At 33.5% G+C, this 115,343-nt stretch carries 112 protein-coding genes, 4 tRNA genes, 3 rRNA genes and 1 CRISPR repeat array (2 of these 120 running past the window's edge); of the genes, 82 read left to right on the forward strand and 37 right to left on the reverse strand.

Features of this window, described 5'->3' with window-relative positions:
- The 5 genes in view from Q385_RS0103365 to hemW are tightly spaced (at most 53 nt apart) and all read right to left on the reverse strand, a layout consistent with a single transcriptional unit that may run on beyond the window.
- A protein-coding gene (locus Q385_RS0103365) for an Eco57I restriction-modification methylase domain-containing protein (RefSeq protein WP_051524385.1) crosses the window boundary here: on the reverse strand, positions 1-236 show its 5' portion. Its footprint begins 3,109 nt before the window's first position; only the first 236 of its 3,345 coding nucleotides appear in the window; the start codon lies at positions 234-236; its stop codon lies beyond the left edge, outside the window.
- A gap of 23 nt (positions 237-259) precedes the next feature.
- Positions 260-622 carry a HigA family addiction module antitoxin gene (locus Q385_RS0103370; protein WP_211245382.1) on the reverse strand — a complete coding sequence of 121 codons (363 nt, stop codon included), beginning with the start codon at positions 620-622 and terminating at the stop codon, positions 260-262.
- A gap of 12 nt (positions 623-634) precedes the next feature.
- A complete protein-coding gene (locus Q385_RS0103375; protein WP_028950314.1) occupies positions 635-916 on the reverse strand; it encodes a type II toxin-antitoxin system RelE/ParE family toxin in 282 nt (93 codons plus the stop codon).
- A 53-nt stretch (positions 917-969) separates the two neighbouring features.
- Positions 970-4,308, reverse strand: a complete 3,339-nt coding sequence (locus Q385_RS0103380) for a helicase-related protein (protein WP_037919583.1) — start codon at positions 4,306-4,308, stop codon at positions 970-972.
- A gap of 11 nt (positions 4,309-4,319) precedes the next feature.
- Complete coding sequence (gene hemW / locus Q385_RS0103385) at positions 4,320-5,423, reverse strand: radical SAM family heme chaperone HemW (protein WP_028950316.1); 1,104 nt, start codon at positions 5,421-5,423, stop codon at positions 4,320-4,322.
- Positions 5,424-5,577: 154 nt separating this feature from the next.
- Between hemW and Q385_RS0103390 the strand changes: the two genes are divergently transcribed.
- From Q385_RS0103390 to rrf, 32 genes are all read left to right on the forward strand, one after another.
- Complete coding sequence (locus tag Q385_RS0103390) at positions 5,578-6,084, forward strand: Rieske 2Fe-2S domain-containing protein (RefSeq protein WP_028950317.1); 507 nt, start codon at positions 5,578-5,580, stop codon at positions 6,082-6,084.
- A 21-nt stretch (positions 6,085-6,105) separates the two neighbouring features.
- The gene (locus Q385_RS0103395; protein WP_245596356.1) at positions 6,106-7,281 is read left to right on the forward strand and encodes a cytochrome b; all 1,176 of its coding nucleotides are present in this window, start codon (positions 6,106-6,108) and stop codon (positions 7,279-7,281) included.
- A gap of 1 nt (position 7,282) precedes the next feature.
- Positions 7,283-8,119: a c-type cytochrome gene (locus Q385_RS0103400; protein ID WP_028950319.1), complete on the forward strand. Its 837-nt coding sequence runs from the start codon at positions 7,283-7,285 to the stop codon at positions 8,117-8,119.
- Between the two features lie 126 nt (positions 8,120-8,245).
- Entirely contained in the window at positions 8,246-10,300 is a 2,055-nt protein-coding gene (locus Q385_RS0103405) for a thioredoxin domain-containing protein (RefSeq protein WP_028950320.1), read from the forward strand.
- Between the two features lie 3 nt (positions 10,301-10,303).
- A complete protein-coding gene (locus tag Q385_RS0103410; protein WP_028950321.1) occupies positions 10,304-11,023 on the forward strand; it encodes an SDR family NAD(P)-dependent oxidoreductase in 720 nt (239 codons plus the stop codon).
- Between the two features lie 71 nt (positions 11,024-11,094).
- Positions 11,095-11,781: an MBL fold metallo-hydrolase gene (locus Q385_RS0103415; RefSeq protein ID WP_051524386.1), complete on the forward strand. Its 687-nt coding sequence runs from the start codon at positions 11,095-11,097 to the stop codon at positions 11,779-11,781.
- Between the two features lie 8 nt (positions 11,782-11,789).
- Positions 11,790-12,887 carry a glycine oxidase ThiO gene (gene thiO, locus Q385_RS0103420; RefSeq protein ID WP_028950323.1) on the forward strand — a complete coding sequence of 366 codons (1,098 nt, stop codon included), beginning with the start codon at positions 11,790-11,792 and terminating at the stop codon, positions 12,885-12,887.
- Positions 12,888-12,919: 32 nt separating this feature from the next.
- Entirely contained in the window at positions 12,920-13,465 is a 546-nt protein-coding gene (locus tag Q385_RS0103425) for a DUF507 family protein (RefSeq protein ID WP_028950324.1), read from the forward strand.
- Positions 13,466-13,496: 31 nt separating this feature from the next.
- A complete protein-coding gene (locus tag Q385_RS0103430) occupies positions 13,497-14,123 on the forward strand; it encodes a lysophospholipid acyltransferase family protein (protein WP_028950325.1) in 627 nt (208 codons plus the stop codon).
- Positions 14,116-14,979, forward strand: a complete 864-nt coding sequence (gene ispH, locus Q385_RS0103435) for a 4-hydroxy-3-methylbut-2-enyl diphosphate reductase (RefSeq protein ID WP_028950326.1) — start codon at positions 14,116-14,118, stop codon at positions 14,977-14,979. The genes Q385_RS0103430 and ispH overlap by 8 nt, the downstream gene beginning before the upstream one ends.
- Complete coding sequence (locus Q385_RS0103440; protein ID WP_028950327.1) at positions 14,976-16,697, forward strand: S1 RNA-binding domain-containing protein; 1,722 nt, start codon at positions 14,976-14,978, stop codon at positions 16,695-16,697. Before ispH ends, Q385_RS0103440 begins: the two co-directional genes overlap by 4 nt.
- Positions 16,694-17,692 carry a sodium:calcium antiporter gene (locus Q385_RS0103445; protein ID WP_028950328.1) on the forward strand — a complete coding sequence of 333 codons (999 nt, stop codon included), beginning with the start codon at positions 16,694-16,696 and terminating at the stop codon, positions 17,690-17,692. The genes Q385_RS0103440 and Q385_RS0103445 overlap by 4 nt, the downstream gene beginning before the upstream one ends.
- Before the next feature lie 11 nt (positions 17,693-17,703).
- On the forward strand, positions 17,704-18,648 hold the full coding sequence (locus tag Q385_RS0103450; RefSeq protein WP_028950329.1) for an acetyl-CoA carboxylase carboxyltransferase subunit alpha: 945 nt from the start codon (positions 17,704-17,706) through the stop codon (positions 18,646-18,648).
- Positions 18,645-19,640, forward strand: coding sequence for a lipopolysaccharide heptosyltransferase II (waaF, locus tag Q385_RS0103455; RefSeq protein ID WP_028950330.1), 996 nt, complete (start codon positions 18,645-18,647; stop codon positions 19,638-19,640). The genes Q385_RS0103450 and waaF overlap by 4 nt, the downstream gene beginning before the upstream one ends.
- A gap of 20 nt (positions 19,641-19,660) precedes the next feature.
- Positions 19,661-20,836 carry a pyridoxal phosphate-dependent aminotransferase gene (locus Q385_RS0103460; RefSeq protein WP_028950331.1) on the forward strand — a complete coding sequence of 392 codons (1,176 nt, stop codon included), beginning with the start codon at positions 19,661-19,663 and terminating at the stop codon, positions 20,834-20,836.
- Between the two features lie 41 nt (positions 20,837-20,877).
- Positions 20,878-21,672 (forward strand): hypothetical protein, encoded by a 795-nt coding sequence (locus Q385_RS0103465; RefSeq protein WP_028950332.1) that lies wholly within the window; start codon positions 20,878-20,880, stop codon positions 21,670-21,672.
- Position 21,673: 1 nt separating this feature from the next.
- Positions 21,674-22,183 carry a thioredoxin family protein gene (locus tag Q385_RS0103470; RefSeq protein ID WP_028950333.1) on the forward strand — a complete coding sequence of 170 codons (510 nt, stop codon included), beginning with the start codon at positions 21,674-21,676 and terminating at the stop codon, positions 22,181-22,183.
- On the forward strand, positions 22,180-22,596 hold the full coding sequence (locus tag Q385_RS0103475) for a molybdenum cofactor biosynthesis protein MoaE (protein WP_028950334.1): 417 nt from the start codon (positions 22,180-22,182) through the stop codon (positions 22,594-22,596). Before Q385_RS0103470 ends, Q385_RS0103475 begins: the two co-directional genes overlap by 4 nt.
- Positions 22,593-23,897, forward strand: coding sequence for an FADH(2)-oxidizing methylenetetrahydrofolate--tRNA-(uracil(54)-C(5))-methyltransferase TrmFO (trmFO, locus tag Q385_RS0103480; protein ID WP_028950335.1), 1,305 nt, complete (start codon positions 22,593-22,595; stop codon positions 23,895-23,897). The genes Q385_RS0103475 and trmFO overlap by 4 nt, the downstream gene beginning before the upstream one ends.
- Positions 23,894-25,105: a lipoprotein-releasing ABC transporter permease subunit gene (locus Q385_RS0103485; RefSeq protein ID WP_028950336.1), complete on the forward strand. Its 1,212-nt coding sequence runs from the start codon at positions 23,894-23,896 to the stop codon at positions 25,103-25,105. The genes trmFO and Q385_RS0103485 overlap by 4 nt, the downstream gene beginning before the upstream one ends.
- The gene (locus Q385_RS0103490) at positions 25,098-25,775 is read left to right on the forward strand and encodes an ABC transporter ATP-binding protein (protein ID WP_028950337.1); all 678 of its coding nucleotides are present in this window, start codon (positions 25,098-25,100) and stop codon (positions 25,773-25,775) included. The genes Q385_RS0103485 and Q385_RS0103490 overlap by 8 nt, the downstream gene beginning before the upstream one ends.
- A 52-nt stretch (positions 25,776-25,827) precedes the next feature.
- On the forward strand, positions 25,828-28,272 hold the full coding sequence (locus Q385_RS0103495; RefSeq protein ID WP_028950338.1) for an ATP-dependent Clp protease ATP-binding subunit: 2,445 nt from the start codon (positions 25,828-25,830) through the stop codon (positions 28,270-28,272).
- Between the two features lie 5 nt (positions 28,273-28,277).
- Positions 28,278-30,671 (forward strand): outer membrane protein assembly factor BamA, encoded by a 2,394-nt coding sequence (gene bamA / locus Q385_RS0103500; RefSeq protein ID WP_028950339.1) that lies wholly within the window; start codon positions 28,278-28,280, stop codon positions 30,669-30,671.
- A 24-nt stretch (positions 30,672-30,695) separates the two neighbouring features.
- The gene (locus Q385_RS0103505; protein WP_028950340.1) at positions 30,696-31,196 is read left to right on the forward strand and encodes an OmpH/Skp family outer membrane protein; all 501 of its coding nucleotides are present in this window, start codon (positions 30,696-30,698) and stop codon (positions 31,194-31,196) included.
- On the forward strand, positions 31,193-32,176 hold the full coding sequence (gene lpxD, locus Q385_RS0103510; protein ID WP_028950341.1) for a UDP-3-O-(3-hydroxymyristoyl)glucosamine N-acyltransferase: 984 nt from the start codon (positions 31,193-31,195) through the stop codon (positions 32,174-32,176). The genes Q385_RS0103505 and lpxD overlap by 4 nt, the downstream gene beginning before the upstream one ends.
- The gene (locus tag Q385_RS0103515) at positions 32,173-34,467 is read left to right on the forward strand and encodes an endonuclease MutS2 (protein ID WP_028950342.1); all 2,295 of its coding nucleotides are present in this window, start codon (positions 32,173-32,175) and stop codon (positions 34,465-34,467) included. The genes lpxD and Q385_RS0103515 overlap by 4 nt, the downstream gene beginning before the upstream one ends.
- 15 nt (positions 34,468-34,482) lie before the next feature.
- The gene (locus Q385_RS0103520; protein ID WP_028950343.1) at positions 34,483-35,382 is read left to right on the forward strand and encodes a DUF5655 domain-containing protein; all 900 of its coding nucleotides are present in this window, start codon (positions 34,483-34,485) and stop codon (positions 35,380-35,382) included.
- Positions 35,383-35,762: 380 nt separating this feature from the next.
- Positions 35,763-37,285: ribosomal RNA gene (locus Q385_RS0103525) — 16S ribosomal RNA — on the forward strand.
- A 72-nt stretch (positions 37,286-37,357) separates the two neighbouring features.
- Positions 37,358-37,431, forward strand: a tRNA-Ile gene (locus tag Q385_RS0103530).
- A gap of 7 nt (positions 37,432-37,438) precedes the next feature.
- Positions 37,439-37,511 (forward strand) — tRNA-Ala (locus tag Q385_RS0103535).
- Between the two features lie 60 nt (positions 37,512-37,571).
- A 23S ribosomal RNA gene (locus Q385_RS0103540) occupies positions 37,572-40,503 on the forward strand.
- Positions 40,504-40,546: 43 nt separating this feature from the next.
- Positions 40,547-40,664, forward strand: a 5S ribosomal RNA gene (rrf, locus tag Q385_RS0103545).
- The 16S, 23S and 5S rRNA genes sit together here with 2 tRNA genes alongside, the layout of an rRNA operon.
- 4 nt (positions 40,665-40,668) lie before the next feature.
- Here the strand turns inward: rrf and Q385_RS0103550 are convergent.
- The 4 genes from Q385_RS0103550 to Q385_RS0103565 all read right to left on the reverse strand — a co-directional run bounded on the left by Q385_RS0103550 (position 40,669) and on the right by Q385_RS0103565 (position 43,391).
- Positions 40,669-42,264 (reverse strand): sigma-54-dependent Fis family transcriptional regulator, encoded by a 1,596-nt coding sequence (locus Q385_RS0103550; RefSeq protein WP_028950344.1) that lies wholly within the window; start codon positions 42,262-42,264, stop codon positions 40,669-40,671.
- 3 nt (positions 42,265-42,267) lie between these two features.
- Positions 42,268-42,648 carry an SCP2 sterol-binding domain-containing protein gene (locus Q385_RS0103555; RefSeq protein WP_028950345.1) on the reverse strand — a complete coding sequence of 127 codons (381 nt, stop codon included), beginning with the start codon at positions 42,646-42,648 and terminating at the stop codon, positions 42,268-42,270.
- 61 nt (positions 42,649-42,709) lie between these two features.
- Complete coding sequence (locus Q385_RS0103560; protein ID WP_012674493.1) at positions 42,710-43,036, reverse strand: DUF2173 family protein; 327 nt, start codon at positions 43,034-43,036, stop codon at positions 42,710-42,712.
- Between the two features lie 13 nt (positions 43,037-43,049).
- Complete coding sequence (locus Q385_RS0103565; RefSeq protein ID WP_028950346.1) at positions 43,050-43,391, reverse strand: DUF2173 family protein; 342 nt, start codon at positions 43,389-43,391, stop codon at positions 43,050-43,052.
- 196 nt (positions 43,392-43,587) lie between these two features.
- On the opposite strand from Q385_RS0103565, the gene folP reads away from it, so the two are divergent.
- The 15 genes from folP to Q385_RS08840 are packed head-to-tail and all read left to right on the forward strand — an operon-like array spanning position 43,588 to position 55,825.
- Positions 43,588-44,658: a dihydropteroate synthase gene (folP, locus tag Q385_RS0103570; RefSeq protein WP_028950347.1), complete on the forward strand. Its 1,071-nt coding sequence runs from the start codon at positions 43,588-43,590 to the stop codon at positions 44,656-44,658.
- Positions 44,651-45,487: a diadenylate cyclase CdaA gene (cdaA, locus tag Q385_RS0103575; protein ID WP_028950348.1), complete on the forward strand. Its 837-nt coding sequence runs from the start codon at positions 44,651-44,653 to the stop codon at positions 45,485-45,487. Before folP ends, cdaA begins: the two co-directional genes overlap by 8 nt.
- Positions 45,465-45,878: a YbbR-like domain-containing protein gene (locus Q385_RS0103580; RefSeq protein ID WP_028950349.1), complete on the forward strand. Its 414-nt coding sequence runs from the start codon at positions 45,465-45,467 to the stop codon at positions 45,876-45,878. Before cdaA ends, Q385_RS0103580 begins: the two co-directional genes overlap by 23 nt.
- Entirely contained in the window at positions 45,875-47,800 is a 1,926-nt protein-coding gene (gene thrS / locus Q385_RS0103585) for a threonine--tRNA ligase (protein WP_028950350.1), read from the forward strand. Before Q385_RS0103580 ends, thrS begins: the two co-directional genes overlap by 4 nt.
- 9 nt (positions 47,801-47,809) lie before the next feature.
- Positions 47,810-48,847, forward strand: a complete 1,038-nt coding sequence (locus tag Q385_RS0103590; protein WP_028950351.1) for a rod shape-determining protein — start codon at positions 47,810-47,812, stop codon at positions 48,845-48,847.
- Between the two features lie 12 nt (positions 48,848-48,859).
- Positions 48,860-49,654, forward strand: coding sequence for a rod shape-determining protein MreC (mreC, locus tag Q385_RS0103595; protein WP_028950352.1), 795 nt, complete (start codon positions 48,860-48,862; stop codon positions 49,652-49,654).
- Positions 49,651-50,136, forward strand: coding sequence for a hypothetical protein (locus Q385_RS0103600; RefSeq protein ID WP_028950353.1), 486 nt, complete (start codon positions 49,651-49,653; stop codon positions 50,134-50,136). Before mreC ends, Q385_RS0103600 begins: the two co-directional genes overlap by 4 nt.
- Positions 50,126-51,922: a penicillin-binding protein 2 gene (gene mrdA, locus Q385_RS0103605; protein ID WP_028950354.1), complete on the forward strand. Its 1,797-nt coding sequence runs from the start codon at positions 50,126-50,128 to the stop codon at positions 51,920-51,922. Before Q385_RS0103600 ends, mrdA begins: the two co-directional genes overlap by 11 nt.
- Positions 51,919-53,046, forward strand: a complete 1,128-nt coding sequence (gene rodA, locus Q385_RS0103610) for a rod shape-determining protein RodA (RefSeq protein WP_028950355.1) — start codon at positions 51,919-51,921, stop codon at positions 53,044-53,046. Before mrdA ends, rodA begins: the two co-directional genes overlap by 4 nt.
- The gene (locus tag Q385_RS0103615) at positions 53,046-53,726 is read left to right on the forward strand and encodes an endonuclease V (RefSeq protein WP_028950356.1); all 681 of its coding nucleotides are present in this window, start codon (positions 53,046-53,048) and stop codon (positions 53,724-53,726) included. The genes rodA and Q385_RS0103615 overlap by 1 nt, the downstream gene beginning before the upstream one ends.
- On the forward strand, positions 53,719-54,102 hold the full coding sequence (locus tag Q385_RS0103620) for an OsmC family protein (protein WP_028950357.1): 384 nt from the start codon (positions 53,719-53,721) through the stop codon (positions 54,100-54,102). The genes Q385_RS0103615 and Q385_RS0103620 overlap by 8 nt, the downstream gene beginning before the upstream one ends.
- Positions 54,103-54,115: 13 nt before the next feature.
- Positions 54,116-54,355 carry a hypothetical protein gene (locus Q385_RS0103625; protein WP_028950358.1) on the forward strand — a complete coding sequence of 80 codons (240 nt, stop codon included), beginning with the start codon at positions 54,116-54,118 and terminating at the stop codon, positions 54,353-54,355.
- Positions 54,352-54,639 (forward strand): hypothetical protein, encoded by a 288-nt coding sequence (locus Q385_RS0103630; protein ID WP_028950359.1) that lies wholly within the window; start codon positions 54,352-54,354, stop codon positions 54,637-54,639. Before Q385_RS0103625 ends, Q385_RS0103630 begins: the two co-directional genes overlap by 4 nt.
- Positions 54,636-54,929, forward strand: a complete 294-nt coding sequence (locus tag Q385_RS0103635) for a hypothetical protein (protein WP_028950360.1) — start codon at positions 54,636-54,638, stop codon at positions 54,927-54,929. The genes Q385_RS0103630 and Q385_RS0103635 overlap by 4 nt, the downstream gene beginning before the upstream one ends.
- Positions 54,926-55,825 carry a YihY/virulence factor BrkB family protein gene (locus Q385_RS08840; RefSeq protein ID WP_051524387.1) on the forward strand — a complete coding sequence of 300 codons (900 nt, stop codon included), beginning with the start codon at positions 54,926-54,928 and terminating at the stop codon, positions 55,823-55,825. The genes Q385_RS0103635 and Q385_RS08840 overlap by 4 nt, the downstream gene beginning before the upstream one ends.
- A gap of 4 nt (positions 55,826-55,829) precedes the next feature.
- Here Q385_RS08840 and Q385_RS0103645 read toward each other — a convergent pair whose 3' ends face one another.
- On the reverse strand, positions 55,830-57,032 hold the full coding sequence (locus Q385_RS0103645; RefSeq protein ID WP_028950361.1) for a methionine adenosyltransferase: 1,203 nt from the start codon (positions 57,030-57,032) through the stop codon (positions 55,830-55,832).
- Between the two features lie 124 nt (positions 57,033-57,156).
- On the opposite strand from Q385_RS0103645, the gene rpsT reads away from it, so the two are divergent.
- The 5 genes from rpsT (at position 57,157) to Q385_RS0103670 (ending at position 61,579) form a co-directional block, all read left to right on the forward strand.
- On the forward strand, positions 57,157-57,450 hold the full coding sequence (rpsT, locus tag Q385_RS0103650; RefSeq protein ID WP_028950362.1) for a 30S ribosomal protein S20: 294 nt from the start codon (positions 57,157-57,159) through the stop codon (positions 57,448-57,450).
- A 37-nt stretch (positions 57,451-57,487) separates the two neighbouring features.
- Positions 57,488-57,561 (forward strand) — tRNA-Met (locus Q385_RS0103655).
- Positions 57,562-57,569: 8 nt separating this feature from the next.
- Positions 57,570-58,934, forward strand: a complete 1,365-nt coding sequence (tilS, locus tag Q385_RS0103660) for a tRNA lysidine(34) synthetase TilS (protein ID WP_028950363.1) — start codon at positions 57,570-57,572, stop codon at positions 58,932-58,934.
- On the forward strand, positions 58,925-60,817 hold the full coding sequence (ftsH, locus tag Q385_RS0103665) for an ATP-dependent zinc metalloprotease FtsH (protein ID WP_028950364.1): 1,893 nt from the start codon (positions 58,925-58,927) through the stop codon (positions 60,815-60,817). Before tilS ends, ftsH begins: the two co-directional genes overlap by 10 nt.
- Positions 60,818-60,829: 12 nt before the next feature.
- Positions 60,830-61,579 (forward strand): TatD family hydrolase, encoded by a 750-nt coding sequence (locus tag Q385_RS0103670; protein WP_028950365.1) that lies wholly within the window; start codon positions 60,830-60,832, stop codon positions 61,577-61,579.
- Positions 61,580-61,611: 32 nt separating this feature from the next.
- Here Q385_RS0103670 and Q385_RS0103675 read toward each other — a convergent pair whose 3' ends face one another.
- From Q385_RS0103675 to Q385_RS0103705, 7 genes are all read right to left on the reverse strand, one after another.
- A complete protein-coding gene (locus Q385_RS0103675) occupies positions 61,612-62,250 on the reverse strand; it encodes a uracil-DNA glycosylase (RefSeq protein WP_037919548.1) in 639 nt (212 codons plus the stop codon).
- A 10-nt stretch (positions 62,251-62,260) separates the two neighbouring features.
- Positions 62,261-62,809 (reverse strand): DUF4912 domain-containing protein, encoded by a 549-nt coding sequence (locus Q385_RS0103680; RefSeq protein ID WP_028950367.1) that lies wholly within the window; start codon positions 62,807-62,809, stop codon positions 62,261-62,263.
- Positions 62,806-64,236, reverse strand: a complete 1,431-nt coding sequence (locus Q385_RS0103685; RefSeq protein ID WP_028950368.1) for a glycogen synthase — start codon at positions 64,234-64,236, stop codon at positions 62,806-62,808. Before Q385_RS0103685 ends, Q385_RS0103680 begins: the two co-directional genes overlap by 4 nt.
- Positions 64,237-65,271, reverse strand: coding sequence for a galactose-1-phosphate uridylyltransferase (gene galT, locus Q385_RS0103690; protein ID WP_028950369.1), 1,035 nt, complete (start codon positions 65,269-65,271; stop codon positions 64,237-64,239). It lies immediately after the preceding gene.
- A gap of 3 nt (positions 65,272-65,274) precedes the next feature.
- A complete protein-coding gene (locus Q385_RS0103695) occupies positions 65,275-66,075 on the reverse strand; it encodes a thiazole synthase (protein ID WP_028950370.1) in 801 nt (266 codons plus the stop codon).
- Between the two features lie 81 nt (positions 66,076-66,156).
- Positions 66,157-67,548, reverse strand: a complete 1,392-nt coding sequence (locus tag Q385_RS0103700) for an MBL fold metallo-hydrolase RNA specificity domain-containing protein (RefSeq protein WP_028950371.1) — start codon at positions 67,546-67,548, stop codon at positions 66,157-66,159.
- A gap of 11 nt (positions 67,549-67,559) precedes the next feature.
- Positions 67,560-68,195 (reverse strand): sulfite exporter TauE/SafE family protein, encoded by a 636-nt coding sequence (locus tag Q385_RS0103705; protein WP_028950372.1) that lies wholly within the window; start codon positions 68,193-68,195, stop codon positions 67,560-67,562.
- Between the two features lie 196 nt (positions 68,196-68,391).
- Here Q385_RS0103705 and Q385_RS0103710 point away from each other — a divergent pair, with 196 nt between their 5' ends.
- The 4 genes from Q385_RS0103710 (at position 68,392) to Q385_RS0103725 (ending at position 74,655) form a co-directional block, all read left to right on the forward strand.
- Positions 68,392-69,372 (forward strand): ribonucleotide-diphosphate reductase subunit beta, encoded by a 981-nt coding sequence (locus tag Q385_RS0103710; RefSeq protein WP_028950373.1) that lies wholly within the window; start codon positions 68,392-68,394, stop codon positions 69,370-69,372.
- A 14-nt stretch (positions 69,373-69,386) separates the two neighbouring features.
- Positions 69,387-73,055, forward strand: a complete 3,669-nt coding sequence (locus Q385_RS09480) for a ribonucleoside-diphosphate reductase subunit alpha (protein WP_084609407.1) — start codon at positions 69,387-69,389, stop codon at positions 73,053-73,055.
- A gap of 6 nt (positions 73,056-73,061) precedes the next feature.
- Complete coding sequence (locus Q385_RS0103720; protein ID WP_028950374.1) at positions 73,062-73,244, forward strand: hypothetical protein; 183 nt, start codon at positions 73,062-73,064, stop codon at positions 73,242-73,244.
- A gap of 70 nt (positions 73,245-73,314) precedes the next feature.
- Positions 73,315-74,655, forward strand: coding sequence for an MFS transporter (locus Q385_RS0103725; RefSeq protein WP_028950375.1), 1,341 nt, complete (start codon positions 73,315-73,317; stop codon positions 74,653-74,655).
- On the opposite strand, the gene Q385_RS0103730 is transcribed toward Q385_RS0103725, so the two are convergent.
- Both Q385_RS0103730 and Q385_RS0103735 read right to left on the reverse strand, forming a co-directional pair.
- Positions 74,652-74,972, reverse strand: a complete 321-nt coding sequence (locus tag Q385_RS0103730) for a hypothetical protein (protein ID WP_028950376.1) — start codon at positions 74,970-74,972, stop codon at positions 74,652-74,654. The two genes, Q385_RS0103725 and Q385_RS0103730, sit on opposite strands and share 4 nt — an antisense overlap.
- A 36-nt stretch (positions 74,973-75,008) precedes the next feature.
- Entirely contained in the window at positions 75,009-75,614 is a 606-nt protein-coding gene (locus Q385_RS0103735; RefSeq protein ID WP_028950377.1) for a peroxiredoxin, read from the reverse strand.
- Between the two features lie 291 nt (positions 75,615-75,905).
- Here Q385_RS0103735 and Q385_RS0103740 point away from each other — a divergent pair, with 291 nt between their 5' ends.
- Together Q385_RS0103740 and Q385_RS0103745 are read left to right on the forward strand one after the other, a co-directional pair.
- Positions 75,906-76,229, forward strand: a complete 324-nt coding sequence (locus Q385_RS0103740; RefSeq protein WP_028950378.1) for a c-type cytochrome — start codon at positions 75,906-75,908, stop codon at positions 76,227-76,229.
- 39 nt (positions 76,230-76,268) lie between these two features.
- Positions 76,269-76,634, forward strand: a complete 366-nt coding sequence (locus Q385_RS0103745; protein WP_028950379.1) for a c-type cytochrome — start codon at positions 76,269-76,271, stop codon at positions 76,632-76,634.
- Here Q385_RS0103745 and Q385_RS0103750 read toward each other — a convergent pair.
- From Q385_RS0103750 to Q385_RS0103760, 3 genes are read right to left on the reverse strand one after another with little or no spacing between them, the layout of a single operon-like run.
- On the reverse strand, positions 76,631-77,503 hold the full coding sequence (locus Q385_RS0103750) for a slipin family protein (RefSeq protein ID WP_028950380.1): 873 nt from the start codon (positions 77,501-77,503) through the stop codon (positions 76,631-76,633). The two genes, Q385_RS0103745 and Q385_RS0103750, sit on opposite strands and share 4 nt — an antisense overlap.
- Positions 77,500-77,820, reverse strand: a complete 321-nt coding sequence (cutA, locus tag Q385_RS0103755; protein ID WP_028950381.1) for a divalent-cation tolerance protein CutA — start codon at positions 77,818-77,820, stop codon at positions 77,500-77,502. Before cutA ends, Q385_RS0103750 begins: the two co-directional genes overlap by 4 nt.
- A gap of 15 nt (positions 77,821-77,835) precedes the next feature.
- Positions 77,836-78,723, reverse strand: coding sequence for a carbon-nitrogen hydrolase (locus Q385_RS0103760; RefSeq protein ID WP_028950382.1), 888 nt, complete (start codon positions 78,721-78,723; stop codon positions 77,836-77,838).
- A 56-nt stretch (positions 78,724-78,779) separates the two neighbouring features.
- On the opposite strand from Q385_RS0103760, the gene murC reads away from it, so the two are divergent.
- From murC to Q385_RS0103775, 3 genes are read left to right on the forward strand one after another with little or no spacing between them, the layout of a single operon-like run.
- Positions 78,780-80,144 (forward strand): UDP-N-acetylmuramate--L-alanine ligase, encoded by a 1,365-nt coding sequence (murC, locus tag Q385_RS0103765; protein WP_028950383.1) that lies wholly within the window; start codon positions 78,780-78,782, stop codon positions 80,142-80,144.
- A 2-nt stretch (positions 80,145-80,146) separates the two neighbouring features.
- Entirely contained in the window at positions 80,147-81,499 is a 1,353-nt protein-coding gene (locus tag Q385_RS0103770) for a nicotinate phosphoribosyltransferase (protein WP_028950384.1), read from the forward strand.
- 2 nt (positions 81,500-81,501) lie between these two features.
- A complete protein-coding gene (locus Q385_RS0103775; protein ID WP_028950385.1) occupies positions 81,502-82,341 on the forward strand; it encodes a metal ABC transporter substrate-binding protein in 840 nt (279 codons plus the stop codon).
- On the opposite strand, the gene nadA is transcribed toward Q385_RS0103775, so the two are convergent.
- Positions 82,331-83,251 (reverse strand): quinolinate synthase NadA, encoded by a 921-nt coding sequence (gene nadA / locus Q385_RS0103780; protein WP_028950386.1) that lies wholly within the window; start codon positions 83,249-83,251, stop codon positions 82,331-82,333. The genes Q385_RS0103775 and nadA overlap by 11 nt on opposite strands.
- Before the next feature lie 137 nt (positions 83,252-83,388).
- On the opposite strand from nadA, the gene Q385_RS0103785 reads away from it, so the two are divergent.
- From Q385_RS0103785 to Q385_RS0103800, 4 genes are read left to right on the forward strand one after another with little or no spacing between them, the layout of a single operon-like run.
- Entirely contained in the window at positions 83,389-83,859 is a 471-nt protein-coding gene (locus Q385_RS0103785) for a TlpA family protein disulfide reductase (RefSeq protein WP_028950387.1), read from the forward strand.
- A 2-nt stretch (positions 83,860-83,861) separates the two neighbouring features.
- The gene (locus Q385_RS0103790) at positions 83,862-84,710 is read left to right on the forward strand and encodes a cytochrome c biogenesis CcdA family protein (RefSeq protein WP_028950388.1); all 849 of its coding nucleotides are present in this window, start codon (positions 83,862-83,864) and stop codon (positions 84,708-84,710) included.
- 32 nt (positions 84,711-84,742) lie between these two features.
- On the forward strand, positions 84,743-86,008 hold the full coding sequence (locus Q385_RS0103795) for an MFS transporter (RefSeq protein ID WP_028950389.1): 1,266 nt from the start codon (positions 84,743-84,745) through the stop codon (positions 86,006-86,008).
- Positions 86,009-86,018: 10 nt separating this feature from the next.
- On the forward strand, positions 86,019-86,405 hold the full coding sequence (locus Q385_RS0103800) for a hypothetical protein (RefSeq protein ID WP_028950390.1): 387 nt from the start codon (positions 86,019-86,021) through the stop codon (positions 86,403-86,405).
- Between the two features lie 45 nt (positions 86,406-86,450).
- On the opposite strand, the gene Q385_RS08850 is transcribed toward Q385_RS0103800, so the two are convergent.
- Positions 86,451-88,073, reverse strand: coding sequence for an RNA-guided endonuclease InsQ/TnpB family protein (locus tag Q385_RS08850; protein WP_051524389.1), 1,623 nt, complete (start codon positions 88,071-88,073; stop codon positions 86,451-86,453).
- 111 nt (positions 88,074-88,184) lie between these two features.
- Here Q385_RS08850 and Q385_RS0103810 point away from each other — a divergent pair, with 111 nt between their 5' ends.
- The 3 genes from Q385_RS0103810 to Q385_RS0103820 all read left to right on the forward strand — a co-directional run bounded on the left by Q385_RS0103810 (position 88,185) and on the right by Q385_RS0103820 (position 92,740).
- Positions 88,185-89,318, forward strand: a complete 1,134-nt coding sequence (locus tag Q385_RS0103810; RefSeq protein ID WP_028950391.1) for an NAD(P)H-dependent flavin oxidoreductase — start codon at positions 88,185-88,187, stop codon at positions 89,316-89,318.
- A 310-nt stretch (positions 89,319-89,628) separates the two neighbouring features.
- Positions 89,629-91,344 carry an ATP-binding protein gene (locus tag Q385_RS0103815; protein WP_245596357.1) on the forward strand — a complete coding sequence of 572 codons (1,716 nt, stop codon included), beginning with the start codon at positions 89,629-89,631 and terminating at the stop codon, positions 91,342-91,344.
- Positions 91,334-92,740, forward strand: coding sequence for a sigma-54-dependent transcriptional regulator (locus Q385_RS0103820; RefSeq protein ID WP_028950393.1), 1,407 nt, complete (start codon positions 91,334-91,336; stop codon positions 92,738-92,740). The genes Q385_RS0103815 and Q385_RS0103820 overlap by 11 nt, the downstream gene beginning before the upstream one ends.
- Here the strand turns inward: Q385_RS0103820 and dcd are convergent, their stop codons facing one another.
- Positions 92,741-93,280 (reverse strand): dCTP deaminase, encoded by a 540-nt coding sequence (gene dcd / locus Q385_RS0103825; protein ID WP_028950394.1) that lies wholly within the window; start codon positions 93,278-93,280, stop codon positions 92,741-92,743. It lies immediately after the preceding gene.
- A 36-nt stretch (positions 93,281-93,316) separates the two neighbouring features.
- Here dcd and Q385_RS0103830 point away from each other — a divergent pair, with 36 nt between their 5' ends.
- Genes Q385_RS0103830 through Q385_RS0103845 form a run of 4 tightly spaced genes read left to right on the forward strand, consistent with a single transcriptional unit; the run spans position 93,317 to position 96,058 of the window.
- Complete coding sequence (locus Q385_RS0103830; protein ID WP_245596358.1) at positions 93,317-93,850, forward strand: YceD family protein; 534 nt, start codon at positions 93,317-93,319, stop codon at positions 93,848-93,850.
- Positions 93,851-93,897: 47 nt separating this feature from the next.
- Positions 93,898-94,074 (forward strand): 50S ribosomal protein L32, encoded by a 177-nt coding sequence (gene rpmF / locus Q385_RS0103835; RefSeq protein ID WP_028950396.1) that lies wholly within the window; start codon positions 93,898-93,900, stop codon positions 94,072-94,074.
- Positions 94,075-95,136 (forward strand): phosphate acyltransferase PlsX, encoded by a 1,062-nt coding sequence (gene plsX, locus Q385_RS0103840; protein WP_028950397.1) that lies wholly within the window; start codon positions 94,075-94,077, stop codon positions 95,134-95,136.
- Entirely contained in the window at positions 95,126-96,058 is a 933-nt protein-coding gene (locus Q385_RS0103845) for a beta-ketoacyl-ACP synthase III (protein ID WP_028950398.1), read from the forward strand. The genes plsX and Q385_RS0103845 overlap by 11 nt, the downstream gene beginning before the upstream one ends.
- Here the strand turns inward: Q385_RS0103845 and Q385_RS0103850 are convergent.
- The 5 genes from Q385_RS0103850 to Q385_RS0103870 are packed head-to-tail and all read right to left on the reverse strand — an operon-like array spanning position 96,055 to position 100,943.
- Complete coding sequence (locus tag Q385_RS0103850) at positions 96,055-96,543, reverse strand: bifunctional nuclease family protein (protein WP_245596359.1); 489 nt, start codon at positions 96,541-96,543, stop codon at positions 96,055-96,057. The two genes, Q385_RS0103845 and Q385_RS0103850, sit on opposite strands and share 4 nt — an antisense overlap.
- A gap of 1 nt (position 96,544) precedes the next feature.
- On the reverse strand, positions 96,545-97,858 hold the full coding sequence (miaB, locus tag Q385_RS0103855) for a tRNA (N6-isopentenyl adenosine(37)-C2)-methylthiotransferase MiaB (RefSeq protein WP_028950400.1): 1,314 nt from the start codon (positions 97,856-97,858) through the stop codon (positions 96,545-96,547).
- Positions 97,859-97,868: 10 nt separating this feature from the next.
- A complete protein-coding gene (gene purB / locus Q385_RS0103860) occupies positions 97,869-99,179 on the reverse strand; it encodes an adenylosuccinate lyase (protein ID WP_028950401.1) in 1,311 nt (436 codons plus the stop codon).
- Positions 99,176-100,624: an Asp-tRNA(Asn)/Glu-tRNA(Gln) amidotransferase subunit GatB gene (gene gatB / locus Q385_RS0103865; RefSeq protein WP_028950402.1), complete on the reverse strand. Its 1,449-nt coding sequence runs from the start codon at positions 100,622-100,624 to the stop codon at positions 99,176-99,178. Before gatB ends, purB begins: the two co-directional genes overlap by 4 nt.
- A 19-nt stretch (positions 100,625-100,643) precedes the next feature.
- Positions 100,644-100,943 carry a hypothetical protein gene (locus Q385_RS0103870; RefSeq protein ID WP_028950403.1) on the reverse strand — a complete coding sequence of 100 codons (300 nt, stop codon included), beginning with the start codon at positions 100,941-100,943 and terminating at the stop codon, positions 100,644-100,646.
- 80 nt (positions 100,944-101,023) lie between these two features.
- On the opposite strand from Q385_RS0103870, the gene Q385_RS0103875 reads away from it, so the two are divergent.
- A tRNA-Ser gene (locus Q385_RS0103875) sits at positions 101,024-101,111 on the forward strand.
- 304 nt (positions 101,112-101,415) lie between these two features.
- A CRISPR array of direct repeats spans positions 101,416-101,973; the repeat unit is 29 nt; unit sequence GTTTTGTCTGAACTATGTGGGATAGAAAG.
- A 488-nt stretch (positions 101,974-102,461) separates the two neighbouring features.
- On the opposite strand, the gene Q385_RS0103880 is transcribed toward Q385_RS0103875, so the two are convergent.
- From Q385_RS0103880 to trpS, 7 genes are all read right to left on the reverse strand, one after another.
- Positions 102,462-103,034, reverse strand: coding sequence for an NAD(P)H-dependent oxidoreductase (locus Q385_RS0103880; RefSeq protein WP_028950404.1), 573 nt, complete (start codon positions 103,032-103,034; stop codon positions 102,462-102,464).
- Between the two features lie 55 nt (positions 103,035-103,089).
- The gene (locus tag Q385_RS09485) at positions 103,090-103,317 is read right to left on the reverse strand and encodes a hypothetical protein (RefSeq protein WP_028950405.1); all 228 of its coding nucleotides are present in this window, start codon (positions 103,315-103,317) and stop codon (positions 103,090-103,092) included.
- A gap of 2 nt (positions 103,318-103,319) precedes the next feature.
- Positions 103,320-104,003: a CDGSH iron-sulfur domain-containing protein gene (locus Q385_RS0103890; RefSeq protein WP_028950406.1), complete on the reverse strand. Its 684-nt coding sequence runs from the start codon at positions 104,001-104,003 to the stop codon at positions 103,320-103,322.
- A gap of 106 nt (positions 104,004-104,109) precedes the next feature.
- A complete protein-coding gene (locus Q385_RS0103895) occupies positions 104,110-104,334 on the reverse strand; it encodes a DUF465 domain-containing protein (protein ID WP_028950407.1) in 225 nt (74 codons plus the stop codon).
- Between the two features lie 27 nt (positions 104,335-104,361).
- The gene (gene ahcY, locus Q385_RS0103900) at positions 104,362-105,618 is read right to left on the reverse strand and encodes an adenosylhomocysteinase (RefSeq protein WP_028950408.1); all 1,257 of its coding nucleotides are present in this window, start codon (positions 105,616-105,618) and stop codon (positions 104,362-104,364) included.
- Between the two features lie 39 nt (positions 105,619-105,657).
- On the reverse strand, positions 105,658-106,593 hold the full coding sequence (thiL, locus tag Q385_RS0103905; protein ID WP_028950409.1) for a thiamine-phosphate kinase: 936 nt from the start codon (positions 106,591-106,593) through the stop codon (positions 105,658-105,660).
- The gene (trpS, locus tag Q385_RS0103910; protein ID WP_028950410.1) at positions 106,593-107,768 is read right to left on the reverse strand and encodes a tryptophan--tRNA ligase; all 1,176 of its coding nucleotides are present in this window, start codon (positions 107,766-107,768) and stop codon (positions 106,593-106,595) included. The genes thiL and trpS overlap by 1 nt, the downstream gene beginning before the upstream one ends.
- 57 nt (positions 107,769-107,825) lie before the next feature.
- Between trpS and leuD the strand changes: the two genes are divergently transcribed.
- The 9 genes from leuD to recN form a co-directional block, all read left to right on the forward strand.
- Positions 107,826-108,323 (forward strand): 3-isopropylmalate dehydratase small subunit, encoded by a 498-nt coding sequence (gene leuD / locus Q385_RS0103915; RefSeq protein ID WP_028950411.1) that lies wholly within the window; start codon positions 107,826-107,828, stop codon positions 108,321-108,323.
- A complete protein-coding gene (locus tag Q385_RS0103920; RefSeq protein WP_028950412.1) occupies positions 108,313-109,170 on the forward strand; it encodes a universal stress protein in 858 nt (285 codons plus the stop codon). Before leuD ends, Q385_RS0103920 begins: the two co-directional genes overlap by 11 nt.
- Positions 109,163-110,833, forward strand: coding sequence for a tetratricopeptide repeat protein (locus Q385_RS0103925; RefSeq protein ID WP_028950413.1), 1,671 nt, complete (start codon positions 109,163-109,165; stop codon positions 110,831-110,833). The genes Q385_RS0103920 and Q385_RS0103925 overlap by 8 nt, the downstream gene beginning before the upstream one ends.
- Positions 110,834-110,842: 9 nt before the next feature.
- Entirely contained in the window at positions 110,843-111,463 is a 621-nt protein-coding gene (locus Q385_RS0103930; RefSeq protein ID WP_028950414.1) for a hypothetical protein, read from the forward strand.
- A gap of 3 nt (positions 111,464-111,466) precedes the next feature.
- Positions 111,467-112,336: a transketolase gene (locus Q385_RS0103935; RefSeq protein WP_245596360.1), complete on the forward strand. Its 870-nt coding sequence runs from the start codon at positions 111,467-111,469 to the stop codon at positions 112,334-112,336.
- A gap of 4 nt (positions 112,337-112,340) precedes the next feature.
- Complete coding sequence (locus tag Q385_RS0103940; protein ID WP_028950416.1) at positions 112,341-113,303, forward strand: transketolase family protein; 963 nt, start codon at positions 112,341-112,343, stop codon at positions 113,301-113,303.
- Positions 113,300-113,926 carry a phosphoribosylanthranilate isomerase gene (locus tag Q385_RS0103945; RefSeq protein ID WP_028950417.1) on the forward strand — a complete coding sequence of 209 codons (627 nt, stop codon included), beginning with the start codon at positions 113,300-113,302 and terminating at the stop codon, positions 113,924-113,926. The genes Q385_RS0103940 and Q385_RS0103945 overlap by 4 nt, the downstream gene beginning before the upstream one ends.
- Positions 113,910-114,491: a CDP-alcohol phosphatidyltransferase family protein gene (locus Q385_RS0103950; RefSeq protein WP_028950418.1), complete on the forward strand. Its 582-nt coding sequence runs from the start codon at positions 113,910-113,912 to the stop codon at positions 114,489-114,491. Before Q385_RS0103945 ends, Q385_RS0103950 begins: the two co-directional genes overlap by 17 nt.
- 68 nt (positions 114,492-114,559) lie before the next feature.
- A protein-coding gene (gene recN, locus Q385_RS0103955; protein WP_028950419.1) for a DNA repair protein RecN crosses the window boundary here: on the forward strand, positions 114,560-115,343 show its beginning. 815 nt of this gene lie beyond the right edge of the window; only the first 784 of its 1,599 coding nucleotides appear in the window; the start codon lies at positions 114,560-114,562; the stop codon falls past the right edge of the window.

The following is a 115,343-nucleotide window of genomic DNA, read 5'->3' on the forward strand; positions in this document are numbered from 1 at the left end:
CTTTCTGATAGGTTTTCTTTTGTTTTTATAGTAAAAAAGTCAAGCTGATAACCATCTTCTAACTCAAGCTCTCCGATTAAAACTGGCTCTTCAAATCTATCTGTTAATTTTTCTGTTTCGTATATTTCTTCTAAAGGTCTAAACTTATGATTTTTTTCTTCAAAATACTGGCTAAAAATTTCATTTATATTTTTAGGATTTGTAAAAACTTCTTTTATCAAACCTGCTGTTTGCATTAATCCCTCCGATTGTAGAAAATCTATTTATTCAATGGTTTAACAGTTTTATTTTTGTATTTTCTACTTGGTTTGTGATAAGCTTTCCATAAATCGTAATCCATCTGTAATCCAAGCCAAAATTCTGGGGAAGTTCCAAACTTTTTAGAAAGTCTTATAGCCATCTCAGGCGTAATGCTTCTTTTTTTGTTTACTATTTCGTTAATTGCTCTTACACTAACGCCAATATCTTTAGCAAGTTTAGATTGAGAAATTCCTAATGGCTTCATAAACTCTTCTTCAAGAATTTCTCCTGGGTGTGTAGGCTCTCTCTCAAGTTCTATAATTGACACTACTTGTATATGCTGTTTATTTTTAATTGCTTTTTTAAACTCTTGTAAATTCAATTTAAAACCTCCTTAATGGTAATCTACAATTCCAACATCATAAGCATCACCATCTTTAAATCTAAATATTATTCTATACTGATCGTTTATTCTTATGCTGTAAAAACCTTCTAAATCTCCTCTAAGAGCTTCTAACCTATTAGATGGTGGTATTTTTAAATCTTCTAAAGATTTAGATCTTCTTAGCATATCTAACTTTCTTACTGCTCTTTCCCAGATTTCAGGGGGAAATTTTTTACTTTTGCCAGTCCTGTAAAGCTTTTCAGTATCTTTATCTATAAAGTTTTTTATCATTTTTACCTTTTACGTTAATAGTAATATATACAAAAATTATCATAAATTCAAATCTAATTTTCTCTGTTTTCTATAGCTATTAAAATTTCAAGTGGTTGGGGTTTTATTTTGTTTTTCTCAATAAAATCCTCTCCTCCCAGCTCCTGTTTAAGGTTGTTTAGGTATGCTATACACTCATCTATCTTGTTTGAATTTAAGTTTGAGATTCCTTTAAGTGTGTAAAGGGATAAACTTCCATAATTTTCTACATCTTTTATAAGATTTTTAACAAATGTAAAAAGTTCTTCATTGTTTTGTATTTCTGGTTTTTGTAATAAGCTTTTTAACATACTTCTTGCTTTTACTTCTGGGTCATTGTGAGCTGTTTTAGTGGTTTTGTTGCTATCAAAGTCTTTTAACTGCTGGTATGCTTCCCAAAATTGCTGAGATTTATCCAAAGGTTTTTCTTCCTTATCTGCTTTGATTTTTTCGTAAACTTCTTCAAAAGATACTGATAAAACTTTGTCTTCTGAGTAATTTTTATACCTTACAAAAAGGTTATTTCCTTTTTTTACAAACAGTATTAGCTCGTTTTCTTTTCCTTTTTTAGCTACTTTTATTCTATGGGGTAGATTGTTTATCTGGTATATAACTTCTGGGTCTTTTTCTTTTATCTCTTGAAACTCTTTTATAACTTTTGTAAAGAAGCTCTCTTCTTCTAATTCGTCAGGGTTTTTAGTAAGTCTTTTGTAGAGCTCTGACGGGGTAGGTTCTTCGTCAGAAGAGAATATTTTTGCATCTTCTCCAATGCTGTTGTGTATTAAAAACAGTTTATTTTGGGCTATTTCTCTCTGTCTTGTTAAGTTTTCTCCTTTTTCTGTTGGGAAGAAGTTGTATATGTAAAGTTTATCAAAAACTTTTTGACCTATTCTGTTTATCCTTCCTACTCTTTGAATAACTCTAACAGGGTTCCAAGGGATGTCGTAATTAATTACCGTTCCAGCTCTTGCAAGGTTAAATCCCTCTGAAATCTTATCAGTTGCAAGTAGAATGTCGTAATTATCTTCCTGAATGTTATAACTTGCGTCAAAGTTTTTTCTTATCTCTTGAATTTTACTATCTGAGAGATTTCCTTCTACAGTAAGCACTTTAAAACGATTTTTTAACTTTTGTCCTAAGTATTTAACCGTATCTCTAAACTCTGAAAAAATAATTATCTTCCTTTTAGGTTGTCCTTTTTCCTGTTTTGATAGTGTTTGGTCAATAATCTCTATAAGTTTTTCAACCTTTGGGTCTTGGTCAACTAATTTTAAATCTTCAATTTCTTTTAAGATTTTTTCAAACAGTTTTATGTCAGAATTAATATCTTTTAAAAACTCTTCTTTTTTCTTAAATGTGTTTATGTCGTAAATGTAATACTGCCTTCCAAGATTTTTCTTCTCTTTTTGTATATTTACATCAGACTGAAGAATTTCCATTCTTTTTTCTATCTCTTCTAATACTTCATCGTCATCTAAATTAAAACTTTCTTCTATAAATTTCCTATCTAAAACATAGTATCCTGTTTTTTCTATAAATTTGCTAACTTTTTTGTATATGTTTAAAAAGTTTTCTATACTTTGTCTAAAGGCTTCAAAGGAGCTCTCAAACCTTTTTACAAGAAGTCTTCTCATAAAGTCTCTAAGGTTTTCCTGTTGATAAAACTCAAAGCTTTCTTTTTCTTCTTCATCTATTAACTCTTTGTTTTTTAAACCTTTTTCGTATATGTAAGGCACGTATATAGCACCTTTAAACATTCCATTTTCTTTTGAAAAATACTGATTTAAAACTTTGTCGTAAAATTGTGATTGTTTAAAGTCAAGCTCGTAGAGAGCTTCTTTTGGGTCTTCTAACTTTGAGAGCTGATTTATTTCATCTTTGTAAAGAGGATTTTTCATAAGGTCAAGTCTGTTTCTTCTTATCATCACTGGTTGTATAAACCTTTTTATCTCTTTTGCAAGTTCTTTTATTTTTTTATCAACTTCTTTAATATCTACCTGCTTTTTACCAAAAATTTCTTTGTATAACTTTTCTGCTTTTTCTCTTTTCTTTGTTTGAGATGAGTTGTAGTTAGTTTTTATGTAAGCAAGATTTTTAAACTCTCTTTCGTATCTTTTAAACTTTTCTAACGCGTTTTCTTCAAGGGTGATGGTTGACTTTTTAGGAATCTGAAAGAGTTTTAGCAGTGAAAATATGTCAGAAGGTCTGTTGTTAAAAGGTGTAGCGGTTAGTAGTATTACTTTTTTTCCTCTGACTATCTTACTAAGAAGGTCGTAGCTTTTTGTATTTTCATTTCTAAATCTGTGAGCTTCATCTACTATTACAATCTCAATATCAGGGTCATCGTTAACTACATTTAAAACATCTTCTAACTTTCCAAGAGAGTAAGCTTCCCAGCCTAACTTGTTAAGCTCAAACTTGTTTATATAATACTTCCAGCTATCAACTAAACCCGGTGGTGATATTACTATCCCTTTTCTATCTAAAACATAACCTATAGAAGCTGCTACTATTGATTTTCCAAGTCCAACAACGTCAGCGATGATTGCTCCGTTATTCTCTTCAATTATAGACACTGCTTGATTTACAGCATCTATCTGATAGCTAAACCTCTTAAAGTTATTTTTTTCTAAAAGTTTTTCTAACCTTTTTATAGGTTTTTCTGTGTGAAAGGTGTCTATGTAAGTTTTTAAAACTAAGACGTAAGCTTGGTATGGTGTTATCTCTTTTAAAGGTGTTTCATTTTCTATAACTTTAATTATCCTTGTTTTATATTCTTCAATTTCTGTAAGTTTTATAGAGTTTTCCCATAAATTGTCAAAATACTCGTTTACCTCTTTTAAGCCAAAGTCTGATATTTCTATGTTAAACTCATTTTGATTTGAAAGTCCTGACTTTGTAAGGTTGCTACTACCTGTTATAAAAAGTCCTTGTCTGACTATGCTGTTGTTTTCTTTTAGTTTGACTATGTAAAGTTTTGCGTGGTTTGACTTTCTTGTTTTTCTTATATTTAATCTTCCTTGATTGATAAGGTTTATAAAGAAGGTTGCCTTTTCGTAAAAATCTTGGTTATCAAAATCTTCGTTGTTGAAAACTGTTTTTATAGACTTTATAAAGTTTTCTACTCTGTCTTCTACACTTAACTTCTTTTCTTCTGATGCATACTCGTAAAGAGAGTAGTTTCCTTTATCAACGTCAAGCCCTACAAGTATTTTTAAAGCAAGGTCGTTATTTTCTTTCAAAGCGTTATATACTGCATCTAACCCAGAAAAGTAGAAGAACCCAACTAATATTTTGATTTCTTGTGCAAGCTTTATAAGTTGGTTAAGCCTATTTTCAAGGTTTGCAGTTCCTTCATTTTTTATTATGTACATAGGCAAATATTTTAAGATAAGATAAGCTTAACTGCAATCTCGTTTAAAACCATTATGCCTTTTGCAAGTAAAACAAGCCTTCCGTTTTCTACAGCTGCATATTCTTCTTCTAATAAGTCTTTGATTATATCTTTATTTTTGATTAAATTTAAATCTACTCCCGACTTTAGTCTTAGAGATAAAAATATCTCTTCTTCTCTCTTTTTTTCTTCGTTTAACTCTTCTGTAAATTTTATAGGTTTAACAGATTTTTCTACTAATTCTAAATACTCCTCAATGTTTTTAGTGTTTCCAAATCTTAGATTGTTTACAAAAGACCAAGATGACACTCCTATTCCTAAAAATTCTGTGTGAGTCCAGTAAAACAAGTTATGTTTACACTGATAACCTTCTTTAGCCCAGTTTGAAAGTTCATACCTTTTAAATTTTTTCTCTTCTAAGAAACTGTCTATGAGTTCAAACATTTTTAAGGTTGTTTCTTCATCTGGCAGGTTATAACAGCCATTTTTTACAAGGGTGCCAAGAGGCGTTCCTTCGTAGGCAGTAAGCATGTAGGCTGATATATGGGTTATAGGTAGTTCGGTGTAAATTTTTAAATCTTTTTCTAAATCATCTAAGGTTTGTCCTGGAATACCGTATATAAGGTCTAAGTTTATGTTTGTAATTCCTGCTTTTATACAGTCTTCAACTGTTTGAAGTGTGTCTTCTGGTTTGTGGTTTCTCCCCAGAGATATTAGATTTTTTTCTAAAAATGATTGATTTCCTATACTTACACGGTTAACTCCTGAATCTTTTATAATTTTAAAGTCTTGATATCTGTAAGTTTTTGGGTTTACTTCAACGGTTATCTCTAACTCTTTTTCTGTTTTTATGTTTTCTTTTATAAACTTTATAATGTGGGCTAATAAATCTGGGCTTAAAGATGAAGGGGTTCCTCCTCCAAAGTAAATAGTTTCAAGGTTAAAATCAAGCTCTTTATATAAAGAGAGCTCCTTTTTTAAAGCAGATACATACCTTTTTTTTAAACCGTCTTCATTCCAGACAAACGAAGTAAAATCACAGTAAGGACATTTAATTTCACAAAAAGGTATGTGAATGTACAAACCTTTAATCAATAAACAGACTCGTAAATTTAAAAATCATAAAGACATAATAAAATGTTTTTTGATGTAAGTCAATGCAACTTTTTTGAAAGAAAGTTAGTATTTACAAACTCGTTAAAAAGAGTTATGATAATTATCACGAAAAAAAAATATGGAGGTTTGTTAAATGGCAGATGAAAAAGTTTCCCGTAGAGACTTTCTTCTGTATGCAATGGGTGCTTGGGCAGCTGTTGGTGTTGGTGGCATTCTTTACGGAATGTATAAGACTTGGGAGCCATTACCTGAGGTAAAAGCTCAAGCAACAGTATCTTTTGATTTATCTACCGTTGAACCAGGGCAAATTAAAGTAGTCTCTTGGAGAGGTAAACCAGTTTTCGTTTTAAGAAAAACTCCAGATATGGTACAGTGTAAAGAAAGGTCTGTTAAGGATGAGTACACCGTTGTTTTAGGTATATGTACTCACCTTGGTTGTATTCCTAACTGGGAAGCTGATAAAAAGATATGGCACTGTCCTTGTCACGGTGGAGAGTATGATGCCTGCGGTAAAAACATATTTGGACCTCCACCAAGACCTTTAGATGTTCCACCATTTAAAATTGAAGGAACAACTATCGTTTTAGGTGAAGAAGGAAACGAATATAAACAAATGAAAGAAAAAGGATTAACAGTATAAAGGAGGTAGGTTATGAGATTGATGGATTGGCTAGATGAAAGGTTAGCTATAAGACAGCTTATTAAAGTAATGCTTACAGAGTACTACGTTCCTAAAAACATAAACTTTCTCTGGAGCTTTGGCGTTCTTGTAATGTTAGTTTTTGCTATTTTAGTTGTAAGTGGAATCTTCTTGCTTATGTACTACAAACCAGATTCTCATCTTGCTTTTGACAGCGTTAATAAAACAATTATGATGGATGTTGAGTATGGATGGTTGTTTAGACATACCCACGCAGTAGGTGCGTCTATAATGTTCCTTGTGCTTTTTATTCACATGGCAAGGGGTATATACTACGGTTCATTTAAAGCACCAAGAGAGATAGTTTGGATAACTGGATATATACTTTTTGTTCTTATGTCTGCAACAGCATTTACTGGATATCTACTTCCTTGGGGACAGATGTCTTACTGGGCAGCTCAGACAATTACAACACTATTTGAGAAAATACCTTTTATAGGACCTGATTTAGTTGTATGGATAAGAGGTAACTACATAGTTGAAGATGCTACTTTAACAAGATTCTTTGCTTTGCACGTAGTTTTCTTACCGCTTTTACTAATAGTATTTACAGCTATTCACCTTTACGCTGTAAGAATACCCGGGTCTAATAACGAAGATGGTATAGAGCTTACAAAAGAAGAGAAAAAACATGGAAAAGGAATTCCTTTCTGGCCTGTGTTTATGGCAAAAGAGTTCTTTGTTATGTCAGTTTTCTTGATTTTCTTCTTCTATTTAGTGTTTTACCAGTATAAGTTTGCTATGGACCCAATTAACTTTACACCTGCAGATTACTTACAAACACCTATGCATATATACCCTGAGTGGTACTTCCTGGCATTCTACGAAGTTTTAAGAGGTTTCTTCTTTAGTCAAAACTTAGGTTTAATTGCGTTTGTACTAAGTATGTTTATTGCTGCATTTTTACCTTGGCTTGACACTTCCCCTATAGTAAGTGGTAAAAATAGACCTATATATAAAATTCTTTTCTGGATATTTATAGCAGACTTTGTATTTTTAACAATACTTGGAAAACTACCTCCTACTGGTTTATACGCATGGCTTGGATTTGCTGGAAGTTTAGTATACTTCGCATTTTTCCTCGCTCTTCCAATTTTATCTAAGATAGAGAAGAAAAAAGTAGCAGGAGGTAGGTAATATGAAAGAGCTTAAAATACTTCTGATTTTAATAGTTTTAGTTGCTATTGGGTATTGGGGGATAGAGCCTTATGCTCATTCTGTAATGCATGGAGAAGTTAAACATCCAGATTTTAAATATTCTGATATACAAACAACAGCATCAACAACAGGAGACCCTGCAAAAGGTAAGGAACTTTTTATGGCAAATTGTGCTTCTTGCCACGGATTGAAAAATGATGGAATAAATCCGGGAATGGATAAAAATGCTGCAATAGCTTCTTTTAATGTTGTTCCTCCAGACCTTTCAAACATTGCTTCTATAGTTGACCATAAATTTTTAGCTGCTTTTATTAAAAATCCTCAAGAAGCTACAAAAAATCCTAAGTTTGCAATGCCTCCTATGGCTCAGCTATCTGATGAAGATGTAGGACACATTATAGCGTATCTTTCTTCGGTTGCTAAGAAAGACTTAACTGGAAAAGAGATAACGGTAGAAGCTTGTGGAAGATGTCACGGTGTAAAATATCAAAAAATTCAAGCAGAAACACCTGCTGATAACCTAAAAGCATACCTTGGTAAAGTTCCACCAGATTTATCAGTTATGGGTAAAGCAAAAGAATTAGAGTATTTAGAGACTTTTATAAATAACCCTCAAAACGGTTTACCCGGAACTTCTATGCCAAGACTTGGTTTAACTCAAGAAGCTACAGAGAAGGTTGTTAAGTACTTAGACGAGATAGCAGACCCACACAGAGAGCAAAGAAATAAATTAGGTGTTTGGGTTTTAGGCTACTTGGTTGTAATGGCTGGTTTAACTTACGCTTGGAAAAAGAAAATCTGGAAAAACCTACATTAATTCTTAGCTTACCTCCACTTTCTTTAACCTGCCTTCGGGCAGGTTTTTTTATTTTATGACCAACTCTATTGTTTATCCTTTTTTTTCAATTAAAATCTTTTTCTAAAATCTTTCAGAGGTAATTTTATGAATAGAAAACCAAATAGACTTATAAACGAAAAAAGCCCTTACCTTCTTCAACACGCTTACAATCCAGTTGATTGGTATCCTTGGTGTGATGAAGCTTTTGAAAAGGCAAAGGAAGAAGACAAACCTATCTTTTTATCTATAGGTTATTCTTCCTGTCATTGGTGCCACGTTATGGAAAAAGAATCTTTTGAAGATGAGGAAGTTGCAGAGATTTTAAATAAATACTTTGTGCCTATCAAAGTTGATAGAGAAGAAAGACCAGATATAGACGCTGTTTATATGAATGTGTGTATGCTTTTTAATGGAAGTGGAGGATGGCCTCTTACAATCATTATGACGCCTGATAAAAAACCTTTCTTTGCAGGAACCTATTTTCCAAAACATTCAAGACCGGGAAGAATAGGACTAGTAGACTTACTTTTAAGTGTTGCAAAATACTGGCAAGAAAATAAAGAAGACCTTATATCAAAGTCAGAAAAGGTTTTAGGTTATCTAAAAGAAGATAATCAGACAAAGTATGGAGAGTTAAAAGAAGATTACATCCATACTGGATTTTATGAATTAAAAAGCAGGTTTGACAAAACTTACGGTGGCTTTTCAAATAAACCAAAGTTTCCTACGCCTCATAATCTTATGTTCCTACTGAGATACTACTACCATACAAAAGAAAAAGAAGCTCTTTATATGGTTGAAAAAACCCTTACAAATATGAGACTGGGAGGGATTTACGACCACGTAGGTTTTGGATTTCACAGATACTCAACAGACAGACAGTGGCTACTACCACATTTTGAAAAGATGCTTTACGACCAAGCTATGCTTTTGATGGCTTACATAGAAGCTTATCAGATTACAAAAAAAGACCTTTATAAACAAACTGCTCAAGAGATAATAGAGTATGTAATAAGAGATATGACAAGTGAAGAAGGAGTGTTTTTTAGTACAGAAGATGCTGACAGTGAAGGAGAAGAAGGAAAATTTTATACTTGGACTTTAAAAGAGATTAAAGATATTTTAAAAGAAGAAAGTGATTTAGCAATAAAGATTTTCAACATAAAAGAAGAAGGAAACTACCTTGAAGAAGCTACTGGACATCCCACAGGTAGAAATATTATTTATCTTTCTAAAACCTTGAGGGATTATGCTATAGACCTTGGAATAGATGAAAATACTTTAAAGCAAAAATTGGAACAAATCAGAAAAAAATTTTTTCAAGAGAGAGAAAAAAGGATTCACCCATTAAAAGACGATAAAGCACTTACAGACTGGAACGGTTTAATGATAACAGCTCTATCAAAAGCTGGGAAAGTATTTTCTAATCAAAATTATATTAATTATGCTAAGAAATCGGCTGATTTTATTATTAATAACATGATAATAGATGGAAAACTTTACCACCTTCAAAAAGACAAAGAAGTAAAAATAGAAGGAATGTTAGATGATTATGCATTTTTTGTTTGGGGTTTGATAGAACTTTATCAAGCAACAGGAGGTCTAAAGTATTTAAAAACAGCTATAGATTTAACAAACAAAGCTATACAGCTTTTGTATGATGAGAAAAATGGAGGATTTTTCTTAAGTAAAAGTCAAGACCTTATAGTAAATCCAAAAGAATCTTTTGATGGGGCAATACCTTCTGGAAACTCTGTAATGGCTTATAATCTATATAGACTTTACCTTATAACAGCACAGGAGGAGTTTTATAAAAAATCTTACGAAACTTTAATTGCTTTTGCAGAGGATATAAAAAGACTACCTTCTTACCATACAATGTTTTTAATAGCTCTAATGATGCACTTCTTCTCTACTTCAGAGATTGTAATATCAGGAAAAGAATGGGTAGGAGCTTTAAACCAGTTAAACAAAGAGTTTTTACCAAACACAGTTATAGTTGTAAAAACGCCAGAGAACAAAGAAGAGTTATCAAAAATATCACCTTACACACAAAACATGGAAATCCCTGAAGATTTTTATATTTATCTATGTAAAAATTTTGCTTGTAATCTACCAACAAAAGATTTAGAATATGTTATAAATACGCTAAAAGGTTAATCTATGGAAATAAAAGGAAAAACAGCACTTATAACAGGTGGGTCAAAAAGAATAGGTAAGACTATAACCATTGGACTGGCAAAAGAAGGTTGTGATGTTATTATTCATTATAATTATTCAGAAAAAGAAGCTCAAGAGTTAAAAACTTTTGTAGAGAGTTTTGGAGTTAAAGGCTATCTGTTAAAAGCAGATTTAACAGAAGAAAAAGATATTATAAAGCTTAGTGAAGAAGCTTCTAACATTGGAGTTGACATTTTGATTAACAACGCATCTATTTATTACAAAGCGCCTTTAGAAACAGCAACTTTTAAAGATTTAGATACATTTTACTCAATACACGTAAAAGCTCCTTTCTATCTTTCAAAGATACTTGGTAAAAAGATGTATGAAAAAAAAGAGGGAAGAATTATAAACATAGTAGATTACAGTGCAATTTTGCCATATCCAGATTACACACCTTACACAGCTTCTAAAGGTGCATTACTTACGATGACAAAAGCCTTTGCAAAAGAGTTTGCACCTTATGTGCTAGTCAACGGTATACTACCAGGACCTATCGTTCCACCAGAGGACTTACAGGATAAAGAACTTCCTCTTAAGAAAACTTTGTTAAAAAGATGGGGAGGAGAGCAAGAGATTTTTAAAGCTGTTAAGTATTTAATAGAAACAGAATTTACAACTGGGTCTTTAATACCTGTAGAAGGAGGTAGATTAATATTTTAGATTTTGTTATATTTTTAGGAACAGCAGGAGGAAGAACAGTAGTATTTAGGCAGTTGCGCCATTCTGGAGGTATGTGGCTTCACTTTGGAGGAAAAAATATAATAATAGACCCAGGTCCTGGAAGTTTAATCAGAATGTTTGAAAGGGGTTTAGAGCCAAGGGATTTAAATGCAGTTGTTTTATCCCACAGACACTTGGATCATGTAGCAGATGTAGCTTCTGTAGTTGAGTCTGCAACAGATGCTAACAAAAACAAGTTAGACCTTTTACTTGCACCTTACGACGCCTTAGATGGAGAAGACCCTGTAGTTTTAAAATACACAAAAAAAGGCTTTAAAAGAATTGAAATAACAACGATGGGAAATCAGTATCAGTTAGAAGAAATAACTATAAAACCATTAATACCTCACATACACCAAGGAGCTACAGTTTACAGTCTTGAGTTTAGGTGTAAAGATAAAGTTTTTATATACGTTCCTTGCGGGAGATTCCACGAGGATATGCTTTATGCCCACCCTAAAAATCCAGATTTAATGGTTTTTAACACAACCTTTGTAAAACCAAATCTAAACTACTACCATCTATCTGCCGAAGAAGTAGAAATCATTATTGACAAAGTAAAACCTAAAAGGGCAGTTTTAACCCACTTTAGTGTAAATATGTTAAAAGCTAATCCTAACAAAGTTGCAGAAGGTATTAAAAAAAGAACTAAAGTAGAAGTAATAGCAGCACAAGACGGTATGAAATTAGAGTTTTAGGAGAGTTGATGAAAGGCATAATAATAGGTGGAGGAATAATAGGGTTATCAATTGCCAGAGAGCTTTATAAACTTGGTTATGATATAACTATAGTTGAAAAAAGTAGCCTTGGAAGAGGAGCTTCTTGGGCTGCAGGCGGAATGCTTGCACCGTTGGCAGAAGGACTAATAGGAGACTTTTTAAAGTTCTGTGTTGAAAGTAGAGATATGTATAAATCTTTTGTAGAAGAGATAGAGAAGGAAACTGGAGACAATGTAGGTTTTTGGGAGTGTGGAATTATATTCCCAGCTTTTAGTGAAGAAGAAAAGGAACTACTTATCAAGAGAGTTGAGTATTATAAAAAACTTGGCTACAATACCTCTTGGCTTGAAAGAAAAGAAATTGAAGGTATGGGATACCAGATTGGAAAAGGTATAATAGGGGGAGCTTACTTTCCTGACGATAAACAAGTTGACAACAGAAGATTAATAATTGCATTAATAAAGTATCTAAAAAAAACAAATATAGAAGTTAGAACTTTTGAAAAAGTAAAGTATATAAATGAGAAAGACGGTACTTTTAAATTTATAACTACAGAGAAAGGCGAGATAGAAGCAGACTTCTGTATATTAGCAGCTGGAGCTTGGTCTGGAGAACTTGACCCTGTTAATGTTTTTCCTAAAAAAGGACAGATGTTTTCTTTTAAAACAAAGAAAAAAGAAGAGTTAAAAAATATATTCTACAGTAAAAGAGCGTATATAATTCCAAGAAAAGACTCTAACCTTGTAGTTGTAGGGGCTACTGAAGAAAATGTTTTCTTTAAAGAAGGTAATACAGTAGGAGGACTGATAGTTTTACTTAAAGGCCTTTTAGATACATTTCCTTATACAAAGGATTATGAAATCTTAGAAGCTTGGTATGGATTTAGACCGGCTACTCCTGATGGACTGCCTATACTTGGAAAGTCAGATATAAAAAACTTGTACTATGCAACTGGACATTATAGAAATGGTATTTTGTTAGCTCCTATAACTGCAAAACTTATATCTAATCTAATCCATAAAGAAGAAGAGAGTCCTTACCTTAAAATATTCAGTTTTGACAGATTTAAGTATAAGATGGTATAATTTAAAACTATTTTAGAGCTTGGAGGATGTTTATGAAACTACCAGCAAAGCTGGTGGAGATAGTATCTCACAACATAGCACAGGAACTTTTAGATAAACATTTAGTAGAAGCTGATGACCCAGAAAAATTTAAAAACGATATAACAGAGATACTACTAAAAGCTGTAGAAGAAGAAAAAGAGATACAAGAAGAAGCAGAAAGATTAGTAGAAAAACACATAAATCTTATAGATGAAGAAATAAGATTTAGAGACGCAGTAAATAAAGTAAAAGAAAAGTTGGCTGAAGAAAGAGGAATACATTTAGACCCTGAAGAAAGGCTAAACCAAATATCCCATAAAATAAAGAAGTATCTCGAAACAGAAGACTCTGTTGAGATTTTTGAACATCCAAACAAAATAAGAAGAATTGTTTTAGATAAACTTAAAAAGTTAATCAAAGAAGAAAAAGAGATAGACAAGGAAGTAAGACAAAGAATAAAATCCTACTCTAAAAAGATTATAGAAGGAACTCCTGAGTGGAAGATACTCTACAACAGAATATACGAAGATGCTTTAAGAAAAAGAGGACTAATGTAAACTATGCTCTCCATACAAGGAGAGAATTTCATTGGAAAATAACTATCCATACTCTGAGCTTGGATATAAGATATTCTTCAAAACAAAACCTTTTTTTAAAAAATTTTTAAAAATAGAAGTTGTAGGAGTTGAAAATATTCCTTTAGAAGGTGGGTGTATAATCGCAGCAAACCATAGAAGCCACTTTGACCCCCCAGTAATCAATATAATATCACCAAGACCTGTAATATTTTTAGCAAAAAAAGAGCTTTTTGAAGTTCCTATTTTAGGATGGTTTATTAAAAAAGCAGGAGCAATTCCAGTTAGAAGAGACAGCAGAGATACAACAGCTATAAAAAAATCTATAACTCTTTTAAAAGAAGGTTTTGTTATAGGTATCTTTCCAGAAGGGTCAAGGGCAAGACCCGGAGAGTTTAGAAAACCACAGCCTGGTGTAGGATACCTAATAGAAAAAGCAAAAGTACCTGTTATTCCTGTTTTAATTGAAGGAACAGATAAAGTACTACCAGTTAACTCAAAAATTCCTAAATTATTCAAGTATAATATTAATGTATTGGTAGGTAAACCTATTAAATTTGAAGGTCTTTCATCTTATGAGCACATTGCAGAAAAAGTTATGCACGAAATCAAAAAATTAAAAGGAGAACATTATGGTTAACATAAAAGTAGCCCAAACAGCAGGTTTTTGCTTTGGTGTAAGGATAGCCGTTGATATGGCTAAAAAGGCTGGTGAGCAACTGGGACATGCCTACACAAACGGTCCTATAATTCACAACAAACAGGTTGTTTCCTACTTAGAAAGTCTTGGAGTGAAAGAGCTACAAGATTACTCTCAACTAAAGCCCGGTGAGACTGTTATTATTAGGTCTCATGGAGTTCCGCCTGAAACAGAAAGAAAGCTAAAAAGTATGAATATAAATGTATTAGACGCAACTTGTCCCTTTGTCAAAAAAGTCCACGACAAAGTAAGACAGCTTGTAGAAGAAGGTTATTTTGTTGTGATAATAGGAGAAGAAGGGCATCCTGAAGTTATAGGAACTTTAGGACATCTTAAAGAGGTAAACGGTCAAGGTGTTGTTGTGGAAAACTTTGAGGACTTAGTAAAAAAAGTACCTAAAAGAAATAAAATAGGTGTTGTCGCTCAAACAACTCAAAGTGAAGACTTTTTTAGAGAAGCTGTAGGATATCTGGCAGAAAATACAGAAGAATTAAAAGTGTTTAACACTATTTGCGATGCAACTTCTGTCAGACAAGAGGATGTTAAAAAACTTGCCCCTACCGTAGATGTAATGATAATCATCGGAGGAAAACACAGTGGAAATACACAAAGACTTGCTCAGATATCTAAAGCTCTAAACCCAAACACTTACCACATAGAAACAGCTGATGAACTTCAAAAAGAGTGGTTTGAAGGAAAAGAAAACATTGGTGTGTCAGCTGGAGCTTCAACTCCAGATTGGATAATAAATCAAGTTGTTGAAAAAATAAAACAGTTAAAAGGAGTGTACACATGAACGAATTTGAGAAGTTAATGGAAGAAAGTGTAGAATCTGGATTCTACTCAAAAAATCAAAAAATAAAAGGTAAAGTAGTAAAAATAACAGATGATAAAGTTTTTGTAGACATAGGTCAAAAAATAGAAGCGGTTTTAAACAAAATTGAAGCTGAAGATATAAAAGAAGGTCAAGAAATAGAAGCAGTTTTTGTAGGTAAAAGAGATAAAGATGGATACTTTATTCTTTCAAGAAGAGGAATAGTAAATAAAGAAAAACTACAAAAATTAAAAGATGCTTTTGAAAACAAAAAGAAAGTAAAAATAACGGTATTAAGTAAGCAAGATAAAGGTTATACAGTATCTGTTGAAGGATTTAAAGGTTTTATGCCTTTATCAGAATCATCTTTAAAAAGAGATGAGAATCTTTTAGAAGGCTTTACATTTGAAGGCTACATAATAAAATTTGAAGAAAGAGGAAAAAATCCTAACATAGTAGTTTCAAGAAAACAAGCTTTGATAGAAGAAAAAGAATTAGAAAAAGAGAAGATACTGTCATTATTAAAAGAAGGTCAAAAGATAAAAGCAAAGGTTGTAAAAGTACAACCTATAGGTGCTGTTTTATCAATAGAAGATGTTTTATACGGATTTTTACCAAAAAGTGAGATATCCTGGGATAAATTTAAAAAAGTAGAAGAAGTTTTAAAAGTAGGTGATGAGGTTGAAGTTGTTGTAAAAGAGATAAAAGATAAAAAACCTATCTTGTCGTTAAAACTTTTAGAAGGAAATCCTTGGGATAAGTTTGATAAAAACGTTGGTGATGTTGTAGAAGGAAAAATTAAAGAAATAAACAAAGGTGGAGTGATTGTAGATTTAGGACTGTTGGAAGGATTCATACCTAACTCAGAAATATCTCACTTTGATTATATAAAAGCTAAGAAGAACTTAAAAGTTGGAGATACAGTATTAGCCAAAATATTTGAAATAGATAAAGAAAAAGGAAAAATAAAGCTAAGCATAAAACAAACCCAAGAAAATCCTATAGAGAAGTTTTTAAAAGAAAATCCAGAAGGTAGCGTAATTCAGGCAAAAGTAAAAGATGTAAAACAAAAAGTTGCATTCATTGATTTAGGAGATATTGAAGGAATAGTAAAACTTCAAGATGCAACAGACAATCCTTCTATTAAATCAATATCTTCCGTTTTAAAAGAAGGAAAGACTTACAGATTTAAAGTTTTAGGTGTAGAAAAAGACAAGATAGTTCTTGGAATTAAACAGCTTTTAGAAGATGCCTTTAATGACTTTATCTCAAAACATAAAGTGGGAGATGTTGTTAAAGGAAAAGTTAAAAAGCTCATAGAAAAGGGAGCCTTTGTTGACCTAACAGAAGAAGTAGAAGGGTTTATACCTGTATCAGAAATAGCAAAAGAAAGAATAAAAATACCAAGTGATAAACTATCTCTCCATCAAGAAGTAGAAGCAAAAATTATTAATATAAACGCTAAAAATAAAAAGATTACCTTAAGTATTAAACATCTGATCTTAGATCAAGAAAGAAAAGCTTTAGAGGAAGAAAAAAGAAAACAAGAAGAAGAGAGAAAGAGACAAGAGGAAGAAGCTAAGAAAAAACTTTTAGAAAAATTATCCCAAAAAGAAGAAAAGAAAGAGTCTCAAGGCGAAGGATTAGGAACCCTTGGAGAGATATTAAAGAAAAAGCTTATGGAGAAAGAAGGTAAATGATAATTGATTTATTTGTTTTAGTTGTCGGTATTGTTTTTGTTTTAGTAGCTGCAGAACTTTTTACAAACGGAATAGAGGCACTTGGTCATAGATTGCAAGTTTCAAAGAATTTTACAGGAAGTGTTTTAGCAGCAGTAGGGACAGCTCTTCCTGAAACGCTTATCCCAATTATTGCAGTTGTGTTTTTTGCAGGAAACAAAGGACAAGATATAGGTGTAGGTGCAATTTTGGGAGCTCCTTTTATGCTTTCTACCTTAGCTTTTCCTTTAATAGGTTTAACTGTTGTTGTTAGACATTTATTAAAAAAGGGTAGTATATCTCTTCACGCAGAAACTACGGGACTTAGAAGAGATTTAACTTTCTTCTTATTTGCTTATTCTATCGCTTTATTTGTTGTTCCGTTTGAAAGTCATTCTGTAAGGATTTTAACTGCAGCATTTTTATTGGTTTTATATGTAGTGTACGTTTTCCAAACGTTAAAAGGTGAAAGTGAAGATATGGAAGCTACAGAACATCTTTTCTTTGCACCTAAAAATCCTCATCCAGCTATGTGGATAATAATATTCCAAGTTATATTTTCCTTGGTTATAATGGTTGCTGGAGCTCATCTGTTTGTCCATGGAATAGAGAAGATTAGCTTAGCCTTTGGTTTAGACCCCCTTATATTTTCACTATTAATAGCACCAATAGCAACAGAACTTCCTGAAAAGATAAATAGTATTACTTGGGTTTGGAAAAAGAAAGATACTTTGGCAGCAGGTAATGTTGCAGGAGCAATGGTATTTCAAAGTACTGTACCTGTTAGCTTTGGAATAGTTTTTACAGATTGGAACATTACAGGATTAGCGTTAATATCTGGTATATTCGCTATATTTTCGGCATTTTTAGTATTAACTGTTTCTTACATTAACAGAAAGTATTTTGCTTATGGTTTTTCTGTTGGTATAATTTTCTTTGTTAGTTATATTTATTTAGTTTTAAATGGTACAAATTAAAGAGGTTTACTATGGATTTAGATAAAGAATTACAAAACCTATCAGACCAGATAGAAATATTAAGAGAAAAGATAAGAAATGGAGAGAATAGTCTTATAAGAGAGCTTGTAAAACTTAGAAAAAAGTTTAAAAAATTATCCGAAAAAAAGATGGAGTCTTTAACCGCTTGGGATAGAGTTCAGCTTGCAAGACATCCTAAAAGACCCCATACGATAGATTACATAAACAACATTTTTACAGATTTTATAGAGCTTCATGGAGACAGAAGATTTGCAGATGATAAAGCAATAATAGCTGGATTTGCAAATTTTGAAGGAAAACCTGTTTGTGTAATTGGACACGAAAAAGGAAGAGACACAAAAGAGAAGATTGAAAGAAATTTTGGAATGCCTCACCCTGAAGGTTATAGAAAAGCTATAAGAGTTATGAAACTTGCGGAAAAATTCAAAAGACCTGTTTTCACTTTTATAGATACACCCGGAGCCTACCCCGGAATAGGAGCTGAGGAAAGAGGTCAGTCTCAGGCAATAGCAGAAAGTCTTATGGTTATGGGAAGTTTGAAAACTCCTATAATTGCAACAGTTATAGGAGAGGGTGGAAGTGGTGGAGCTTTAGCTTTAGGGGTTGCAGACAGGATTTTAATGCTTGAAAATGCTATATACTCAGTTATATCTCCAGAAGGCTGTGCAGCAATACTTTTTAAATCTGCAGAGTCAGCTCCTATTGCAGCAGAAAGTTTGAAAATTACAGCAAAAGACCTTTTAGAGTTAGGCGTAATAGACTGTATAGTTAGAGAGCCAAGAGGTGGAGCACACCTTCAGCCAAAAAAAATGTACAGACTTTTGAAGTGGTCTTTAAGAAATGCTTTAAAACAAGTAGAGAATGTAGATTTAGATAAACTCGTAGAATTAAGACATAAAAAGTTTTACTCAATGGGAAGATTTGCTGAGAAGTGAAAATACTTCTTTACCAAACAGCATTCTTGGGAGATTTAATACTAACAACCCCTTTAATAGAATCTATAAAAAAAATTTATCCACAGTCTAATCTAACTGTAATTTCTAAACCTTTTGGAAAAGAAGTTTTAAAAAACAATCCTTTTGTTGACAGGTTGATTACTTTTGATAAAAATAAAGACTATACTTTAGACTTGATAAAAACTCTCCGTAGAGAAAAGTTTGATATCGCTATCTCACCACACAGGTCTCACAGAGCTTCTTACATTTTATTTTTAACGGGCATTCCTAAAAGGATAGGTTTTGATAAAGCTGGTTTTTCTTTCCTTTACACAGATGTAGCACCTCACCGTTTTGACTCAACCCACGAGATAGACAGAAATCTAAAGATCCTTGAAAAACTACCTGACTATAAACCTAATTTAGTAGAAAGAAATCCAAAGTTATACCTTGACCCAGAAGAAGATAGTTTTTACAAATCTATAGACTTAAAAGATAAATCTTACATAGTAATAGCACCGGGTTCTAAATGGGAGACAAAAAGATGGACTGATAAGGGTTTTGCAGCTGTGATAGATACTTTAATAAAAAGAGGAGAAACAGTTGTTTTAATAGGTTCAGGTGAAGATTTAGATTTTGTAGAAAAGATTTTATCAAAAACAGAAGAAAAACCTATTAATTTAGTAGGAAAAACAAACTTAAGACAAACTTTTTCATTAATAAAGCATTCAAAACTCCTTATATCAAATGACTCGGCTCCTGTTCATATGGCAGTTAGCTTTGATGTCCCAGTTATTGATATATATGGACCAACTGTAAAAGATTTTGGTTTTTATCCTTATAAAAATGGTGTGGTTGTAGAGGTGGAAGGTCTTAAATGTAGACCTTGTGGACTTCACGGACACAAAGTCTGTCCTATAAAAACCCATGACTGTATGGAAAAGATAAAGCCTGAATTTGTACTTGAAAAAGTTGATAAAATATTAAGTTAAAAATTTTAAGAGGTGAGTTTATGGAGCTATCTAACAGAATTAAAAAGATTAAACCTTCTCAAACACTTGCAATTACAGCAAAAGCTAACGAGTTAAAAGCAAAAGGGGTGGATATTATAAGTTTTGGAGCTGGAGAGCCAGACTTTGACACGCCAGATTTTGTAAAAGAGGCAGCTATAAAAGCATTAAAAGAAGGAAAAACAAAGTATACAGCAGCAGCCGGAATACCACAGCTAAGAGAGGCAATAGCACAGAAGTTAAAAAATAGAAATAACATAGATTACTCTCCATCTGAGGTTATAGTAGTTCCTGGAGCAAAAATGGGATTGTATGAAATATTTGCAATTCTTTTAAACCCCGGAGATGAGGTAATAGTCCCAGCTCCTTACTGGGTTTCTTATACAGAACAGATAGCATTAAACGACGGAGAGTCTGTAATACCGCAACTATCAGAAGAAAACGGATTTATATTAACTGCTGATATAGTAGAGTCTTCAATAACTCCAAAAACAAAGGCACTTGTATTAAACAGCCCTTCAAACCCAACAGGAGCAGTAATACCAAAAAAAGAGTTAGAAAAAATAGCAGAAGTTTGTTTAAAACATAACATAATGATTATATCTGACGAATGTTATGAAGAGTTTTCTTACGGAGAGCCTCACGTAAGTATAGCTTCTTTATCAAGGGAAGTTAGAGAGATAACCTTTACAGTTGGAGCTTTCTCAAAATCCTACTCTATGACAGGTTGGAGACTTGGATGGGTTGCAGCTCCTGAAAAGTATATAAAAGCTATGACAAACATTCAAAGCCAGACTATCTCAAATCCTACAACCTTTGCCCAGTATGGGGCTCTTGAGGCTTTAAAGGACAACGGACAGTTTCCTGCAATGATGAGAAACGAGTTTGTAAAAAGAAGAGATTATATAGTTGAAGCTCTAAACAGTATAAAAGGAGTTAGATGTATAAAACCAGAAGGAGCTTTCTATGCATTTCCTAATGTATCTTATTATATAAAAGGGAATATAAAAAACGATGTAGACCTCTCAGCTTATCTACTGGAAGAAGGTAAAGTAGCGGTAGTTCCTGGTTCCGCTTTCGGTAAAGAAGGCTATATTAGACTATCTTATGCTACATCTATGGAAAACATAAAAGAAGGAGTAGAAAGAATAAAACAAGCTCTTGAAAAGTTAGGATAGTTAGACAATTTTTATAGTTAGTATCCATTAGAGGTGTTAGTATGCAGTTGCTTGAAGAAAGAGTCTCTCACATGGAAGAGATTATTATGAAAATTTTATACATGCAACAGGAAGCTCAGATAGAGCTTAAAGATTTACGCCATTTACATAAAAAGGCGGAAGAGAGACTTGAAAGATTTGAAGCAAAAGTTGAAAAGATGATTACGGAGATGAAGGAAGAGAATCAGAAGTTTAAAGTAATCGTTGAAAAAGCGATTGCTGAAATGAAAGAAGAAAATCAAAGATTCAAAGACAGCGTAGAAAAAATAGTCGCTGAAATGAAAGTTGACACAGAAAGGTTTAAAACAAACGTTGAAAAAACAATCGCTGAAATGAGGAAGGACTTTAACAAAAAATGGGGGGAGCTGTCTAACAGACTTGGGACTATCGTTGAAGACGTAATTTTCCCTGCAACTAAACCTGTTTTAGAAAAGTACTTTAAATGTGAGATAACAGATATACATATGAATAGGAAAAGAAAAAAAGATAATCTAAAAGATGAGTTTGACGTGATTGCGGTTAGCGACCCTTGTAAAACTGTGTATCTAATAGAAGTAAAAGCAACGCCAAAGATAGAGTACGTAAACGATTTTAAAGATAAAAAGGTGGAAAGATTTAAAACTCTTTTCCCAGAGTATAATAATTACAATCTTGTTTTAATCTTTGCTTCTTTGAGAATAGATGAAGATGTTGTTAACTATCTCACAAAAAACAAAATATATGCTATGGCATACAAAGAATGGGAGTATATGGATATATTAAATTTTGATAAACTAAACCAAGTAAGAGGTGAGTAAAATGAAAAAGTTTTTAATTGGACTTTATATAGTTGGTTTGCTTTTATTTGGATGTAATAAACAACCTTCTGAACCAAAGTTTACAGTAGACCCTAACCCTGTTATAAAACAGTCTATTGAAAGTAAAAAAAATCTTATTGTAATTTTTGAGTCTGAAACCTGCCAGTATTGTGATAAGTTAAACAAAGAAGTATTAAAAGATATGGAAGTTAAACAAAGCTTAGTAAAAAATGGTATAGAAATTGCAATAGTTGATGTTAATGGCAGTAGAAAAGTTTTAGACCCAGAAGGTAAAAAAGAAGTTGACGAAAAAACTTTAGCTGGAATTTACAGAGTTACAGGCTATCCTACTATAGCTGTATTTAATCCAGATAAAAATTATGAACTTATTGGAGTTATACCTGGCTACATACCAAAAGATTACTTTATAAAACTTAGCGACTATGTAGGGTCTAAATGTTATGAAAAAACAGAGTTTCAAAAATATATAGAAAATGGAGGAAAGTGTTGATTCCACAGGTTTACATAGGAGAAAACTGGTTTTCTTTAGATGAAGTTTTTAATTCTTATAAAAATCCTCTTTGTGGTGGAGTAGACATCTTTATAGGAGTTGCAAGGTCAGCGCCAGAAGACGGAGAGGTTGAAGAATTACATTATGAAGCTTACGTATCAATGGCTGAAAAAGTTATAAATGAAATTATTCAAGAAGCAAAAGAAAAGTTTAATATACATCACTGTGTTGTACATCATAGGACTGGAGTTGTACCTGTAGGAGTTCCTTCTTTTTTAGTGGTAGTGTGGGCAGGACACAGACAGGAAGCTTTTGCAGGTTGTAGATACGTAGTTGATAATGTAAAAGCAAGAGCTCCAATATGGAAAAAAGAAGTTTTTAAATCTGGAAAAACTCAGTGGAAGGAAAGTTGAAAGTAGCAGTTATAGGAGCAGGATTAGCAGGAAGTGAAGCTGCTTATAAGATAGCTCAAGCAGGTTTTAAAGTAGACCTTTACGAGATGAGACCTAAAAAACTTACTCCTGCCCATACAACAGGATACTTTGCAGAAATAGTCTGTAGCAACTCTTTTGGTAGTGAAAGCCTAACTTCTGGAGCTGGTTTATTAAAAAAAGAGATGGAAGAGTTAGGGTCTTTACTACTACGAGTTGCAAAAGAGTATAAAGTTCCTGCAGGTCAAGCTTTTGCTGTAGACAGAGAAAAATTTTCAAAAAGAATAACAGAGATTTTGGAAAACCACTCAAACATAAATGTTATAAGAGAAGAAGTTAAACAGCTCCCAGATGCTGATATTGTAGTTATAGCAACAGGACCTCTTACGTTAGAGGATTTTTCAAAAGAAATACAAAAACTTACTTCCTCAGAATATTTATATTTTTACGATGCTATAGCTCCCGTTGTTGACGCTTCAACTGTAGACTACTCTAAAGGATTCTGGGCTGATAGATACGGTAAAGGGTCTGGAGATTACTTTAACTGTGTATTATCTCAGGAAGAATACGAAGTTTTTTATCAAGAGCTTATAAAAGGAGAACAAGTACCGTTAAAAGACTTTGAAAAAGCTGTGTACTTTGAAGGCTGTCTTCCTATAGAAGAGATGGCAAGAAGAGGTAAAGAAACTTTACTGTATGGACCTATGAAACCAGTAGGGTTAATAGACCCTAAAACAGGAAAAAGACCTTTTGCAGTTGTTCAGCTGAGAAAAGAAAACATAGAAGGAACATTGCTATCGTTGGTTGGTTTTCAAACAAAGTTAAAATATCCAGATCAACAGAGAATATTCAGACTAATCCCTGCCTTAAAAGATGCAGAGTTTGTAAAACTTGGTTCTATCCACAGAAATACATTTATCCAGTCTCAAAAACTTTTACTTCCTACTCTGCAGCTTAGAAAAAATCCAAATATACTATTTGCAGGACAGATAACAGGAGTAGAAGGATATATGGCATCAGCTGCTACTGGAATAATAGCAGGAATAAATGTTGTTAGAATGCTTCAAGGTAAAGAACCTGTGTATCCACCTAAAGAGACGATAATAGGAGGACTTATAAACTACATTACAACTGCAAAAAATGAACTTCAACCAATGGGTCCAAACTTTGCTCTACTTCCTGATATTGACATAAAGATAAAGAATAAAGAAGAAAGAAAGCTAAAAAAAGCTCAAATATCATTAGAAAAAATAAAAGAGTTTAAAGAAAAAATATCATTATGAAGCTACCTCTTTACCTTAAAATCTCTTTAAGATACCTTTTCTCTGTTAAATCAAACCTTCTTTCTTTTATGACAGTTATATCAATAGTAGGTATAACGCTGGGAGTTGCAGCTTTAATAGTTACTCTATCAGTTATGAACGGATTTATGTTTGGTTTAAAGTCAAAATTACTTCAAACAACTCCCCACATAATGATTTTAAAAGCAGACGAAAAGTTTGACGATTACAATCAAGTTATACAGAAAATAAACCAAAACTCACAAATATTGGACTATCAACCGTTTATTTACACTCAAGGATTACTATCAAAAGACTCTAAAGTTTCAGCTGTATACGTAAGAGGTGTAGACCCACAAAAAGATAAAAATTTTCTATCCCTTGATAAAAGAATAATCTTAGGTAATTATGACCTTTCTGATGGATGTGTAATTTTAGGTAAAGATTTAGCACTTATGTTGTCAGTTACAGTAGGAGATGAGTTAAACCTTATGTCTCCTGTTGGAAGAAAAACACCCCTTGGCTTTTTACCTAAAATAAAACCAGTTAAAGTTTGTGGGATAGCAGACCTTGGAATATACGAGTATAACGCTACATTTGTTGCAACAAACTTAAAGTTTGCTCAAAACTTTTTCGATATGGGAGAGAGTATAACAGGCATACAGCTTAAACTAAAAGACCCTTTTAAAGCAGAAGCTATAAAATCTAAGTTAGAAAAAATTATAGAATTTCCTTACATAATAAAGTCTTGGATGGATATGAATAAAAGTCTTTTCCAAGCCCTTGAACTTGAAAAGTTTGCCATGTTTTTAGTTATTACTTTAATAGTTGTAGTTGCATCTTTTAACATCGCAAGCCTAATTTCAACTAAAAGTAGAGAAAAAAGAAAAGAGATTGCCATTCTTAGAACATTAGGTGCAGATAGGAGTCTTATAACAAAAGTTTTTTTATTTCAAGGACTTTTTATAGGAATTGTAGGGTCAATACTTGGAACTATTTTAGGCTTATTGATAGTTTACATTGGAGATACTTACCACTTAATTAAATTAAACCCAGAAGTTTACCTTATAGAGTATTTACCTTTGAGAATATCTGTGTTAGAAGTATTAGTAATATTTTTATCATCTATGCTTATATGTTTTATCTCATCTATATTCCCAGCTTTAAATGCTTCAAGAGAGTCTCCTGCAGAGGTCTTACGCTATGAGTAGTGTTTTACTTGAAAATGTAAAAAAAGTTTATAAAAACGCTCAAGAAGAAGTATGGGCTTTAAAAGGAATAAGTCTGAAAGTGGAAAATGGTCAGATGATAGCAGTAATGGGACCTTCTGGTTCAGGAAAAAGTACTCTGCTACACATTATAGGAGGAATAGATTACCCTACAGAAGGAAAAGTGTTGATAAATGGATTACAGATAAATAACCTTAACGATAAACAATTATCAAAGTTTAGAAATGAAAACATAGGATTTGTCTTTCAGTTTCATTATTTACTACCTGAATTTACAGCTTTAGAAAATGTTATGATTCCTATGGAGATAAAAGGAGAAAAAAATGTAAAAGAAAAAGCTATTGAGATATTAACAAAATTTAACTTACAGCACAGACTAAACCACAAACCACCTCAGCTGTCAGGGGGAGAACAGCAAAGAGTGGCAATAGCAAGAGCAGTGGCAAATCAGCCATCTCTTCTTATAGCAGATGAACCTACTGGAAATTTAGACTCTCAAAATGCTAAAAATGTTATAATGTTGTTTAAAGAGCTAAACGAAAAGAAGGGGATGACTATTATCATCGCAACCCACGATATTGAAATTGCAAAATACTGTAAGTATATTTACTATATGAAAGATGGTATGTTAGTAAATATTGAAAAAGTTTAAAAAGTAGGTAGATTATTTAAAGCAAAAATAAAGTTGTAAGAGGTAAAGTACAATGTTTGAGAAATTTACAGAAAAAGCAAGAAAAGTAATACTTACAGCAAGAGAACATGCCTTAGCATATAGAAATAACTATTTGGGAAGTGAACACCTTCTTTTGGCATTGCTTGATGAAGACGATATTACAATCTTAGTTCTTTCGAAGTTTAGTCTTACTGCTGATAAAGTGAAAAAGACACTAACTTCCCAAATGGCAAGAGGCAGTCATTCAGGAGAAGTTTTATTTGCTCCAGATGCAAAGAGAGTTCTTGAGTTTGCTGTAGAAGAAGCTCGTATTCTACACCATCCATTTGTAGGACCTGAGCATCTGCTTATAGGTATAATCAGAGAAAAGACAGGTTTAGGTGGAAGAATTCTTAGAGGATTTGGTATAGATGAGTACAGCGTAAGAAGAGAGATACTCTCAGCCCTTGGAGAGATACCTTCTCAAGAACAGGCAAAATCAGCTCCAACTCCAAACTTAGACAGATTTGGAAGAGACCTAACAGCTTTAGCAAAAGAAGGAAAGTTAGACCCTGTAGTAGGAAGAGAAAGAGAGATAGAAAGAGTTATACAGATACTATCAAGAAGAAGAAAGAATAACCCTGTCTTAATAGGAGAGCCAGGAGTTGGTAAAACTGCTATCGTAGAAGGTCTTGCACAGAGAATAGCAAGTAAACAAGTTCCAGAAACTCTTCAAAACAAAAGAATAGTTGCACTGGATTTAGCCTTAATCGTTGCAGGAACTAAGTACAGAGGACAGTTTGAAGAAAGATTAAAAAGCATATTAAAAGAGTTAGAAAAGGCTCCTAACGTTATTCTTTTTATAGATGAACTTCACACAATGGTAGGAGCAGGCTCTGCAGAAGGGTCTTTAGACGCTTCTAATATGTTAAAACCTGCTTTATCAAGAGGAGAAATACAAGTAATAGGAGCTACTACATTAGACGAATACAGAAAGTACATAGAGAAAGATGGAGCTTTAGAGAGAAGATTCCAACCTGTTATAGTTGACCCACCAACACCTGAAAATGCAATACTCATATTAGAAGGTTTAAAGAAAAAGTTTGAAGAGTTTCATAACGTAGAGTACACAAAAGATGCAATAGAAAAAGCAGTAGAGTTTTCTGTTAAGTACATATCAGACAGACAGCTACCAGACAAAGCTATAGACCTTTTAGATGAAGCAGGAGCTTTAGTCAGACTAAGAGAACTTGAACTTCCAGAAGATCTTAGAAAGATAGAAGAAAAAATAAAAGAGATAGAAGAAGAAAAAACTAAAGCGATAAAAGAAGAAGACTTTGAAAAAGCATCTAAGTTAAGAGACGAAGAAGTTAAGTTAAGAGCTAAGTTTGAAACGATGAAACTAAACTGGAAAGAAAAACAGAAAGAAAACAGACCAAAAGTTACAGAAAAAGATATTGCGGAAGTTGTAGCAAGATGGACTGGTATACCAATAGCAAGACTTACAGAGTCTAACAAAGAAAAGCTACTTCATATAGAAGAAGAGCTTCATAAGAGAGTTGTTGACCAAAACGAGGCTATAACTGCAATATCAAAAGCTATAAGAAGAAATAGTGTTGGACTAAAAGGAAGACACAGACCAATTGGAGTGTTCCTATTCTTAGGACCCACAGGAGTAGGTAAAACAGAAACCGCTAAAGCTTTAGCAGAATACCTATTTGGAAAAGAAGATGCTTTAATAAGATTTGATATGTCTGAGTATATGGAAAAACACACAGTATCAAGACTTATAGGAGCTCCTCCGGGATACGTTGGGTACGAAGAAGGTGGACAGCTTACAGAAGCAGTAAGAAGAAAGCCTTATTCTGTTATACTCTTTGACGAGATAGAAAAAGCTCATCCAGACGTGTTTAACATATTCTTACAAATATTTGATGATGGAAGACTTACAGACTCTTTAGGTAGAGTTGTTGACTTTAGCAATACAATAATAATAATGACTTCAAACCTTGGCGCTAAGATGATTTTAGACAGTGGAAAAATGGGATTTGAAACTAAGTCTGCTCTTATAGATTATAAAGACTTAAAGAAAAATGTTATGGATCAAGTTAAAAAGGCATTTAATCCAGAGTTTATAAATAGGCTTGATGAGATTATCGTATTTAAACCATTGGACAAAGAGATAATTAAAGGTATAATAGATATACAAATTAAAGAGATTAACAAAAGGTTAAAAGAATGGCAAATAGAAGTAAGCTTATCTCCAGAGTTTATAGACTACTTGATAGAGAAGGAATTCAAACCAGAATATGGAGCAAGAAGTATAAAGAGGGCTCTTCAATCTCAAGTAGAAGACTTATTAGCGGAAGAGATATTGGCCGGAAAACTTCAACCGGGTTCACACGTGGAAGTAGTGTTGAATCCAGACAATACAGTTGGCTTAAAAGTTTTACAGAAGAAGAAAGGAAGAAAGAAAAAAGAACTTCAACCAGCATAAGAAAGTTGGCGGTCGTTTCTGCGACCGCTTTTTTTATATTTTCTTTCAATTCATTTGCTGAAGAAAATAAAACATCTAATCAAACAGAAACTGAAAACATCCAACTTGATAAACCACAAATTCAAACTGGAACAATCCAAGAAGAAGTTTCTAAAGTATATAGAATAGAAAAAATAGAGATAAAAGGTCTAAAATTCTTCAATGAAGAGATAATAAAACCCCTTATACCTTTTGGTAAAGGAGCTATTGTAAGTAGAGACAAAATAGAAAATACTTTAAGAGACCTTTACAAGTTAGGATACTTTTCTAACGTAGAAGCTTACACTAAGTACACAGAAAACGGAATAGATATTACATTTGTATTTACAGAGCTTCCTGTTGTTCAAAGGATAGAGTTTGAAGGTAATAAAGCTATATCAAAAGATGACCTTATAAAAGAGTTAGGATTAGACCTATCTGAAAAGTTAGAATCTGGAAAACCACTTCCCTTTACAACATTAGGACCAGAGCTTACATCTAAACTTTCTTCAATAAAAAAAGGATTAGGTAGAGTTTTATCTACTGATGAAATAGGGCAGATGATAAAAAAACTCCAATCTCTTTACGAAAAAAGAGGGTACTATAATACAAAAATATCTTACTTTTACAAAGGGAACACGTTAGTTTTTAAAATAGATGAAGGAAGTAAAGCTTACGTTGAGAAAATTGAGATAATAGGAAATAAAAACATAAAAAAGAAAGAAATATTATCTGTAATGGAAACATCAGAAAGAAGTATTTTAAAATTAAAACTTCATCCAAGCTTAGTAAAAGAGACACTGTATGAAGACATTGATAGAATAAGAAATCTGTATATAGGAAAAGGATTTTTTGATGTAGATATTCAAGAACCTGAAGTTAAGCTAATCGATGGTAAAAAGTACCATATAACAATAAAAATAAACGAAGGGGATAGATATAAAGTCGATTCTATAAAGCTTGAGAACAACGACCTTTATACAACCAAAGAACTTCTTGAAGTAAGTAAAAGAAAAGCTATAAAATCTGGAGAATATTACGACCAAGAAAAGATAGACTTTATAAAGAAAAATATTTTAGACAAATATAACGACCTTGGATACATATTTGCCAACGTAGAAGTAAATAAACTTGTAAACAAAGAAAAGAAAACTGTAGATGTTGTATTTGATATAAACAAAGGAAACATCTTTTACGTAGATAAAATAAATATAGAAGGAAACTACGAATCCAGGGACGCTACTATAAGAAGAGAGTTAAAACTTGCTCCGGGAGACCTTTTTAAGAAAGAAAATCTTTTAAGGTCTCAGTCAAGACTTTATAGACTTGGATACTACGACATGATAGGTTTTGACCCTAACGTAAAATCAGATAATGAGATGGACCTTACAACTCAGGTAAGTGAAAGATTTACAGGTCAGATGTCTATAGGTGCAGGATACAGCCAGCAAACAGGACTTTCTTTCTTTGCATCTTTAAAGAAAGGAAACTTTTTAGGAACAGGGGACACAGCAGGTATTTCTCTATCGATAGGTTCAAAGTACAGAAACAACTCATTAAACTACCTTCACAGATGGTTTTTATACAAACCTTTAGACCTTGGAATGAACCTTTACGACACTTACGTTGATTATACATCTTTCGTAGCTACAAAGACTGGGTTTTCTCCAACTATATCATACGAGTTTAAAGAATATTGGAGAACAGGTTTAACCTTAACTGCAGAGAAAGGTGAGTATAAAGATATTTTAGATACAGCATCAACTTATATTAAAAAACAAGCAGGTAAGTACGACCTTTATTCAGCCGGATGGTTTATAAACAGAAATACTATAGACAACCCTTTACTTCCTACAAGTGGTAGCGACCTAACCTTAACGTTAAAAGCAGGTACTGGTACAAGAGATTTTTATAAAGTAGTTTTATCAGGAACGAAGCTAATTCCTGACAGAATTTTTTATACTGACTTTGTGTTTTCCATAAAAGGTACTTTTGGATTGGTTGAGAAGATATCAAAAAGTATACCGTTAGATGAACTATTCTTTGTAGGTGGTGATTTTACAATTAGAGGTTTTGACTGGGGTAGAGCTGGACCTTTAGATGAAAATAAAGACCCTGCAGGTGCAAAAAGAGAGATAGTCTTAAACTATCAGCTTGCCCATCCAATTGTAGAAAGATTTTTGTGGGGATTTGTATTTTTAGACCAAGGTAAAGGTTTTGACAAAGGTAATCCATTTTCTAATATGTATAACTCTGTGGGAGCTGGACTTAAAATTATTACACCTTTTGCACCCATTGAACTTTATTACGGTAAAGTGTTAAACCCACCTACTGGAACAAGTAGTTCAAGGTTTGGATTTATATTGGGAACATTTTTCTAAAATAAAAATTTGAGAGGTTAAGAGATGAAAAAGTTTTTATCAGTTTTAATGATGATTTTTGTTATTTCTGGAATATCAAAAGCTGCAAATTTAGCATACGTTGATATGGAGAAAGTTATGAATGAGTCAGAAAAAGGAAAGAAGTATAAAAAAGATTTAGAAAACAAACTTTCTTATTATCAAAACAAAGCAAAAGAATTACAGAATAAAATCCAAGACCTTCAAAAACAGCTTCAAAGTCCAGCTTTAAAAGATAATGTAAAAGAAGAGAAAAGAAAAGAGTTAAGAGATTTAGCAAGACAGCTTCAGTCCTTAGAAGCACAGGCAAATGAAGAACTTGCAAAGATGAAAGCAGAAGCTGAAAAAAACATGGTTATGGAAATAAAGAAAATAGCAGAGAAGATAGCTAAAGAAAGAAACCTTGACGCTATTTTTTACGGCGGGCTTGTAAGTGGAGTACTGTATGCAAGTCCTAAACTTGACATAACAAACGACGTACTAAAGGAGTACAACAAGCAAAAATGAAGTTAAGTCAGATAGCTAACTTAATAAACGCAAAAGTAGAGAACTTAAAACAGGATATTGAGATTAAAAATCTCAAAAGTGTAGATACTGCAACAAAAGAAGATTTAACTTTTGTAAAAGACCCAAAAAAACTAACAAAAACGAACGCAGGAGCTGTATTAACACCATACTTTATAGAAAGTTTAGACATACCACAGCTTATAGTAGAAAAACCTGATATTGCATTTTATAAACTAATAGAAATCTTCTATCCAGAAGAAAAACAAGAAGGATTTGTATCAGATAAAGCTGTGATAGGTAAAAACGTAATTATAGACAATTCAGCAGTTATAAATGATTACGTTGTTATAAAAGATAACGTAAAGATAGGAAAAAATACAGTTATATACCCATTTTCTTACATAGGAGAAAATACAGAAATAGGAGATAACTGTATAATCTACCCATCAGTTGTAATCTATAAAGACACAAAAATAGGAAACAATGTAATAATACACTCAGGAACTGTGATAGCTTCCGATGGTTTTGGATACTACCAAGAAGGAAATCGAAGGAAAAAAATCAAACACATAGGAAAAGTAATTATAGAAGATGACGTAGAAATCGGTGCAAATACAACAATAGACAGAGCTTTGGTAGATGAAACTGTTATCAAAAAAGGAACTAAGATAGATAATCTTGTTATGATAGGACACAACTGTAAGATAGGAGAAAACACAGTTTTAGTATCTCAAGTAGGAATAGCTGGAAGCTGTAATATAGGAAACAACGTTATTTTGGCAGGGCAGGTAGGGGTTGCAGACCACATCACAATAACAGACAACGTAATAATAACGGCAAAATCAGGAGTTGGAAGTAATATTACTGAAAGTGGAATATACGGAAGTTCTATAAACGCTATAGAGTGGAAAAAGTGGAAAAGGGTAATGGCAGTTATTTATAAACTTCCAGAAATAATAAAAAAGTTTAAGGTAGAATGAGAGAAAGAAATTTAGAATCAATAGAGTATAATAAATTTTTAGAATTACTGTCATCTTATACACACAGCGACCTTACAAAAAAACACATCGTAAGTCTAAGACCTTTTAACAATTTAGAAAAACTACAAAAAGAAATCCAAAAAACTCAAGAGCTTTACGACCTTTTTATAAAAAAAGGATACCTACCACTTACAGAGTATCCAGACATATCCCAAGCTTTAAACTTAGCTGTTATAGAAGACAGTATCTTATCACCTAAAGACCTTTTAGAAATATCATCACTACTTAAAGCTGTAAAAGAAGTAAAATCTTACATAGATATATCACAGGTTCAAGTTTTAAAAAGTCTATATCAAGACCTTACGCCCCTTAGAGAGTTAGAAAAAGCAATAACAGACAGTATAGATAATACCTTTTCTGTCAAAGATACAGCTTCCACAGACCTATCAAGAATAAGAAAAGAGATAAAAGAAGTAGAAAGTAAAATAAACAAAGTTTTAGAAAACATACTTAACAAACCTGCATACGAAGGAGCAATACAAGAAAAAATAATAACAATAAGAAGAGAACGCTTTGTTATACCTGTAAAGTACAATTACACCTATAAAATAAAAGGAATAATCTTAGACAGGTCTTCTTCTGGAAATACGGTTTACATAGAGCCATTTGAAGTTGTCCCTCTTAACAATAAACTTTCAGACTTAAAACTTCAAGAGCAGATAGAAATAAGAAAGATATTAAAATTTTTAACAGACTTAGTAAGGTCAAAGATACACTTTATAAAAAAATCCTTTGAAGCTATTTTAGACTTTGACATTCTTCAAGCAAAAGTAAGGTATGCAAAAGAATATAAATGTATATTTCCAAACCAAGATAAATATTTAAGACTATACAATGCAAGACATCCTATATTTTTACTTAAAAACAAGCCTTTTAACCCTATTGACATAATAGTAGAAAATAAAAAAGGACTTATAATAACAGGGTCAAATACAGGGGGTAAAACAGTTACATTAAAAACAGCAGGACTGTTATCTCTTCTATACAAAACAGCAATTCCTATCCCAGTAGATGAAAACTCTACTATCAGAGTTTTTGACAGTGTATTTATAGACATTGGAGATTATCAAAGTATAGAAGAAAACCTATCTACATTCTCTTACCACGTAAAAAATATCAAAGAAATTTTAGAGTTATCAACTGAAAACAGTTTACTTTTGTTTGACGAACTTATTCCAGGAACAGACCCAGATTTTGCATCTGCATTAGGTATAGCAATTTTAGAGTATGTAAGAGAAAAGGGTTGTTTTGTGATTGCTTCAACCCACCTTAAAAAAGTCAAAATGTACGCATTAGGTAGTGATTATTACAATACAGCATCTGTAGGTTTTGATAAAGAAACATTACAGCCTACATATAAGGTTTACTACAACACAGTTGGCGAAAGTATGGCATTTTACATAGCAGAAAGACTTGGACTTCCTGAAAAAATCCTTCACACAGCTAAAAAGTACGTTGAAGAAGATATTCTAAAGTTTCAAGATATGGCTTCTAACCTTTCTAAAATGATAGCTCAGTATGAAGAAAAAATAAAAGAAATTGATATATTGAAAAGACAACTTGAAGAAGAGAAACAAAAGTATGACCAACTTGTTAGGCAGTTAGAGCAAGACAGAAAGCAAAAATGGAAAGAAAGTCTAAAAGATATCCAGGATTATATAAAAAATCTAAAAGAAGAAGGTTATGAAATTTTAAGACAGGTAAAAGAAGAAAAATCAGGAAGCAAGTTAGAGAGATTTATAAAAACGAAAAAATTAGAAATTGAGAGTTTAGAAAAAGAAGAAATTAAAGAAGAGATAAAAGAAGGAGACACAGTCAGACTTAAAGGAAAAGCTCAAAAGGGAACTGTTATAGCAATAAGAGAAGATAAAGCAAATGTAGATTTTGGTGGGTTAAAAGTTTGGGTAGATTTATCAAAACTTGAAAAAGTTAAAGATGAAAAAAAAGAAGAAAAACAAACAGTAAAAGTATCAAAACCATCTGTAAATGTAATGCCATCAATAAACCTAATAGGAAAAACAAAAGAGGAAGCAATAAAAGAGTTAGAAAAGTATATAGACAGTATATTAATGCAAGGTTTAACAACGTTTAAAATAATACACGGTTATGGCACAGGAGTACTAAGAAAAGCTGTAAGAGAGTACCTTGATAAACTTCCATATAAAATAAGGTATGAAGATGCCCCCTATCACGAAGGCGGTATGGGGGCTACCATTGTTTATTTAGAGTGAAAAAGAGGTAATAAAATGGCTATTTTTATAATAAAAAATAAAAAAATAAGAAAGCTTCACATAAACACCGAAAAATCAGAGCGGGACATTCAAAAGTTATTTGAAGATAATTTAGAAGAGATTCTGAATATTAATTTTTTAGCTTCTGAATATCCTACTACATGGGGAGGTAGAATTGATACTTTAGGAATTGACAAAAATGGTTCACCAGTTATCATTGAATACAAAATTGGCAAAAATGAAAATGTTATTAATCAAGCTTTATCATACCTACGCTGGCTTTTAGATCATAAAGCAGAGTTTGAAAAATTATGTAAAGACAAGAACATGGAAGTTAAAATAGATTGGAATTCACCACGTGTAATTTGCATCGCTGAGTCTTTTAGTAAGTTTGACATTGATACAGTTGCAATTCTTCCGATTAGAATTGAACTTTTGAAGTATGCTATTTATGAAAGTGGTATTTTTCATATAGAAACTGAAAATTATGAACAAGTTAAAAGGGATAAAAGAGAATTAATTCATAAAGAAAGAAGAAAAATAGAAAAGCTTCAATATTCTATAGAGGATCATCTTTCAGACAAAAACGAGAAAATTAAGGAGTTATTTTACATCTTAAGAGAAAAAATAATGTCCTTGGATAAAAATATAATAGAAGAACCTAAAGCCAGGTATATTGCTTATAAACTTTCTACAAATTTTGTAGATATAGTTATTTTATCTAATTCACTGAAAATATTTTTAAATATGAAGAGTGGAACATTAAAAGATAAATGGGGATTAGCAAGAGACTTAACAAAACCAAAGCCAATAGGTCATTGGGGAAATGGTGATTACGAAATAAAAATAGATTTGTCTGACGATGTAGAAAAAGCTTTCGAGTTAATTAAACAAAGTTATGAATATAATAGATAATAGATAAGAACTTATATAACCTCTTGACTATACATAAGAAATGAGTATAACATATAGTCTGCAATGACAAGAGAATAAGAGTTAAGAAAAAAAGGACTTGACATTTAAAGTTAGAAAGAATATAATGAATATCTCTTTTGTAGAAGAGAATATGTAAGTGCAAAGAATAAAAAACCTCTTGACAAAGAGATAAAAAAGGGATAAAATAAATATCCCAAAAATGAGAAGCGAATAAGGTGAATAAAAAAAGTACTTGACAGAGAAAGTCAAGTATGATAAACTGGATATCTGTCAAAAATCAGCAGCCATAATCGGCTGAGATAAAGGACCTTGGCAGTTGAATAAGGAGACCAAGTAGAGAGCGGGTAAACTCGAAGATTACTTTGGAGAGTTTGATCCTGGCTCAGCGCGAACGTTGGCGGCGTGCCTAACACATGCAAGTCGAGGGGCAGCAGGCTACTACCTTCGGGTAGTAGTGCTGGCGACCGGCAAACGGGTGAGTAACACGTAGCTAACCTACCCATAGGTTGGGGATAACCATCCGAAAGGGTGGCTAATACCCAATAAAGAGGGGACTCCAAAGCCCTTACGGGTGCCTATGGATGGGGCTGCGTCCCATCAGCTAGTTGGTGAGGTAAAGGCTCACCAAGGCTACGACGGGTAACCGGTCTGAGAGGATGATCGGTCACAGTGGGACTGAGACACGGCCCGCACCCCTACGGGGGGCAGCAGTGGGGAATATTGGGCAATGGCCGAAAGGCTGACCCAGCAACGCCGCGTGGTGGAAGGAGCCCTTCGGGGTGTAAACACCTTTTCTGGGGGAAGACAATGACGGTACCCCAGGAATAAGGGACGGCTAACTACGTGCCAGCAGCCGCGGTAATACGTAGGTCCCGAACGTTGCGCGAAATTACTGGGCGTAAAGGGTCCGTAGGCGGTCTGGTAAGTGGAAGGTGAAATCCTACGGCTCAACCGTAGAATTGCCTTCCAAACTGCCGGACTTGAGGCAGGGAGAGGTCGGCGGAATTCCCGGTGTAGCGGTGAAATGCGTAGATATCGGGAGGAACACCAGTGGCGAAGGCGGCCGACTGGAACTGACCTGACGCTGAGGGACGAAAGCTAGGGGAGCAAACCGGATTAGATACCCGGGTAGTCCTAGCCGTAAACGATGGATGCTAGATGTAGCCTACGAGAGTAGGCTGTGCCGCAAGCAAACGCGTTAAGCATCCCGCCTGGGGAGTACGGCCGCAAGGTTGAAACTCAAAGGAATTGACGGGGACCCGCACAACCGGTGGAGCGTCTGGTTTAATTCGATGCTAACCGAAAAACCTCACCAGGGTTTGACATGCGGTGTGTCGGGTATGAAAGTATCCTAGGCTATGATTATTCATAGCCGCGCCGCACAGGTGGTGCATGGTCGTCGTCAGCTCGTGTCGTGAGATGTTGGGTTAAGTCCCGCAACGAGCGCAACCCTTGTCCTGTGTTACCAGCGGGTAAAGCCGGGTACTCACAGGAGACTGCCGGCGATAAGTCGGAGGAAGGAGGGGATGACGTCAGATCAGTATGCCCTTTATGCCCTGGGCTACACAGGCGCTACAGTGGCAGGGACAATGGGACGCGACGCAGCAATGCGGAGCAAATCCCCTAAACCCTGTCGTGGTGCGGATTGGGGGTTGCAACTCACCCCCATGAAGGCGGAATCGGTAGTAATGGCGAATCAGCAATGTCGCCGTGAATACGTTCCCGGGTCTTGTACACACCGCCCGTCACGCCATGGGAGTTGGGTTCATCGGAAGTCCCCGAGCTAACCGCGAGGAGGCAGGGGCCGATGATGGGCCTGATGACTGGGGCGAAGTCGTAACAAGGTAGCCCTAGGGGAACCTGGGGCTGGATCACCTCCTTTATAGGGAAAACCTATACAAAAGGCTACAGGAAAGGCCTGCTCTTTACAATGGTCTCCTTAATAAACTGCTAAGGGCCTTTAGCTCAGGCGGTTAGAGCGTACCCCTGATAAGGGTAAGGTCAGTGGTTCAAGTCCACTAAGGCCCATAGGAATGGGGACGTAGCTCAGATGGGAGAGCATCTGCTTTGCACGCAGAGGGTCAGGGGTTCAAGTCCCCTCGTCTCCATAGGAAAAAAATAAAGACCTTGGCAATTGAATAAGGTAGTAGGAAGTAGGTAGAATAAAAGGCCAAGCTGCTAAGGGTCCATGGTGGATGCCTGGGGCAGCCAGAAGGGAAGAAGGGCGTGGCAAGCTGCGAAAAGCCTCGGGGAGCTGCAAGCGAGCGATGATCCGAGGATACCCGAATGGGGAAACCCACCAGCCCATAGGCTGGTATCCTCAAAAGAGGAGCCGAACCGGACGAAGTAAAACCTTTTAGTAGTCCGAGGAAAAGAAACCGAAAGGGATTCCCTAAGTAGCGGCGAGCGAACGGGGAAGAGCCTAAACCGACGTAGTGCCATGGCGGCAGCCTTAGCTACGTCGGGGTAGAGGGACATATCTGGAGAAGTCTGCCGGCTTCTCAGGAAGTTACAAAACCGACAGGTAGCAGAAGTAGCTGGAAAGCTACGCCATAGAGGGTGAAAGCCCCGTATGCAAAACCTGGAGGTCTTCCTGAGATATGATCCCGAGTACCACTGCCCCCGTGAAAGGTAGTGGGAATCAGCCCAGACCACTGGGTAAGGCTAAATATTACTGGCTGACCGATAGCGCATAGTACCGCGAGGGAAAGGTGAAAAGAACTCCGGAAGGAGAGTGAAAGAGAACCTGAAACCATGGATCTACAAACCAGTGGAAGGACAATAAAAGTCCGACTGCGTGCCTCTTGGAAAATGAGCCAGGGAGTTGCGGTATGCGGCAAGCTTAAGCCGATAGGCGAAGGCGAAGGGAAACCGAGTCCGAAAAGGGCGCTAATAGTCGCATGCTGCAGACGCGAAGCGGAACGATCTATCCATGCCCAAGGTGAAGGACGGGTAACACCGTCTGGAGGCCTGAACCAATCGGTGCTGCAACACAGTTGGATGAGGTGTGGATAGGGGTGAAAAGCCAATCGCGTTCCGTGATAGCTCGTTCTCCCCGAAATGCATCGACGTGCAGCGTCAGGCGTTCCTTCCGGGAGGTAGAGATACTGAATGGGCTAGGGCCCCGAAAGGGGTACCGAACCCAACCAAACTCCGAATGCCCGGATAGGTAGCCTGGCAGTGAGACTACGAGGGATCAGCTCCGTAGTCGAGAGGGAAACAACCCAGATCGCCAGCTAAGGTCCCAAAGTGCATGCTAAGTGGAGAAGGATGTAGAGTTTCTAAGACAGCGAGGAGGTTGGCTTAGAGGCAGCCATCCTTTAAAGAGTGCGTAACAGCTCACTCGTCGAGAGACTCTGCGCCGAAAATTTAACGGGGCTAAGCATGCCACCGAAGCTGCGGGATTGCCCAAAAGGCAATCGGTAGGGGAGCGTACCCAGCGGGAAGAAGTCATACCGTAAGGAGTGATGGACTGCTGGGTAGTGAGAATCCTGGTATGAGTAGCAGCGAAGACAGGTGAGAAACCTGTCCGCCGGAACTCCAAGGTTTCCAATCCAATGAAAATCAGGGTTGGGTTAGTCGGGACCCTAAGGCGAGGGCGAAAGCAGTAGCCGATGGGAAGCAGGTTAAAATTCCTGCACCAGCTAACTGGAGGCCAAGGCATGACGCAGGAGGATAGTCTCGGGGGTGATACGGATTGCACCCTTCAAGCGACCGAGGGTGAGGGATAGGCAAATCCGTCTCTCAAACAGCCTGAGGCGTGATGAGGAGAGCAGCTTCAAGCTGCTCAACCGAGATGACTTCAGACTGCCAAGAAACAATGTCGTGGTCGATGAAGGTTAGCTGACCGTACCGGAAACCGACACAGGTGGAGTGGGTTAGCAGCCTAAGGCGATCGGGGTAACTCTCCTCAAGGAACTCGGCAAACTGACCCCGTACCTTCGGAATAAGGGGTGCCCACCGGAAGGTGGGTCGCAGAAACCAGGTCCAGGCGACTGTTTACCAAAAACACAGCACTGCGCAAACTCGAAAGAGGACGTATGCGGTGTGAAACCTGCCCAGTGCCCGTAGGTTAAGGGGATGGGTGCAAGCCCAGAACCGAAGCCCGGGTAAACGGCGGCCGTAACTATAACGGTCCTATGGTAGCGAAATTCCTTGTCGGGTAAGTTCCGACCTGCATGAATGGTCCAACGATCTGGACGCTGTCTCGAGGAGAGTCCCGGTGAAATTGTAGTGCCGGTCAAGATTCCGGCTACCTGCGGCAGGACGGAAAGACCCTGTGAAGCTTTACTGTACCCTGACACTGATTGCCTGCATACTCTGCGCAGGATAGGTGGGAGGCTAAGAAGGCACCCTTTCGGGGGTGCTGGAGCCACCGGTGAGATACCACCCTGAGTGTGTGGGTAATCTAACCCAGCTGTGTAATCCACAGCGGGGACAATGTCAGGCGGGCAGTTTGACTGGGGCGGTCGCCTCCTAAAGGGTAACGGAGGCGCCCAAAGGTACCCTCAGGTGGGTCGGAAATCCACCGTTAGAGTGCAAAGGCATAAGGGTGCCTGACTGCGAGACTGACAAGTCGAGCAGATGCGAAAGCAGGGCTTAGTGACCCGCATGTTCCGCGTGGAAGGGCATGCGATCAGCGGATAAAAGCTACTCCGGGGATAACAGGCTAATCCCGCCCAAGAGCCCATATCGACGGCGGGGTTTGGCACCTCGATGTCGGCTCGTCGCATCCTGGGGCTGAAGTAGGTCCCAAGGGTTGGGCTGTTCGCCCATTAAAGCGGCACGCGAGCTGGGTTCAGAACGTCGTGAGACAGTTCGGTCCCTATCCGCCGCAGGCGCAGGATACTTGAGAGGAGCCATCCTTAGTACGAGAGGACCGGGATGGGGCAGGCTCTGGTGTACCAGTTGTTTCCCAAGAGCAGCGCTGGGTAGCCATCCTGCTACGGGATAAGCGCTGAAAGCATCTAAGCGTGAAGCCCACCTCAAGATAAGGTATCCCTGAAGGGCCGTGGGAGACTACCACGTAGATAGGCTGCAGGTGGAAGCTCGGTGACGGGTGGAGCCAAGCAGTACTAATAGCCCGTTTGGCTTGGCCTTATTCTACTTACTGACCTACTATCTTATTCAATTGTCAAGAATCCCTGGTGTCCATAGCGGTGGGGAAACACCCGGCTTCCATTCCGAACCCGGCAGTTAAGCCCACCAGCGCCCATGATACTGATCGGGAGACCGATCGGGAAAGTAGGTCGACGCCGGGGCCTCTTATATCTCTATCTCATACCTCTTTAACTTTCTCCAGAGAGTTACTCTATCAATTCCTAATATCTTTGCAGCTATAGTTTTATTTCCATTAGCTTGTTTTAATGCTTGTAAAAGAGTTTCTTTTTCAGAGATTTTATTGATTTTTTCATTAGGATATATATTTTTAGTATTTTTATAATTTAATACATCATTTGGAAGATGTTTTATGTCTATAATACCATTTTCGCTTAGTATTACAGCTCTTTCTATTATATTTTCTAATTCTCTTATATTTCCAGGATAATTATATTCTAGTAATATCTCTAGTGCTTCCGGAGAAATCTTTTTAATTTTCTTTTTATAATTTTCTGAATAAAATTCAATAAAGTAATTAATCAAAAATGGTATGTCTTCTTTTCTTTCCCTTAAGGAGGGAACTTTTATTGATATAACTTTTAATCTATAATATAAATCCTCTCTGAATTTTCCTTCTTTTACAAGTTTGTGCAAGTCTTTGTTTGTAGCTGCAATTATTCTTATGTCTACTTTCCTTGTTTTTAAATCTCCTAGTCTTTCAAATTCTTTTTCTTGTATAAGATGTAAAAGTTTACTTTGTAAATAGATTGGGAGCTCACCTATTTCGTCTAAAAATAAGGTTCCCTTGTCTGCCAGTTCTACTTTTCCTGGTTTATCCTTTAAAGCTCCTGTAAAGGCACCTTTTACATAACCAAATAGCTCTGATTCTAATAGATTCTCTGGAATTGCAGCACAGTTTATCTTTACAAAAGGTTTATCTCTTCTTGATGATAGGTTATGAATATACTTTGTCAAAACATTTTTTCCAGTTCCCGATTCTCCTTCTAAAAGTATGTTAGCGTTAGTATCAGCAACTGTTTTAGCAATTTCTATTACATAATTCATTACAGGACTTTTTGAGATAAGTCTGGTTTTACCTACATTATCACTGGATAGCATACATTCAGGAACTACATAAAAAGATACTATTCTGCCTCTAAAGTTTTTCATAGGTGTTGCAACTAAAGATACTTTAATTTTTCCTAAAGCTGGCGTTTCTATAAATAAATCTTCTCTATTTGTAGGTAATTCTGATAATTTTTTATTAAGAAGAAGTTCTATATTCATTCCTTTTATATCTGTTTCTTTACATATAAGATTTTTTGCTATTTGGTTGTACTCTATTATCTTACCTTGTTCGTCAACTACAATGATGGCGTCTATTACAGAATCCAGAACTATTTTGTTAAACTCTTTCTCTTTTCTTATCTCTTCTATGTATTCATACAACTTTGTTGAGTCTCTAAATTCCTCTAAAAAGCCTATAACTTTACCATCTTTATAAACAGGGGTTATGGAATAACAGACTGTTTTATTACAGCAAGATAACTTTGTGTCAAAATTTTCTATTTTTTCAAATTTGCCATTTTTAAGGAACTTATCAATAGGACAGCTTTTACATAAATCAAAAGATCCGAAACAGGAATCCCCCTCCTCCTTTTTAATTATATTTTTTGCAGATTTATTCAAATATTTTATTTTTTTATTTAAATCAATAAAGACAACACCACTTGATAAATCATCTAAAATTTTTAAATCCAAATCTTACCACTCCGTAGGTACTTTTCCCATCATTTTTAAACTTTCTTCAAAAGGACCCATGTATTTCATAGCAGTTATCATAGAACCTTTGAACTTTAATTTTTTTGTAAGCATTGCTGCTTTAGGACCCATCTCTCCTTTAGCTAAAGTTTGCCAATCTTTCTCTGTAGCCCACATTTCAAAGTCATACTTTCTATTGTCTGCTTTTCCAGCTTCTTTTGCAATACCGTTTTCTACTATAAGGTGAACTGCATCATTTTCTTTACCTTCTATATAGTATTTTATACTTGCAGAGAAATTTTTTAAACCCTCTTTTAATTTTTCATTTTTGTTCCACTCTTCTTTGTAAAGATTTATCCATTCTTCTGATAAAAATTTTGCCATACTATACTCCTTCAGATTTTTTAATTAAAAAAGGGGGGATAAGACCCCCGAAGGTAAAGTGTTAAGCCGAAAGAAGGGCTTTGAATACTTCGTTGAATGAAACTTCATCGTTTTTAACAAAAACGCCTACATTTCCTGCTACACATACAGAGTACTTAGGACCTGTTAGAGCCCAGCCTAAAAGTGGTGTCCATTCTTGGCCAGAAAATGCTGTATATCCATCTGTTTGCATTTTTGCCATTGCATTGTTTGCAGCACACATAGCAGCTGCCATTGCTGCTTCTTCTTCTGTAATATCACCTTCAAAAGCTACTAATGTTCCATCTGGATTAAACTCTCCTGCTGCAAAAACACCTTTGATACTCATAAGTTTTTTTAAGTCTGCCATTTTCCTTACCTCCTTAGATGTATTTGCTTAATGTCTCAAAAGTTTTGTCAAAATCTGCCTTGTCAAGCTCTACAAAAACTCCTACGCTTCCCATAATGCACGCTGCATACTTACCAGCTGCTACCGCAAAACCTTGTACTGGCCAAAATCCATCTTTACCTGTGTAAGCGCTCCATCCTTTTGCTTGCATGTTTCCAATAGCTTTATTTGCAGCACACATAAGGGCAGCTATTTCTGCCGCTTTCTCTGATATGTCTCCGTAATAAGCCAATAGCTTGCCGTCATCTGAAAATTCTCCAGCTGCTACAGCCCCTGGTAAAGACATAAGTTCTTTGAGTTTTGAAAGTGTTGCCATTTTATTTACCTCCTAAAAAAGATTTCAATACTATATATAGCAATATTAATGCCAAATATTTAAGTTGTTGATTTTTTATGGGATTTTATAAATGTTGAGTGTTGCATAACCGTTGCAATGTTGCAAGTGTGTTGCAATAACTGTTGCAGAGTTTATTGAGATATAATATTTTTAAAAACTTTTGAAGGAGATTTTTGTGAGAAGCTTTCCTGTCATAAAGCAAGTAGAAAAATCTGTTTATAAAATCTATTTTAATGACCCTTTTTTAACTCCTGTTGTAGTAGAAAACGAAGACCAGTTTAAAGAAACTATTAACCAATTACTTGCAAATAACAAAAGAGAAGAAGCAAAAGAGCTATCTCAACAATGGGTTAATTTACATAAAAAATATTTTAAAATTAACTATAAAGGTAAATTTTTAAATCTTGGAGTTAAAACTGCTATTATGGGGGTTGTTAACGTTACACCAGATTCTTTTTCTAACGGAAGTGAAAATTATAAAGATATTAACTATATAGTAGACAAAGTCTCAAAGATGCTTGAACATGGAGCTGATATTATAGATGTAGGGGGAGAGTCAACTCGCCCTGGAGCTGAACCTGTTTCAGCAGATGAAGAGTTAGATAGAGTTATACCTGTCATAAAAGCTTTAAGAAAACATCTTGGAGATAGATTTTTTATATCTGTAGATACTTATAAATCAGTTGTTGCAAAGGCTGCTTTAGACGAAGGAGCAGATATAGTTAACGACATAAGTGGTATGAGTTTTGACCCTGAGATGGCAAAAGTTGTTGCTAAGTACGACTGCCCTGTGATTATAAATCATATAAAAGGAACCCCAAAAGATATGCAAAAAGGGGATATTTATTACGATGATGTTGTATATGATATAGTTGAATTTTTTAAAAAGCAGATAAGGTGGGGACTGGAGAATAGTATTAGACCAGATAGATTTATAATAGACCCAGGTATAGGATTTGGTAAAAGAGTTGAACATAATGTAGAGATTATAAAGAGACTTTCTGAGTTTAGGATTTTAGGACTTCCGATTTTAATTGGTATTTCAAGAAAATCTTTTTTGAATGTTATACTTAAAAATCTCTTAACTAAAAAAGATATTCCACCGAAAGATAGATTATATGCTTCATTAGGTGCTACAGCTTATGCTGTTTTAAACGGAGCTCACATAGTTAGAGTTCATGATGTAAAAGAAACAGCAGAGTTTCTGACTATTTTAGACACTATAAGAGGCTATAGGGTTGAATGATATTTATTCTTTACTGGGTGTTTTAACATCAATAGAGTTCAAAGATATACTTGATATTTTAATAGTTTCTGTCATAATCTACTTTCTTTTAAAATTCTTAGCCGGAACGAGAGGCTGGCAAATACTTATAGGACTTTTATTTTTGCTATCTGTGTGGCTTTTAGCAAAAATCTTAAACTTGAATACTTTAGAATGGATTTTTGAAAATCTATGGAGTATAGGTATATTTGCGATATTTGTAATATTTCAACCAGAGCTTCGTAGAGGACTTGCAAAGTTAGGTGAAAAAGGTATTTTTAAGTTTTTTTCTTCTGGAAATAAAAAGGTAATAGATGATGTTATAAGGGCTTGTTTGTTTATGGCTGAAAGGAAAATAGGAGCGTTAATAGTTTTTGAAAGGAATGTGGATTTATCAAATTACATAGAAGGTCAGGTAAAATTAGATAGTGAAGTATCTTCTGAGCTTTTAATTACCATATTTACACCTCAAACTCCTCTTCATGATGGAGCTGTTATTATAAAAGAAGGAAAGGTAGCTTACGCAAGGGCTTTTTTACCTCTTACAATATCTTCAGAAGTTCCTGAGAAAATAGGAACGAGGCATAGAGCTGGAATAGGCATATCTGAGGAAACAGATGCTGTTGCAATAGTTGTTTCAGAAGAAAGAGGAGAGATATCAATTTGTGTAGATGGTAAAATCTACAAAAGTCTGGATATTTTAGGTTTAAGAAAAAAACTCTACAAATTTTTAGGTGTAGAAAAACCCACTACTTTTGAAATACTAAGAAAAAAGTTAAGAGAAAAAAATGAAGCTAAAAAACAAACTTAAAAAATTAAAAATTGTAGTTTTTGAAAACTTTTCTTTAAAAGTTCTTTCTTTTATTGTGTCTTTTTTACTTTGGCTTAACGTCTCATCTCAAACCCACTCTAAATTTCAGGTATACAGTTATGTTGATATAATAGATATTCCACAAGATTTAGACGTTAAAAAAATAAAACCTGAAAAGGTAAAAGTAATTTTAGAAGGTAAATATTCAGACAAATTCGATGATATTAAATTAAAAACTTTTGTTAGAGGGGATAAATTAAAAGAGGGTAAAAATGAACTTCCTGTAGAAGTAATTATTAACTCTTCTAAATATAAGGTTGTATCAATACAGCCTGAAAATGTTATAATATTTACTTACAAAAATTCTACTCAAAACAAGGAGAACCAATGATAGAGATTTTTATAGAAGATTTAAACCAAAAGTTTAGCTATCCAGAAGGAATTACATTAAAGGAGATTTTACAAAATCTAAATGGCAAGTTTAAAGATGTTGTTGGGGGGAAGTTTGAGGGAGAAATTGTAGATATACACACTCCTATAAGAAAATCTGGTAGTTTAAAGTTTTTAACAAAAAAAGACCCAGAAAGTCTTGAAATTCTTAGACACTCTTTAGCTCACATTATGGCTCAAGCTTTAAAGGAAATCTATGGAGATAAAAATGTTCACCTTGGTGTAGGTCCTACTACTGAGAATGGTTTTTACTACGATGTAGAGATAGAAGGGGTAAGACTTACAGATGAAGACCTTCCAAAAATAGAAGAAAAAATGAAAGATATAATAAAAAATGGCTATACGATAGAAAGGTACGAGCTGCCAAGAGAAGAAGCTGTAAAATTTTTTGAAGAAAAAAGAGAGATATACAAAATAGATATTATAAAACACAACATTCCAGAAGGAGAGCCTATTTCACTTTACGAACAGGGGAATTTTGTTGACCTTTGTAGGGGACCACACCTTCCTTCTACAGATAAAGCTGGGTCATTTAAACTTGTATCAGTGTCTGGAGCTTACTGGAGAGGTAAAGAAACTAACCCAATGCTCCAAAGAATATACGGCGTTGCCTTCTGGACTGAAAAAGATCTAAAAGATTATTTAAATATGTTAGAAGAAGCAAAGAAAAGAGACCATAGGAAAATTGGTAAAGAGTTAGAACTGTTTATGATTGATGAGGAAGTTGGTGGTGGGCTTGCAATATGGCTTCCAAAAGGTGCAATTATAAGAAAAGAGATAGAAGATGCATGGAAAGAAGAACATCTAAAAAGAGGATATCAGCTGGTTTACACTCCCCATGTAGGTAAAGAACACTTATGGCAAACAAGTGGACACTTATCTTTCTACCAAGAGAATATGTACCCCAGAATGCAGATAGAAGAGGAAGGATATTACGTCAAACCTATGAACTGTCCTTTCCACGTTGAGATATACAAATCAAAGCAAAGAAGTTATAAAGAATTACCTATAAGACTTGCAGAGCTTGGAACGGTTTACAGATACGAAAGGAGTGGAGCTCTCCACGGACTTATGAGAGTTAGAGGATTCACCCAAGATGATGCTCATATTATATGTAGAGAAGACCAAGTAGAAGATGAAATTAAAGAGGTTTTAAACTTTGCGTTAGAAACCTTAAAATCCTATGGATTTGAAGAATTTGAAATTTATCTTTCAACAAGACCAGAAAAATCTGTTGGTGATGATAGAATGTGGGAGGTAGCTACCCAGTCTTTAAGAAAAGCTATAGAGTCTACAGGTCTTGATTACAAAGTTGATGAAGGTGGAGGAGCTTTCTACGGTCCAAAAATTGACGTTAAAATAAAAGATGCCATAGGAAGAATGTGGCAGTGTTCTACTATCCAGTTTGATTTTAACCTTCCAGAGCGTTTTGATATGTACTATATAGGAGAAGATAACCAAAGACACAGACCTTATATGGTCCACAGGGCTATTTTTGGGTCTATAGAGAGATTTATTGGAGTGCTTATAGAACATTATACAGGATTTTTACCAGTATGGCTTTCCCCTGTTCAGGTTAAGATTATTCCTATAGCTGATAAACATTTAGATTTTGCAAACAAAGTTAAAGACATTCTTTTACAAAACAAAGTAAGAGTAGAAGTAGATGATAGAAGTGAAAGAATGAATAAGAAAATTAGAGATGCGGAGCTACAAAAAGTTCCGTTTATGTTGGTTATAGGAGATAAAGAAATAGAGAATAACTCTTTATCTGTAAGAGAAAAAGGAGTTGGTAAAACAGAAAGTATGAGCATAGATAACTTTGTTGAAAAGATAAGATTTTTAATAAAAGAAAAGAAATAAGGAGTTAATATGATAGGTAAGATTCTTGGAATGTTTTCTAACGACATAGGGGTAGACTTAGGAACTGCAAATACGTTGGTTTTTGTTAGAGGAAAAGGAATAGTATTAACAGAACCTTCAATTGTTGCAGTAGATAAGGTTCAAAACAAGGTTTTAGCTGTTGGAAAAGAAGCTAAAGAAATGGTAGGTAAAACACCTGAACACATACAGATTATAAGACCATTAAAAGACGGTGTTATAGCTGATTTTGATACAACTCAAGCAATGCTTAAATACTTTATCCAAAAAGTCCACAACAACTTTCCACTTGTAAAGCTTATAAATCCAAGACCAAGAGTAATAATAGGAGTTCCGTCAGGAATTACTACTGTTGAAAAAAGAGCTGTAATAGATGCTGCAAGGCAAGCAGGTGCAAGAGAGGTTTACCTTATAGCAGAGCCTATGGCAGCTGCAATAGGTGCAGGACTACCTATAGAGCAACCAGGTGGAAATATGATAGTTGACATAGGAGGAGGAACGTCTGAAATAGCTGTTATATCTCTATCGGGATTGGTGATATCTAATTCCATTAGGATAGCTGGAGATGAAATGAACGAAGCTATTATAAACTATCTAAAAAGAAACTACCATATATTAATAGGTGAACAAACTGCAGAAAATATAAAAATAAATCTTGGGTCTGCTATAGAATCAGAAAGAGATAATAAAACGATGGAGATTAGAGGTAGAGATATGGCAGGAATGCCAAGAAGTATAACAATTACAGGTAAAGATATTAGAGAAGCTCTGGAAGATGTTATCATTCAGATTGTTAATGCGGTAAAGTCAACTTTAGAAAAGACACCACCAGAATTAGCTGCAGATATAGTTGAAAGAGGTATTGTTTTAGCTGGTGGTGGGTCTTTAATTTACGGACTTGATAAAAGATTAAAAAATGAAACAAACCTTCCTGTTGTTTACTGTGATGACCCGTTAACTGCGGTTGCAAGAGGTATAGGAAAAGCTTTACAAAACATCGACCTTATAAAAAGAGTTTCTTTTAGATGATAGGTAAAGGATTTGATTAAAGATGTTAAAAAACTTTTCTTAAAGACTTTAATATTCTTTATACTTATATCTATAACGATAATAATCATTTTTTCCTCTTTTTTTAAAAAAACGTCTATAGACCTAATCGGTTTACCTAACAATGTTATTGTTAATGTAATGGAAGCTTTTAAAAGTTTTTCAACATACCTTAAAGACAAAAAGAGTATGGAAGAAGAAAATAAAAGTTTAAAAAAACAGACAGAGTTCTTAAAGTTAGAAAATCAAAAACTATCTTATTTAAAAACAGAAAATGATGAGCTGAGGAATCTTTTAGAATTAAAAAATTTTTACGGTTTTAAAAAGACATTTGTCGCAAAAGTAGTAGGTTTTTCTCCTGACAACTGGGTTAATAGCTTTATTATTGATTTAGGGAGAAATGAGGGTATAAAAGAAGGAGATATTGTTGTTAATCGAGGATACCTTATAGGTATTGTAAAGTTGGTAGGAGATAGATATTCACAAGTAATGTCTGTTAATGATAAAAATTTTAAAATAACAGTTAGAACACGGAAAACTGGAGAGATTTGTTTTTACAATGGTTTAGATTATAAAAGAGGAATATTAAAGTATGTTCGTCCTGAGCAAGATATAAGACTTTCGGATATAGTCGAAACAACAGTTGTAAATTCTGGTAGTCCAGAAGGTATTCCAGTGGGGATTGTTAGGAAAATATCTACAAAAGAAGGTGAGTTTTTTAGGGATGTGGAGGTGGAAACGTTTTACTATCCTTATAACTTAAACTATGTTTTGGTAGTTCAAAGATGATTCACTATGGAAAGTACTTTTTAATTTTATTACTACTTATTATTTTACAATCAAGTCTGATTTTTAAAAGTTTACTAAATTTAGCTATAGTACCAGATTTTCTTTTGGTTTATATTTTTTGGCTTGTGATAGAAGGTAAAGAAACATTAGCAAAAATTGTTGGCATTTTTGCAGGAATATTTTTAGACCTTATCAATCCTGATAAGACTTTTATAAACGCATTTTCTTACTTTTTTTCTGCTATGTACATTCTAAGTTTTAAAGCAAAGTTTATACAGTTTAACTTCTTATTAAAGGTTTTAACAATTTTTCTTTTTAGCTTTATAGTCTACAGTTTAAAGACAGGCTATAGCTACTTTTCAACTGGATTTTTTTCAGAAAGAGACAAGGTTATATTAATATTTTACACTCTTTCAAATGTAGTGATGATTTATGTAATCTATTACTTAGATACGTTTTTGATAAAAAAAGATGAAGTTTAATAGATTTTATTTTTTAATAACTGTTATATTTTTAGTTTATTTAATTCTTGTTGGAAGACTTTTTTATCTTCAGATAATAAAGGGACAATATTATGCAGAGATATCTAATAGAAACTATATCAAGATATTTGAGTCAAACCCTCCCCGTGGAAAGATATACGACAGAAACGGTGTTTTACTTGCTTACGATGTCCCAACTTTTGATTTAATAGCTTTTCCTTATATTGTTAAAGAAAACTATAAGATTGAAGATTTAAAAGTTATTTTAAAAAATCTCTTTGAAATAGATTTAGATGAGAAAAATCAAAATATTATAAAGAAAAATCTACTTCCGAAGATAACTTTGAAAAAAAATTTAAATCAAAAAGATGTTGAGAATTTTTATAATTATAGCTACATGCTTAAAGGTTTTTATCTTGAAGTTGTTCCAAAAAGGGTATACACTCCTGAAGCAAACTACTTACCTCATATAATCGGATACGTTGGATACCCAACAAAAGAAGAGGTAGAAAAAAATCCTGATATAACTTTAAGCACACTTGTAGGAAAAAGTGGAATAGAGAAAATTTATGACCATATTTTAAGAGGAAAAGCAGGACAAAAAGCGGTTTTAGTTGATGCATTTGGTAGACAAAAGAAAATCCTCTGGGAAAAAGACCCTCAAAAAGGAAATGATATTTATTTAAGTATAGATATAAGACTTCAAAAGATTATATACGAAACATTTAAATCATCTGGACATAAATCTGGAGCTGTCGTTATTGTAGACCCAAACAGTTATCAAATTTTAGCAGCTCTTAGCTATCCTACTTACGATTTACAAAAATTTTATGAAGGATTAAAATTAGAAGAATGGCAGGCTTTAACTGGGGATAAATACACTCCTTTAGTTGATAAAGTATTTAGTGGAAGGTATCCTCCAGGTTCTATATATAAGCCTTTAGTAAGTATAGCGGCATTAGAAGAAGGTGTAATAACTCCTGAAACAAGAATACTAAGCGGTTCAGAATTTAGCATAGGAAAGTACAAATATAGAAACTGGAATAAAGCAGGATGTGGTTATATAAACGTAGCTCAAGCATTAGAGATGTCGTGCGATACTTTTTATTATCAAGTAGGTTTAAAATTAGGTGTTGATGATATTTATAAATATACTAAACTATTTGGTATAGGAGAAAAGTTAAATCCTGAGATTGAGAAAAAAGTGGCAATCGTTCCAAATAGAGAGTGGAAAAAGAAAGTTTTAAAACAGCCATGGTTTCATGGAGATACTGTTAACTTGAGCATAGGGCAAGGTTATCTCTCTATAACTCCTTTTGATGCTACTAAAATAGTAGTACCAATAGTAAATGGTGGAAAAGTGTTAAAACCACAGATAATAAAAGGATATTATGATAATAAAAAACAGATGTTTGTATCTCTAAATCCAGAAGTTATAAGAGTTATAAAGATGAAAAAATGGAATTTAGATACAGTAAGGTATGGTATGTACCTTGTGGTTTATGGACCTCAAGGCACCGCTAAAGCTTTAAAATCGGTTCCAGTAAAGAATGCTGGGAAAACAGGTACAGCTCAGGTTTATACTTATCTTACACGGCAGAAGAAACATAGTAAATGGGATCTAAGAGACCATGCTTGGTTTATAAGCTTTGCACCTTATGAAGACCCTAAATTGGCAGGAGTAGTGTTTGTAGAGCATGGAGAAAGTGGTGGTGGAGTTGCAGCTCCTTTAATGGCAAATATACTAAAAAGAGCTTTTAAAGAGGGAGTAGTAGATGTTAAATGAAAGAGTTAATATTTGAAAAACTTAAAAAAATAGATGTTATTGTCTTTTTTATAGCATTATTTTTAATTATATTTAGCATTTTTAACATATACAGTGCATCTTACCATGAATTTTCAAACTTATACATTAAACAGATAATTTTTGCAGTATTTTCTTTTTTTATAATTTTAACAACTACTTTTCTATTTGATTACAGATGGTTGTCTTCTGTATCTTTTTACCTTTACGGTTTAGGTATTTTTTTACTTGTTTTAGTAAAGTTTATCGGAACAACGATTTTAGGTGCAAAAAGATGGATTAACCTTGGATTTTTTCAGCTACAGCCATCAGAAGTTATGAAATCTATTATGATATTTTTTTCAGCAAATTACATATCATCTTCAAAACTTCCTTTATCCTTTAAAGACTTTTTAAAGTTAATGTTATTTTCGTCTATACCTTTTGTTTTAATATACACTCAACCAGATTTAGGAAGCGGTATAATGCTTCTATTACCTGTTTTTGCTATGGTATTTTTAGCTGGATTTAAGTTAAGATACATAATTGGTTTTGCTTTAGTACTTGTCCTTATTTCTCCTTTAGTTTGGACTCACCTTAAAGATTATCAGAAAAATAGAATAATTGCTATTTTAAATCCAGAAGCTGACCCAAAAGGAACTGCTTATCATATAATTCAATCAAAAATAGCCATAGGTTCGGGAATGTTAACAGGTAAAGGATACCTTCAAGGTTCCCAATCAAAGTACTACTTCTTACCTGAACAGCACACAGACTTTATATTTGCAACTATAGGAGAAGAGTGGGGATTTGTTGTATCTTTTTTACTTGTATCTTTATATCTTGTTTTATCTTTGAGAATATTTTTTATAGGAAGGCAGTTAAAAGATATGTTTGGAAAGTTTATATGCTACGGAGTAGCTTCTTTAATAGCTTTTCAATCTTTCATAAACATTGCTATGAACTTAGCCATAGCTCCAGTTGTAGGAGTACCTCTGCCATTTTTAAGTTATGGTGGAACTGCTTTAATAATGTTTAGTTTTCTTATAGGTTTAGTTTTGAATATTTCGTACATAAACAGTAAACAAAGCTTTCAACTATATACAGAAAACATAGGAGATTACTGATGGATTTAGAATCTTTAAAAAATAATCAGTTAGAATTAGCTAAGAGATTAAAGTTGGAAGATAAGATAAACATAAATAAAATAAAGTTAGTAGCAGGTATAGATACTACCTTTTTAGACCCTTACAAAGAACCTACCTTAGCTATAAGCTGTATAGTTGTTTTAAATTTAGAGGATTTTTCTGTTGTTGAAGTAGTGTTTGGACAAAAAGAAATAGACTTTCCATACATACCAACCTTTTTAGCTTTTAGAGAGATTCCATCTATAATGGATGCTTATCAAAAATTGAAATCAGTTCCTGATGTTTTTATATTAGACGGTCAAGGAATACTTCACCCCAGAAAGATGGGGATAGCTTCCCATTTTGGAGTTATTACAGATACAGTTAGTATCGGTTGTGGTAAAAGTCTTTTGTATGGCAAGTACACTCAAATAGAAAACAAGCCAATGGCTTACAATCCTGTTTACGCAGATGGAGAATTAAGAGGTTATGCTTTAAGAGTTAAAAAAAATACTAACCCTATCTTTATATCTCCTGGGAATAACATATCCTTAAACAGCTCTCTTTATGTTATAATAAAAACAATAAAATCCTACAAACTACCTGAGCCTGTTAGATTGGCTCACAACTATTTAACAGAATATAGAAAAAAACTTCTGCAAGAGGTAAAAGATGGCTGAAGAAAAAACAGCAGTTATAGAACTTACAGATCAAGGTTTTATAGGTAGAATGGAAAACAAGGATTTTATTTTAAATCTCTCTAACACAACCTTTAACGCCACAGACTTAATGCTTATATCTATCGGATACTGCTTTGGTATTACAGTAGATGCTTATGTGAAACATAAAAATTTAAGTATATCTAATTTAAAGATAAACGTAAAAGGAAAAAAACACGAAACAGAAAACAGGTACGAAAAAGTGGACATAGAAGTGTCCTTTGACGGAGATTTAACTCCAGAACAAAGAGAAAGAATTATCACGATAGGAAAAAGAGGCTGTACTGTAAGCAACTCTATGATAAAAGCTCCAGAAATAAACGTAATCTTAATTTAAAAAGGGTAGGATAATGGAAACATTTTTTTTAGGTGTTATAGCTTTTTCAATGTTTTTTATAGCTATTATGTCTTTGATTAGAACTATTTTCTGGGTTATAGTTGCACTAAAAGTTAGAGATTTAGTTAAAGATATACACTCAGATTATAGGCAACTTTACCCAAAAGTATCTAAGCTGATTGATAATGTAAGTGGAGTGTCGGGAGTTTTAGGAGTTTTTAGAATGTTTAAATTTTTTAGAGGTAAAAAATGAGAAAGTTTATTAGCTTTTTAATATTTATTTTGGCTACTATAGGATTGGGTTATCTTGTGTATTCAAGAAGGGAAGAACTTAAAGAAAAAATTAAAGATTTGGAATGGAAAATAAAAAATTCCAAGTTTTCTCAAAATGTCAAAAGTAAATTTGATGAGATAATCAATGATTTAAAGGATAGAGTTGATAATGTTGACAAAACTCAAGAAGATGCTATACTTAATATAGTAGAAGATAAGATAAGAAAGTTAGAAGAATTAATTAAACAGGAGGAAATACGATGAACAAAAAAGCAGTATTAATAGCACTTGGTTCTGCTTTAGCAGCTGTTGGAGCGTACTTTGCCTATAAAAGAAAAGATGAGATTTTGGCAAAGTTATCTGATTTACAAGAATCTTTAAAAGAAATTGAGCTTACTGAGAAAGCAAAAACTGCATTTAATGATGTAGTGGAAAAATTATCATCCTTAGTTAAAAGAGGAGAAGAACTAACAGAAGAACAAAAAGCTAAAGAAATAGCAGAGCTCGAGGAAAAGGTAAAGAAGTTAGAAGAAGCAGTTAAAACAGAATCTTGATAAAGGTTTTAAATGGGATTTTCGTCCCATTTTTTATCTCTTTAATCTTAGCTATAAAAGATTACTTTAACAAAAATTATAGTTATCATAGTTCCGCGTTATCTTTTTATTTTTTTCTTTCTATGTTTCCACTGTTTATATTCGTTTTTTCAATTTTAAGTTTTATAGCTTTTTTAAAGATATCGGAAATTTACTATATCGTTTATAAACTGTTTCCTAATGTTGCTGAAAATTTTTTGGAAAATGTTTTAAAATTTTACAATACTAACTTATCTACTAATTTATCTTTAATCAGTATTCTTTTATCTCTTTATTTTGGGAAAGACCTGTTTATAGCAATTCAGATGGCTTTTCATTACATTTGGGAGTTGGAATATACTCCAGATAGAAAAAAGTTATTTGTTTCGATTTTGGCTTTGCCTTTTTTAGTAATTATTTTTATTATCTTTTATCTTTTTAAGATTTTACTACAGTTTGTAGATGAGATTAAAAATTATTTAGAAAATTTTGATGTTATTTTTTTAAAGTGGTTAGTTGTTTTTGTAAACTTTTTGTATGAAAACATAGACACTATTTTTAGTTTGTTAAATATATCTGAAATGTTTACTTTTTTTATTATAGTATATCTTCTGTTTTACTTTTTCATCCCAATAACAGTGGAAAAAAGGAAATTAGTTCTTATAATCTTTTTTGTTTCTGCGTGTTTATTTATAATGAGAATCTTGTTTGAAAGTGTGATTATTCAGTTTTTATCAAAAAATCCATTATTTTTAACTGTAGGTTCTTTATTTGCCTTTTTAGTATGGGTTAAGTTGTCGTTTGATATTATATTAATAGGTCAAAGGATACTTTACTATTATAGTAAACACTCGGAAGGTAGAAACCCTTCCGAGTAAATCTTTAATATAATCTAAAGTGTCTATTTAAGAACTTCTGCCAAGTAGTTGGTAATTTATCTATCTCTTCTTGTGCTATCTTTAGAACCTTGTCTTTTATTTTGTTGATATCACAGGTAGCTCTGAGTTTTACGTCGCAAACTTGAGGCTGGGTTATAGGTTTTCCTATCTGGCTTACAAGATAGCAGTATGCTTCTTCTACTTCTTCAATCTCTGCTACTATTCTTTCTGCCATATCCATTGCAGCTGTATTATAAATCTTACCAATGTGGCTAACAGGGTTTTTACCTGCTGCAGCTTCTAAGCTCATAGGTCTGTAAGGTGTGATAAGTCCATTAACCCTGTTTCCTCTACCTACCTGTCCATCATCTCCAGCTTCTGCTGAAGTTCCTGTTACAGTTATGTAAACGGATTGATTATCTATATCGTCAGCTGTGTTTATAAAGATATCAACGTGTTTTGTTGTTAATCTTTGAGCTATAGAATAAGCATAGTTGGTAACAATTTCTTTCTTTTCTATGTAATCTTTTATATCGTTTACGTATTTATCAACAAAAGCCATAGCTATTGTAATTCTTATGTTGTCTTTATTTCTAACACCCATTATTTTAATATCTTCTCCAACGTAGGGATGGTCTTTTTTGAAATCTTTATTGTTTAAAGCTCTTTCAAGCTCGTAAACTATTGTTTCAATATCAGAAAAAGGAGCAAAACCAACACCAAAGGAAGTATCGTTAGCAAGAGGAATTTCACCTTTTAACTGGAATCTTTCAAAAAGCTCAACAAGATCTTTACTTCCAGGTTTTAGCTTAGGATGAATGATTACATGATTTACAATATCTAAATTTGGGATGTTTTCTTTTAACCATTTGTGAGCTGTTTCTACTGCAAGCTCCTTAACAGGAAGTTTTTTACCACCTTTTTCATCAATTGCTCTACCTGTTAGGTATATCTCTATAGGTTCTACTATTTTTCCACCTTTAAACTGAGGGTCTGCAACACCACCTATTAAAAGTGCTTTATCAACGTTATGGTGCATAATTGCTCCAAACTCTTCTCTATAGAGATTGGATAAAGCTATAGAAAGCTCTTCTGCTAATGCATCACAGATAGTATCAGGGTGGCCTGTTCCTTTTCTTTCAACGATTTCAACAGGCTGAGAAGATACTTTTTCAAACTCTAAAATACCTACGTTGATATTTGCCAATCTAAACCTCCTCAAGAGAAAAATTTGAGTTAATTAGATTAGCATAAATTAATATATCTTGCAAATTTTTTTTAATAGGTGTAAAATATTTTTTCTTAAAATTGAAGTTTAAACGGAGGAATAGATGGCAAAAGCTGTATTATCACCAAAAAAGTTAAAACACAAAAGAAGAGTAAAGAAAAACGTTAGAGTTTCGGAAAGAAGAAGACTTGAAAATAGATACCATGTCTCAAGAATGAAAACAGCATTTAAAAAGTTCTATGAAACGCTAAAGAAAGAAGGAAAAGAAGCTGCAGAGAAGCTATTACCAATTTGCCAAAAACTTGCATACAAAGCTGCTGCAAAAGGAGCTATCCACAAAAACGAAGCTGCAAGAAGAGTTTCAAGAGCTGCTAAAAGATTAAAACAAGTTGCATAAATAGAATTTCTGAGTAAAATATATTATAGATAAAGATGGCGGTATAGCTCAGTTGGTTAGAGCACGCGGCTCATATCCGCGGTGTCCGGGGTTCGAATCCCTGTACCGCCACTTTTAAAATGATAGAAAAAAAGTTCTTAAAAGCAATAAAAGATTTTTCTCTAATACATCCAAAAGACAAGGTCTTAATTGGGTTTTCTGGTGGTCCGGACTCAGTCGTCTTATCTTTTCTACTGAAAAAGTTCCAAGAATATTTCAAAATAGAGAAAATAGCCTTAGCCCATCTAAATCACAGCCTTAGAGAAGAGTCTGATAAAGATGAAGAGTTCTGTAAAAATTTTGGTCAAAAGTATGGTATTCCTGTTTTTACGAAAAAAGTAGATGTAAAAGCCATTGCAAAAAAAGAAAAAAAATCTATAGAAGAAGCTGGAAGAGAAGAAAGGTATAAATTTTTTAAAGAAATTATGGAAAAAGAAAATTTTAACAAGTTGGCAACAGCTCATCACTTATCAGACTTGATAGAAACTATGTTTTTATGGTTTGTTCAAGGAAATAAAAAAGGCTTAAAAGGATTTAAACCTAATGAAGATAGCATAGTTAGACCTCTTTACTACGTTAAAAAGGAAGAGATATTAGAGTATTGCCATAAAAATAATTTATCTTATGTAATTGACAAATCAAATTTTGATAAAAGATACTTAAGAAATAAAGTAAGATTAGACTTAATTCCAATTGCAAAAAAGATTAACCACAGCTTAGAAGAATCTCTGTTAAGATTATCTTTTTTTCAGTCTTTAGATGAAGAGTTTTTAGACAGTTATTCAAAAGATATTTTACAGTCTGTGATAAAAGAAAATTACTTAGATCTTAATTACTTAAATAATTTTCACAATGCTGTAAAGTATAGGGTAATTACAGATTGGATATACGAAAAATCAGGGATATATCTATCTTATCAAAAAATTTTGAATATTTTAGACTTGTTGAAAACCAAGGGAACTAAGACAATACATCTAGAAAAAGACCTTCAACTTATAAAAGAGTATGATAAACTTTATTTAAATCACTCTCAAAAGGTGGAAAAATCTGATAAAGAGTATAAATTAAAAGTTGGACAATCTATCTTTATAGAAGAATACGGAATAAGTTTAACTGCTTTTAAACCTACAAAAGAAGATATTGAAAAGATGAAAAAAAGTAAATGTATTGAATGTTTTGATATAGATTCAGATGAGTTTATATTAAGATTTAGAAAAGAAGGAGATAGATTTTTACCATTTGGAATGAAAAGTGAGAAAAAATTAAAGGATGTTTTTATTGATTTAAAAATTCCTAAAAATATGAGAAATTCTATACCACTTTTAGTTTTTGGTGATAAAATATTATGGATAGTGGGTTATAAAAGGTCAGCCTACTATCCAATAACCGAAAATTCAAAAAATCCTATATGTTTTAAAGTTAAGGAGGCACGAAGTTGCAGCTAACAAGGAGTTTATTAATCTGGTTTATAATCGGTGCAATGATGATACTTGCATTTAATATGTTTGGTGCAAGACAGATAAGTGATTCAAAGGTGTCTTTTACCGATTTTATGACAATGGTAAATGAGAAAAAAGTTGTTGAGGCTACAGTTAGGGGAGAAGAACTTACAGCAGTCACCCAAGACGGTAAAAAAGTTGAAACTGTGATTCCACCGGGTTATTCAAAGCTTTACGATATTTTATCTGAAAACGGAGTACAGGTCAAAGTTGTTTCTACAGAAAACAGCAGCTGGCTTATGACTTTACTTATATCTTGGCTTCCAATTCTACTCTTTATAGGACTTTGGATTTTTATGATGAGACAAATGTCTGGTGGCCCAAATAGAGCCTTTTCTTTTGCAAAGAGTAAAGGAAAACTTTATTTAGAAGAAAGACCAAATGTAAAGCTTGATGATGTTGCTGGAATGGATGAAGTAAAAGAAGAAGTAAAAGAAATCATAGAGTATTTAAAAGACCCTTCCAGGTATCAAAAGTTAGGCGGAAGAGCTCCTAAAGGTATTCTTCTTTATGGAGACCCGGGAGTAGGTAAAACATTACTTGCAAAAGCAATAGCAGGGGAAGCAAATGTTCCGTTTATTTCTATCTCAGGTTCTGACTTTGTTGAGATGTTTGTTGGAGTAGGAGCTGCAAGAGTTAGAGACCTTTTTGAAACAGCGAAAAAACATGCACCTTGTCTTATATTCATTGATGAGATAGATGCAGTAGGTAGAGCAAGAACAGGTGTTGGTTTTGGTGGTGGACACGATGAAAGAGAGCAAACCTTAAACCAATTACTTGTTGAGCTTGATGGTTTTGATACAAACGAAGGGATTATAGTTATTGCTGCAACCAACAGACCAGATATATTAGACCCAGCACTTTTAAGACCAGGAAGATTTGACAGACAGATATCTGTTCCAAAGCCTGATGTTAAGGGTAGATACGAAATCTTAAAAGTTCACATTAATAAAAAGAATATACCTTTAGCAGAAGATGTAGATTTAATGACTATAGCAAAAGGAACTCCTGGATTTTCAGGAGCTGACCTTGCAAATCTTGTAAATGAGGCTGCATTACTTGCTGCCAGAAGAAAGAAAGAAAAAGTAGGTATGCAAGAGTTAGAGGACGCTCTTGACAGGATAATGATGGGGTTAGAAAGAAAAGGAATGGCTATAACACCAAAAGAAAAAGAAAAAATAGCCTACCATGAAGTAGGACACGCATTAGTTGGAGTTATGTTAGAAGAAGCAGATCCACTACACAAAGTCTCTATCATACCAAGAGGAATGGCTCTTGGTGTAACTGTAAATCTTCCAGAAGAGGATAGACATCTTTATTCAAAGAGAGATTTAATGGCAAGAATGCTACAGCTTTTTGGTGGAAGAGCTGCAGAGGAAGTTTTCTACGGTAAAGATGGTATTACAACAGGAGCTGAAAACGATTTAATGAGAGCTACAGAGCTTGCTTACAGAATAGTTGCAGCTTGGGGTATGAGTGATGAAATAGGTCCTATAAATGTGCCAATGAGCAGAAGTGGAAGTATATTTATGGGTGGACAAGGCATAGAGATAAGTGAAGAAACTGCAAGGAAGATAGATGAAGAAGTTAACAAGATTTTAAGAGAATCTTATCAAAAAGCAAAAAATATAGTAGAAACTTATAAAGATGCTGTTATTGCAGTTGTTCAGCTTTTACTTGATAAAGAGACTATAACCTGTGAAGAGATGTTTGCAATCCTAAAAGAGTATGGTGTACCTGTGTTAAACAGATGTAGAAAGTTTGAAAATGTTAATGTTATAACAGATTCAGCAGCCCCAGATGTACCCCCAGCAGAGCTATCTGATTAAAGAGGGCTGAAATTGGTAGATACTCACTGTCATCTTGACATGCTACCTCAGAAAGATATAGTAGAAAGTGTAAAAACTTTAGATTATCTACTTACAATCGGGTGTGATAAAGAAGAGATAAAAAAAGGAATAGAGTTAGGTAATAAATACGAAAACGTTTTTGTAGCGATAGGATATCATCCTTACGATGTAGGAGATTTAACTGACGGAGATATAGAAGAGTTAGAGAGATTAGCAAAAGAAAATCCTAAAGTTATAGCGATAGGTGAGTGTGGTTTAGATTTTTACAGAGATAAAACCTTAAAAGAAAAGCAAGAATACTTTTTTAAAAAACAGATAGAGCTTGCAAAAAAGTTAAGAAAACCCCTAATAATACACTCAAGAAGTGCAGATAGAGAGACAGAAAAAGTATTATCTCAGTATGATCCTTTTGAAAACGGAGGTATTATGCACTGTTTTGGAGGGGATGAGAGATTGATGGAGTTTTCTTTAGAAGCAGGGTTTTACATATCTTTTGCAGGGAATATAACTTACCCTAAAGCAGATAACCTTAGAAATATCCTAAAAAAAGTTCCATTAGATAGACTTTTGTTAGAGACAGATAGTCCATTTTTATCTCCTCAAAAAGTAAGGGGAACTCAAAACAAGCCTTCTAACATATACTATACTTTAGAGTTTGCTTCTGAGCTTTTAGGTATTGAAAAAAATAAGCTTGAAAGGATAACCGACGAAAACTTTAAACGGTTATTCAGCCTTAGTTAAAACACACCAACCCGTAAACTCGTTAGTATTAGTTATTTTCTTATAAAAGCTTGTTCTAAAGCCTTTCTTATATCTTCAAAAAATACAGCTTCCTCTCTTGGATTTCTTAACACATAAGCGGGGTGGTAAGTTATGTAAACTTTTTTGCCTTCGTATTCTAATATGCTTCCCCTTTCTTTTGTTATTTTTGTCTCTCTTTTAAATATACCTCTGTAAGCAGTTGCGCCAAGTAAACATAAAACAGAAGGGTTGATTATCTCTATCTGTCTTTTAAGGTATGGAAAGCATGCCTCTTGCTCTTCTATAGTTGGGGTTCGGTTGTTTGGTGGTCTGCATTTGTTTATGTTTGCAATGTAAACGTCGCTTCGTTTATAACCTGCTGATTCTATTGCTTTTGTTAGAAGTTGCCCCGCTTTACCTACAAACGGTCTTCCTTGTTTATCTTCTTCTTCTCCCGGAGCTTCTCCTATAAACATAATCGGAGAGTTTGGATTACCCTCTCCTAAAACTGCTTGTTTTCTGTTTTTGTGTAAATCGCATTTTGTACAGTTTTGAATCTCTTGGTTGATTTGGTTTAAAAGTTTGAGTTTTTCGTCAGCTTTGTTATTTTCTAAAATAATTTCATTAAAACCCATATCTTTCATTACTTTTAAAAAGTTTTTCAGCTCCAAGATTTATCCTTTATTTTGAAGTAGGTGTTTGGTTTAAATGTTTTTTGGTGGCATAAATTCCAAACTGGATAAAATCTTCATCTTTGTAAATAGATGGTTTTGTGTTGATTTCTTTTTTTGCTTTGTTATACCATACTTCTTCTTGGCCTTGACTGATAATATCAGAAGGTGCAACAAACACGTTAGACCTTGCTATTTCTATACACTTGCTATCTTGCAGGTAGCAGAGAATACAGAAAACTTCTTTAAATGGTGCGTGGTAAAAAAGATACATCTCTCCGTCTGTGTTTGATACAGGAATGTCTAAAACTTCTTGATTTTCTACAAAGAGTTTTATTCTTAAAGTTTTGTTTTCAAGCTGTTTTTTTAGGTCTTCTTTTATAAACCAATAGGTGTAAAATTTAGATGGGTTCACAGGGAGAATAACTATCTTTGTAATGTCAAATCTTACTGGAATTTGATAGTCTTGGGTTTGGGGTTTTAAGACTTCGTCTTTTGTGTGTAGTATGTGACTTGAAAGGTTATCTTCCTGAATACTAAGTTTTATTATTTCGTTCATAAAATAACCTCTCTACTGTATTTTATGCTTTCATACAGTTTTATGTACTTCTGTGCTGTGCTTTCTATTGAAAAATCAAATCCCATAACTTTTCTTTGGAGATCTGAAAACTTCTGTTTGTTGTTATACAGGTCTATGGCTCTATTTATAGCGTTTAAAAATTCGTGCTTGTCTGGGTTGTCAAAAAGTATTCCATAACCGTCAGGCTGGGAAATGTCTTTTACAGTATCGTTTAAACCTCCTGTTCTACGGGCAACTACTAAAGTTCCGTATCTCATAGCTATCATCTGGTTTAAACCACAGGGTTCAAACAAAGAAGGCATTAAAAGAAAGTCTCCACTTGCATACATTTTTCTACTTATAGATTCATCATATCCTACTTTGGTAAATATGTTTTCATATTTTCCTTTAATACTTTCAAAAAAGTCGTTGTATCCTCTATCTCCACTACCTAATATAGCAAGATTTATAGGCAATTTAGAAAGTTCTTCTATAGTATCTTTTATCAGGTCTATACCTTTTTGTTGTGCAAACCTTCCTATAAAGACAAACAAGGGTTTATCTTCTTCTAAACCAAATTCTTTTAAAAATAGCTTTTTATTTGTAAGTTTTTTTTCAATGGTGTACTCACAGAATTTTTCATATATATGCTTATCTGTTTCTGGATTCCATATGTTGTAATCAATACCATTTATTATTCCGTAGAGTTTATTTTCGTACTTCCTCAGCAAACCGTCTAAACCAAATCCATATTCGGGCTTGAGTATCTCTTTTGCGTAAGTAGGGCTTACAGTTGTGATTGCACTACTAAAAACTATTCCACCTTTTAAAAAATTCACTTTATCGTAAAACTCAAGAGCTTCCATATGGAATAAATCCCATCCAAGATTAAGTCTTTCTATTGCAAATTTATCAAATATTCCTTGGTATGCTAAGTTATGGATTGTAAGTACAGTTCTAACGTTATGCCAGTTGTATTTGTAGTAAGTTAGAACAGGTATTAATGATGTTTGCCAGTCGTTGACGTGTATTATGTCTGGATTTAATTCTTCTTTTCTTATAAACTCCATTACTGCGTATGAGAAAGCACCAAATCGTATATCATTGTCTGGATAATCTCCTTCTGGAGTTCCGTAAAGATAATCTCTCCCAAAGAGTTCATCGTTTTTTAAAAAGAAAAACGTAACGTTATCTATCAGTTTGTAAACTTCAAAAGTGTAATTTCTACCATTTAAGAAAACATCTATAAAAACGTTTATAGACTTAATCTTATGTTTTTCTAAGTCAACGGATTTGTAAAGTGGCATGAAGCCAAAGACTTTTAAGCCCTTTTTTGCTATCTCTTTAGGCAAAGATCCGCTTATATCCGCCAATCCTCCCGTTTTTGCAAAAGGATAAATTTCACTTGATGCAAACACTACTTTCATTTATACTACCTCTCTTAAAAACTTTGCAGCTTCTTCTGGAGAAGTTGGGTTTATATAATAATCAGTTCCCAGTTCGAATCCTGCAAGTGTAGTTATCCGAGGTAGTATTTCTATGTGCCAATGAAAGTATTTGTTAATGTGATTAAATATTTCTTTGTTTACAACATCATCTCTGTAAGGTGGAGCTGAGCACAGAATCATATTAAAAGGCGGATTTATTAAAGTTTTGTCTAATTTTTTAACTGTAAACCTCATTACGTCTGCAAGGTTTTTCATTGTATCTTCTGTTATTGTAGAAAAGTCGTGGGAGTGGAATTTAGGAGCTATTTTAATTTCAAATGGGTACAAGCTTGCGTAAGGACAGTAGGATATAAAGTTTTCATTTTCGTAGATAACTCTCTCACCAAGTTGAGATTCTAACTTTATCTCATCACAGGTATAACATCTTTCTTTTTCTAAAAAGTGTTTTTGAGATTGTAAAATCATTGTAAGTGGTTGTTTTGGTATTGTTGGAAGGGCTATAAGCTGACTATGAGAGTGGACTAAACTTTTTCCGGCTTCTTTTCCGTGATTTTTAAAAATATGAACATACTTAATTCTATAGTCGTTATAAAGGGATTTCATCCTTTCTCTAAAAGCTATAAACATATTTATAAAGTCTTGTTCCTCAAAATCTTGAATATGTTTAAAATGATCAGGTGTTTCTACGATTACTTCGTGGGCACCAAAACCACCTTTTTTGTCAAAGATGTAATAACCATCTGACAATGGAGAGTTTTCAATTCTTAACGCAGGGTATCTGTTTGGAAAAACTCTTACAAGCCATCCTGGAGTGTTTGGAGCTGAAGCGTCAGGTCTGATTGCAAATATTTCTGGAGGAGTTTTGTCTTCGTTTCCATATTCAAAAGGGCATTTAGATATATCCGTTATAGGCTCTTCGTAAATAGACACGTTGTAATCGTGAGGTCTTTTTGACCTTTCAGTTGCTATTATAACCCACGTATCTTTTAGGTAGTTGTATCTAAATTCAGACATTTTTTATCTTCCTATTATTCCTTCTGTTGGAGAGGACGCAGAGGCATACATCTTTTTAGGTATTCTTCCTGCAAGGTAAGCAAGTCTTCCTGCTATTACTGCATGTTTCATTGCAACAGCCATCTTTATTGGGTCTTTTGCACCAGCTATTGCTGTGTTCATAAGTACACCGTCAACTCCAAGTTCCATAACCATTGCAGCATCAGAAGCTGTTCCTATCCCTGCATCAACTATCACAGGTATTTTTACCGCTTCTTTTATAAATAAAATGTTGTAAGGATTTTGAAGTCCAAGACCAGACCCTATTGGAGCTGCCAGTGGCATTACAGCTGCACATCCTATATCTTCAAATCTTTTTGCCATTACTGGGTCATCTGTGATGTAAGGTAAAACTGTAAAACCTTCTTTTACAAGTATTTCAGCTGCTTTTAGAGTTTCTACCATATCAGGATAAAGTGTTTTTTGGTCTCCTATAACTTCAAGTTTTACAAATCCGTGTCCTAATGCTTCCCTTGCAAGTCTTGCCGTTAAAACTGCTTCTTCTGCGGTATAACATCCTGCAGTGTTTGGAAGTATCATTATTTTTTTAGTGTCTATGTAATCAAGAAGGTTTTCTTTTGTTGGGTCTGTAATGTTAACCCTTCTAACAGCAACAGTTATTATTTCAGCTCCAGAAGCTTCTGTGGCTTCTTTTGTCTCTTTAAAATCTTTATATTTTCCAGAACCTACTATTAATCTTGATTTAAATGCTTTTCCACCAATCACCAGTTTATCTTCTTTTAAGAATTTTTCTAAGTCGAACATTTAATGCCTCCTGAGGTTATTCCTACAATTAAAATTTAGGTTTTATTTTATCAGTTTCAAAAAATAAAGTAAATGGAGAATTCATAGATATACATACTCTTTTAACTTTACTATGTGAGGGTTTAAGTTTGTTTCTTCTTTTACTTTTTCTTTAAATACTTGCATCACTTCTGGTTCTCCGTGAATTAAGAAAACGGATTGTAAGTCTTTTGTAGTTTTAATGAATTTTATCAGACTGCTTTGATCGGCATGAGCCGAAAAACCGTTTATCGTGTAAATTCTTGCTTTTACAGCTACCTCTTCTCCGTATATCTTTACAACCTTTGCACCATCTACAATCTGTCTGCCTAACGTTCCTTTTGCTTGATATCCAACAAAGATAACAGAAGAGTTTTCTCTCCACAAGTTGTGTTTTAAGTGATGCTTTATCCTTCCTCCATTACACATCCCACTTCCTGCCATTATAATAGCTCCTGACTCTATGTCGTTAATCTTTCTTGATGCTTCCACTGACTCTGTAAAGTTAACCCAAGGGAAAACAAACGGATTTTGTCCTCTTTTTAAATATTCTAAAACCTCTCCGTTTAACTGATTTGGAAATTGTAGAAAAAGTTTGGTTGCAGAGATTGCCAGAGGGCTGTCTAAGAAAATTTTACACTGTGGAAGTTCAGCGTTATCGTACATTTTTCTTAGGATAAAAAGTATCTCTTGGGCTCTCTCTAATGCAAATGTAGGAATTACTACATTCCCTCCGTCTTTGAAGCTTTCAATAATGGCTGTTTTAAACTCTTCTATCGTTTGGTCTAAAGGTTTATGGTTTCTATTTCCGTATGTAGATTCTATAAATAAAACATCAGCGTTTTTTGGATAATCTATAGGTTTTATTACAAGTTTGTTGTCTATTCCTAAGTCTCCTGAAAATATAATTTTTTTAGTGTTAGAGTTTTCTTTAACTGTAAGTTCAACATATCCACTTCCAAGGATATGTCCTGCATTTCTAAATATAATTTCAACATTTTTTGACAATTTATACTTTTCATTATATTCTAAGAGCACTTTGAAATACTCCATAGCCTCAAATACGTCATCTTCATCGTATAAAGGAGGCTTTGCTTCTTCTGGTTTACCTCTTCTTAAAGCTTTTTTATAGTTAACTTTATACTCTTCTGCCATAACTTTTGAAGCGTCTAAAAGCATAATCCTTGCAACTGCGTACGTAGCTCTTGTAGAGATTATCTTTCCTCTAAATCCTTGCTTAACCAGTAAAGGAATCCTTCCACAGTGGTCTATGTGGGCGTGGGTAAGTATAAGATAATCAATGTCTTTAGGATTAAATCCAAAAGGCTCGTAGTTTTTATCTTCTTCTAAACCTTGAAACATTCCACAGTCTATAAGTATGTTCATATGGTCAACTTTAACTAAATGACACGAACCTGTTATACCTTCTACTCCACCAAACGATTGTACTATCATACAAATCTCCTTTAATGATGATGGTGTCCTATTCCAAAGGCTCTAAGTATTGTCCAGATACCAAAAATAATAATAATAACTCCTGCCAACTTAGATAAATTCTTTCTGGTAGCTGGAGATATAGAAGCTAACAATCTGGAAGAGAATAACATCGCAGGAATTGTCCCAAGCCCAAAAAAGAACATTGTAAGCATACCTTTAAAAGGGTCTTTATCTAAAACAGCTTTCATTAAAAATGCGTACACTAAAGGACAAGGTAGAAAGCCGTTAAACATACCTAAAAAGAAAGGAGATTTTCTAAATGCATTTAACATATCAGATATTGTAAAAAATATCACGTCTAAAAAAGGAACGCCTTTCTCTTTTATACTTCCCACAACCTGCAGTCCAAACACAATCATTCCAACACCTAAAAATACAGATAAACCTTTTTGAAATATTTGAAACTCAAAATTATGAAAGTACATCCCAAGCAGTCCTGCTAAAAATCCAAGGAATACGTAAGTAAAAACTCTGCCAAAGTTGTAGAGAATATTACCAATCCAAAAGTTTTTGTAGATAATCAAAGACGGAATAGCACCACACATTCCGATACAGTGGTAAGAACCTAAAAACCCACCTAAGAAAATCATAAAGTATTCAAGCAAACAAGCACCCTAAACGGTTATATTTGATAAATAGAATAAGTTAAAAAAATTACTCAGTCAATAGATTTAAAAATCAAAATCTTAATTAAGATGAAAATTTTTAAGTGATTGATTTAAAAAGGCAAAAAAATTTTTGACAAGCCCTACATATAGTGTTATACTTTTAAAAATAAACTATATATAGTGGAGGTACATCATGGCACTTATCGGTAAAACCTCAGTTAGAGATAACATCAGACTCTCAGAAAATCCTAAGTACCCAGTTTTCAGAGAGCTTTACACAAAACAGAAAAAAGCAGTATGGTTTCCAGAAGAGCTTAACATACAACAAGACGTTTTAGATTACAAATCTTTAACACCTACAGAAAAAGAACTTTTTGATTCAGCAGTTGGATACTTTGCATCTTCAGAGCTACTGGTTCAAAACGTTTTAGGAAATGGATTTTTCCCTGTTTTAACAGACCCTTACGCAAAAATGAGTTTTTCAACTCAGATGTTTATGGAAAACATTCATTCAGACTTTTTTGAAATAATCCTTAACTCTTTTGATATGGACAGAAAAAGAATTTACAACATTACCCTTGAAGATAAACTTTTAGAAGAAAAACAGGAGCTTATAGTAAGAGCTGTTGATAGAATAACTTACGGTAAAGCTGACCCTGACACTTTAGAAGGAAAAAAACAAATTCTAACTTCTATCCTTTTAAATAACATCATACAAGAAGGACTGTTTTTCTACTCTGCCTTTGCACACTTTTTTGCTATGAAGGATACTGGAAAGATGAAAAATGTTGTTGCAGGAGTGGAGCTGATACTTATTGACGAGTCTTTACATCTACAAAACGGTATAGAAGCTATTCTTACAATGGTAGAGGAAAATCCTGAGATTGTTGATGATTATGATTTTGTTGAAAATATAAGACAGTCTATTATAGATGCGGTAGAGCTTGAACTAAACTATTTAAAAACAAAATTTGGAGGAACGACTATATTTGGAGTGTCTTACAACGAGCTTGAAAGGTACATGAAGTATATTGCAGACAGAAGACTTGTAGAGCTTGGCTTTGAGCCTCAGTTTGGTATAAATCAAAACCCTCTTAAATTCTTGCAAAAAGAAGACGTTAAAAAATTAACAAACTTCTTTGAAGTATCATCTACTGAATACACAAACTTCTAAAAAGGAGGAGGTTCATGCAAAGAATTGTTATAAAGAGGGACGGAACTGTAGAAAAGTTCCAGATGAAAAAACTTGTAGATGCTATCTTTGCACTTTTAGAAGGCTTGGAGCTTCCTGATGATTACGAGATAGTATTTAAAGTAGCAAAAGAGCTTGATTTAAAAATTCCAGAAAAAGTTACAACAGAAGAACTTGATTATCTTGTGTTAAAGGCTATAGAACACCTTATACCAAAAAACTACATATACGACACACTTGCTACAAGACAGCTCCTAAAAATAATAAATAGAAGAATAGACAGAAGATTTAGATCGTTTAAAGATTACATAAACTATGCAGTAGAAGAAAAGCTGTTAAAACCAGAGTTATTACAGTTTGATTTAGACAGAATAGAAAATGCAATAGACTACTCAAGGGATTACAACCTTGACTACTTTGGACTTTCTACCTTAAAAGACAGATACTTAATGAAAGATAGAGAATTTGAGACTATAGAAAAACCTCAATGGTTTTTTATGAGAGTTGCTATGGGAATAGGCAACACAGAAGACGAAATAATCAAGATATACAACAAACTTTCAAACCTTGAGTACTTACATTCCACACCAACACTGTTTAACTCTGGAACCCTTACAAATCAGTATAGCAGTTGTTTTCCTGCAGGAACACCTGTTATAACAAAAGATGGAGTAAAAAATATAGAGGATATTAAAATCGGAGATGTTGTCCTAACAGCTGAAGGAAATTACAGAGTAGTTTCAGGTTTATTTAGCAGAAAATATCAAAGAGACCTCTACAAACTTCACGTTTGGGGATTGTGGGGTAAAGAGGAAACTGTAAAGGCAACTGATGACCATAAATTTTTAGTGTTAAAAAAAGAAGATATAGAGTGTAATAGAAAATTTGTTAAAGTCTGTCCTCCTTATCAAAATACTGAAAAATGTTATCCTGTTAAGAAACAGTATGCTTATACGTGTGAAGAAGTTGAAACTAACTTGTTAGAAAATTTAAAATGGGTTGAAGCAAAAGATATAGAAGCTGGAGATTACATAGTTATTCCATATCCAAAAGAGATAAGTGAAAAGGTTGAGCTAAATATTTTAGATTATGTTGATAATCCTTACTTAGTAGAAAAAGATGGCTTTATTTACAAAGTAAACCATGACAAACAAAAAAGAACGCCAGAATTTAACAATCAAATAAACAAAATCAAAAGTAGGATAAAAATTGATTACGATTTTATGAGATTTTTAGGTTATTATGTTGCTGAAGGTTATATTAATAAATCTGGAAATAAACTTTCTACTGTGTTTACTTTTGGAGTTAAAGATAAAGAGTTTATTGAAGATGTTATCTCTTTAAGTAAAAAACTTTTTGATATCAATCCAACTGTAGCACATAATAAGGATAATTCAGTAAGAATTACTATAAACAGCACATATCTATCCCAATTTATTAAAAATTTAGTAGGAACAGGATTCAATAAAAAAATTCTTCCTCCAGAAGTAATGCTTGCAAATCCAGAAGCTCAAAAAGGTTTAATAGTAGGTTTATTTAGAGGAGATGCTACAGCTGTAAGCGACGGATACAGACTTACACTTTCAAATAAAACCCTTATTTACCAAACATTCCATATTTTATTAAGGATAGGAAGTTTACCAAGAATATCGAAAGCTTTAAAAAATCAGCTTGCTACTGAAGACCCTTATTCCGTTCACATATCCATAAATGACAGTGAAGATTTAATAAAACTTATAAACAAAGACACCTACAAGATAACAGCAAAACCAGATAAAACAAAAATAAACAGCTACAGATTCAGATACAAAGACTTTGTTTTCTACAAAATAACGAAAGTAGAAAAAGAAACCTTTGACGGAATTGTTTACGACTTTGAAGTTAGAGGAGACCACAGCTTCACAGCTAACTTAGTTGCAGCACATAACTGCTACGTCAACGTTGTCGATGACTCTTTAGAGTCTATTATGGATAAAGCAAAAGAGACCGCATTTTTAGCCAAGTATGCTGGAGGAGTTGGAACAGATGTAACCAGAATAAGAGCAACAGGCTCAAAAATACACTCTCTTAACGCAAAATCGTCAGGAATAATACCGTTTATAAAAATCTTTGACACGATAGTAAACGCAATTCAGCAAGGTGGTAGGAGAAGAAGCTCCCAAGTTATGTATCTACAACCTTGGCATTTAGACGTAGAAGCATTCTTAGACTTAAGAGAAACTACAGGAAACCCTTACTTTAGAACACCTTCTCTCAATACAGCTCTCTGGATGCCAGATGAACTTATGAGAAGAATAAAAGAAGGAGAGCCTATTTACCTTTTTGACCCAGCAGAATGTCCAAAATTAGTCACAGCATGGGGAGAGGAGTTTAAAAAAGAGTATGAAAAATGTATAGAAAAAGCGGAAAAAGGCGAGTTAAAACTATGGAAGAAAATAGACAGTAAAGACTTTTATAAAAAGTATCTCTTTAAACTTGCTAAAACAGGTCATCCCTGGCTCACGTTTAAAGACAGACACAACGAAAAAAACCCTTGCCCTCAGTATAGCGTAATAAACTCATCTAACCTTTGTACCGAAATAAGTATTCCAAACTCTCCTGAGAGTACTGCAGTTTGTACGCTTGCATCGGTTAATTTAGCAAGGCACGTAAAAGAAGATAAATCAGACTTTGACTGGGACAAGTTGAAAGACACATTAGAAACTATGGTTGTTGCCCTTGACAATATCCTTGATAAAAACTTCTATCCTTCAGAAGAATCAAGAAAGAATACAATGGATTTAAGACCAATTGGCATCGGAGTTATGGGATTTCACGAAGCACTGATAAAGTTAGGAATCTCTTACGATAGTGATAAAGCAGTTGAAACAGCAAGGAAGATAGCCAAGTTTATGAGAGAGGTAACATACGCAAAATCTCAGGAGCTGGCAAAAGAAAGAGGAGCATTCCCTCACTACTATGAAGCAAACTACGATTATCCACCAAGAAGAAACGCCGTCTTATTAGCTATAGCACCAACAGCTTCCATATCAATTATAGCCGGAACCTCTTCAAGTATAGACAACTATTTCTCTAATATCTTCTCGAGGGATACACTGTCAGGAAAGTTTATAGTTATAAACAAACCACTTATGAAAGAGTTAGAAGAAAGTGGATTATGGTCAGAGGAGCTGGCGGAAAAGATAAAAGCCCACCAAGGAAGTATCCAGTACATAGAAGAGTTAGACGGTAAGATAGATAAATCTCTATATAAAACAGCTTACGAAGTATCACCTTACAGACAGATAGATATAGCAGCTGCATTCCAAGAGCACATAGATCAAGCAGTGTCTAAGTCTTTATACATAGAGGAAGATTTAAGAGATAAGATGGAAGATATATACATGTACGCTTGGGAAAAAGGTTTAAAATCTACTTACTACTGCTTTATCGATAAAACAGTCAAAGGTGAAAAGTACACTATGAATGTTAATAAACGTGGAGAAAGAAGAGGTTTTGGACTTGCAAGAAGAAACGATAAAGAGTTAGAAAAAGAGCTTGAGGAAATTGAAAAACAGGCAAGGGAAAAGTATGGAGATGAAGTTGTAGATGCTGTAAAAAGCGGTAATATAGAAGGCTGTCCAACAGACCCTTTACTTGCAAAGATATGTCCAAGTTGTGAGTAAAAAAATATGATAAAAAAAGAAGATTTAGAAAAAGAAATAGAAAATCTACCGGAGGAGGTTGTATCCTCCGGTTATTCTAAAGGATACAATCCAAACGACATACTTTGCCGAATGTGTGCTTACAAATCCTGCATGCAAGAAAAACAAGGTAGGCTACTTCTTGGAAGCAAACTAAAAAAGAAACCCTGATTTAAAACATTTATCTTTTTATCAAAAACAGTAAAATTTTATAAAACTAACTTTAAAGGACTATCTAAATTTGAAGTACATAAAAACAGACATCACCTGTAGATTAGATAATCTTCCTTGGACACCTTTTCATACAAAATTTGTTATAGCCCTTGGTATAACATGGATTTTAGATGCTTTTGAGGTAGTTATTGTAAGTGTTGTACTAAAATCTATGTCAAAGAGTCTTAATCTTTCTACCTTTGAATCTTCTTGGCTTGTAAGCAGTTTTTTAATAGGAGCTCTCGTAGGAGCTTTTATCTTTGGTTATCTTGCAGACAAGTACGGAAGAAAAAAGATATTTTTTATAACACTACTTTTATACTCATTAGGAACTTTTTTAACAGGATTTACTAACTCTTTTTATGAGGTACTGTTTTTTAGATTTATAACAGGTCTTGGACTTGGTGGAGAGTTTTCTGCTATCCATTCTGCCATAGATGAGTTTGTACCTTCTAAATACAGAGGAAGAGTTGACGGGTTTATAACAGCTTCTTGGAATTTTGGTAGTATTCTTGCTTCTTTAACAGGAATGTATCTACTTTCAAATCTTCCAGAAGACAGAGCTTGGAGGTATGCTTTTTTATTTGGAGGAGTACTGGCTTTAATTATAGTAGTAGTTAGATTTTTTATCCCTGAATCTCCGCGATGGCTAATATCAAAAGGTTATACAGAAAAAGCACATCAGATATTAGAAAGTATTGAAAAAAAATATAAAGTAAAACCAATAGAAAAAGAGTGTAATATCCCAGTATTTGAAGGAAGTTTATACGATTCTATAAAGATTATCTTTAAAAAGTATAAAGGAAGATTTTTATTTGGAACTGCTATGAGTTTTACAATACTCACAACCTACTACGGTTTTATAACAATATTACCGCTGGTTATAACCAATGAATACAACCTTCCCACTTCAGAGATACCTAAACTCCTTCTTTATGCAAGTATAGGAGGATTTATAGGAGGTTTAGTTGTATCGTTTTTATCTGATACGATAGGAAGAAGGGCAACAGGAACGATTATAGCTTTAATATCAATGCTTTTATCAACTTTGTTTTTATTTTCTCAAGATATTTACTCTACCGTTTTTATATACTCTCTATTTGCTTATTCTTTTGCAAGTGTTGCCTACGTGTCAGCTATGGAGATTTATCCTTCATACTTAAGGGCTACTGCTGTAGGGATTCTATCTGTAATAGGAAGACTGTCAGGTATTTTAGCTCCACCTTTACTTACATTCTTATCTCAGATAAACTATAAGTATTCAATATTAGGATTGACAAGCTTCTGGCTTGTAGGTTTTATAGGATTTTTTATATGGTCTAAGTTTGGCGTAGAAGCAAAGGGAAAATCAATAGAAGAGATAAGTTAAACTCTTTCTACTTGATAAGTATCTTTTTTATCTTGGTAGTATAATACAATCTTAAATTCAGATAGTCCTTTTAAAATTTCTTTCATTACATCATCTTTTAATTTTACGTAAGTCTTTGTTGAAGATAAATTTTCTTTATACTCGTCAGGATAGTTTTCTACGTCATAAACCGTATCTTGAGTTTGCCATACCCTTTTTATAAGTCCAAAGGTTGAGTGTTCTTGTATCTCTATTGGAAACATTGAGATAATTTGACTGTCTAAAATCTCTATCTCTACTTTTTGAGGATAAAATCTTGTAAGTTTAAATTTTATCATTTTTAATAAAAGGGGCTAAAAGCCCCCTCTATGTTATTACTCTTGAAGAGCTTCGTAAACGTGTCCTACTAACTCTTCTGATGGTTTTAAAGTTTTCTTTCCTGGTTCCCATTTAGCAGGACATGCTTCGTCTGGATGAGACATTAGATACGCGTTAGCTTTCATCTTTCTAACTAACTCATCAGCGTTTCTACCTACATTGTAGAAGTTAACTTCTGATGATACAAGTTTACCTTCTGGGCTTATGATGAAAGTTCCTCTTAAAGCAAAACCTGTATTGCAGTCATAAACTCCAAACATTCTTGAGATTTTTCCTGTTGGGTCAGCTCCCATTGGATACTTAACGTTAGCTAAAAGTTTTTCATCTTTTTGCCATGCAAGGTGAACAAATTTTGTATCTGTAGATACAGAAACAACTTCAGCACCTAACTTTTTCAATTCTTCATACTTTTCTGCTAAATCTGCAAGCTCTGTTGGGCATACAAACGTAAAGTCTGCTGGATAGAAGAATAGGATAGTCCACTTGTTTTCTTTTTTAGCATCTGCAAGTGAAAACTTTCCAAACTTTCCTGTTGCAGGCTCATATGTTTCCATTTCAAAATCTGGGACTTGCTGACCTACTAAGATTACTTTTTCTTCCATGATATTACCTCCCTTTGAAGTTTTTTACAATACTAATGATAACAATTCTTAATAATGTTTTAAAATGATTACTATCATAATAGTGAATTACTTTTTAGATTTTTGCAACAATTTTTGAATTTTTGCAAAATAAAACATTGTTATTAAGATTTTTATGCTTACAACAGTTTTTTATTTTGGCATAAGGTTTGCATATTGTAAAATTGAAGTTAAATTAAAAATCCGTAATTGACTTTTGAATTTGAATAGGATAATCTATATCACTGAAAATTTTAACAGGAGGTATGTAGTATGAAGAAGTTAGTATTATCTGCACTTTCAGTTGCAGTAATGGCTGCAGGTTCTTTTGCGGCTGATGGAAAAGCTCTTTTCCAATCAAAAGGTTGTACAGCTTGCCACCAAGCAGCTGCTGACACTGTAGGACCATCTTTAAAGAAAATAGCTGCTGCTTACGCAGGTAAAGAAGCAGATTTAATCAAGTTCTTAAAAGGTGAAGGAAAGGCAATAGTTGACCCTGCAAAAGAAGCTGTAATGAAACCACAAATTAACACAACTAAAGCTATGAAAGATGATGAATTAAAAGCATTAGCTCAATTCATGCTTTCTCACAAGTAATCTGCTAAAAGGGGGATATTTCCCCCTTTTTATCCTAAAATGAAGGTTATATACAGTTTTATTTTAATTGCTCTATTTATTTCTGTATCATATGGTATTGAAGGTAAAGACCTGTATATAAAACATGGCTGTAATGCCTGCCACGACCCATTTGAAAGAAAAACTGGACCATCTTTCAAAGAAATATTCCAAAGATATGGTACAAGTAAATCAGCAATAGAAAAGGTTGCAAAACTTATAATAAAACCAAACCCTTCTAACTGGCCTGGATTTGCTTATATGCCACCTTATAACATCTCTTATCAAGAAGCTCTAAAGTTAGCTGAGTATGTTTTAATACATTCTCAAAAAGAAAAACAGATAAAAAAACAGGAAGGTTCACTTCCTGAAAGTGAAGCTTTTTAAGAATCTTTATTTTCTATCTTAGAATGTTTTAAAAGGTCTAATAATTCCACTGGTAAGGGTAAAAGTATAGTGTTTGAGCTGTACTGACCTACTGTTGATATTGTTTCTAAGTATCTGAGCTGAATTGCCAATGGATGTTTTGCAAGGAGTTCTGCAGCTTCAGTAAGTTTTTGTGCAGCTTGATACTCTGCTTCTGCTTGTATGATTTTTGCTCTTCTTTCTCTCTCAGCTTCTGCTTGTCTGGCTATCGCTCTTTTTAACTCTTCTGTAATGTCTATTCTTTTTAACTCTACAGCTACAACCTTAACACCCCACTGGTCTGTTTCTTGGTCTATTATCTCTTGTAATTTTGCGTTTATTTTATCTCTTTGAGATAACAGTTCGTCAAACTCTGCCTGACCGCATACACTTCTTAAAGTTGTTTGAGATATTTGAGATGTTGCATAAAGATAGTTTTCTACGTTAACTACTGCTTTTACTGGGTCTATGACTTTAAAATATACTACCGCATCAACTTGCACAGATACGTTATCTTTTGTAATTACATCTTGAGTAGGAACATCCATTGTTACTACTCTTAAGTCAACTTTAACCATTTTGTCTATAAATGGAATAAGTATAAATAACCCCGGCCCTTTTGCTTTGCCTAAGACTCTTCCAAGTCTAAATATAACAGCTCTTTCATACTCATTTACAATCTTAACAGATGTAGCTATAAATATTATCAATAGAACGACTAAAACCGGTATAAAACCTGCCATAGCAATCACACCTCCAAATTCAGATAAAAAAGATAAAATATTTTCCAATCCTATTATTGATGCTATAAAAATAATTCCAAAAACTAAAAAAGCAATTAAATCTTTCATTTTTGTGCTACTATTTCTTCAATCCAATTTAAGTAATCCTCTGACCCATCTACAATTGGAAGGGCTATTATTTCAGGAACTGTATAACTATGGAGTTTTTTTACTTCTTCTTTTAACTTTCCGAAAAGGTCTTTTTTTGTCTTTATTACCATCAATGATTCATCATAATTTTCTATATTTCCTTTCCAGAAGAATGTTGAGTTAACTTTTTCAACAATATTAACACATGCTGCTAATTTATTTTCAATCAAATGATTAGCTATCTTTTTTGCTTCTTCAAAAGAAGAGGTAGTTATTAAAACAACTATGTAGCTCATCTTAAAACCCCTTTTTTAATCTATAAATCTTTTTGTTATGTCATGATAGCTGTCTATTCTTCTATCTCTGAAAAACGGCCAAGTTGTTCTTACAGAGTCTATTATAGATAAATCTATCTCACAAATCAACTCTTCTTCTATATCAGTTGACCCTTTTAATATAAGCTCTCCGTAAGGGTTTGATACAAAACTCTGTCCCCAAAACTCTATTCCTTCTTTTCCGTCTGGACTGGCTTCAAATCCTACTCTGTTTACTGCTACTACGTAGCAACCGTTTGCAACTGCGTGTCCTCTTTGAACTGTTTCCCATGCGTTGTACTGCTGTTTTCCAAATTGGTCTTTTTCTGAAGGAAGCCAACCTATGGCCGTAGGATAAAATATTATCTTTGCACCTGATAAGGCTGTTAACCTTGCAGCTTCTGGATACCACTGATCCCAGCATATTAAAACTCCAATGTCCGAGTACTTTGTTCTAAAAGTTTTGTATCCTAAATCTCCGGGAGTAAAGTAAAACTTTTCGTAAAAGTGAGGGTCGTCTGGAATGTGCATCTTTCTGTACTTTCCTAAATATCTACCATCTGCATCTATTACCACTGCGGTGTTATGATAGATTCCATCTGATCTTTTTTCAAACAGTGAAGCTATAATCACGACGTTGTTGTCCTTTGCAACTTTCTGTAAGGTTTTTACTGTAGGACTTTCTTCATTTACCGTTTCAGCAAGTCTAAAGTAATCCCAATCTTCTACTTGACAGAAGTACTTTGACTTAAAAAGCTCTTGGGTAGATACTATATTAGCTCCACTTTTTGCTAAGGATTTAATTTTTTCTATTGTTTTTTCAAAGTTTTCGTTTAAATCATCACTACAGCTCATCTGAATAAGTCCAACATTTACCTTATCCATATTTCACCTCAAAAAGTTTTATAATATTTTAACTATTTTTCTTAGGAGATAAATCATTGTTTATAGGTAAAGTTAGGAAAATCCACTTTATAGGTATTGGCGGCTCTGGAATGAACGGAATTGCAGAGCTCCTTCTAAATCAAGGTTATACAATTTCAGGAAGTGATTTAAAAGAGTCTTATACAACTCAACGATTAAGAGAGTTAGGAGCAAAAGTATATATAGGGCACAGTGAAGAAAATGTTAAAGATGTTGATGTTGTTGTATACTCTTCTGCTGTAAAATCAGACAATCCAGAGTTAAAAAAGGCAAAGGAGCTTGGTATCCCTACTATTCCAAGGGGAGAGATGCTTGCAGAGTTGATGAGATTTAAATACGGAATAGCTATAGCAGGTTCTCACGGAAAAACTACCACCACGTCAATGGTAGGAACAGTTTTAGGGAAAACAGGTTTTGACCCTACAGTAGTTATAGGTGGAAAGTTAGAGGCATACGGAAGTAATGCAAAGTTAGGAAGAGGAGAGTTTTTAGTAGCTGAATCTGACGAAAGTGATGGGTCTTTTTTAAAACTTACACCTACAATCGTATCGATTAACAACATAGATTTAGAGCATCTTGGATTTTATAAAGACTTGGAAGATATAAAAAACGCTTTTGTAGAGTTTGCCAATAAAGTCCCTTTTTATGGGTCTGTTGTTGTTAATATTGATGATGAGAATGTAAAAAGTATAATTCCAAGGATAGAAAGAAAAGTCATAAAGTTTGGTCTTTCTGAAGATGCAGAAATAAGAGGCTATGACTTAAGACTTATAAAGGGAAGGTATAAGTTTAAAGTTAACGATTTTGGAGAGATACATCTATCAATCCCTGGTATCCACAACGTCTATAATGCTCTTGCTACTATTGCTATCTGTAATGAGCTTGGAGTTCCTTTCTGTGTGATAAAAGAGTCTTTGGAAAACTTTAAAAATGCAAAAAGAAGATTTGAGATTAAATACAGTAATGAAATTTTGGTAATAGACGATTATGCACACCATCCTACAGAGATAAAAGCAACTCTCTCAGCTGCCAGAGATATGTATGGTCAAAACCGTATAGTATCAGTCTTTCAACCTCACAGATACAGTAGAGTTCATTCTTTGTTTGAAGAGTTTGTAGAGTCTTTTGACATACCAGATATTGTAATAATCACAGATATATACTCTGCAGGAGAAAGTCCAATAGAAGGTGTATCAGGAGAGATACTGGCAGACAAGATAAGAGAAAGAAGAGATAACGTCTTTTATGTAAAAGATATAAACGAAGCTGAAAGTTTATTAAAAAGTATCCTAAAAAACGGCGATGTTGTTTTAACGATGGGAGCTGGAAATATTACACAACTTAGTGATAATCTTGCAAGGTACTTAGAGGAAAAACATTAAAAATGTTAAACAAAAGATTTGTTGACTATAACAATATGTCTCTTCTTACAGACCTTTACGAGCTTACTATGGCTCAGGTCTACTTTGAAAAAGGTATCAATAAGACATCTGTATTTAATTTTTTTATAAGACCTACAACAAAAAGAAATTATTTTTTATTCACAGGATTAGACCTATTGATAGATTATCTGCTGAATATAAAGTTTACAGATGAAAATATAGAGTTTTTAAGGTCAACAGGTAAGTTTAAGGAAGATTTTTTAAATTACCTAAAAAATTTTAAATTTACAGGAAACCTATACTCTGTAGATGAAGGAAAAATCGTATTTGCAAACGAGCCGATAGTTCAAGTAGAAGCTCCTATTATAGAGGCTCAAATAATAGAAACTTTTTTAATAAACACTCTGCAAATATCCATTTTAGTAGGAACAAAGGCTTTAAGATGTTATAGTGTGGCTCCAGATAAGATTTTAATAGATTTTGGACTTAGAAGAGCTCACGGAACAGATGCAGGAATGATTGCAGCAAGAAGCAGTTATATAGCTGGATTTGCTGGAACGTCAAACGTACTTGCAGGTAAGATTTTTAGAATACCAATCTATGGAACGATGGCACACTCTTTTGTAATGGCACACGACAGTGAAGAAAAAGCATTTGAAAATTTTGCATCTGTTTATCCAGAAAATACAATATTTTTAGTAGATACTTACGACACTATAGAAGGTGTTAAAAATGCCATAAAAGTAGCAAAGAAAAAAGGTATAAGGATAAAGGGAATAAGGTTAGATAGCGGAGATTTGCTGAACCTTTCAAAAGAAGCAAGAAAACTTTTAGATGTTAACGGTTTTAGAGATGCAATAATCTTTGCAAGTGGAGGGATTAACGAGTATAAGATAAAAGACCTTGTAGATAAAAGAGCTCCTATAGATGGTTATGGAGTAGGAACTGAATTGGTCGTAAGTGCAGACCTTCCTTACTTAGACTGTGCTTATAAACTTGTTGAGTATGACGGAAAGCCAAAAATGAAGCTCAGTACCAAAAAGATTACCGTTCCCTATAAAAAACAACTCTACAGAATTTTTAGAAATGGAAAGATACTTAAAGATGTAGTAAGCCATTTTGATGAGCAGGTAGAAGACGGTGTAAAAATGTTAAAACTTTACATAAAAGATGGAGAGCTTGTTAGAAACAGTCCTTCTATCTCTGAAATAAGAGAAAAAACTTTGATAAACTTTAAGACTATACCAGACACTTTTAAATCCATTACTCAGTATATGACAATTAATCCAGAAATATCTCCAAGACTTATGAAAATGGCGGAAGACTTAAGGAAGTCAATAAAATCAGGAGTTTAATTATGAAACTAATATACACTTTGATTTTTCTACTTATACTACCATCTTTTGCACAAGTAAACGTTATAACCACAATTAAGCCCCTTGCAGACATAGTAAAAGAAATAGGAAAAGAAAGAGTGTCAGTAGATTATTTAATACCTTCCAATGTGAACTTTCATCTTTATGAATACAAACCTCAAGATATGAAAAAGGTTTATAAAGCAGATATCTTTATTTTTATTGGCTCAGGAGAACCAAATGTAGATAGTATAGTAAAGTCTCTTCCAAAAGATAATGTACTAAAAGTTATTGATATAAAAGGAATGTATCTTATAAAGGAAGAAGACCACGACGAAGTTCATCCAGCTGTATGGTTAGACCCTGAGAATGCAAAAGTTATAGCTAAAGAAGTATCTTTTTTACTTTCTAAAAAAGACCCAAAAAACAGAGAGTTTTATCAAAAAAATGCTCAAAACTTTATAAAACAGTGTGATGAGGTTTTAAACTACGGTAAAAGTAAACTCTCAACCCTAAAAAATAAATATTTTGTTTCATATCATTACGAGTTTCCTTACTTTATAAACAGATTTGGTTTAGTATACTTAGCGGAGATAGAGATAGGACACGGGAGAGAACCTACCCCTAAACATATTTTAGACGTAATTCAAAAAATGAAAAAATACAACGTAAAAACGGTCTTTACTTCAAAACAGTTTTACAATCCTAAAACGGTGAAGGTTGTGTTAGATCAAGTAGGTGGAAAGGTTGTTTTCTTAGATACTATGGGAGAAAAAACCTCCTACATTGAGATGATGAGATTTAACATAGACCAAGTTTACAACGGGCTGGCTACACAATAGCCAGCATCTTTTCTAAAGGTATTCTTGCTTTTTCTATAGTATCTTCATCTAAAACAACTTCATTTATCTCTTTTTCTAACACTTCCAAAACTTTATCAAGTGTATTTTTCTTCATATCACAGCAGTGAACAGAACCGCAATAGTCTGCAGCTTGAGGGAAAACATAATTTTTGTTAGGATTTTTCTTTTTAAGGTAATGATGAATACCGACTTCCGTACCTATTATTACAGTGTCAGCTTCACAGGTTGTAGCGTACTCTATTATCTGAGTTGTACTTCCTACAAAGTCTGCTATCTCTACAGTGTCTGTATTACATTCAGGATGGACTGCTATTTTAGCGTCAGGATACTGTTTCTTTAATGCTAAAAGAGTTTCTTTTGATAGGTTAAAGTGGGGAGGACAAAAACCTTTCCAAAGTATAAACTCTTTTTCTGGAACTTGTTTTGCTACATAGCTTCCTAAAAACTGGTCTGGCACAAATATTATTTTTTTTGCATCTAACGACTTTACAACTTTAACCGCATTTCTTGAAGTAACTATTATGTCCGATACTGTTTTTACATCTGCGTTTGTATTTATGTAAGATACTACTACAGCGTCTGGATGTTGCTGTTTTAACTTTTTTACTCCTTCCACTGTTGCCATATCTGCCATTGGGCAACCACTTTCAGGGTTAGGATGGAGGACTTTCTTTGTAGGGTTTAGTATCTTTGCCGTTTCTGCCATAAATCTAACACCGCAGAAAACTATTATGTCAGCATCAGACTTTTGAGCTACTCTTGACAACTCTAAAGAGTCTCCAATGTAATCTGCTATATCCTGTATCTCTGGTCTTTGGTAGTAGTGGGCAAGTATAACTGCGTTTTTTTCTTTCTTCAGCTGATTTATTCTTTCTACAATGTTATCCACTAAACACCCCCATAAAAATTTGTTAATAATTTATAACACAAGTTGTTTTTATTCAATATAGGAACCGATGATAAAAATCATTTATTTTATGGTTAAATAATTTTAACTTTAAATTAATGTGTATAATGGAGGTTTGTATGAGAAGATTTTTAATTTTACTGCTTGTAATCTTTGGATTTTCTTTTGGAGAGATGAAAGCTCCAGAATTTAGTTTAAAAGATGAAGATGGAAAAGTTGTAAAACTTTCAGACTTAAAAGATAGTGTAGTTTTACTAAACTTTTGGGCAACTACCTGCCACTCTTGTAGAAAAGAGCTTCCAGAGTTAGAAAAGTTGTATCAGCAGTATAAAGATAAAGTAAAGTTTTACGCTATTGTGATAGATACAGAAGACCCTCAAAAAATTAAAAAAGCTAAAAAAGAGATAGGCTTTTCTTTTCCTGTTTTAATCGGTAATTACCAAGTTATGGAAAAGTATAGAATTATAGGTACTCCTATAACCTACATTTTAGGTAAAGATAACACAATAGGAAAGATTTTTATAGGACCACAACCGATAGAAAAAATAAAAGAGGCAATAGATAAACAACTTCAAAAACAAGGAGCGTAAAGATGGAAAATATAACACTATGGGCTGCATTTTTAGGAGGGATACTTGCATTTTTATCTCCTTGCGTCCTTCCTATAATACCTGGATATATCGCTTACATATCTGGCGTATCTGCAACCTCTGTTGATACAGAAAAAAAGATAGACTGGCAAACAGTAATATCAGCTGTAGCTTTTGTTTTAGGATTTTCTATTGTATTTACTCTACTTGGAGCTGCATCTACTTTTGTAGGTCAGTTTCTGCAAGAGTATAAATCTGTTATATCAAAGATTGCTGCAATTGTTGTAATACTTTTAGGTATTCACTTTACAGGAGTTTTACAGTCAGCCAAAGCTAAAGTATTTGTTTTATCAATAGGTGGGTTGTCTTTACTGTACTACCTTTATGAAATAATATCGTTAAAACAGTATTTTAGTACAGGGTTTTTTATTTTTCTACTTGGATTATCTTTGGTTGTATTTTATTTTTCAGGAGCTTACAGAATTCTGTATGAACAGAAAACAACGGAAGTAAGGAAAAAACCACCAGGTCCAATTGGAGCTTTTTTAGTAGGACTTGCCTTTGCTTTAGGATGGACTCCTTGTATAGGACCTATTTTAGGTGCTATACTACTTGTTGCTTCTCAGCAGGAGACAGTAAACCAAGGAATGCTCCTTCTATTTGCTTTCTCTATGGGATTAGGTATACCATTTGTACTAACTGCAGCTGCTATAAATCTATTTTTTAAGTTTTTTGCAGTAGTAAGAAAATACTTTTTATTTATTGAGGTTGCAGGAGGAATACTTCTTATCCTTATAGGCATTCTTTTAATGACAGGAAACTTTGAGAAAATATCATCAATGCTCGGTTAATGCTATAATAGAATAAAAAAACCGAGGTGTTGATGGCTAACGTTTCTACAAAGAAAGTTGCCCTATCTGGAATGGTGGGCAACATCTTAGAGTGGTACGATTTTACACTTTACGGTTATTTAGCGGTTATTCTATCAAAACTTTTTTTTCCTTCTGATAACGAGGTTGTATCCTTGCTTGCATCTTTTGGAGCTTTTGCAGTTGGTTTTTTCTTTAGACCTTTAGGCTCTGTTATTCTTGGTTATATAGGTGATAAGTACGGTAGAAAAAAAGCTTTAATTATCTCTATATTCTTAATGGCTTTTCCTACCTTTTTTATAGGACTGCTTCCTACCTACAACGATATTGGTATTTTAGCTCCCATACTTCTTATAATCCTAAGAATACTTCAAGGTATATCTACAGGAGGAGAGTACACAACTTCTGTCTCATTTGTTGTAGAGCATTCTCCTGATGAAAAGAGAGGATTTTACGGCAGTATAAATCTGCTTGGAGCTGTAATAGGTATAATGTTTGGGTCTTTGATGGGAGCTTTTCTCACTTCTGTTTTTGATAAAGAGAGTTTAGAAGCTTTTGGATGGAGGATAGGTTTTCTGTTTGGTATAGTCCTTGCGTTTGTAGGTATTTTTCTTAGAAGAAAGGCTGAAGAAACTCCAATATTTTTAGCCATTGAAGAAGAAAATAAAACAAAAAATCCACTTTTAAAGACGTTTATTCATCATCCAAAAGAATTTTTAACGTCGATTATTTATAGCTCCTTACAAGGTGTTGCCTTTTTTCTACTGTTTGTTTACTTACCAACCTATTATCAGAAAGTGTTGAACATAAAACCTTCTACAGCTTTATTTATAAACAGTCTTGCAATGTTTGTTTTAATTCTAATGATACCTATAATGGCTTACTTTTCTGATAAAGTAGGTAGAAAACCGTTTTTATTGGTCTCAACTTTCTTTTACAGCGTTTCTTCAGTCTTTTTGTTTAAATTAATACTTACTGGAGATATTACAAAAATCATAGTAGCACATGTTTTATTTGCTGTAATATCTTCAGGATTTATGGCTATACTTCCTACTTTCTTAATAGAAACTTTTCCTGCTGACGTTAGGAATACAGCATTTTCTGTAGGATACAATATAGCACTTGGTATATTTGGCGGGACTGTTCCTTTGGTTGCAACTTATTTAATATCTAAAACACAAAATCCATTATCTCCGTCTTTTTACCTTTCTGCTGTTGCATTTATTGTATTTATTACTACATTGTTTATAAAAGAGACTAAAAACAAACCACTTTATTAAGGAGTTGTATATGGCTAAGGTTGTAAAATTTAACTTTGAAGATTTACAAGAAAATACTACAACAGAAGATAAACAGCAGGAAACTCCTCAGCAAGATGAAAAAGATCTTATAAGACAAGCTTTAGAAGACCATGTACTTTCAAACTTTGCCGTAAAAACTATACTAGGAATGAACTTTGTATATAAAGTCAATAAAAACGACGTAGGAGTTATAGGACAACTTGCTTACGAGCACAAAAGAAGACCTGGGGTGTTTGTTGCAGATTACATAGCAAAAGGATATAAACAAAAAGACAAGTATATAATAGACAGTCTTGCATTTGAACTAGGAGAACCAGAATTTTATAAACAGATCTTTAACATTCTAAAAGCTAAAAAGGCTCTTCCAGAGTTATAAGGTACACTTACAGATACTAACTGGTAAACAAATGTAATCAAAAGATTATAAAAAATTGTTTACCAGTGTTCTCTTGCAGTGTACCCGTAATGGCCTTCTACCTGCTATCTCTAATAAAGACTCGCAGGTTACTTTTGAAATTAAGTTAAGTGTTAATCTTATCGGCCTCGAAAGTTTGTCTATTAGTGTTTCCTCGTCTATTAGAGGCTTTGCCTCTTTCCTTAATATGTTATAACTCCCTACTGCATTTGCGTTAAATACTTTATTCGTTATGTTATCTTTATATAGCCCTCTTTTTATTCTTATTCCGTTATAAAGTTGGTTTAATTTCTCTTTTAACTGCTTTAAAATTCCTTCATTCCCTTCCGTTTTTGCTTTTAAATACTCTTTCCCTGTTTCTAATACTTTGTGTAAATCTGCAAATGGTGATGTCTTACTTGTAAATTCTTCTGCTACTTCTGTTAATTTTACTCCGTATTCTTCTAATTTATATTTTAACTGATTTATTAGCTTTCTAAAAGGTATGTTTACAAAGTTTTGGTTTGTTTTTGTGCTGAGGTTTATTCCGTTTTTACTTTCTGTTGCTCCTTTTCCTATATAGACTTCTTTATGTCCTGTTTCATTTAAAAAGTCTGTTATTTTTCTTGTTATCTTATGGAATGTATCTGTTATCCATCTGTTTCTGTATGCTGATAATTCTTTTTGTTTTTTTATTAGTAGTTTCTTTTCTTTCTCTAAGGCTGTTGTATCTAAATTGTCTTTTTGTAGTTTGTTTATCTGGTTTTGAATGTTATCTATTTTTGATTGCAGTTTTGCTTTTTCTTTGTTATACCACTGATTTATTGATTTTATTTCTTTGCCTGATACTATTATTGTCTGTAATTCTTTGTTTGTTGAAAAGAGTGTTATTAGATTATCAAGTCCTAAATCTATTCCTGCTATGTGTGTTTTTTCTTGATTAGAGTTAATTTGTGTTTCTGGTATTGTGTAAACTATATCCACGTATATATCGCTTGCTATAAACTTTATTCTTGCTGATTTTATTTCATAGTTAAAGTCTTTTGGTAATTTTACTTTTAGATACTGTTTTTCTTCTTTATTATTTGTTAGTGTTATTAGTAGATGTTTTCCTTTTTCTTCTTCTAATACTTTAAATGTGTTTACATTAAGTTCTGCTGTAAATGATGGAATGTCTTTTAATTTTTTAGCTTTTGGTGGTCTTGGAATTGCATTGAAGGAATTTGAATTTTCTTTATATTTTTGTATGCTTTTGAAAAAACTTTTGTAGTCTTTTATAAGTTGTCTTATTAGTGTTTGGACTGTGTAGTTGTTTTTTATTTTTTGTTTTTGTTTTATTAGTTTATCTTGAAAATCTTTTAGCTGGTTTACTTTCTCTATATTATCTGTAATAGTTTTAAATTCTTTAAGTTTTTCTATGAAATTCTCTTTACTTTCTCTTGGTTTATAACCTTTATTATTTACAAGTGCATACAGATAACTCTCATTTAGTATCCATCTTCCGTAGTTTTGTTGATATATTTTGTTGAAGATAATAAGCAGGTTTCTAAATTGCGCTAATGAGTATAGAAGGTTTGATATTTTTTCTTTTCTCTGTTTTCCGCTTATCCTGATGCTTAGTATTCTTTTTGCTGTTTTATTTAATTGCATTTAATATTTTTTTTGCTTTTATTTGTATAATCATATAATTTTTTGATATAATTTGTCAATAAGTTTTAAGAAACTATAGGCTATATATTCACTAAAAAGAGAGGTTTAAAAATGGCACTACCAACATTAAGAATAGGAAAATATGAGATAGAGTATCCTATAATACAAGGAGGTATGGGAGTAGGTATATCTTGGGAGAACTTAGCTGGAAACGTAAGCAAAAATGGCTGTCTTGGTGTTGTATCCTCTGTTGGAACAGGTTATAGACATCCTAACTACGTTAAATTAAAAGATGGAAGACCTGTAGGTAGTAAGTATATACACAATAAAGAAGCTCTGACAAAAATAATAAAAGATGCTAAAGAGATTGCAGGTGGAGAAAAAGCTGTAATAGGTGTTAACATACTTTGTGCAATTACAGACTATGACAGAGTTGTTAGAGATTCAATTGAAGCAGGAGCAAACATTATTATATCTGGAGCAGGACTTCCACTTAGACTGCCAGAATACGCTGAAGGGTCAGACGCTGCATTAGTACCAATAGTATCATCTGCAAGGGCATTAAGAGTGATATGTAAACACTGGAAGAAAAAATACAACAGACTACCTGATGCAGTAGTTTTAGAAGGACCTTTATCTGGTGGACACCAAGGTATCCCTTACGAAGACTGTTTTAAACCTGAATACCAACTGGAAAACCTACTACCAGAAGTTTTAAAAGAGAGAGACATGTGGGGAGACTTTCCCGTTATAGTGGCCGGTGGTATATGGAGTAAAGAAGATATTGAGTGGTACATTTCTCAAGGTGCAGCTGGTGTTCAGATGGGAACAAGGTTTGTAGGTACATACGAATGTGATGCTTCTATGGAGTTTAAAAAAGTTATAATAAACGCGAAAAAGGAAGATATTGTTCTTTTAAAATCTCCTGTTGGATATCCTGCAAGAGGGATAGTTACAAAGCTGATTAAAGATATAGAGAATGGTACAGCTCCAGAGGTTAAATGTGCTTCTAACTGTGTAGTTCCTTGCAACCACGGAGAAGAGGCTAAAAAAGTAGGCTACTGTATAGCAGATAGGCTGGGAGATGCCTACCTTGGAAGGGTAGAAACAGGACTATTCTTTTCAGGTGCAAACGGCTATAGGATAAAAAGGCTCGTATCTGTAAAAGACCTTATAAGAGAATTGGTGGAAGGTATTCCTTCTGGGCAGGAAATTCCAGAAGAAATAGAATTAGTAAAAACTTAAAAATGGTAAAAGGGTGGAGGCTTTACTTACAGGTTGGATTGTATACTTTGGAGTATTTTATCTAACTAAGCATAGAGAAGTTAAATATGAATCTGTTTTTTATACAATCATAGCTTTTTTTGTTTCATTATTAGAGTTATACCTTTATTATAAAACGTACGCTTTTACTTTATTTCCATTTATAATTTTTTTACTTGCCGTTTCCCTTTTTAATCCAAATAAAAAAAGATACATTATTTTGTTTTTTTACTATTTCTTGTTATCTGGATTTAGTTTTTACTTTTCTAATGTTAGAGATTTATTAGTTTCGATGAGTTATTTACCACTATTTACGTTCTCTCTAACATCAAATAGACAAACAGTTATTTTTTATACATTATCTATTTTTTTATCTTTCATATCTTACTTTAATGAATTTTTATCGTTAGGATTAATATTAGTATTTATTTCTTTTTATAACATTCTTAATTATCTATCAAAAATTGAAGACGAAAAAGAGAGTTTTAAAATTTCAGTTGCAAAAACGATAGATAGTGAGATAAAAAGAGAGTTTGAAAAGTTAGAGTTTAAACTTCAAACAGCTTATAAAAAGTTAAAAGAACTTTTTAAATTAAGTATTTTTACAGTTAAAGAACTTTCGTCCTCAGATATGGCAAATAAGATAGTTGAGGGGCTTGTTAATATGGGCTACAGTGGGACTTTTGTAAAACTTACAAAGGAAGGTATTCAAAAAAAAGAAGGATTTTTTCCAAACTACAAAATTTACGTCAATTCTGATGAATATTCTGTAGCTCTTTATGACGATAACAAAGTTGTTTTAATTCCTTTAACAAGTGAAAATCAAAATTTGGGGATGATAGGAGTTTACTCTAAGATCCCCCTTACTGCTGAAGAGGTAGAATTTTTAATCACTTATGCTAACACTATATCAACATCTATTGCAAAAACTAACTTTCTTTTAGAAAAAATTAAATTGAGAGATTTAGTACAAAAAACTATAGAATCTATAGATTTAGGAATTATTGTTTTAAATAAGGAATTTAATATAGAACTTATCAACAAATCAGCCAAAATCTTACTTAGGGAAGATGAAGAATCTGAAAATTTCTTTGGACATTTTACTATTTTAAAAAATATGGAGAATGAATTTAAAGAAGTTATAAACTCAAAAAAGAGTTTTGAGAAAAAAATAACAATTTCAGAAAATCCAAAAAAAATTTGGGAAATAAAAGCTTTTCCAATTTTAACTCAAGAAGAAACTATCGAAAATATTGTTATAATTATAGAAGATATTACAGAAAAAGTAGAAATGGAAAATCAAATACTACAGTCTGAAAAGTTGGCAGTCATTGGAAGATTGGTTGCAAGTATATCCCATGAAGTTAAAAATCCTTTATCTATAATAAACCAGAGCGCGTATTCGTTAAAGAGAAAAATTAACAAAGCTTGTAAAGAAAACATTGATGATCTTTTAGGACCGATTGATAGGATAGAAAGAAATGTTCATAGGGCAAACGATATAGTTGAAAGGTTGCTGAATTTTACTAAACCTTATTATTCCAAAGTCGAAACTATAACTTTGAAGGAAGTTCTAGAAGAAGCAATAAAATTATCCTTTTTGCAAGCCAAAAGATCCGATATTTCAATTTCTAAAAGATTGACTAATGCTTATATTAAAGGTGATAAAAATGCTTTAGTTCAGTTATTTATAAATATTTTAATAAATGCAATAGAATCTATAAAGAACAAAGGTTCTATAATTATAAAAACTTATAAGAATAAAAAAGATGGTAAAGTCATAATTAAAATAAAGGATACGGGAATAGGGATTCCTTCAGAATACTTGGATAAAATTTTTGAACCATTTTTTACAACAAAAGAAAGTGGTACAGGACTTGGTCTTGCTGTCGCTTATAGAATTGTAGAAAGCCACGGTGGTAAAATATACGTTGAAAGCGAGGAAGGGAAAGGCACAGAATTTACAGTAGAACTACCTTTGTATAGAGAGGGAGATGATGGAAAGTAAAGGCTACATACTTTTAGTAGATGACGAAGAAGACATTTTGTTGTCATTTAAAGAGATTCTTGAAGATGAAGGCTATAAAGTTGACATATCTCCAGACCCAAAAAAAGCTATTGAAATGGTGAAACAGAACGATTACGACCTTATAATATCAGACCTTAAAATGCCACAAATGACTGGCGACGAATTTTTAAAAGAGATAAGAAAATTTAATGACATCTCCAGTTTCATAGTTTTAACCGCTTACGGAACAGTTGATACAGCTGTAGATTGTATGAAACATGGTGCGTTTGATTACATATCAAAACCTATCGATTTTAACGATGAAAGAACTTGGAACATGATAAAGGAAGCTATAGAACTTTCTAAATCTAAGAAAAATACTATTTTTTACAAAAACTATTTGGCTACTCTAAAAAACTCTTCTGATATAGAAAATATAATTACTGTAAACCCCTTAATGAAAGAGATTTTAGAGTATTTGAAAAAAATTGCTAACTTTGACTTTACAGTTTTGATATACGGTGAAAGTGGTGTAGGTAAAGAGTTATTTGCGAAGGCTATACATAATTTAAGTAATAGAAGAAACAAAATATTTTTACCTATAAACTGTGCAACTATTTCTAAAGATGTTATGGAATCTGAATTTTTTGGCGTTAAAAAAGGCGTTTTTACTGGAGCTGACACAGACAGAGCAGGTATATTAGAGATGGCAGATGGAGGAACTGTCTTCTTAGATGAAATATCAGAGATGCCTTTAGACCTTCAAGCTAAATTTTTAAGATTTTTACAAGAAAAAGAAGTAAGGAGAATAGGAGATACAGTTTCTAAAAAGGTTGACGTTAGAGTGATAGCAGCTACAAACAAAGACCTAAAACAACTTGTAAAAGAAGGGAAATTCAGAGAAGACCTTTACTACAGACTAGAAGGAATAAAGATAGAGATACCACCTTTAAGAGAGAGAAAGGAAGATATTCCTATTTTGGCCTACCACTTTTTAGAAGAGTTCAACAAAAATTATCAAACAAATATAAAAGGATTTACACAAGAAGCTTTACAACTTCTTGTTAACTATCACTGGGAAGGAAATGTTCGTCAACTTGAAAACGTTGTAAGGGAAGCTTGTATAATCGCCCTTGCAAAAAAAGAATACATAGATGCTTCCTGTTTACCTTCCTACATATCAGGGCAGGATAACAGTAAAGCTATGATTTTTGATTACAACTTGGCAAAAAAGTTAAACGACCAGACCTTTACAACTAAGTATTTAAAAAATCTTCTTGCTTTCACAAAAGGAAATATTTCCAGAGCCGCAAGACTTGCAAATATAGAGAGACAGTCTTTACAAAAACTTCTTAAAAAGTACGGTGTAGACCCTTCAGAGTTTAGAAAAGAGTGATTATTTATCTAAGAATATTTTAGAACCTGTAGTACCTCTTTGACCTTGGTACTTTCCTCTGTAAGGCTTCTCGGCTTTATCTACCATTTGAGCAAAAACCAGCTGACATATTCTCATCTCTGGGTATATCTTTATAGGGACAGAGTTTGCATTGTAAAATTCAAGGGTAATAGTTCCTTCAAACCCTGCATCTACCCATCCAGCATTTTCTATAAAAAGTCCAAGCCTGCCTAAAGAAGACCTTCCCTCTACAAAAGCAGTTATAAAATCTGGAAGTTTTATATACTCTATAGTTGTTGCTAAGACAAACTGTTTAGGTTTTATTATAAAACCTTCTGTAGAAGCTTCCTCTTTTACCAATCTGTTTGAAAAATAAGGGTCTTTTACATCTAAAACGTCAATATCTTCTGGATAAACTAAAAAGTCGTATCCAAGTCTTAAATCTACAGAAGATGGTTGTATCTGAACATCATCAAGAGGGTCTATAACAAGTAAGCCTTCACTTATATACTTTCTTATGGTCTTGTCATTTAAAATCATTGTATTATATTATAGCAAAATTTTTTTATAAAAGAGGTGTTTAAGTTGACTATTTATCTAAATCTTAAAGAAGAGCTTAAAAGAGAGCCTTTTAAAGAAATAGATTTAAAAATTCCTTTAAAAGATTTAGACTTACCAGAAAATTATTATCCTGAAGATAAAGACTTAGACATTAAACTACATCTTTTAAAAGACAAAGATGGATACGTAATTACGATAACTTTAAACACAACTATAAATATGAGTTGTGATAGATGTTTAACAGTTTTTCCTCAAAAGTTTGACTTTACAGAAAGTATAGTATTTACAAAAAATTTAGATAAACATCAAGAACTAACTGAAGAAGACCTATACTCTGAATACTTGGAAGATGAAGAAAAGTTTAACTTAAATGAGTTTGTTAGAGAAGAGATTATAGTTAACACACCTATGAAAGTGTTATGTAGTGAAGATTGTAAAGGTTTATGTCCTTACTGTGGTATTAACAAAAACGAAGAATCTTGCGATTGTGAAATTAAGATGAGAAGAAAAGAATCTCCTTTTGCAAAACTTCAAAAACTTCTAAAGTAATCTGGTATAATATTTGCTTTAATTTTGAAAAAGGAGGTTTTTTAGATATGGCAGTACCAAAGAGGAAAAAATCAAAAGCTAAAACAGCAATGAGAAGAGCACAGTGGAAACTATCATTACCAGGCTTATCTTTATGCCCTGAGTGTGGACAGCCAAAAGCTCCCCACAGAGTTTGCCCTCACTGTGGATACTACAAAAATAAAGAGGTAATTGAGGTCGTATAAGTGTATATAGCCCTTGATGCAATGGGAGGAGACTACGCTCCTCTCTGTAATATAAAAGGTGCGATAGAATTTGCAAAAGAGTATAAAATAGGAGTTTACTTAGTAGGGAATGAAGAAATCCTAAAACAAGAAATCAAAAAACATAATCTATCAATAGAAAATCTACCTATAGAAATTATCAATGCTCCTGAAGTTATAGAGATGCACGAAGCTCCTTCTGTAGCTCTAAGAAAAAAAAGAAACTCTTCAATGCATGTAGCCGGTAAACTTGTAAGAGAAGAGAAAGCTTCTGCTTTTGTTTCAGCAGGAAATACTGGCGCAGCTATGAGTGTAGGAAAGTTTATAATTGGAGCTGCTGAAGGAATAGAAAGACCCGGAATTGCAGTTGCTTTCCCGAATAAAAAAGGTGGAAGAACTGTTTTAATAGATGTAGGAGCAAATGTTGACAGCAGACCAAGACATCTTCTTTACTTTGCAGTGATGGGACATACATATGTAAAAGAGATACTAAAAACCTCTGATAATCCTCGTGTAGGAATACTAAGCATAGGAGAGGAAGAAGGAAAAGGAAACGAACTTGTGAAAGATACATATCCACTTCTTAAAATGACAAATTTAAACTTTGTAGGTAATGCAGAAGGGAGAGACATTTTTACTGGAGATTTTGACGTTATTGTGTGTGATGGATTTGTAGGAAATGTAGTTTTAAAAACCAGTGAAAGCCTTGGAATGATAATTCTTGAAATGATTAAAGAAGAAGTAGAAAAAAGTTTAGTCTCTAAGATAGGAGCTGCTCTTATGCTACCTGCTTTAAGAAGATTTAAAAAGAAAGCAGATTTCGCAGAATACGGAGGGGCCCCTCTTTTAGGGACTAAAGGAACATGTATAATAACCCACGGAAGAGCTGACGAGAGAGCTATAAAAAATGCTTTAAAATTTGCATCTGAATTTGTGAATCACGACTTTAACAAAAAGTTATTAGATAATATAAATCTACTACTTCCAGAAGAGTTAAGAAAATCCAAAGAAGATGATTTAAATGGAGATTTAAATGGGCAGTAAAATAACTGGCCTTGGAATGTACGTTCCAGAAAGAGTCTTAACAAACTTTGATTTAGAAAAAATATTGGATACATCAGACGAATGGATTACAACAAGAACAGGTATAAAAGAAAGGCATATAGCTGATGAGTGGGTAAAGGCAAGTGATTTAGCATTACATTCATCAAAAGAAGCTATAGAGATGGCTGGAATATCTCCAAAAGATATTGACGTTATTTTAGTTGCAACATCTACCCCTGATATGATATTCCCATCAACAGCCTGTTTTCTATCTGATAAGTTAGGATGTAAAAATCCAATGGCTTTTGACTTTTCAGCTGCTTGTAGTGGGTTTATATATGGTCTTACTATAGCTGATAGTTTTATAAAATCTGGAAAAGCAAATCACATTTTAGTTGTAGGAAGTGAAGTTTTTTCTAAGATAATAGATTGGTCTGATAGAACTACTGCAGTACTTTTTGGAGATGGGTCGGGAGCGATTGTTTTGTCTAAATCCAATGATAGTAGTGATATACTTTCTACAGTTATGAAATCTGAAGGTTCTCACTGGCAATTGCTTCACTGTCAAGTTGGTGAAAAACTGAGAATGCAAGGAAGAGAAACGTTTAAACATGCTATAAAATCTATGGAGCAAGCTTGTAATAAAGCTTTAGCCAAGGCTGGATTAACAAAAGATGATATAAAACTTGTAATACCTCATCAAGCAAATATTAGAATAATAGATGCATTGGCAGAAAAGTTAGAAATTCCAAAAGAAAAAGTTTACGTTAATATTCATAAGTATGGAAATACAAGTGCAGCCTCTATACCTATTGCTATGTATGAGGCTTATAAAGAAGGAAAAATAAATAGAGATGATTATATTCTTTTAACTGCCTTTGGTGGCGGTTTAACGTGGGGAGCTGTAGTTATAAGATTTTAAAACTCTATATTCTTTTCAAAATCTTCTGGTTTTAGAGAGTCTATCCACTCTTTTATATCTTCTTCTTCTAAATCTATTTCTTTATTTCCATTTTTTACCTGGTTTAAGACTTCTTGGGATACGTATATCGGACTTCCTGACCTTAAGGCTATGTTCACAGCATCACTTGGTCTTGCATCTACTTCAACTATATTTCCGTTTGCATCTTTCAGAATTATTGAAGCGTAGAACGTATTATCCTTTACAGTATGTATATTTACTTTTTCCACTGTTGAAGATAAAGATTCTATTAGTGTTGTTATTAAATCGTACGTTAATGGTCTTGGGTAGGTCATACACTCTAAATACATAGCTATCGAGTTTGCTTCAAAAACTCCTATCCAGATAGTAAGAATATCGTTGGTTTCTTTCCCTTTTAGCACTAAAACAGGCATGTTTGTAATTGGGTCTAAAGTGATTCCTTGTACGTCCATTTCTACCATCATTTTAATCGCCTCCGTTTATTCTTCCTTCTAAAGAAAATCTATTTACTTTTTCAATTTTTACATTTACAATTTGTCCAATATAATCCTGTGGACCTTCTACGTGGACTAACTTGTTAGTCCTTGTTCTTCCAGTTAATTTTCCTTCTTCGTTTATCTCTTCTATTAAGACTTCTACCGTTTTTCCTTCGTAAGATAAATTCTTCTTAAAAGTTATATCTTTTTGTATGTTTATCAAGTCGTTTAGCCATTTTGATACTGTTTCTGGTGATTCTGTCATAGGCATATCAGCTGCTGGCGTTCCTGGCCTTGGTGAGTATTTAAATGCAAACACTTGGTTGTACTCTACTTCTTTTATAACTTTAACGGTTTCAAGGTAATCTTCGTAAGTTTCTCCTGGAAATCCTACGATTATGTCAGTAGAAAGAGCTATGTCAGGAATGTACTTTTTAAGTAGCTCAATCTTTTGAAGATACTCTTTTTGTGTGTAGCCTCTATCCATTGCTTGTAGTATTTTATCAGACCCTGCCTGTATAGGAAGGTGAAGAGCTTCACATACTTGTGGTAGGTCTGCCATTACTTTTATCGTGTCTTCGTCTAAGTCTCTTGGGTGTCCTGTGGTAAATCTTATTCTTTCTACATCTGGAACGCTGGCTACAGCTTGCAAGAGCTCCCAGAATTTAACGTCTCCTAAGTCTTTACCGTATGCCGTTACGTTTTGACCTATTAAATGAATCTCTTTAACGCCATCTTCTACTAAAAATTGGACTTCTCTTAAAATGTCTCCTATTCTACGGCTTCTTTCTCTTCCTCTTGTTGTAGGAACTATACAGTAAGTACACTTTTTATCACATCCTCTTATAACAGTTACAAAAGCTGTGTATTTATTTTCTCTGACCGTTGGAAACTGGTCTAAAAGATTTTCGTTTTCGTCTATCTCTTCAAGTATTTCAACTGCTTTGTTTCCAGATTTTGCTTCTTCAAGGAGCTGTGGTAGATGGTGTATGTTTGTTGTTCCAAAAACCATATCTATAAAAGGAGCTTTTTGTAGTATCTCGTAGCCTGCTCTCTGGGCTAAGCATCCACAAACGCCAATAACTGCGTTTGGTTTATCTTTTTTTATTTTTTTAAACTCTCCTAAAGCGGATAAAACTTTTTGGTCTGGTTTTTCTCTTACAGAGCAGGTATTTACTAAAATGACGTCTGCATCTTTCCAGTCTTCTGCTGGCTCATAACCTAATGTTTTTAATATACCTGCCATCTTTTCAGAGTCGTTAACGTTCATCTGACAGCCAAAAGTTCTTATGTAATACTTCATTCCTTACCTCTTATTTGTTTTCAAAAACTCTTTTGTATATATAATCAATATTCTTTAAAAATTCATCAACATTAAAAATTTTGTCTATTTCTTCTTTTGTCAAGCGTGAATTAACATCAGGGTCTTGTAAGAGGGTATCCTTAAACATTAGTCCTTCTGTATCCCAAGCTTTCATAGCGTTTCTCTGGACTATATCGTAAGCTTCGTCTCTTGATAGTCCTTTTTCTACCAGTGCAACCAATACTTTTGATGAGAAGTATAAACCTTTTGATTTATCCATATTTTTTCTCATGTTTTCAGGATAGACAACTAAGTCTTTTAAAACATTTTTTGTAAGGTGTAGTATGTAATCAAGGGCTATGGCAGTATCAGGCATAATAACTCTTTCAACTGATGAGTGGGATATATCTCTTTCGTGCCATAGGGCTATATCTTCCATTGCTGGAATTGCGTTTGCCCTTATTACTCTTGCAAGTCCTGTAATTCTCTCACAGGTTATAGGATTTTTCTTGTGAGGCATTGCGGAAGAGCCTCTTTGTCCTTTTTTAAATGGTTCTTGAGCTTCTAAAACTTCAGTCCTTTGTAAGTGTCTTATCTCAACTGCTATTTTTTCTAATGAAGAAGCTGTTATTGCCATAGCCGTCATAAACTCTGCATGTCTATCTCTTTGTATAACCTGATTTGCAACAGGCTCAGGTTTTAGTCCAAGCTCTGCAAGGGTAAGTTCTTCAAGTTGTGGTGGAATGTTTGAATAGGTTCCAACAGCTCCTGAAATTGTTCCTACTGACACTACTTCCCTTGCATTTTCAAGTCTTCTTTTATTTCTTTTAAACTCTTCATACCACAGGGCAAACTTTAAGCCGAAAACCATTGGTTCAGCGTGAACTCCGTGAGTCCTTCCCATCATAACAGTATCTTTGTATTTAAATGCATTTTCTTTAAGTATCTCTAAAAGCTCGTCAACACTTTCTATAAGTAGGTCTAAAGCTTCTCTCATAACAAGGGCTAAAGCTGTATCTATAACATCCGAGGAAGTAAGTCCAAGGTGTATGTACCTTCCGTTTTCTCCTACCTGTTGGGCTACAGCTGTTACGAATGCTAAAACGTCGTGGTTGTATATTTTGTCAAGCTCGTGTATCTTTTCTACTGTTTGGTCATCTATATGAGTCTTTTCTATAATTTCTTTTAAAGCATCGTCTGGGATTTTCCCCATTTTATTCCAAGCCTTACAAACGGCTATCTCTACATCAAGCCATTTTTGAAATTTATTTTTTTCGCTCCATATATAACCCATCTGTTCTCTTGTGTATCTTTTTATCATGAGAGCTCCTCTTTTAGTATTTTGTTAACAAGTTGTGGATTTGCTTTTCCTTTTGTTTCTTTCATTATTTGACCTACTAAAAATCCTAATATTTTTTCGTTTCCTGATTTGTATTTTTCTACTTCTGCTGGGTGTTTTTCTAAGACTGCTTTTACTATAGACCTGATTTCATCTTCGTTTGATATTTGTTTTAAACCCTTTTCTTCTACTATACTTTTTGGTGATTTTCCTGTTTCAAAGGCAATGTCAAAGACTTCTTTTGCTATCTTTCCTGATATTGTTCCATCTGCTATGAGAGATATAAGCTCTGCAAAACTAACAGGTGAAATAGGTGAATTTTCTATTTCTATACCTTTTTCGTTTAATCTTCCAAGTAGTTCGTTTAGAATCCAGTTTGAGACTAATTTTGGATTTTGTGAAAAGTGTTTAATTACTTCTTCAAAGTAGTTTGCAAGATTTTTATCTGACGTTAAAACTTCTGCATCATAAGGTGGAAGGTTAAAGGATTGAATGTATCTGTGATACTTTTGGTCTGGGAGCTCTGGAAGGGATTTTTTTATCTCTTCTATCTGGGAATCTTTTAAGACTATTGGTAGTAGGTCTGGGTCTGGGAAGTATCTGTAGTCGTGTGCCTCTTCTTTTGTTCTCATTGTGTAGGTTTTACCTGAATCTGGGTCAAAGAGTCTTGTCTCTTGGATTATTTTTTCTCCTTTTTTTAGGAGTTTTGCCTGTCTTTCTATTTCGTATTCAATGGCTTTTACTATAAATCTAAATGAGTTTATGTTTTTAAGTTCTACTTTTGTTCCAAGTTGGCTTGCGCCTTTTGGTTTTAGTGATATGTTAACGTCACATCTAAGCTGTCCTTTTTCCATATCAGCTTCTGATACGCCTATGTATCTCATTATGTTTCTTAGTTTTTCTAAATACTTCCTTGCCTCTTCAGCTGAAGATATATCTGGCTCGGTAACTATTTCCATTAAAGGAGTTCCAGCTCTGTTTAAATCTACGTAGGATTTGCTACCTTCGTGTATGGTTTTTCCTGCATCTTCTTCTATATGAAGTCTGTGGATTCTTATCTTTTTAAACTCATCTTCTAACTTTATCTCTATGTAGCCATCTGTTGCTAAGGGTTTGTCATACTGAGATATTTGATAACCTTTTGGAAGGTCAGGATAAAAGTAATTTTTCCTTGCCATTATTGAAAGGTTGTGGACTTTACAATTTAAGGCTAAAGCTGCTTTTACAGCATACTCAATGGCTGTTTTGTTTATTACAGGTAAGCTACCAGGGTGGGCAAGGCATACAGGACATATGTTTGTGTTAGGTGGAGCTCCATACTCTACCTTACATCCACAAAACATTTTTGTTTTTGTGTTCATCTGGACGTGGGTTTCAAGACCTATAACTACGTCAAACTCTTTTTCTAAAGCTACAGCTGACTCCATCTTTTTACCTCTTTATAGATTATTTTTTTCCAGAAAGTGGAGCTTTAAGGTTTTTTATAGCTCTCTCTGATGCAAATTTGTATCTTATGTCTTGTTTTGCTAATTTTTCTAACTCTGCTTTAATCTGTTTTTCAGCTTCATCACTAGCGTTTTTATAGCCAAGGACGTAGGCAACTATGGCTATTAGTGCAAAGCCAAAAAACTCAACTATTTTCCCTAAAACTGTAGATGTTGATTGTAAAAATAAACCTCCAACTGCCATTATTATTCCAGCTGCAAGAATAAACTTCCAGTATTTTAAGATAGTTTCTCCAAGCATAATAACTCCTTGTGGTGAAAATTTTTTAATATTATACTTGAATTTTTTATAAGATTGGAGTATATTATAAATCTGCTTACGGAGGAGTGGCTGAGTGGACGAAAGCGGGTGATTTGAAATCACTTGAGGGTTGACAGCCCTCCGGGGGTTCGAATCCCTCCTCCTCCGCTTAACATTTACCTTGACAACCGAATAGGTTTTAATCCCACTTAAGTTTTTGATAATCTGGTAAAATTAACTTATTAATAACAATTATTATTAAGTTTTGCATCGTGATAACAGAAAATATATTATTGTAATAATCAAGTAGTGATAAGGGTGAAAGTGGGAATATAATAGAAAATATATTTGCATTATGTGAGGTTTGATGCAATTAACCTCAATTTGTGAGCGGTTAACGAAAATAAAAACTGCCAGCAAACCAGTATCATTACTTGATTATTTAAAATTTTTTATTTTTAAAAATTAACGGGTTTTGTCTGAACTATGTGGGATAGAAAGGAAAATCAAAAAAATAGCTGAAGAAGAGCTACAAGCTGGTTTTGTCTGAACTATGTGGGATAGAAAGTTGAAGCTGCTTTGTTAACAACTTCTGCTTTTATTACGTTTTGTCTGAACTATGTGGGATAGAAAGGAACATTTTTTTATTATTTTCTTTTTTATTTTTTCTAGTTTTGTCTGAACTATGTGGGATAGAAAGACGAGTGCTGTTATTATAGCACCCGCATAAGGAAAAAGTTTTGTCTGAACTATGTGGGATAGAAAGTTTCTAACATGACATCATCAATCTCAAAATATTTTTTGGTTTTGTCTGAACTATGTGGGATAGAAAGTCATCGTATTGAGAGGTAAATTTTATCACTGGGACTAAGTTTTGTCTGAACTATGTGGGATAGAAAGTAATTCTCCCTGCCACGAATGACTGCACTGATACCTGTTTTGTCTGAACTATGTGGGATAGAAAGGTTTTTCTTCTGGGTTGTAGTATTTCCTGTATTCCTGTTTTGTCTGAACTATGTGGGATAGGTTTAATTACAATTTTTAAACAGAGAGCTTATAAAAACGATTATGATATCGTTTATAGTTTCTAAAAACTTATTGACAAATCATATCGAAAGATTATATAATTATGTATATGAAAGCAAAAGAATATTAAAAGTTTTAAGAATAAGTAGAATAACATAATTAATGAAAGAGGCAAAGCCTCTAAGGACGGTAAGATTAACGCTTAACTTAATTTGAAAAGTAACCTGCGAGTCTCTATTAGAGATAGCAGGTAGAAGGCCATTACGGGTACACTGCAAGATAGCTTTGTTTACCAGTTAGTATCTGTAAGTGTACCTTGAATGATGAAAAATAGAGTGTATAAGTTTTACACTATCAAGGAAGCTGTAAGAAATCTCTAGCTAATTTTAAATAAGTTTAAACCCAAAACAATGATTATCATTACAATAATAGAAGCTATAAGTAAGATTTTTAGTTTTCGATTTTCTGCTTTCACTTCATTTAATTTTTTTCTTACAGGCGAAAAACTGCTTTGACCTCCTCTAACATCTTTTTTCTCTCTTCATCTGATACGTATGGTACAGCATAAAATATTTTGTGCTGAATAACTTTCATTCCGCAGAAGGTAAATATTCCACCTATTGTCTTTTTCAAACATTCTGACATTCCAGTAGATACAGCTGTATTTTCATCTTCTCCCATAGTATTGAAAATAATTACTTTTTTGTCAGTTAGAAGTGGTTTTATTTCGCCGTTTTCTTCAGCGTAAGCAAAACCGTAAGAAAAAACTCTATCTATGTATCCTTTTAGTATAGCTGGCATTGAGTACCACCATATTGGATGAATTACAACTAGTGTATCAGCATTTTTTACAAGGGTTTGTTGATGTTTAACATCGTCTAAAACTTTGCTTTGCATTATAGCTTCAAAGCCTTGAGGTTTTAACACTGGGTCAAAGTTTATTTGGTACAAATCTACAGTTTCAAAGCTTTTTCCTGCATTTTTTAAAGTTTCTTCAATAGTACTTTTTATAGCAGAGTTAAAACTCTTTGGATTTGGATGAGCGTAGATTATAAGATAATCCATGTGAAACCTCCTTTGTGAGAATTTATTTTTGCTTAAAATCTAATATTGCATAAGTTCATGTTGCATATGCGACAAGTTCATCGTTAAAAGTTATCTCTACTACTGCAAAAGCAACACTTTTACCGATTTTTAAAACTTTACCAATAGCTTTTAAAGTGCCTTTCTTTGCAGGTGCATGTTTAAGGCTCTCCCTGTTAGATATAAATCCTAAAATTTCAAATATCACTCCCATCATCGTTAAAGCTATTGCAAAATGCACTGTAGGTGGATGTAGCTCTGTCATTGTTATTCCCCCTTATAATAACTTTCATCTTTAAACTTTACTTTTAAATGAGTTCCATCACAGAAAGGCTTATTTTTTGAGTTTCCACATCTACAGAGTGTAATTCTATTTCTTATCTGATAAATGTATCCTTTCGAGGATTCTATCGGTATTCCACCTTTTACCCATATAGCAGAACTAACCCCTTTTAGATTATCTTCTAAAATAGTTATCTCTTTTTCTAAATTAGGTTCAATGTAATTACCATTTTTATCCTTTAAAACTAATCTTCCTGAAGGACAGTTTGAAACTATTTGTAAAATATCTTCATACTTTTCCTTATTATTTGGTTCTTTTATGATATCCCATATTCCTTTTCCTTTTAGACAAAATCTTGCAGATGCACAAAGATACTTAATATCTAAAAGGTCTAAATCCTGTCCTTCAAATGTTTTGATATGCTCATCTTTAATCTCAATATCAGCTGTTTCTTCACCATCAAATCCTTGTTTATGTGAACCATTACAAAAAGGTTTGTTTTTTGATAGTCCACATCTACACAAAGCATAAGTTTCTTTTGTCTCAAATTTTTCCATTTTTTTCCAAGATTGAGGTATTATCATTTTATAGCTAATCATTTCTTCTCTGTATAGAGGAATATTACCTTCTACTAAATATGGACCATTTTTTAGAACTTTTATTTTCATTGATTAACTCCGGCTTTTGACTTAAGAATAAGAAGTGGTTATAGATTCTGATATATACTATGATTTAAGTCATAAAAAAGCCCTCAGATAGAGGGCTGTGAATGGTTTAGCTATTTTTTGATAGAAACTCTTTTATCTTTAGCTCCATCAAATCTTTAAGGTAAAGTTTTCTTCTTTTTAATCTTTCTTCTTCTGCTTCCAGCTCTGGATCAGGTGGAAAGTGTTTTTCAATTTTAGAAACTTTCCATTCTAAATCTTTGTGTTCTTCGTACCAGTGTTTAAACTCTTCGTCTGTTTCTAAAAGTTTTTGAATTGCTTCTTCCCTTGTCATAGCTTCACTCCTTTATTTAAAATTTTTTTAAGTGCCGTGTTCCCAGCTTGATAAATATTTTACCTGCTCAGGTGTTAATGTATCTATCTGTACTCCCATAGCTTGAAGTTTTAATCTTGCAACTTCAAAGTCGAGTTCATCTGGAACTTTATAAACAGTTTTTTCTAATTTATCTGCATTTTTATACACAAACTCTGCTGATAATGCTTGATTTGCAAAAGACATATCCATAACTTGTGCTGGATGTCCTTCTGCAGCTGCTAAGTTAACCAACCTTCCTTCTGCTAAAACGTAAATGTTTCTTCCATCTTTAAGGGTATACTCTTTAACATTTTCTCTTATATCTCTTGTTTTTACAGCCATTTCTTGTAATGCATTTAGGTTTATCTCTACGTCAAAATGTCCAGAGTTGCTGACGATGGCTCCGTCTCTCATAACTTCTAAGTGCTGTCTATCTATAACGTTTATATTTCCTGTCACTGTAACGAAAAAGTCTCCTATTTTTGCAGCTTCTATCATAGGCATTACTCTGTAGCCGTCCATCACAGCTTCTAACGCTTTAAGTGGGTCTACTTCTGTAATGATAACGTCGGCTCCCATACCTCTTGCTCTCATTGCTACACCTTTACCACACCAACCATACCCTGCAACTACAAACTTAGACCCTGCTATAAGTCTGTTAGTAGCTCTTAAAATACCGTCAATAGTTGACTGTCCAGTTCCGTATCTGTTGTCAAAAAGGTGTTTTGTGTATGCATCGTTTACCGCTATAACTGGGAATTTTAACACTTTTTCTTTTGCCATTGCTTTTAATCTGATTACACCTGTGGTTGTTTCTTCCGTTCCTCCGTAAACGTTTGACGCTAAATCTTGTCTTTCTTTGTGAAGCAGAGATATTAAATCAGCTCCATCGTCCATCGTAATGTTAGGTTTTTTGTCTAAAACTGCGTTTAGATGTTCGTAGTAAGTGTCTCTGTCTTCTCCATGAATAGCAAAAACTGGTATTTCAAAGTATTTAACCAATGCAGCTGCCACATCGTCTTGGGTTGAAAGAGGGTTTGAAGCTGTAAGGTATACATCAGCTCCACCTTCCTTTAAGGTTATCATAAGGTTTGCTGTTTCTGTAGTAACGTGAAGGCAAGCTCCAATTGTTATACCTTTTAAAGGTTTTTCTTTTTTAAATCTTTCCCTTATCTGCCTTAAAACAGGCATATCTTTTTCTGCCCACTGAATTCTCAGCAGTCCTTTATCAGCAAGAGAGATGTCTTTTATGTGGTAATCCATAAAGTCCTCCTTAATTTTGTTAAAAAATTATAACATGGCTTAAAAATGTCTAAAACCTCTGTTGTCTAACTTTTGAACTTTTCCTTGAGTTTTTAAGTAAACTCCTTCTCCTTCTTCTACGTATCCTATTTTTATTAAGTCTAAATCTTTATCGGAAGTTAAGGCAAGTTCGTACTCTTCTCCGCTATAAAAAATATACTCGTAAGGGTCTTTATTGTACTTTTGGCAAAACATTTTTAATCTTTCGTCAATTGGTAATTTTTCCTTTTCTATTACTATCTTTACTTTACTTTTTTCCGATATATGTCTTAAATCTGATACTAAACTATCGCTTACGTCTATACAGCTTGAAGATAGTTTTACTTTTTCTAAAAGGTCTATCCTTGCTTTTGGTTTGTAATGTTTTTGTATTAACTGTTTTTCAAACTCTTCATAACTATCTTTATTCATTAAGATAAGTTCTAATCCTGCTTTTGATAAACCTAAGTTTGAAGATATATAAACATACTCTCCTGCCTTTGCTTTGTCTCTTCCTATAAATCTATCTGTCTGTCCTACCATTGACATGTCTATCATGAGCTGTTTTGAAGAAGATACATTTCCACCTATTGTAAAAAATCCGTAGTAGTCTTGAGCTTCTTTAATGCCTTCGTAAACGCCTTTTATAAACTCGTAATTTAAATCTTTTGGTAGAGCAAGAGAGATTAAAGCCCATCTTGGTTTTCCACCACAAGAGACTATATCGCTTACATTTGAAGTAGAAAGCTTCCAACCTAAATCTTTTGGATTTATCTTCTCTTTAAGAAAGTGGGAGCCTTCCACTTGAATATCAACAGTAAAAAGTAAAAACTCACTTCCTACTTTAACACAGGCACAGTCATCGCCATAGCCTACAATAACATCTTGGTCGTTTATTGGTAAAATCCGATTTAACTTATCAATAAGCCCAAACTCGCCTAACTCTTGGATTTTCATTAAAACATAAGCCTCATAGCTTCTTTTACTTCTTCCATTGTTTTACTGGCTATTTCCCTTGCTTTTTCGTTTCCTTCAGCTATTATTCTATCAAGTAGCTGTCTGTCTTTTTCCAATTCTTTTCTTTTTTCTCTGATGGGGGACAAAAATTTGTTTATGTTTTCTGCAAGTATTTTTTTACACTCTATACATCCTATCTCTGCACTTCTACACTTTTGGTCTATCTGTTTTACTGTTTCCTCATCAGTAAAGTACTTGTGATAGCTAAATACATTACAGACCTCTGGTCTTCCGGGGATAGATTTTTTAACTCTCTGGGTGTCTGTTTTCATAGATAAAACTTTTTTGTTTAACTGCTGTTCATCTTCACTAAGGGCTATCGTGTTTCCGTAAGATTTAGACATCTTTCTTCCATCTGTTCCAAGCAGTTTTGAAGCTTCTGTAAGTAATGCTTTTGGTTCTACAAAAACAGGTTTGTAAAGGTGGTTAAACCTTCTTGCTATTTCTCTGGTTATTTCTATGTGAGGAAGCTGGTCTTCTCCTACAGGGACTGCTTGCGCTTTGTAGATGAGTATATCAGAAGCCATTAAAACTGGATAACCAAAAAATCCATAAGTATCTATATCTTTGCCTATATCTCCCTCTTTTAAATTAAATACTATCTCGTTTGATAGACTTTCATCTATAGATAGCTTTATCAAGCTTTCTTTAAGATATTCAAAATCTATTTCTTTTTTATGATAAAAACTTTCATAAACTATCTGTCTTACTGTATCTTCTTCTATTTTTATACCTTTTCCAAATAAAAAGTCTCTAACATACTGAAAAAATAGGTTAAATTTTAAATCTTTGTAAGATGGGTTTAGTTCAAGCCAGCTTTTAGGTGTTATCATTCCAAGAAGTAATGTTAGTTCTGCGTGCTGTTTTACAGCTGACTGGACAAAGATTGTGGCTTTTGACGGGTCTATTCCGCAGGATATCCAGTCTATAACAAGGTCGTATATATTTTCCTTTAAATCAGAGGTGTCTTTATACTTGTTTGTTAAAGCATGCCAATCTGCAACAAAGAAAAAACATTCATCACTGTTTTGAAGGTTAATCCAGTTTTTTATAACACCAAAGTAATGTCCAAGATGGAGCTTACCAGTTGGACGCATACCACTAACTATTCTCATAAAGCATCCTCCGATTTTTGTTATAATAATTTTACGATAAATTTGGAGGTTTTAAAATTGATAAGAGGAAAAGTTTGGAAATTTAGAGATGACGTAGATACAGACCAGATAATACCTGCAAGATACCTTGTTACAACAGACCCTAAAGAGCTTGCAAAACACGTTATGGAAGATGCAGACCCTACTTTTCCGTCAAAAGTGAAAGAAGGAGATATTTTGGTTGCAGGTAAAAACTTTGGTTGTGGTTCATCAAGGGAGCACGCTCCACTGGCTATAAAAGGAGCTGGCATATCAGCAGTAGTTGCAGAATCTTTTGCAAGAATATTTTTCAGAAATGCTATTAACTTAGGACTTTTGATAATAGAATCTCCAGAAGCTGCAAAAGAAGCTGACGAAGGAGATGTACTTGAAATAGATATAAACCAAGGTGTTATTAGAAACATTACCAAAGGAAAAGAGTATAAAATAAAACCACTTCCAGAAAACTTGCAAGCAATTTTAAAAACAGGTGGTTTAATGGAGTATGCAAAAGAAAGGATAAAGAATGCTTCATAATTTAGTTGTACCTGTAGACCTTACAGATACAGGTAAAAAAGCTTTAGAAGTAGCGGTTAAAATCTCAAAAGAGTTTAACTCTAAAGTATGGATTATAACAGTTTTAGAAAAGCCAAACATTCCCTTTCTGCAGGATCTTCCAGAGGAAGAAAGAAATGCAATTTTATCTTTAAATGAAAAACTTAAAAGCAAAGCCATAGAAACCCTTGAAAGTTATAAGGAATATCTTAAAACTCAAGATGTAGATACAGAGTATAAAATATTAGAAGGTGATACAGTAGAAAGTATTTTGGACTTTTGTGAAACTATTGCTCCAGATTTAATTATAATGCCATCTCATCGAAAGTCAGATATAGAATTACAGGCTATAGGAAGTGTGTCTTTAAGGGTTGCGTCAAAGTCAAAATACCCAGTATTAGTTATAAAAGGGTCTTCTTTAAACTTTAATAAAATTGCTGTAGCTTACGACTTTTTACCATCTTCCCAAGAAGCTCTTGAATTTACACTTTCCTTATCAAAACATTTTGGTAGTAAAATAGTTGTTATACACGCAGACAATGACAGAAATTATTCTCACCTAAAATCTGTCCTTGAAAAAGTAAGACAGCACAAAATTGAAAAACTTCAGCAGTTGAAAAATCTCTATGAAAATATTGAAGTTTATCTAACAGAAGGAAGTCCTGATAAAGTAATTATAGAAAAAGCAGTAAAAGAAAACGCAGATTTAATAGTTGTAGGAAAAAGACAGTCAAAAGAAGAAAAAAGAACCTTTATAGGGTCAACTTCTTATAAAATTTTAAAAGACTCTCCCATTTCTGTTTTAATATACCGAGGTAATCATGAATAAATTATTAAAGTATATATCAGCTTTTGCACTTTTAAGTGGGTCGACTGTTGCATCGCCTTTAAAGATCCACTCAGAAAATCCCCTTTTCTACTATGGTGTTTGTAAGATAGCAAAGGATAATCAAGACCCTAAAACAGCTTACGAGTTTTGTAAAAAGGCTCTTCAATTAATGCCTGACACTCCAGCGGTATACAGAGAAACAATTTTTTTAGCTTACTCTTTAGGTAAAAAAGAAGAGGCTTTTGAAATACTTAGAAAGTATAACGAAAAGTTTAAAAACGACCCTGAAACTTACCTTTTTACAGCATTTTTCTATTCTGTTATAAAACAGCCAGAGAAAGCAATCTCTACCCTTGAAGAAGCTTACAAAAAATTTCCAAACAATGAAAAAATCATAACAACTTTAGCTGATTATTACTTAGAAAACAAGCAGGTAGACAAAGCAAGACAGATTTTAGAAAAGTTATCTGCTGTTAAAAAAGATGACCCAAATCTTTACTTTAAACTTGCAAGAATATACCTGTTTGAAAATAACCTTCAAAAAGCAGAAGAATACTTAAAACAAACTTTAAAGTTAGACAAAAACTTCCAACCTGCCTGGCAGATACTTGGAGAGATATATAAACAACAAAAAAGATATGATGATGCAATAAATCTTTACAAATCAGTTTTACAGGATAATCCACAAAATTTAGATGCACTAAATAGACTTTTTCAAGTATACGTAGATATTGACGATTTTGAAAATGCTTCAAAAACGATAGATAAAATAATCACTTTGAATCCAAAAGACAACGATGCACTTTTAAAAAAGTTTCTACTTTACATAAAGTATGATAAATCAAAAGAGATTCTACAAGACCTTCAAAAAACTGTAAAGGAAAATCCTGATAACCTTTTTGCCAAGTTTATGCTTGGAATGGCTTACGAATCTTTAAATGACTATCAAAAAGCCAAAGAAGTATATGAGGAACTTTACCAGCAACAGCCTGACAATCAAGAGTTAATAGATAGACTTGCACAAGTTTACGTAAATCTAAAAGAGTACGACAAAGCACTTGATATATACAATAAACTCTATACACAAAATCCAAATGATTACCGTATTTTACTTGCTATGGCTGATATAGAAGACAAAAGAGGAAACACTCAAAGATCGTTAGAGTTAGTTCAGGAAGCTGAAAAAGTAAAACCTGATGATGCTACAATTTACTTTTTAAAAGCTATCTACCTTGATAAATTAAAAAACTGGAAGGAAGCAGAGAAGGCACTGCTAAAAGCATTAGAACTTCGTCCAAACTATCCCGATGCACTTAACTACCTTGGATACACTTACATAGATAGAGATATAAATGTAGATAAAGGTATAGAGTTAGTTAAAAAAGCTATAAGCCTTGTTCCAGATAATCCAGCTTACTTAGATAGTTTAGCGTGGGGATACTACAAAAAAGGAGATTACAAAAAAGCTTACGAGATACTTGAAAATGTTTTAAAAAAGGTCAATGATGACCCTGTTATAAATGAGCATTTTGCTGACGTTTTAACAAAGTTAGGTAAAAGTAAAGAAGCTTTAGAATACTACAAAAAAGCATTAAAATTAATTGAAGAAAAAGGGGAAGGAGAGCCGGGACAAAAAGATAGAATATTAAAAAAGCTTAAATAGGTGGAAATTATGAAAAAAGTTTTATTACCAGTTTTAATTCTGTTTGTGTCTCTTATCTTCTCTTGTTCTCCTACAGTCTTTCAACCTTTTTACTGTGAAAATAAATTCAAAGAGATACAGCAAAAAGATAACTCTATACCAGATAGATTTAGTTTTTCAGCTGCTGCTATGGTATCAGGAATGCCTGTTCTTGTAAAAGGAGAGTTTAAAGATTATGAAAAGTTAGTTTTATCCTCTCCTTTCGGAAAATCTCTTTTAAACATTGAAAGACAAAATGGGACTTTATGTGTTAAAGCTGCAGGATTTAGATCCTGTGATAGTAGTGAAATACTATCATTAGTATCTATGTATATGCCCCAAGCTACAGTTTTAACAGATATAAACCTACTTAAAAGTCTTATATCTAAAAAATTTAACTTACAGCCAAATGAAAAGATAGAGTGTGAGTCAAACCAGTTAAAAGTTATAAGACCTCAGTATACTCTCGTTTATGAAGAAAATAATCTAAGGAAGGTTATTTACAAAGACTACACAGTAGAGTATGGATTAAACAATGAGATAAATATTACAAACGGTGGAAAAAGTTTAGTTAAGATAACCATATCAAACTTAAACTTTGAGAAAAATTAGGAGGTGTTTGTTTTGAGAGATATAAACAAGTTAAAAGAAATCGCCAGAGAGCTTCGAATTGATATTATAACTATGGTTTACAATGCCCAGTCAGGACACCCTGGAGGGTCTTTATCTGCGATAGACATACTAACTGTTTTATATTTTGGTGGATTTTTAAGATACGACCCAAAAAATCCTTGGTGGGAGGATAGAGACAGATTTATCCTTTCAAAAGGACACGCATCTCCTGCTTTATACTCTGTTTTAGCAAAAGCTGGATATATACCTAAACAAGAGCTTCAAACTTACAGAAAGACAAAAGGATTCGCACCTGATGGATACAGTAGATTACAGGGACATCCTGCTTGGCAAGGAAATAAACACGGCGTTCCAGGAGCTGAAGCTTCAACAGGTTCATTAGGACAGGGGCTTTCTATTGCAATAGGTCAAGCCTTATCAGGAAGACTTGCAAAAAAAGATTACAGAGTTTATGTTATGCTTGGAGATGGTGAGATTCAAGAGGGAATGAGCTGGGAAGCTGCAATGTTTGCAGGACATCACAAATTAGACAACCTATGTGCAATAGTAGACAACAATAATCTACAGATAGACGGAGATGTAAGACAGATAGTAAACATACACCCAATAGTAGATAAGTATAAAGCTTTTGGCTGGCATGCTATTGAGATAGACGGACACGATTATCAGCAGATAATAAACGCCTTTGAAGAAGCAATCAATACAAAAGGAAAACCAACTGTAATAGTAGCCCATACAGTAAAAGGAAAAGGAGTTTCATTTATGGAAAACAACTTCAAGTGGCACGGTGTTGCACCTAACAAAGACCAGTACGAAAAAGCCTTGTTAGAATTAACAGCTGGAGGTGTTTAGATTGATGACAATAGATATATCTTCTTTACCAAAAAAAGCTTTAAGAGATACCTATGGAGAAGTTTTAGTAGAGCTTGGAAAAATTGACCCTAATATGGTCGTTTTAGATGCTGACTTGTCAGAATCTACAAGAACACATAAATTTCACGAGGCTTTTCCAGATAGATTTTTTAACGTTGGTATAGCAGAACAAAATTTAATAGGTATTGCAGCAGGTTTTGCATACACAGGAAGAACTGTTTATGCTTCTTCGTTTGCAATATTTTTATCAGGAAGACCATGGGAGATAATCAGACAACAGATAGCCTACAACAAACTTAACATTAAGTTGGTTGCATCTCACGGAGGTGTATCTGTAGGACAAGACGGAGCTTCCCACCAGATGAACGAAGATATATCCTTAATGAGAACTCTTCCTAATATGAACGTAATAGTTCCAGCAGACAGCGTAGAAATGGAAAAAGTTTTAAAGAAAGTCCACTGGATAAAGGAACCTTTTTACATAAGAATGGGTAGAGAAAAGTTTCCAATAATAATGCCTCAAGATTACGAGTTTGAATTAGGAAAAGGTTATGTGTTAAAAGAAGGAAGTGATGTTTCTGTAATAGCCTGTGGTGTGATGGTATCAATAGCCCTTCAAACAGCCTACGAGTTAGAAAAGGAAGGAATAGACGTTGAAGTTATAAACATGGCGTCAATAAAGCCTATAGACAGAGAGTTAATAGTTCAGTCTGCAAGAAAAACAGGAGCTGTGGTAACTTCTGAAGAACATTCTGTAATAGGTGGTCTTGGTAGTGCAGTAGCAGAAGTATTATCTGAAGAGTGTCCAACTATACTGGTAAGACACGGTGTAGAAGATAGATTTGGCATATCTGGTCCAGCTTGGGAAGTAATGGAAGAGATGGGATTATCTGTAGAAGGTTTAAAAAACAAAATAAGGTTAGCCTTATCTAAAAAGACAAAATGATAGTAAAGATATGTGGAATAACATTACCACAGCAAGCTAAGGAGATATCAGAACTTGGTGCCGATTACATCGGTACCATCTTCTACCAAAAAAGTCCAAGATATGTTGATTTAGACAAAATAAAAGAGATAAAACAATCGTTAAATAGAAATACAAAGTTGGTAGTTGTAGTAGTAAACGAAGATGAAAAAACAGTAGAAAAGCTGTTTGATACAGCTGATGTTATTCAGTTTCACGGAGATGAGGAGTATAGTTTTATAAAAAACTTTCCAAAAGAAAGGGTTATAAAAGTGTTTCGCCTTAAAGAAGAATCCCAAATTAAACAGATGGAAGAGTATATGAAAGACAACTACTGTTTACTTTTAGACACTTACAAAGAAGGTATGTATGGAGGGACAGGAGAAATTATAGACTTGCAGCTTCTAAAAAAAGTTTTAAAACTTTATGATAAAATTATTGTATCTGGTGGACTTGGGCTGGATAACATAAAAGACGTTTTAAGCCAGATAAAGCCTTATGGAGTAGATGCTTCATCAAAACTTGAAATTAAACCTGGGATAAAAGATATTAATAAAGTAAAACAGTTTATAGAGATTGTAAAAAGTTATGAGCCAAATAATTAAAAGTATAAAACCAATCTGGGAAGAAAAAACAACGCCAATAGTAGACTTTTTGCATAGGGTAAATGTATCTCCAAACACTTTGACTTTAGTAGGTTTAATATTTATTTTTATTGGAAGCTTCTTTATTATCCAAGGTATGTTTTTATTAGCTGGAGTTTTTATACTGGTTGGAAACTTGTGTGATGCACTTGACGGATACTTGGCAAGAAAGTATAACCAGCAAACCCAAATGGGAGCTTTCTTAGACTCTGTTATAGATAGGTATTCGGATATAATCCCTATATTAGCTTTAATGTATAGCTTTAGAAACGATGATTTATTTTTTATCTTCTCATCTTTATCACTGATTGGCTCTTACATGACAAGTTATACAAGGGCAAGGGCAGAAAGTTTAGGAGTGGAGTGTAAAGTGGGAATAATGGAAAGACCAGAAAGGTCTTTTGTTTTAATACTTTCTCTGCTAAGTGGGTTTTTAATCTATGGAATAGGAGTAATTGCAATTTTTTCAAATATTACTACATTGCAAAGAGTTATTTGCTTTTATAAACATCCAAAATCCAGTTGATTTAATTAAAATGAGAAATATTTTAATTTTCTTCAAAAATAATAGTAGGAGGCTAAAGTAGTTAATTAATGCTGTCTTCTGTAAGTATAAAAAAGTTTCTTTATATTAAGGATATAGAGATAGATCTACATCCTAAAATGAATGTTTTTACAGGAGAGACAGGGGTAGGAAAGTCTCTAATAATAGATGCTATAACGTTTGTTTTAGGAGAAAAAGGAAATTATGAAGAAGAAGATTACGTAGAGCTGACATTTGAAGCTGACAACGATTATGCAGAAGACGGCATATTAGTCCTTGCAAGGCAGATAAAAAACAGTAAAAGCCTGTATTATCTAAACGGTAGAAAGGTAGGTAAATCTCTTATACAAGAGTTGAGTAAAGACCTTATAGAAATTCACGGGCAACATTACAGTCAAAGGCTGTTTGAGAAAGATTACCACAGAGAAGTTTATGATAAATATTTGAAATTAGAAGATAAATTACAAGAGTTTCAAAATCTTTACACTCAGTATCAAAAACTAAAAAAAGAGTATGAAGATTTAATCCAAAAACAGTCAGAAAGACTTCAAAAGATAGACTTTTTACAGTTTCAGATAAACGAGCTACAAAGTGCAAACTTGAAAGAAGGAGAAAAACAAAAACTTGAACAAGACTACAACTATTACTCAAATATACAAACGATAAAAGAAAATATAGAATTTACCAAAGCCTTGATATCTCAAGATAATGGTATTCTTCAAAATCTCTCTACAGCTGTAAAAAGTATCTCAAAAGTTTCAGAGTTTGATGAGAGACTGTCTAAAATTTTAGATAACTTGGAAAACGCAAAATCATTAATTGAAGAAACTTACT

It is taken from the genome of Sulfurihydrogenibium subterraneum DSM 15120 (assembly GCF_000619805.1).
GTDB lineage: Bacteria > Aquificota > Aquificia > Aquificales > Hydrogenothermaceae > Sulfurihydrogenibium > Sulfurihydrogenibium subterraneum.

What these genes read in the sequence shown, in the direction of transcription:
- Q385_RS0103375 (WP_028950314.1), bottom strand. Translation starts at nt 916, where the DNA reads ATGATAAAAAACTTTATAGATAAAGATACTGAAAAGCTTTACAGGACT.
- Q385_RS0103380 (WP_037919583.1), bottom strand. Translation starts at nt 4,308, where the DNA reads ATGTACATAATAAAAAATGAAGGAACTGCAAACCTTGAAAATAGGCTT.
- Q385_RS0103390 (WP_028950317.1), top strand. Translation starts at nt 5,578, where the DNA reads ATGGCAGATGAAAAAGTTTCCCGTAGAGACTTTCTTCTGTATGCAATG.
- Q385_RS0103395 (WP_245596356.1), top strand. Translation starts at nt 6,106, where the DNA reads ATGGATTGGCTAGATGAAAGGTTAGCTATAAGACAGCTTATTAAAGTA.
- Q385_RS0103400 (WP_028950319.1), top strand. Translation starts at nt 7,283, where the DNA reads ATGAAAGAGCTTAAAATACTTCTGATTTTAATAGTTTTAGTTGCTATT.
- Q385_RS0103405 (WP_028950320.1), top strand. Translation starts at nt 8,246, where the DNA reads ATGAATAGAAAACCAAATAGACTTATAAACGAAAAAAGCCCTTACCTT.
- Q385_RS0103410 (WP_028950321.1), top strand. Translation starts at nt 10,304, where the DNA reads ATGGAAATAAAAGGAAAAACAGCACTTATAACAGGTGGGTCAAAAAGA.
- Q385_RS0103415 (WP_051524386.1), top strand. Translation starts at nt 11,095, where the DNA reads ATGTGGCTTCACTTTGGAGGAAAAAATATAATAATAGACCCAGGTCCT.
- thiO (WP_028950323.1), top strand. Translation starts at nt 11,790, where the DNA reads ATGAAAGGCATAATAATAGGTGGAGGAATAATAGGGTTATCAATTGCC.
- Q385_RS0103425 (WP_028950324.1), top strand. Translation starts at nt 12,920, where the DNA reads ATGAAACTACCAGCAAAGCTGGTGGAGATAGTATCTCACAACATAGCA.
- ispH (WP_028950326.1), top strand. Translation starts at nt 14,116, where the DNA reads ATGGTTAACATAAAAGTAGCCCAAACAGCAGGTTTTTGCTTTGGTGTA.
- Q385_RS0103440 (WP_028950327.1), top strand. Translation starts at nt 14,976, where the DNA reads ATGAACGAATTTGAGAAGTTAATGGAAGAAAGTGTAGAATCTGGATTC.
- Q385_RS0103445 (WP_028950328.1), top strand. Translation starts at nt 16,694, where the DNA reads ATGATAATTGATTTATTTGTTTTAGTTGTCGGTATTGTTTTTGTTTTA.
- Q385_RS0103450 (WP_028950329.1), top strand. Translation starts at nt 17,704, where the DNA reads ATGGATTTAGATAAAGAATTACAAAACCTATCAGACCAGATAGAAATA.
- Q385_RS0103460 (WP_028950331.1), top strand. Translation starts at nt 19,661, where the DNA reads ATGGAGCTATCTAACAGAATTAAAAAGATTAAACCTTCTCAAACACTT.
- Q385_RS0103465 (WP_028950332.1), top strand. Translation starts at nt 20,878, where the DNA reads ATGCAGTTGCTTGAAGAAAGAGTCTCTCACATGGAAGAGATTATTATG.
- Q385_RS0103470 (WP_028950333.1), top strand. Translation starts at nt 21,674, where the DNA reads ATGAAAAAGTTTTTAATTGGACTTTATATAGTTGGTTTGCTTTTATTT.
- Q385_RS0103485 (WP_028950336.1), top strand. Translation starts at nt 23,894, where the DNA reads ATGAAGCTACCTCTTTACCTTAAAATCTCTTTAAGATACCTTTTCTCT.
- Q385_RS0103490 (WP_028950337.1), top strand. Translation starts at nt 25,098, where the DNA reads ATGAGTAGTGTTTTACTTGAAAATGTAAAAAAAGTTTATAAAAACGCT.
- Q385_RS0103495 (WP_028950338.1), top strand. Translation starts at nt 25,828, where the DNA reads ATGTTTGAGAAATTTACAGAAAAAGCAAGAAAAGTAATACTTACAGCA.
- Q385_RS0103505 (WP_028950340.1), top strand. Translation starts at nt 30,696, where the DNA reads ATGAAAAAGTTTTTATCAGTTTTAATGATGATTTTTGTTATTTCTGGA.
- lpxD (WP_028950341.1), top strand. Translation starts at nt 31,193, where the DNA reads ATGAAGTTAAGTCAGATAGCTAACTTAATAAACGCAAAAGTAGAGAAC.
- Q385_RS0103515 (WP_028950342.1), top strand. Translation starts at nt 32,173, where the DNA reads ATGAGAGAAAGAAATTTAGAATCAATAGAGTATAATAAATTTTTAGAA.
- Q385_RS0103520 (WP_028950343.1), top strand. Translation starts at nt 34,483, where the DNA reads ATGGCTATTTTTATAATAAAAAATAAAAAAATAAGAAAGCTTCACATA.
- Q385_RS0103555 (WP_028950345.1), bottom strand. Translation starts at nt 42,648, where the DNA reads ATGGCAAAATTTTTATCAGAAGAATGGATAAATCTTTACAAAGAAGAG.
- Q385_RS0103560 (WP_012674493.1), bottom strand. Translation starts at nt 43,036, where the DNA reads ATGGCAGACTTAAAAAAACTTATGAGTATCAAAGGTGTTTTTGCAGCA.
- Q385_RS0103565 (WP_028950346.1), bottom strand. Translation starts at nt 43,391, where the DNA reads ATGGCAACACTTTCAAAACTCAAAGAACTTATGTCTTTACCAGGGGCT.
- Q385_RS0103580 (WP_028950349.1), top strand. Translation starts at nt 45,465, where the DNA reads ATGAAGCTAAAAAACAAACTTAAAAAATTAAAAATTGTAGTTTTTGAA.
- thrS (WP_028950350.1), top strand. Translation starts at nt 45,875, where the DNA reads ATGATAGAGATTTTTATAGAAGATTTAAACCAAAAGTTTAGCTATCCA.
- Q385_RS0103590 (WP_028950351.1), top strand. Translation starts at nt 47,810, where the DNA reads ATGATAGGTAAGATTCTTGGAATGTTTTCTAACGACATAGGGGTAGAC.
- Q385_RS0103600 (WP_028950353.1), top strand. Translation starts at nt 49,651, where the DNA reads ATGATTCACTATGGAAAGTACTTTTTAATTTTATTACTACTTATTATT.
- mrdA (WP_028950354.1), top strand. Translation starts at nt 50,126, where the DNA reads ATGAAGTTTAATAGATTTTATTTTTTAATAACTGTTATATTTTTAGTT.
- rodA (WP_028950355.1), top strand. Translation starts at nt 51,919, where the DNA reads ATGAAAGAGTTAATATTTGAAAAACTTAAAAAAATAGATGTTATTGTC.
- Q385_RS0103615 (WP_028950356.1), top strand. Translation starts at nt 53,046, where the DNA reads ATGGATTTAGAATCTTTAAAAAATAATCAGTTAGAATTAGCTAAGAGA.
- Q385_RS0103620 (WP_028950357.1), top strand. Translation starts at nt 53,719, where the DNA reads ATGGCTGAAGAAAAAACAGCAGTTATAGAACTTACAGATCAAGGTTTT.
- Q385_RS0103625 (WP_028950358.1), top strand. Translation starts at nt 54,116, where the DNA reads ATGGAAACATTTTTTTTAGGTGTTATAGCTTTTTCAATGTTTTTTATA.
- Q385_RS0103630 (WP_028950359.1), top strand. Translation starts at nt 54,352, where the DNA reads ATGAGAAAGTTTATTAGCTTTTTAATATTTATTTTGGCTACTATAGGA.
- Q385_RS0103635 (WP_028950360.1), top strand. Translation starts at nt 54,636, where the DNA reads ATGAACAAAAAAGCAGTATTAATAGCACTTGGTTCTGCTTTAGCAGCT.
- rpsT (WP_028950362.1), top strand. Translation starts at nt 57,157, where the DNA reads ATGGCAAAAGCTGTATTATCACCAAAAAAGTTAAAACACAAAAGAAGA.
- tilS (WP_028950363.1), top strand. Translation starts at nt 57,570, where the DNA reads ATGATAGAAAAAAAGTTCTTAAAAGCAATAAAAGATTTTTCTCTAATA.
- Q385_RS0103680 (WP_028950367.1), bottom strand. Translation starts at nt 62,809, where the DNA reads ATGAACGAAATAATAAAACTTAGTATTCAGGAAGATAACCTTTCAAGT.
- Q385_RS0103685 (WP_028950368.1), bottom strand. Translation starts at nt 64,236, where the DNA reads ATGAAAGTAGTGTTTGCATCAAGTGAAATTTATCCTTTTGCAAAAACG.
- galT (WP_028950369.1), bottom strand. Translation starts at nt 65,271, where the DNA reads ATGTCTGAATTTAGATACAACTACCTAAAAGATACGTGGGTTATAATA.
- Q385_RS0103695 (WP_028950370.1), bottom strand. Translation starts at nt 66,075, where the DNA reads ATGTTCGACTTAGAAAAATTCTTAAAAGAAGATAAACTGGTGATTGGT.
- Q385_RS0103700 (WP_028950371.1), bottom strand. Translation starts at nt 67,548, where the DNA reads ATGATAGTACAATCGTTTGGTGGAGTAGAAGGTATAACAGGTTCGTGT.
- Q385_RS0103710 (WP_028950373.1), top strand. Translation starts at nt 68,392, where the DNA reads ATGGCACTTATCGGTAAAACCTCAGTTAGAGATAACATCAGACTCTCA.
- Q385_RS09480 (WP_084609407.1), top strand. Translation starts at nt 69,387, where the DNA reads ATGCAAAGAATTGTTATAAAGAGGGACGGAACTGTAGAAAAGTTCCAG.
- Q385_RS0103720 (WP_028950374.1), top strand. Translation starts at nt 73,062, where the DNA reads ATGATAAAAAAAGAAGATTTAGAAAAAGAAATAGAAAATCTACCGGAG.
- Q385_RS0103730 (WP_028950376.1), bottom strand. Translation starts at nt 74,972, where the DNA reads ATGATAAAATTTAAACTTACAAGATTTTATCCTCAAAAAGTAGAGATA.
- Q385_RS0103735 (WP_028950377.1), bottom strand. Translation starts at nt 75,614, where the DNA reads ATGGAAGAAAAAGTAATCTTAGTAGGTCAGCAAGTCCCAGATTTTGAA.
- Q385_RS0103740 (WP_028950378.1), top strand. Translation starts at nt 75,906, where the DNA reads ATGAAGAAGTTAGTATTATCTGCACTTTCAGTTGCAGTAATGGCTGCA.
- Q385_RS0103745 (WP_028950379.1), top strand. Translation starts at nt 76,269, where the DNA reads ATGAAGGTTATATACAGTTTTATTTTAATTGCTCTATTTATTTCTGTA.
- Q385_RS0103750 (WP_028950380.1), bottom strand. Translation starts at nt 77,503, where the DNA reads ATGAAAGATTTAATTGCTTTTTTAGTTTTTGGAATTATTTTTATAGCA.
- cutA (WP_028950381.1), bottom strand. Translation starts at nt 77,820, where the DNA reads ATGAGCTACATAGTTGTTTTAATAACTACCTCTTCTTTTGAAGAAGCA.
- Q385_RS0103760 (WP_028950382.1), bottom strand. Translation starts at nt 78,723, where the DNA reads ATGGATAAGGTAAATGTTGGACTTATTCAGATGAGCTGTAGTGATGAT.
- Q385_RS0103770 (WP_028950384.1), top strand. Translation starts at nt 80,147, where the DNA reads ATGTTAAACAAAAGATTTGTTGACTATAACAATATGTCTCTTCTTACA.
- Q385_RS0103775 (WP_028950385.1), top strand. Translation starts at nt 81,502, where the DNA reads ATGAAACTAATATACACTTTGATTTTTCTACTTATACTACCATCTTTT.
- Q385_RS0103785 (WP_028950387.1), top strand. Translation starts at nt 83,389, where the DNA reads ATGAGAAGATTTTTAATTTTACTGCTTGTAATCTTTGGATTTTCTTTT.
- Q385_RS0103790 (WP_028950388.1), top strand. Translation starts at nt 83,862, where the DNA reads ATGGAAAATATAACACTATGGGCTGCATTTTTAGGAGGGATACTTGCA.
- Q385_RS0103795 (WP_028950389.1), top strand. Translation starts at nt 84,743, where the DNA reads ATGGCTAACGTTTCTACAAAGAAAGTTGCCCTATCTGGAATGGTGGGC.
- Q385_RS0103800 (WP_028950390.1), top strand. Translation starts at nt 86,019, where the DNA reads ATGGCTAAGGTTGTAAAATTTAACTTTGAAGATTTACAAGAAAATACT.
- Q385_RS08850 (WP_051524389.1), bottom strand. Translation starts at nt 88,073, where the DNA reads ATGCAATTAAATAAAACAGCAAAAAGAATACTAAGCATCAGGATAAGC.
- Q385_RS0103810 (WP_028950391.1), top strand. Translation starts at nt 88,185, where the DNA reads ATGGCACTACCAACATTAAGAATAGGAAAATATGAGATAGAGTATCCT.
- Q385_RS0103815 (WP_245596357.1), top strand. Translation starts at nt 89,629, where the DNA reads ATGAGTTATTTACCACTATTTACGTTCTCTCTAACATCAAATAGACAA.
- Q385_RS0103820 (WP_028950393.1), top strand. Translation starts at nt 91,334, where the DNA reads ATGGAAAGTAAAGGCTACATACTTTTAGTAGATGACGAAGAAGACATT.
- dcd (WP_028950394.1), bottom strand. Translation starts at nt 93,280, where the DNA reads ATGATTTTAAATGACAAGACCATAAGAAAGTATATAAGTGAAGGCTTA.
- rpmF (WP_028950396.1), top strand. Translation starts at nt 93,898, where the DNA reads ATGGCAGTACCAAAGAGGAAAAAATCAAAAGCTAAAACAGCAATGAGA.
- Q385_RS0103845 (WP_028950398.1), top strand. Translation starts at nt 95,126, where the DNA reads ATGGGCAGTAAAATAACTGGCCTTGGAATGTACGTTCCAGAAAGAGTC.
- Q385_RS0103850 (WP_245596359.1), bottom strand. Translation starts at nt 96,543, where the DNA reads ATGATGGTAGAAATGGACGTACAAGGAATCACTTTAGACCCAATTACA.
- miaB (WP_028950400.1), bottom strand. Translation starts at nt 97,858, where the DNA reads ATGAAGTATTACATAAGAACTTTTGGCTGTCAGATGAACGTTAACGAC.
- purB (WP_028950401.1), bottom strand. Translation starts at nt 99,179, where the DNA reads ATGATAAAAAGATACACAAGAGAACAGATGGGTTATATATGGAGCGAA.
- gatB (WP_028950402.1), bottom strand. Translation starts at nt 100,624, where the DNA reads ATGGAGTCAGCTGTAGCTTTAGAAAAAGAGTTTGACGTAGTTATAGGT.
- Q385_RS0103870 (WP_028950403.1), bottom strand. Translation starts at nt 100,943, where the DNA reads ATGCTTGGAGAAACTATCTTAAAATACTGGAAGTTTATTCTTGCAGCT.
- Q385_RS0103880 (WP_028950404.1), bottom strand. Translation starts at nt 103,034, where the DNA reads ATGGATTATCTTATAATCTACGCTCATCCAAATCCAAAGAGTTTTAAC.
- Q385_RS09485 (WP_028950405.1), bottom strand. Translation starts at nt 103,317, where the DNA reads ATGACAGAGCTACATCCACCTACAGTGCATTTTGCAATAGCTTTAACG.
- Q385_RS0103890 (WP_028950406.1), bottom strand. Translation starts at nt 104,003, where the DNA reads ATGAAAATAAAAGTTCTAAAAAATGGTCCATATTTAGTAGAAGGTAAT.
- Q385_RS0103895 (WP_028950407.1), bottom strand. Translation starts at nt 104,334, where the DNA reads ATGACAAGGGAAGAAGCAATTCAAAAACTTTTAGAAACAGACGAAGAG.
- ahcY (WP_028950408.1), bottom strand. Translation starts at nt 105,618, where the DNA reads ATGGATTACCACATAAAAGACATCTCTCTTGCTGATAAAGGACTGCTG.
- thiL (WP_028950409.1), bottom strand. Translation starts at nt 106,593, where the DNA reads ATGAAAATCCAAGAGTTAGGCGAGTTTGGGCTTATTGATAAGTTAAAT.
- trpS (WP_028950410.1), bottom strand. Translation starts at nt 107,768, where the DNA reads ATGAGAATAGTTAGTGGTATGCGTCCAACTGGTAAGCTCCATCTTGGA.
- Q385_RS0103920 (WP_028950412.1), top strand. Translation starts at nt 108,313, where the DNA reads ATGCTTCATAATTTAGTTGTACCTGTAGACCTTACAGATACAGGTAAA.
- Q385_RS0103925 (WP_028950413.1), top strand. Translation starts at nt 109,163, where the DNA reads ATGAATAAATTATTAAAGTATATATCAGCTTTTGCACTTTTAAGTGGG.
- Q385_RS0103930 (WP_028950414.1), top strand. Translation starts at nt 110,843, where the DNA reads ATGAAAAAAGTTTTATTACCAGTTTTAATTCTGTTTGTGTCTCTTATC.
- Q385_RS0103940 (WP_028950416.1), top strand. Translation starts at nt 112,341, where the DNA reads ATGACAATAGATATATCTTCTTTACCAAAAAAAGCTTTAAGAGATACC.
- Q385_RS0103945 (WP_028950417.1), top strand. Translation starts at nt 113,300, where the DNA reads ATGATAGTAAAGATATGTGGAATAACATTACCACAGCAAGCTAAGGAG.
- Q385_RS0103950 (WP_028950418.1), top strand. Translation starts at nt 113,910, where the DNA reads ATGAGCCAAATAATTAAAAGTATAAAACCAATCTGGGAAGAAAAAACA.